Raw genomic sequence first — 113,780 nt, 5'->3', positions numbered from 1 at the left:
TCATCATCTTCTCGGACTGCTCTGTTGGCTGGCTCGTGGGCCAGCCTAGATGGAACGCGTCTACGAGGCTGCATCCGGAGAGCACCACCGGGAGGACCGCCGCAAGGGCGACGAGACCTAGGGTGCGGCGGGTACGGCCGCGAGCTTTGCGGAACGGTTTTCCGACCACCTGCTCAAGCCTTTCTGGGCGCTTGTGGGATAGGACCGCTGTCGTCCGCCGGTCTGGAGAGTCTGGCGGCGTCGGGCGAGCGGTCGTTGTCGGGTTAGAGCCTATCGGTTAAGTCTAGGCCACGGTGCAAAGGGGTTGGGCCGAATGCGGCGTGTCCTATACATTGGGGACGTGGCCGACATCTATTTCGACTCCGCTTCGGCGATGCCGCCCCAGGCCGCCGCCCGTGATGCCTACGCTGCGGCTTTGAGCGAAGGCTGGGCCAGGCCCGGGCGCCTCTACACCCTGGGACGGCGCTCTCGGATGCTCCTGGAGGCGGCCCGTGCCTCCGTCGCGGAGTCGATCGGCGCGAGGGCCGATGAGGTCGTTTTCACACCCTCGGGATCACAGGCCGTGCACTACGGGCTACTGGGCGCAGTGAAGGCGTTGGGCCCGACCGCGACGGTGGCGTACGGGGACATCGAGCACTCCTCGGTCCTGCACGCGGCCGAGTGGCACCGCGAGCGCGGCGGAGCGGTGCGCGAGCTCCCGGTGGACCGCCTGGGCCGCGTGGACTCCTCGGCGGAGGCCGGGGGCCCGGAGGTCCTCGTCGTGCAGAGCGCCAATCACGAGGTGGGCACGCGTCAGTCCATTCCCGCCCACTGCTCGGGCGGGGTCGCGGATCCGGCGCGGCCGTGGGTGTGCGACGCGGCGGCGAGCCTGCCGTGGGAGGCGGCGCCGGAGGGCTGGTCGGTCTTGGCGGCGAGCCCTCGGAAGTGGGGCGGCCTGGCGGGCTGCGGGATCCTGGTGGTGCGGACGGGGACTCGGTGGCGCCTCCCCTTCCCCGGGGACGACGCCTCGCCGCAGGAGGCGGTCGGCGAGATCAACGTGCCGGCGGCGGTCGCCGCGGCGGCGTCGCTGAGGCATGCGGTCGGTGTGCGCGACGAGGAGTCGAAGAGGGTGCGCGCGTTGACGGAGTACGTGCGCCGCGAGGTTCCCGATCTGGTGGGCGAGGTGGAGGTGCCCGGTGATCCGGTGGACCGGCTGCCGCACATCGTCACGTTCTCGTGCCTGGGCGTGGACGGGGAGGTACTGCTGTCGGAGTTGAGCCGGGAGGGCTTCGCCGTCTCGTCGGGATCGGCCTGCGCGTCGAACCGGTACCGCCCGTCCCATGTGCTCACGGCCATGGGGGTCCTCAGCCACGGCAATGTGCGCCTGTCGTTCGGGTACGGCACAGCGGAGGACGATGTGGAGCGATTCCTGGAAGCGCTCCCGGAAGTCGTCGGACGTATTCGCGCTATGTCACGCTTACATATCGTGTTGTATGTATACACCGAGGACCTATGGCATAACGTTTCGACAACGGATGACCGCCATCACTAAACAAGCTTGGTAGCCTCGCTCCCACAGTCAGCCACAACACACTGATACTGGAGGGTTTGCGATGAGGCGAACCAAAGCGCTTGCCGCCACGGGACTCGTGGCCGCGCTTACGCTCAGCGCCTGCGGCGCCGGGGGCGGTAGTGACGACGGGGACAACACCCTCAACATGCACATCGGCGAAGTGCGGAGCCTCGTGCCCGGCGGATCGGGCGAGTCCGAGGGCTTCCGCATCATCCGCAACATCTACGACGGCCTTTACTACTACGACGCCAACACCGGCGAGCCGACGCCGATCCTGGCGGAGGACGTCCAGACCGAGGACAACACCACCTGGACGATCAAGATCGTCGAGGGCCGCGAGTTCCACAACGGCGAGCCGGTGGACGCCGAGGCGTTCATCCGCAACTGGAACCGTGTCGCTTACGCTCCCAACGCCCTTCCCCTGAACTACTTCATGGGGACGATCGAGGGCTACGACGCGATGAACCCGGACCCGCTGCCCGAGGAGGAGTGGGCCGACCCGGAGACCCCCGAGTACGGCGAGGTCGAGACCAAGGAGCTGTCCGGCCTGAAGGCCGTGGACGAATACACGCTCGAGGTCACGCTGAACCGCCCGTTCGCCGGGTTCTCCACCATGCTCGGCTACGAGGCGTTCCTGCCCGTCGCGCAGGAGTGCCTGGACGACGTCGAGGCGTGTGAGAAGTCCCCGATCGGCAACGGCCCGTTCATGGTCGACGGGGAGTACGACGTCAACAACGGCGGCTCGCTGGTCGCCTGGGACGACTACCAGGGCGACAAGCCCAACATCGACGGCGTCAAGTACAAGACGTACCTCGAGGGCACCGACTGCTGGGCCGACTTCATGACCGGCGACATCGACGTGTGCCGCCCGCCGGCCGCGAAGGCCGAGGCCGCCGCGAACGACGAGCTGCTGGCCGAGCGCCGCATCCAGCAGGACGACACCTCGATCCTGTACCTCGGCTTCCCGATGTACGACGAGAAGTTCGAGGACGTGAAGGTCCGCCGGGCCATCTCGAAGGCCATCGACCGCGAGGGCGTCATCAACGTCATCGACCCCGACCGCGCCAACCCGTTCGACAGCTGGGTCCCGTCCACCATCATGGGCGGCGGCCAGGGCCTGTGCGGCGAGGACTGCGAGTACGACCCGGAGGGCGCCAAGAAGCTGCTCGACGAGGCCGGCGGATGGCCGGAGGGCGAGACGTTCAAGATCTACGTCAACGACTCCAACGACAACCTCGACGTCTTCAAGGCCGTGGGCGACTCCATCTCCAACGCCCTGGGCATCGAGTACGAGACCGTTCCCATGCAGTGGCCCGAGTTCCTCGCCGCGCGCGAGGGGCACAAGCTCGACGGCCCGTTCCGCGGCGGTTGGGCCCCGGACTACAACATGAACGAGAACTACCTCGACCCGATCTACGGCGGCGGCGCCGCCACCAACGACTTCGGCTACGACAGCGAGGAGTTCACCAAGGCCCTCAACGACGCCGGAGCCGCGGACACCATGGAGGACTCCATCAAGGAGTACGTGAAGGCCGAGGAGGTCCTCGCGGAGGACATGCCGGCGGCCCCGATCTGGGTGGAGAAGGTCAACTACTTCTACTCCGAGCGGGTGGACAACGTCGTCGTCAACCCGATGTACAACGGCCCCGGCGGCGACGCCGAGCTGCGCATCATCGAGATCAAGTAACACCTTCGACATAGACGGCCGCGGTGCGGGGCTTCCTCCCCCGCCCGCGGCCGTCGCCGCTCCGGACCAAGGAAACGGATCATTTACATGGGACGATATTTCTTGCGGAGGCTGCTTCAATCCCTGATGACACTGGGGATCGTGCTCTTCGTCCTCCACTACCTCATGGCGCTGTCGGTGCAGATCCGCGGTAACCCCGCGCTGCTGTTCCTCGGCGGCGACCGCACTCCCGACCCGGCGATGGTCGAGCAGATCGAGAAGATGTACGGCCTCGACAACGCCTGCTACGAGCGACCGGGCGACCCGTGCGTCGGGCCCTTCTTCACGAGGCTCGGCAACTACCTCCAGGGCGACTTCGGGCGCACGCTCAACGGCAACCAGGACGTCTCCGAGGTCCTCGTCACCGCCATCCCCAACACCCTGCGCCTCTTCCTCTTCTCGACGATCGTGCTCGTCACCCTCGCCCTGCTGCTGGGCACCTGGGCGGCCCGCCACCGCGGCGGGCTGCGCGACCACGCCGTCCGCTACACGACCATCCTCATCGACTCGGTGCCGGTCTTCCTCATTCTCCTGTTCTACGTCTACGTCGTCGCCGTTCCGCTGACGAAGTGGGCCAGAGGGATATGGGGGTCGGACTCCTTCATGGGCAACCTCTTCAGACCCACCTTCTCACCGGAGTACCCCTGGGTGACGATCATCATCCCGGGCATCATCCTCGGTTTCGTGGGCCTGGCGACGCTGACGCGACTGGTGCGCGCCAGCCAGCTGGAGAACTACAACGCCGACTTCGTCCGCACCGCCGACGCCAAGGGGCTCAAGAAGACGCGCATCACCGTCGTCCACGTGCTGCGCAACTCGATGATCCCCATCGTCACCGGCGTGGGCTACACCTTCGCGTTCATGCTCTCCGGAGCCGTCCTCACCGAGGGCGTCATGGGCATCCCGGGCATGGGCCGGATCATCTTCCAGGCCGTGCAGAGGCAGGACACCAGCCTCGTCATCACGGGACTGACGGTCAGCGCCGTGGTGGTGGTCATCGTCAGCCTCATCGTCGACATGCTCTACGCCGTGCTAGACCCGAGGATCCGCTATGAGTGAAGTGACAGAGAAACCTGAGACCGAGGCTCAGGCCTCGCTGTGGAAGGACGCCTTCCGGACCATGCGCAGACGGGTGGACGTGATCATCTCGGTGGTCATCCTCCTCTTCGTCACCGTCATGGCGGCCTTCCCGACGCTGTTCACCAGCGCGGACCCGCGCGTCTGCAACGGGCTCGACGCGAGGCAGCGACCCGAGCAGTGGCTGCGGGGAGAGCACCCGCTGGGCACCGACGCCTTCGGCTGCGACTTCGCCGCCAAGATCGTCCACGGCACCCGGCCCACCCTGCTGCTGGCCCTGTCGGTCATCATCGTGTCCGTCCTCATCGGACTAGCCCTGGGCATCCTCGCCGGCTACTACGGCGGCTGGGTCGACACGGTCATCTCCCGCGCGCTCGACGTCTTCATCGTCATCCCGATGCTGCTGGGCGCCATCCTCCTCCTCAGCCTCTTCTCCAGCCGCGGCGGCACGGGCAACATACTCGTGGCCGTCCTGCCGGCGGCCCTGGCGCTGACCCTGTTCGGGTGGATGGAGTTCTGCCGCTACGCGCGGGCGGCGACGATCGAGACCAAGAGCCTCGACTACGTGGTCTCGGCCCGCTGCCTGGGGGCCAAGGACCGGCGCATCATGATGCGCCACATCCTCCCCAACGCGATCGTGCCCATCACCGCCGTCGTCCCGACGACCCTGGGCACCATCGTCATCACCGAGTCCGCGCTGGCCGTGCTCGGCATCGGCATCCGGCCCCCGGCGACCTCGTGGGGGATCCTCCTCTCCGACGGCACCGAGTGGGCCGGCGGCGGCTACACCTACCTGTTCCTGTGGCCGCTGGCGCTGCTGGTGCTGACCGTGTACGCCTTCGCGACCTTCGGCGACGCCCTGCGCGACGCCCTCGACCCGAAACTGAGGTAGCCGATGCTGGACACATCTATCGGAATCAAGGACACCCTGCCGGGGGCCGATCCCGACGCGCCGCTGCTGGAGGTCGAGGACCTCCTCGTCGAGTTCGACATGCGCGGCGAGCGCGTGAAGGTCGTCAACGGCGTCTCCTACACGCTCCAGAAGGGCCGCACCCTCGCCATCGTCGGCGAGTCCGGCTCGGGCAAGTCGGTGACCTCCCAGGCGGTCATGGGCATCGTGCCCTCGCCGCCCGGGCACATCACGGGCGGGGAGATCCGGCTGCACGGGGTCGACCTGCTGCGGCAGTCGGCGGAGACGCGCCGGCAGGTGAAGTCCGACCACATCGCGATGGTCTTCCAGGACGCCCTGTCGGCCCTGAATCCGCTGTGGACGGTGGGCCACCAGATCGGGGAGCTCTTCCGCGTGCGGCGCGGCATGGACCGGCGCTCGGCGAAGAAGCGGGCCGTGGAGCTGCTCGACATGGTGGGCATCCCCGACGCGAAGAACCGGGTCAAGCACTACCCGCACGAGTTCTCCGGGGGCATGCGCCAGCGCGTCATGATCGCCATGGCGCTCGCGCTGGACCCCGAGGTGCTGATCGCCGACGAGCCGACCACGGCCCTGGACGTCACCGTGCAGGCGCAGATCATGAAGACGCTCAAGGAGATCCAGGAGGAGCGGCAGATGGGCCTGGTGCTCATCACGCACGACCTGGGCGTGGTGGCGGACGTGGCCGACGACGTGGCGGTCATGTACGCCGGCCGCGTGGTGGAGACCGCTCCCATCCGGGAGCTGTTCGCGCACCCGTCGCACCCGTACACCGAGGCCCTGCTGCGGGCGATCCCGCGGATCGACGGGGCCGGGCGGGAGCTGGAGGTGATCGGCGGCCTTCCGCCGAACCCGCAGGCGCTGCCGGGCGGCTGCTCTTTCCATCCGCGGTGCCACCGCGCGCGCGAGAAGTGCGCCACGGAGGTTCCCGCCGAGCTGGCCGTGGCCGGGGACCACTCGTCCCGCTGCCACTTCGCGAAGGAGGTCTACGGCGATGAGTGAGCCGGTACTCGAGGTCGACGGCCTCAGGAAGCACTTCCCGGTCCGGGAGGGCGTGGTCGTCAAGCGGACGGTGGCGACGGCCAAGGCCGTCGACGGCGTGTCGCTGCGTCTGGAAAAGGGGCGCACGCTGGGCGTGGTCGGCGAGTCCGGCTGCGGCAAGTCGACGCTCGCGAAGCTGATGGTGGGCCTGGAGAAGCCGACCGAGGGTTCGGTGCGGGTGCTGGGGACCGACATCTCGCGGATGAGCCAGCGGAAGATGGCCCCCATCCGGAGGGACATCCAGCTGGTGTTCCAGGACCCGTACACGTCGCTGAACCCGCGGATGACCGTCGGGGACATCGTGCGCGAGCCCTTCGAGATCCACCCCGACGTGGTGCCGCGCTCCCGGCGGACGGAGGAGGTCAAGAAGCTGCTCGACCTGGTCGGGTTGGCGACCGAGCACCTCAACCGCTATCCGCACCAGTTCTCCGGCGGGCAGCGCCAGCGCATCGGGATCGCCCGGGCCCTGGCGCTGCGCCCCAAGGTGCTGGTGTGCGACGAGCCGGTGAGCGCGTTGGACGTCTCGATCCAGGGGCAGGTGATCAACCTGCTGGAGGAGCTGCAGCGCGAGCTGGAGCTGTCGTACGTGTTCATCGCGCACGACCTGGCCGTGGTGCGGCACATCGCCGACGAGGTGGCGGTCATGTACCTGGGCAAGGTCGTCGAGCAGGGCGAGTCGGCCGAGATCTACGCGCGGCCGACGCATCCGTACACGCAGGCGCTCATGTCGGCGGTTCCGGTCCCCGATCCGACGGCGCGCGAGTCGCGCGGGCGGATCGAGTTGACCGGCGACGTCCCCTCGCCGCTGGACCCGCCGTCGGGCTGCCGTTTCCGCACCCGTTGCTGGAAGGCGACGGACGAGTGCGCCGAGTCGGAGCCGCCGCTGGCGGCCTCGGACGGCGCTCCGCATCCGGCGGCCTGCTTCCACGCGGGCTCGGAGGTGGCCTCTTAGCCTTCGGGCGAGGGCGGTCCCGCGCCGCCACAAGGGAGACACCGACAGGGTGTCGTCTTCCGGACTAGGTCCGGGAGACGACACCCTTCACTTTTTTCACATCCGCAACATCCGTCACATCGTGCTCTTTTCCCACTTCAGACACTGAGACATCTCCAGTAATCCATGTCTGTATCTAATTACCCACCGCGCAATAACGATTTGACAACCAGGGTTCTGTTTCGCAGGCCACACGGGCAGTGTTTAACCATCAACCCGAAAATCCACTGTCCCACGGAGGATCTAGTGAAAACCTCAGCCAAAGCAGCCCTCGCCCTCGGCGCGGCGAGCACCCTGCTGCTCGCCGCGTGCGGCGAAGGGGGAGGCTCCGACACCAACGTCGGCGGCCTCGAAGAGTGCGACGACAACCCGAACACCTGCAACTCGGGCGAGCGGGCCGACGGCGGCGAGATCGTCGTCTCCATCCCGCAGGCCTGGGACGGTTGGTTCATCAACAAGTCCACCTCGAACTCGGTGTACCTGCGCTACCCGCTGTCGGTCATCGAGCCGCAGACCGGCGGGTTCCTGCCGGACCAGACGTACGAGCACGACATGGAGGCCATGGCCTCCGAGCCCGAGCTGATCTCCGAGGACCCGATGAAGGTCCGCTACGAGTTCAACCCGGACGCGGTGTGGAGCAACGGCGAGCCCATCGGCTCGATCGACGACTTCCTCCTCGAGTGGTACTCCAGCACCACCGACGAGGAGCTGTGCTCCCCGACCATCGACTGCGACCCGGTCGCCACCAGCTGGGGCGACAACGTCGAGTCGATCGAGGAGAACGACGGCGGCATCGAGGTCACCTACGCCGAGGGCTACCTCGACCCCGAGTGGATGATCGGCGTTCCGATCACCTACCCCGGCTCGGTCGCCACCGAGGAGGGCTTCGACTGGAAGAACGACCCCGAAGAGATGGCCAAGGCCATCGCCTGGTTCGACGAGACCGTCCCGACCTGGTCGGGCGGCGCCTACATGATCGAGGAGGGCTCGGTCGAAGAGGGCGACGCCGCCAAGCTGACTCTCGTGCCCAACGAGAACTGGTACGGCGAGACCAAGCCGACGCTGGACAAGATCCACATCAACGTCATCGGAAACGCCTCGTCGGCCCTCACGGCCTTCGAGAACGGTGAGGTCGACGTGATGTTCCCGCGCTTCGAGCCGGCCTTCGCCGAGCAGATCGGCGACGCCGAGCGGGCCGTGTCCACCATCCACGACGCCTCGGTGTGGGAGCACATCGACTTCAACACCCGCAGCGAGTTCCTCGACGACGTGGAGCTGCGCAAGGCCATGATGACCGCCATCGACGTCCAGGCCATCATCGACGCCACCTTCGGCCCCTACGTCGAGGACATGGAGCCGCGCAAGAACCACGTCTTCTCCGAGAACTCGCCCTACTTCGAGGACGCGATCTCCGAGTCCGGCACCGGCTCGGGCGACATCGACGCGGCCAAGAAGATCCTCGAGGACGCCGGCTACACCGGCGTGGGCGAGAAGCTCATGACTCCCGACGGCGAAGAGGTCAAGACCTTCAAGATGACGCACGGCGCCAGCGCCGAACTGCGCGGCATCGCCCTCAACGTCGCCAAGGACAACCTCGAAGAGCTCGGTATCTCCTCCGAGGTCGTCCCGAACGCGCCCGACGAGTTCGGCACCTCGCTGTCCAACGGCGAGTTCGACATGACCCTGTTCGGATGGAGCGGCACCCCGGCCTTCGCCGGCACGTCCTTCGCCTACTGGGCCACCGAGGGCGGCAACAACTACGGAGGATACTCCGACGAGGCCGTCGACGCCGCCGCCGAGAAGGCCCTGACCACCCTCGACATCGACGAGGCCGCGAAGCTCGAGAACGAGGCCTACAAGCTGGCCGCCGAGCAGTACTGGGTCCTGCCGACCCTGACGCAGCCCAACATCGTCGCGTGGGACAAGAACCTGGTCAACGTCCGTCCCAACGGATCCACCCAGGAGATCTCCCTCTACAACGTCGCGGAGTGGGGTTTCAAGGAGGGTTACGAGCAGTAGGAAGGCCTGAGCCTCCCTCTCTCGAACGACCGAACCGGGCCGGCATCGGACCGATCGCCGGCCCGGCCCTCCGTCCCGGGCCCTCCCGTCCACCTCCGCCGAGGGCCCACCGAAACCGACCGACAAGGCACCGCACATGCTCAAGTACTCCATACGGCGCCTGCTGATCATGATCCCCGTGATCCTGGCGGCCTCCTTCATCACGTTCACCCTCTCCAGTATGTCCACCGACCCGGTGGAGACCTACCGCGTCACCCTGCAGCAGCAGGCCGGCGAGCGCGACCTCAAGCCCGAGGACGTCGAGAACTCCGTCGAGCTCTACGCGCAGAAGTACTACTACGACCGGTCCTTCCCGGAGCGGTACTGGCTGTGGCTCACCGGGTTCGGCGACGACCGCGGGGACATGGGGATCATCCAGGGGGAGTTCGGGCCCTCCACCCGCGGCGACTCCTTCGACATCGGATCGGAGCTGGCCAAGCGGGTCTACCCGACCTTCAAGCTCATCTTCGCCGGCTCGGTGTTCTCCATAGGCCTGGCGATGATATTCGGAGTGATATCGGCCGTGCGGCAGTACCGGATGGTCGACTACGTCCTCACCACCGTCGGGTTCGTCTGCCTGGCCATGCCGACCTTCTGGTTCGCGGCGGTGGTCAAGGGCCTCGGCGTCAGCTTCAACAAGTCGACCGACACGAGCTTCTTCGGCACCGTCAACGACCGAAGTCAGGCGGGGACCGCGGACTTCACGACCTTCGACCACTTCATGGACCAGCTGGGGCACCTGGTGCTGCCAACGATCGTCCTCATGCTCACCGGTTACGCCGCCGCCAGCCGCTACCAGCGCTCGGCGATGCTGGAGGTGCTCCACTCGGACTACGTCCGCCTGGCCAGGGCGAAGGGCGTGCCGAACCGGACGGTGGTGCGGCGCCATGCCCTGCGCAACGCGCTGATCCCCATGGCTACGCTCGCCCCGGCCGCCATCGTCCTGTCCATCACCGGCGCCATCCTCACCGAGGCGATCTTCAACTGGGACGGGATGGGGCGGTTCTTCTCCACGTCGCTGACACGCGGCGACACCTTCGCCATCCAGGCGTTCCTGATCTTCTCCGGAGTGCTGACCGTGATCGCGGTCCTCATCTCCGACCTTCTGTACGGCGTTCTAGACCCGAGGATCCGTTATGAGTGACACCAAAGTCTCCTCCCGTCCGCAGGCGGCCTACGAGTCCGAGCAGCTGTTCTCCGAGGAGGTCAGCCTCACCAGGCTGGTCGCGCGCCGCTTCTTCCGCCACCGGATGGCGGTGATCTCGCTGTTCATCCTGGGCCTGTTCGTCGTCTTCGCGTTCGTCGGCCCGTTCTTCTACTGGTGGGAGCCGGGGCTGAAGCCCGCCGAGATCCCCAACGCGGGCCCGCCCAGCCCGGAGCACCCCATGGGCACCATCCGGGGCGCCGCCGACCAGATGGCCATGATCATGCAGGGCATCCAGACGTCCCTGAAGATCGCCGTCGTCGTCGCCGTCTGCGACGTCATCTTCGGTTCCCTGTGGGGGGCGGTCTCGGGCTACCTCGGGGGCGTCGTCGACGCGCTGATGATGCGCGTGGTGGACGTGCTGCTGATCATCCCGTTCCTGATCATCGCCGCCACCGTGGTCACCGCCTTCGGCGTTCCGCGCTGGTACCACATCGCCTTCACCATCGGCGTGCTCGGCTGGGTGGGGACGGCCCGACTGGTCAGGGCGGAGGTCCTGTCGCTCAAGCAGAGGGAGTTCATCGAGGCCTCGCAGGCCATGGGCTCCTCGACCCTCCGCATCGTGGTCAAGCACCTGCTGCCCAACGTCACGGGCATCATCCTGGTGTCGGCCACGCTGGCCATCGTCGTCGCGATCCTCACCGAGGCGGCCCTGTCGTTCCTCGGCCTGGGCCTGAACCTCCCCGAGGTGTCGCTCGGAATGCTGGTCGAGAGCGGGGTGGACGACATGGACAAGAAGCCGTGGCTGTTCTTCATCCCGGGTCTGACCCTGGTGGTGCTGCTGATGACGTTCAACTTCATCGGCGACGGCCTGCGCGACGCGTTCGACCCGCGCCAGACCATCCAGCGGAAGTAGGCCTCCCGGCCGCGATGAGAGAGCGTTGAAGGGGTCCCCGCCGCGGCGGGGACCCCTTCCTCTTCGTCGGGACGGCCGGCCGCCGGGGTCAGACGAGCCGGGCGTAGACCTTGATGTTGGAGGTCCCGCTGAGGGTGCGGGTCCAGGACTCGCGCTCGCCCTTGGGGCAGGCCTTGGGAGTGTAGAACGACTGGGAGCCGACCGAGCCGTAGACCTGGACGCAGTCGCCGTCGGCCTTCAGGTCCTTGTGCCAGCCCCGGATCGTGGTCTTCCCGCCCGAGCAGGTGACCTTCCAGTAGGCCTCGCCCGAGTAGCTGGGCCAGTATCCGAGGGTGACCTTCCTGCTGTCACCGCAGCTGGAGAGGATGGAGACGGAGGGTTCGCCGGCCGTCGGCCCGGAATCGTTCTCGGCGGCATGGACGGCCGCCGGTGTGGAGGCCATGACGGCCGCGAGTCCGAAGGCGGCCGAGAACCGCCGCAGAGCGTTCATCGTGGAAAGCTCCTTTCTCAAGAGAGGACTTTCCTCCGATTCTAGGGAGCCCCGTCACACGGGATTGCAGAATCCCATTGCGCCACTTCCCGAAACGGACCATGCATGTGAAGTATCGACAAAAGTCTCCACCTGGTTCCGGGTCGGGACGCGACGAGACCCCGGCCGCTCGGGCCGGGGTCTCGGTGATGTTCCGGTTCGTCCTAGTGGAACGAGTCTCCGCACGCGCAGGAGCCCTGGGCGTTCGGGTTGTCGATGGTGAAGCCCTGCTGCTGGATGGTGTCGGCGAAATCGATCGACGCGCCGATCAGGTAGGGGTGGCTCATCTTGTCCACGACGACCTCGAAGCCGTCGTAGGTGAACACCTTGTCGTCATCGCGGCGGTCGGTGTCGAAGTAGAGGCCGTAGCGCAGGCCGGAACAACCGCCGGGGGAGACCTCGACGCGGAGGGCCAGGCCCTGTTCGTTCTCCTGCTCGATGAGGGCTTTGACCTTCTCGGCGGCAGTGTCGGTCAGCACCACACCGGTGGCGGCTTCGGCAGTCTGTTGGCTCACGTCTGGCTCCCTCTCGGTACTCTTAGATGACTTCTCAACCTTATCCAACGTCTCCTCATTCTGCACTATTCCCGTCGCGCCGTGACACCGGCTCGTGAGGATTCCCATTCCCGTGCCGCCCGCGAGGCCAGAGCCCGCAGGTCCAGGCTGCCCTGGGGCAGGCGGTAGACCGCGGTGGACTCCGCCAGGCGCTCCGCTCCCGTCTGCGGCGCCATGACCAGCGCCTCCTTGTCGAACTTGTCGGCCAGGTCGAGCAGGTGCGAGGCGAGGCTGTCGGACTGCGCGTCGGTGCCGGTGACGACGAGGTCGGCCTCCCGCACGTGCTGGTCGAGGCCGAAGCTCTCCCCTATATAGGCGACGGCCGGCACCAGGTCGGCGCCCAGCGCTGCGAGCGCGAAGCCGAGTCCTCCCCCGGAGGCCGTCCCGGAGCGCCCCTGCAGGTTGTGCTGCCCGAGCAGCGCCTGGACCAGGCTGGCGACGTAGACCTGGGGCGCTTCGAGCCGCGGGTCGCCGCGCAGCTCGGACAGCGGCCGGGAGGTGTCGGTCACCGCGGTGACGGCGACGGGCCGTCCGTCGGGGGCCGTCAGTCCCACGGTCTTCTCGCGGGAGGGGTAGGAGAGGGAGGCCGCCTGCGTGAAGTACTGCGGCGAGGGGTGGAGCACGCGGCCGTCGGCGTCGCGCAGGCTCCAGCCCAGGGCCCCGAGCATGCCCATGCCCAGGTCCTGGGTGAGCGTTCCGCCGAGGCCTATGACCAGGCGCGTGTGCCCGGACTCGACGGCGTGGCCCATGAGGTGCCCCAGTCCGGTCGAGGAGGCGGTCGCCGGGTCGGCGTCGGCCGAGCAGGTGTGCGCCGCTTCGAGGTAGGCGGTCGTGCCGTCGGACAAGTAGTAAGCGGTGACGGAGGATCCGCCGGAACCGGGGACCGTGAGGTCCACGATCCGCATGTCCCCGTCGAGCGCGCCGACCGTCGCGAGGAAGCCCCGGCCTCCGGTGGAGAGGGGCAGCCGGTCGACGGTGTCGCCGGGGCGCACGCTGGTCCACCCCTCGGCGAGGGCCTTGGCGGCCTGCGGCGCGGAGCGGGTGATGGATTCAGGGGCGATGAGAACTCGCATGACCCCAAGATACGGCGCCGCGGCCAGTTTGCCACCGTTCATTGGAGTTCCCCTAGGTATCCTCCTCACTATCGCGCCGTCGCCCTGCGTGCCCGGGGGCGGCCGGCCCGGGACCGCTCAGAGTCCCCGAATGGGCCCGCTCGGTGTGAAGCGGGTTATGGCGAGGTGAATCCCGGGGTGTGGTGTGTAAGACTGGGGGAATGACCGGTTTTGCAGAACCATCACCCACCCAGACGGCCCTCTTGCTGCTGGGACGCGGTTCCGACTCCGACAGCGAGCGCGGGGTCGACTGCCCCGGCGACCTCCCCCCGGCCTCCGACCCCACCCTGCTGGAACGGGCCCGGGTCGCCAAGGAGAAGCTCGGAGACCGCCTGTTCATCCTCGGCCACCACTACCAGCGCGACGAGGTCATCCAGTTCGCCGACGTGACCGGAGACTCGTTCAAGCTGGCCCAGCAGGCCGCGGCGCGCCCGGAGGCGGAGTACATCGTCTTCTGCGGCGTGCACTTCATGGCCGAGTCGGCCGACATCCTGACCACCGCCGACCAGAAGGTCGTCCTGCCCGACTTGGCCGCCGGCTGCTCCATGGCCGACATGGCGACCGCCTCGCAGGTGGACCAGTGCTGGGCCGACCTGGAGGCCTCCGGGGTGGCCGACGACGTGCTGCCCATGACGTACATGAACTCCTCGGCGGCCATCAAGGCCTTCGTGGGGCGCCATGACGGCGTCGTGTGCACCTCCTCCAACGCCAAGCGGGCCCTGGACTGGGCCTATGAGCGCAAGGGGAAGGTCCTCTTCCTCCCCGACCAGCACCTGGGCCGCAACACAGTGGTCCGCGAGATGGGCTTCGACCTGGACGACTGCGTGCTGTACAACCCGTTCAAGCCCAACGGGGGCCTGACGGAGCGGGAGCTGCGCGACGCGAAGATCATCCTGTGGCGCGGGCACTGCTCGGTCCACGGGCGCTTCACCCTCGACTGCGTCGAGGAGATGCGCCGGAAGGACCCCGAGGTCAACATCCTCGTCCACCCCGAGTGCAAGCACGAGGTGGTGGAGGCCGCCGACTACGTCGGGTCCACCGAGTACATCATCCGCGCGCTGGCCGACGCCGAGCCGGGCAGCTCGTGGGCCGTGGGCACGGAACTGAACCTGGTGCGCCGGCTGGCGAACGAGCACCCGGACAAGAACATCTCGTTCCTGGACCGGACCGTGTGCTACTGCTCCACGATGAACCGCATCGACCTGCCCCACCTGGTGTGGGCCCTGGAAGAGCTCGTCGAGGGGCGGGTGCCCAACGTCATCAGCGTCGAGCCCGGCGAGGCCGCCGCGGCCCGCAAGGCGCTGGACCGGATGCTCGCCCTACCGTAGGGCACGGGCCCCCGACGACCGAGGACGGCCGTCTCGCGAGGTCGAGGGAGACCCGCGGGGCGGCCGTCCCGCGTCCGGAACCGGTCCGTGCCCCCGGAGCACTCCGGAGCGCTCCGGCGGACGCCCGGGCGCGGAAACGGCCCCGGTCCGCGCCGACGACGGCCTTTCCGGGTGACGAAGCGTGTTACCGTGGGATGCCGCCGGGAGTAGGGGTGGTATCCATAATCACTGTCCGTTTCGTCCCGGGTCACACGTCCTCACAGAGCGCCATCGGCTATTGTGAAGGCGCTTCTTTATCCTTATTCTCTGGTGCCGAGGAGAACTCTTGAACGACAAAGCTGGAGCCCCCGAAGACGTACTGATCGTCCACGGCGGCGCGCCCCTCGAGGGCGAAGTGACCGTGCGGGGCGCGAAGAACCTCGTCTCCAAGGCCATGGTCGCCGCCCTACTGGGCACCACGCCCTCCACCCTCAAGAGCGTGCCGAAGATCCGCGACGTCGAGGTGGTCACGGGACTCCTGCGCGTCCACGGCGTCGAGGTCGACCTCGACGGCGACACCCTGCACATGGACCCCACCAGGGTGGAGCTGGCCGGCACCGAGGAGATCAACGTCCACGCCGGCTCCAGCCGCATCCCGATCCTCTTCTGCGGGCCCCTCCTGCACCGCCTCGGCAAGGCCTTCATCCCCGACCTCGGCGGCTGCAACATCGGCGGCCGCCCGATCGACTTCCACATCGAGGCTCTGCGCCACTTCGGCGCGCAGGTCGACAAGTCCGCCGAGGGCATGCACCTGAGCGCGCCGGAGCGTCTCAAGGGCATCCAGTACGAGCTGGACTACCCCTCGGTCGGCGCCACCGAGCAGATCCTGCTCACCGCCGTTCTCGCCGAGGGCACCACGGAGCTGCGCAACGCCGCCATCGAGCCGGAGATCATGGACCTGATCGCCATCCTCCAGCAGATGGGCGCGATCATCCAGGTCCACACCAACCGCGTCATCGAGATCGTGGGCGTCGACGAGCTGCACGGCTACTCGCACCGCGCGATCCCCGACCGCATCGAGGCCGCCAGCTGGGCCTCGGCCGCCCTCGCCACGCGCGGCGACGTCTTCGTCAAGGGCGCCAAGCAGGCGGACATGATGACGTTCCTCAACGTCTACCGCTCCATCGGCGGCGAGTTCACCATCGACGACACCCCGGACACCGGCGGCATCCGCTTCTGGCACCCGGGCGGGGAGCTCAAGCCCGTCGCCCTGGAGACCGACGTGCACCCGGGCCTCATGACCGACTGGCAGCAGCCGATCGTCGTCGCCCTGACCCAGGCCAACGGCCTGTCGATCATGCACGAGACGGTCTACGAGAGCCGCTTCGGCTACACGCGGGAGCTGCGCCAGATGGGCGCCAACATCGAGCTGTACTCGCAGTGCCTGGGCGGGACGCCCTGCCGCTGGGGACGGCGCAACTTCCAGCACTCCGCCGTCATCGCCGGGCCGACCAAGCTCTACGGCGCCGACGTGCAGATCCCCGACCTGCGGGCCGGCTTCAGCCACCTGATCGCGGCGCTCGCCGCGGAGGGCACCAGCCGGATCTACGGCGTCGACCGCTTCATCACGCGCGGCTACGAGGACTTCGAGGCCAAGCTCAGCGGCCTCGGCGCCAACGTCGAGCGTCCGTAACGGGCCCGCCGTTCCGGTATGACTGTATTAATACGACCGTATTAATACAGTCATACCGGAACGGCGGCGCCGTACGCGGGCGGTCCGGTCGCCGGATCCCCATAGGAGTCGGGAGGCCGCCGGGTTCTGTGGCGAACTCGGCGGCCTCCTCTGTGCGCGGAGCCCGGGCGCCCGGCTAAGCTTGTATCCGATCAATCCACCTCCTTTTTGCAGAAAGGGCGAGTGCACCGTGGCGAAAAAGCCCGAGAAAGCCACTGACAAGGCCGAGGACCCTGTCGAGGAGACCGCCGAGGAACGGCGCGCGACCGACAAGAAGGGCAAGGCCACGCCCAAACAGCCGAAGAAGCAGAAGGCCCGCCCTCCGGCCAACCCGCCCATGAGCTACAAGGAGATGCGGCAGCAGCGCAAGGCCGCCACTCCCAAGTCCAAGGAGGAGAAGAAGGCCTTCCGCGACGCGCGCCGCAGCGAGCGCGCGAAGATCAGCGAGGGCCAGTGGCGCGGCGACCCGCTCTACGACCAGTACCACCTGCCCCGCGACAAGGGCAAGGTCCGCCTGCTGGCGCGCGACATCGTCGACTCGCGCCGCAACGTGGCCCAGTACCTGTTCTTCTTCGCCATCGCCCTGCTGATCCTCTCCCCCGTGATCGCCACGGGCATCGGCGCCTACGGCAACCTCGCGATCAACCTCATCTGGCTGGTCATCCTCCTCTCCGTGGTCGTCGACTCGGTGATCCTGGTCCGCAAGACCAAGCGGCTGGTCAACAAGCGCTATCCGGACAACTCCGAGCGCTCGGCCGGCCTGGCCTGGTACGTCATCTCCCGGTCGATCATGTTCCGCTCCATGCGTCAGCCGCGGATCCGCATGACGTACAAGGCGAAGGAAGACGACCTGGGCAAGGTCATCAAGGACTGACCGCCGTCCCTCCCCGAGGGGAGGGACGCACCGCGACGACGCCCGAGTCCGTCCCCGACGGATCTCGGGCGTTCTCGATCAATGCGGGAGGCGCCCGCCGACGGCGCTCGAACGCCCTCCCGACCGCCCGGCGCGGAAGGAGTCGGCTCGGGAATCGCGCTGAGGCGCATGGAACAACGCTCGCGAGGGAGGCGCGGGGTCCCCGCGTTCTGTAGTATATAGGCCACGGGCCGGAACGCCGGCCTCCCCATTTACTCTTGCCCTGAGACCTGAGCGAAAGCGGTAGCCGTGGCCGATGTCGCCTCCGACCTGCGCGCGGGACTGGCCCGGGAGACCGGGTCGTTGGATCCCGAGTCCCTGCAGCACGCCGTCCTGGACTCCGCCGTAGTCCGGCGTATCCAGGAGGAGGCGACGATCCGGATCCGCCACTACGAGAACGACGCCGACCAGTCGCGTCTGTACGGGGTGCGCTCGGTGGCCTCGCGCATGCTCGGCCAGACCGACGCGGCCGAGACCGACGCGATCACGGGCCTCACGTCGGCCGAGGCCGTCGGGGCGGACTACCTGCTGTCGCCGGCCCGGGCCCGCCTGGCGGAGGCGCTGCGGGCGAAGAAGCGGTTCGGCGAGGCCGACCGGCTCTACGCCCTGGCCGAACGCGGCGAGATCCCCATGACCCTGGTGGGCGCCGTCCGCGCCTACGCCGGTCTCTGCGCGTTGCAGGGAGGCCGGGCGGCCGAGGCGCTGGTGCGCTTCGAGGAGGCCGTCGAGGACAACTCCCACGAGTTCATCCTGCACATCGTCGAGACGGGCATAGCGACGCTGGAGAAGCGGCTCCCGGCGGACGGGTTCGGCCCGCTGCCGAGGCCGTGGCCGGAGCGGGCCGGATTCCCCGCCCCCGAGGCATTCCAGGACCCGCAGTCGGGCCTGTGGGGGTTCCTCTCCCCCGACGGTTCATCGGTGCGCATCGCGGCGCAGTTCGCGAACGCGGGCTCCTTCCGGGGAGGGATCGCGGCGGTCAAGACCGACCGCTGGGGAGCGGTGGACCGCGCGGGGAACCTCGTGGTGCCGCTGATCTACGACTCGCTGTACACCCCTACGGTCGGCGGCGTGACCATCACCGGTTTCGTCGCCGGGGCGGCGGTGGCGGCCCAGCACGGCAAGACGGGCGTGGTCGGCCGGACCGGCCGGGTCATCGTGCCGTTCCGGTACCGGACGATCGTCGCGCACGCCGCCGGATATGTGGCCACAATAGACGGTTATTCGTGGGCGGCCCTGTCGCACGACGGCCGGGACGTCGCGACAATGCTGGCGACGCAGGAGGACGCGGTCGCCAGGCTCGACGGCCTCATCGTCATCGACGACGGGCCGCTGTAGCCGTATTCCCGATCGTGCGGAGATTACAACGGCCTCTCCCCCGTGAAACCGTCCTAGCCGAGCGGTAAGCTGGAGCCCATGGAGAACCGTCATCTGGGCCGTTCCGGCCTCGTCATCACCGAACTCGCTTACGGCAACTGGATCACCCACGGCGGACAGGTCGAGGAGGACTCGGCCGTCGCCTGCGTCAACGCGGCTCTCGACGAGGGCATCACCACCTTCGACACCGCCGACGTCTACGCGCGCGGCGCCGCCGAAGAGGTCCTCGGCAGGGCCCTTAAGGGCCAGCGCCGCGACGGCCTGGAGATCTTCACGAAGGTCTACTGGCCCATGGGAGAGGGCAAGAACGACCGCGGCCTGTCGCGCAAGCACATCATGGCCTCGATCGACGACTCGCTGCGCCGCCTGCAGACCGACTACGTCGACCTCTACCAGGCCCACCGCTTCGACCACGACGCTCCGCTGGAGGAGACGATGCAGGCCTTCGCCGACATCGTCCACGCCGGCAAGGCGCACTACATCGGCGTCAGCGAGTGGACCGCCGACCAGATCCGCCGGGCCCACTCGCTCGCGCGGGACCTGAACATCCAGCTGGTGTCCAACCAGCCGCAGTACTCCGCCCTGTGGCGCGTCATCGAGGACGAGGTCATCCCCGCCTCGATGGAGCTGGGCATGGGCCAGATCGTCTGGTCCCCCCTGGCCCAGGGCGTCCTGACCGGCAAGTACAAGCCGGGCCAGGAGCCGCCGGCCGGCACGCGCGGCTCGCACGAGCGCTACGGCGGCTTCATGAAGAACACCCTGGAGAAGCCGGGCCTGCTGGAGGCCGTCCAGGAGCTGGAGCCCATCGCGGCCGACCACGGCCTGTCCATGGCGCAGCTGGCGCTGGCCTGGGTCCTGCACAACCCGGCGATCTCGGCGGCCATCATCGGCGCCACGCGCCCCGAGCAGGTCAAGGACAATGTCAAGGCCTCGGGCGTGAAGCTCGACCGGGACGCCTACGAGAAGATCAACGAGATCCTCGACCCTGTCAGCCAGAAGGACCCGAACCTGACCGTCTCGCCCAAGCCGCGCGCTTAGGCGCCGGCCTCCCGCCGGAACTCGGCATCCGCCCGGGCGACGATCTCCTCGGACTTCGCGAGGAGGTCGTCGCCCGCGGCGTTCAGCCACTCGATGCGGCCGTCGCGCTTGAACCAGGAGCGCTGCCGGCGCACGAAGCGGCGGGTCTTGGACACCGTCTCGGCGTGGGCCTGGGCCTCGGAGCACTCTCCGGCCAGGAACTTCAGGACCTGCTGGTAGCCCAGGGCGCGGGAGGCCGTGCGGCCCTCGCGGAGGCCGCGGGACTCCAGTTCGCGGGTCTCGCCGATCAGGCCGCGCTCCCACATGAGGTCGACGCGGCGCTCGATCCGCTCGTCGAGCGCGGGGGTGTCCATGTCCACCCCGACGCGCACGGCCGGATAGTAAGGCCGCGGCTCGGGCAGGGTCGCCTTGAACGAACCGGTCAGCTCGATGACCTCCAGGGCCCGCACGATGCGCCGCCCGTTGGACGGCAGGATGCCCTCGGCGGCCTCGGCGTCCTTCTCCCTCAGGCGCCTCCACAGCGTTCCGGAGCCCTTCTCCTCCAGCTCGGCCTCCAGCCGGGCGCGCAGTTCGGGGTCCGTGCCGGGGAACTCCATGACGTCGGCGGCGGCCTGGACGTAGAGGCCCGACCCGCCGACCAGCACCGGACGCCTTCCGCGGGCGGCGATGTCCTCGATCGCGGCGCGGGCGGCGGCCTGGTAGCGAGCGACGTCGGCGGGCTCGGTGACGTCCCAGAGGTCGAAGGCATGGTGGGGAACACCACGCTTCTCCTCCTCGGTGATCTTGGCCGTCCCGATGTCCATACCCCGGTAGAGCTGCATGGAGTCGGCGTTGACGACCTCGCCGCCGATCCTCTCGGCGAGCGCGACCGACAGCGCGGTCTTGCCGGCCGCGGTGGGGCCTACGACCACGGCCAGCGGCAGCGGTAGGCTAGGGTGGTCACTACCGTATCGATTCAACTCACTGCCCTTTCGATTCGGAGAGTCGGGCGCCTGGTAGGCGCGACGTGGATGGGCGGTTTGCCGCATTTTCCGCGACCTTGGATCGGACCCCGGTAGGCGGCCGGCTTTTACCCACCGTAAAGTACGGCTAGAACTCCCTTGAAACACGTGTGAAGGATTTGAGATTAGCGCGATGAGTGAAGTTGGAGACCTCACCCGCTTCGGCCGGGTCGATGCCGATGGGACTGTCTACCTGAAAAACTCCGCCGGAGAGCGTGCGATCGGCTCATGGCAGGCAGGAACCCCCGAGGAAGGACTAGCCCACTTCGCACGCAAGTTCGAGGACCTCGTGACCGAGGTGGACCTGATCGCCGCGCGCCTGAACTCGGATTCGGCGGACGTGGAGCAGGCCTCCGCGCAGTTGCGGAAGATCGGCGAAGGACTCGGCGAGGCCGCCGTCATCGGCGACGTCGACGCGCTCTCGAAGCGGGTCGACGACCTGGCCGAGCACGCCGAGGCGCGCGTCTCGGAGTTCAAGGCCGCCAAGGAGGCCGAGAAGGCCGAGGCCCTGGCCGCCAAGGAGGCGCTGGTCGCCGAGGCCGAGGAGCTCTCGGGCCGCGAGGGCCAGTGGAAGGCCACCGGCGAGCGGTTCAGCGCCATGGTCGACGAGTGGAAGTCGATCCACGGCGTCGACCGCAAGGCCGACCAGAAGCTCTGGCGCCGCTTCTCCGCCGCGCGCGACGCCTTCACCCGGCGCCGCGGGGCCTACTTCTCGCAGCTGGACTCCGAGAGGAAGGTCTACGCCGCGAAGAAGGAGGAGCTGATCAAGCGCGCCGAGGAGCTGGCCGACTCCACCGACTGGGGCCCGACCGCCGACGCGCTCAAGGGCCTCATGACCGAGTGGAAAGAGGTCGGCCGCCTGGCTCCCGACGCGGAGCAGAAGGCCTGGAAGCGCTTCCGCGCCGCCAATGACAAGTTCTTCGACGCCCGCTCGGCCGTGTTCAGCGCCCGCGACGCGGAGTACGAGAACAACCTCAAGGAGAAGGAGGTCCTTCTCCAGCAGGCCGAGGCCATCGACATCGACGCCGACCCCAAGGCCGCCCAGCAGAAGTTCCGCGAGATCCAGGGTTCCTGGGGCGAGATCGGCCCCGTGCCGCGCAAGGCCCACGCCAAGACGCAGCGCCGCCTGCGCAAGGTGGAGGACGCCCTGCGCGACGCCATGGACTCCGCCTGGCGCAAGGTCCCCGTCGAGGACAACCCGCTGCTGAAGCAGATGCGCCAGCAGGTCCAGGAGGCCGAGGAGAAGCTGGAGCGGGCCAAGGCCGACGGCGACGCCAAGCGCGTCAAGAAGGCCGAGGAAGAGCTGGCCTCCAAGAAGAAGTTCCTGGAGCTGGCCGAAGCCGCTAAGTGACGACCGCCCGGACGGGGCGCCGACGCTGAGGGAAAGGGGCGGAGACCCGCGGGTCTCCGCCCCTTTCCGCATGCGGGGCACCGGTTTCGCCATACCGGGCGGTTGACTGCCGCTCGGGCGCGGACATAGACTGTGGCGGACTGTGAAGCACCGACTCCGTATGGAAGTGAGGCCGGACCATGTCCCTGCCGTCCCCGTCCCAGCCGCTCCCCGACTGCTTCCTCCCCACCGAGGGGGTCTTCAACTTCCGCGACGTCGGCGGCCTCGCCACCCTCGACGGGCACCGCATTCGCACAGGCGTGCTCCTGCGCTCCGACAACTGGAAGCACGCCACCGCCTCCGACCTGGAGTACGCGCACGGCGAGGCGAAGATCCGCCACATCGTCGACCTGCGCCGCGAGGCCGAGCGGCGCGACCACGGAGTCTTCCCCGCCTCCGGGATCCAGACGCTTCACCACCTCGAACTCGTCCACCTGCCCTGGCAGCGCTTCGACTTCACCGACGCCGACCCGGTCTCCGAGAGCGAGAAGAGGCGCTTCCTCGCCCAGCGCTACGCCTCCATGCTGGAGTCGGGCTGGGAGGGGGTCCGCGACTCGCTGAACGTCATCGCCGACGGCGAGACGACCCTCGTCCACTGCATGGCGGGCAAGGACCGCACCGGCATCGTCGTGGCGGTGGCCCTGGCCCTGGCCGGGGTGAGCGACGAGGACATCGCGGCCGACTACGAGCTGACGACCTTCGGCACGCGGCGGTGGAAGGCCTTCCGCGACGCGAAGTACGGCCCGCCCCGGCACGACAGGGTGAAGCCCAGCCGCGCCGAGTGCATGATCGAGGCCTTCCAGCTGGTGCGGGAGCGCTTCCGGTCCATGGAGACCTACGCGAAGGTCATCGGCTTCGAGAGGGTGGAGGACCTGCGCGAGGCACTCGTGGAATAGGGCGGCGTCACGCAGAGCGATGAACCGACGGGTGTTTGAACAGGAAGTATAGAGAAAATCAGTTGCCTGATCATCCCGTCGGGATTATCGTGTTGCGGTGACGTCATCCTCAGAACCTCCCAGTAAGGCATCGGACAGCGAACCGAATCCGGATTCCGGGGCGTCCCGCCCCCTCAGACAGCTCTGGCGCATCAAGAGCTACTGCTACCCCTACCGCTACCGGTTCGTCGGCCTCTGGAGCATCGCGCTGGTGTCGATCGTCCTCGCCAGCGTCATCCCGCGCCTGATCGGCTTCGCCATCGACGGCCCCATCGCCTCCGGCGACGGCGAGGGGCTGCTGCGGTGGGGAGCGCTCCTCCTCGCGGTGGGCATCCTGGAGGCCGTCACCGTTTGGGGCCGCCGCCACCTCCAGACGATCACGGCCATGGCGGTGGAGGCGGACATGCGTTCCGCGGTCTACCACAAGCTCCAGACGCTCCACACCGGTTTCCACGACCGTCACATGGGCGGCCAGCTCCTCTCGCGGGCGACGACCGACCTGGCCATGGTCCGCCGCTTCTTCGCCGGCGGCCTCGTCTTCTTCCTGCACGGCGTCCTCATGACGCTGTTCGTCTTCGTCCAGCTCTTCCTCATCGACTGGCGCCTGGCCCTGTTCAGCGCCGTCTCGCTCGTCCCCGTCTACCTGGCCGGGCGCCGCTTCTTCCGCGACTACATCCCCAAGGCGCGGCAGCTGCAGAACAAGCTGGGCGACATCGCCTCGGCCGCCGAGGAGTCCGCGCAGGGCCTGCGCGCCATCAAGGCCATGGGGCGCGGACCGCACATGGCCGGGCGCTTCGACCGCGAGGTCGAGGAGGCCCGCCGGATCGCCCTGTCCAAGGAGGACGTGGCGGCGCGCTCCTGGTCGGTCTTCGACGGGGTCGGTACCGCCGCCGTCGGTTTCGTGCTCGTCGTCGGAGTCCTCCTGGTCACCCGCGGCGAGATGACCGTCGGCGAGCTGACGGCCTACATGCTGCTGCAGATGATGCTGCTGTGGCCCATGGAGGCCCTCGGCTGGGTGCTCGCGCACCTCAACGAGGCGGCCACCGCCTCCGACCGCGTCTACGACATCCTCGACGCCGAGCCGGCCATCACCCAGCCCGAGTCCCCGGTCGTCCTGCAGAGGCCCCGCGGCAGGCTGGTCTTCGAGAACGTCGGCTTCACCTACCCGGAGAACCCGCGCGCGATCCTCCGGGACGTCGACCTGGAGCTGCGGCCGGGCGAGACCCTGGCCCTGGCGGGCAAGACCGGCAGCGGCAAGACCACCCTGGCGCACCTGCCCTCCCGCCTGGCCGACCCGACCGCCGGGCGGGTCACCCTGGACGGCACCGACGTCCGGGACCTCGACCTGACGCAGCTGCGGTCGGTCGTCGCCACGGCCTTCGAGGAGCCGACGCTGTTCTCCATGAGCGTCCGGGAGAACCTCGCGCTGGGGCGCCCCGACGCCTCCGACGAGGACGTGCGCGAGGCGCTGCGCGTCGCCCAGGCCGAGTTCGTGCTGGACCTCCCCTACGGGCTCGACACCCGGGTCGGGGAGCAGGGCCTCTCGCTCTCCGGCGGGCAGCGCCAGCGGCTGGCCCTGGCGCGGGCGGTCCTCGTCAGGCCGACCGTCCTCATCCTCGACGACCCGCTCTCCGCCCTCGACGTCCACACCGAGGAACTGGTCGAACGAGCCCTGGCGACCGTCCTCACCGAAACGACCGCGCTCGTCGTCGTCCACCGGCCCTCCACGGTCGCCCTGGCCGACCGGGTCGCCCTGCTCGACGGCGGCACCATAGCGGCCGTCGGCACCCACGCCGAGCTGATGGCCACCTGCCCGCGGTACGTGGACGTGCTGTCCGCCGGCGACGCGGAAGACGAGAGAGAGGAGGTCTCGGCATGAGCCTCGACCAGAAGACCGCGCCCGCCGAGAGGGCCGAGGCGGAGGACTGGAAGGGCCGCTCGGACGACGCCGACGCCGAGCGCACCCTCGCCGAGTCCGACGACCAGGCCTCCCTCGTCCGCATCCGCAGGCGCAGCTTCCACCTCCTGGGGTGGATGCTGAACCCGCACAAGAGGGCCATGGTGACGCTCGGGGCGATGCTCGTGGTGGGCACCCTCGCGAGCCTCGCCGGGCCGTTCCTCGCCATGCTGGCCATCGACCACGCCATCCCGCAGATCACCGAGCGGGGCTCCTACACCTACCTGATCTGGATCGCGGTGGCCTTCGCGCTCATCTCGGTCGTCTACTACGCCAGCACCCGCCTGTTCATCGTCTACTCCGCCAAGATCAGCCAGGAGATGCTCGCGCGCCTGCGCAAACGCGTGTTCCGCAAGTTCCAGCAACTCTCGGTGTCCTTCCACGAGCGCTTCACCTCGGGCCGCGTGGTCTCGCGGCAGACGTCGGACATGGAGTCGATCAACGAACTGGCCTCCCAGGGGGCCGAGGAACTGATCGTCTCCAGCCTCAGCATCGTCGTCATCGGCGCGGTGCTGGCCGTCATGGACCCGGTGCTCGCGCTGGCCGCGTTCGTCGCGATCCCGTGCATGATCGTGCTGGCGCGCTGGTTCTCGCGCGTCTCCGCCATCGCCTACCGGCGCTCGCGAGAGACCGTGGCGGACCTGATCGTGTACTTCGTGGAGTCCATGGGAGGCATCAAGGCCGTCCAGTCCTACCGCCGCGAGGACCGCGACCGCGAGATCTTCCACCGGCTCAACCAGGCCAACCGATACGCCCAGGCCAAGGGCTTCAAGCACAACGCGAAGTTCGGCGGCGGCACCAAGCTCATCGGCAACGCCGTGATCGTGGGGGTCCTGCTCTTCGGCGGATGGCGCGTCATGAACGGCGACACCGAGATCGGCGTGCTGGCGGCCTTCGTCCTCTACCTGAAGCGGTTCTTCGACCCGATCCAGGAGCTGGCGATGTTCTACAACACCCTCCAGTCGGGCAGCGCCGCGCTGGAGAAGCTCTCGGGCGTCCTCGACGAACCGGTCGAGGTGGCCGACCCGGAGCGGCCCGAACCGCTGGGCACCGCGCGAGGCGAGGTGGTCTTCACCGACGTCGAGTTCCGCTACCGGGACGACGAGGTGGTCCTGCCGGGCCTGAACCTGACCGTCCCGGCCGGGCAGACGGTGGCGATGGTGGGCGCGACGGGCGCGGGCAAGACGACGATCGCGAAGCTCGTCTCCCGCTTCTACGACCCGAACAAGGGCCGCGTGGAGCTGGACGGCCGCGACCTGAGGGACCTCTCCGACGAGGACCTCCGGGCCAACGTCGTCCTCATCACCCAGGAGAACTTCCTCTTCGACGGGACGATCGCGGAGAACATCGAGCTGGGCCGGCCCGGAGCCGACCGCGAGGAGATCGAGCGCGCCGCCAAGGTCGTGGGCGCCGACGAGTTCGTCCGCGACCTGCCCGAGGGCTTCGACACGCACGTCAAGAAGCGCGGCGGGCGGCTTTCGGCGGGACAGCGCCAGCTGGTCGTCTTCGCGCGGGCCGTCCTGGCCGACCCGCGCGTCCTCATCCTCGACGAGGCGACGTCCTCACTGGACATTCCTTCGGAGAGGCTGGTGCAGCGGGCGCTCAAGACGATCCTGGCCGACCGCACGGCGGTCATCATCGCCCACCGGCTGTCGACGGTGGAGATCGCCGACCGCGTGCTCGTACTCGACTCCGGCCGGATCACCGAGGACGGCAGTCCGAGCGAGCTGACAGCCGGAGAGGGCGGCTACGCGCGCCTGCACCGCCAGTGGGAGGACAGCCTCGTGTAGGCGACGCCCCGTCGCGAGGGACGCCCGTCGAGACCGACGGCTCCGTCTCGACCGTCTAGGCGGGCCCTCCGCTGAGGGGGGCGGCCTCGCCCGAGCCCGTGCTCAGGCGAGGTCGTCCCCCTCGACGGAGCGGACCAGTCCCCGCAGGTTCTCGATCCGGTCGTTCAGGCCGTCGATGACGACCGGGTCGCCGATGTCGGCGAAGACCTCGCGGACCTCCGCCGCCACCTCCAGGGCCGCGCGCGGCCGGCGCGAGTAGCAGAAGAGGGCGATGAGCCGGAGGCCGGTGCCGATGATCCTGTCCTCGTCGCGCATGGGGTTGAGGACGAACCCCTGCCAGGCGCTGTGGCAGTCGTCGATGAGGTCGTCCCACAGCGCCGCCTGCGCCTCGTCGACCGATACCGCCATGCCGTCCTCGCCGTACTCGGTGAGGAGGTCCATCATGGCCTCTTTGAGCTGGGAGCGCTGGTCCAGCGTCTCGGCGAGCTCGAGTCCGCAGAGGTGGCTGTAGTCGGGGTTCCGCTCGAACTCCTTGGACTCCACGGCCAGCCGCTGGACGAGGTCGCTGAACTCCTCGCAGCGGTCGCCGAAGTTCCCCAGCACTCCGCCGGTCTCCCAGAGGATCCACGTGCGCCGGCGAATCATCTGGGCCGCTCGCGGCATGTACCCCGCCTCCTCCGCCACGGCGGCTCCCTTCACCAGGGCCTCCACGGCGCTGTCGAAGTCCTCCATCCCCTCGTGGAGGCCGGCGATCGTCTCCCAGACGTCGAAGGAGAACGTGGCGGAGGCGGTGGTCCGAACGCCGTCGTCGTAGAGCCTCAGCGCCTCCCGGGCGTGGGCGAGGGCCTCCTCGTGCCGTTCCAGGGCGAGACCGGCCTGTGCGAGTCCGAAGTGGGCGGTGAGGACCAGCCACGGCTGGTCGGCGGCGACCCGTTCGCCCAGGAGCAGCGCGGACCTGCTGTGGCTCTCCGCGGCATGCGGATCGCCCCGGTGCAGGGCGGCCTCGGCGACGATGGCATGCGCGTGCCCGACGTTGAGCGGACTCTCGTCGGCGACGCCGGCCGCTATCGCCGTCCGCGCGAGCCTGGACGCTTCGAGGACCTCCCCCAGGGCCTCGGCGACGATGGCGGAGTGGAGGTGGATGTGGCAGACGAGGTCCGGGTCCTCTCCCTCGGCGCAGTGCTCTCGGGCCACCGCGAAGACCTCGCGCGCCGCCGGGAACCCCTCGTCGGCCGGGGTCTCGGTGTCGTCATAGGCGAGGTGGAGGGCGTAGGAATGGGCCGTGCGGCAGACCAGGTCCGGTTCGCCGGAGGCGACGGCCGCTTCATAGGCTTTGCGCAGTCCGTCCTTGAGTTCGCCGGGCGCGGCCGCGAAGTCGGCGACCACGGCGTGGATCATGGCCTTGCGGCCGTGCACCCACGGTTCGGACGGCAGGCCGTTCAGGAGGTCGAGGAAGTTGCCGCAGCGGCGGACGTAGAGGGCGCCCTCCTCCTCCGACTCGAAGTTCCCGTACTGCGCTACGAGGGCGTTGGCGGCCGCCGCGGCCGCCCATTGAGCACCGTCGCCGTGGACGAGGCCGACGGCGCGGTCGAACGCCTCGGACGACTCGGCGCGCACGTCCTCGCCGTTCCACGCGCGGACGCGGAGTTCCTGGCTCGCTGTGAGGAGCGAGGAGAGGGGTTCGGGTGCTGCGGGGTTCTCGTCGGGGCGTGGAGCGGAGTCCATCGAACTCTCCTCGAATGGGCGTGAACAATACGCGCACATCTTAATCGGACGGTGCGACAGGCTCTGATCCCAGAGACGGACGGTCAGCGGCGAGGGCGGTGTCCCCGGGGAGGGTCGGCCGCAGGGCACCGCGGAGCCCCCGCGGCCCGGGGCCGGCGCCGCGTCGCGACGCCGGGAAGCGGATCAGGAAAGCCGGAATGCGCCATCGGGCCCATCCCGCATTCGGGCGCCCTGAGGCCTGCGTGAACAGGTGGTGCTTCGCGAACTCTTGCAGCGCAAGGGCATACCCGGTTTACATAGACATAGTTCTATGTTAATGTTCGTGCATTCGACCTGCGGCCCCCGGAAGGTTCGCCAGAGGAGCACTGACATGAGGAAGATCCTGAGAACCACCCTGGCCACCGTCGCCGGGCTCACCATGACGGCCGTGGCCTCGACTCCCGTTCTCGCCCAGGCCGACCCGCCCGGGCAGACGGCGGCGCCCGACATCTCCGTCGACGACGTCATGGGCCACCTCGACCGGTTCCAGCGGATCGCCGACGCCAACGGCGGCGACCGGTCGTCCGGCTCGCCCGGCTACGCCGCCTCGGCCGACTACGTGGCCGAGAGCCTTGAGGAGGCCGGCTTCAACGTCACCCGGCAGACGTGCACGACCTGCACCTCTCCCGACGACAACATCATCGCCGACTGGCCCGGCGGGGACGCCTCGTCGGTCATCATGCTCGGCGGCCACCTCGACGGAGTCCGCTACGGCCCCGGCATCAACGACAACGGCTCCGGATCGGCGGCGCTGCTGGAGGTGGCGCTCACCCTCGCCGAGAACGACCCCGCGACGGCCAAGCACGTCCGCTTCGGCTGGTGGGCCGACGAGGAGCGCGGCCTCAACGGCTCCCAACACTACGTCGCCAGCGGGGCGGCGAACGACGTCGAGGCCTACCTCAACTTCGACATGGTCGGCTCCCCCAACGCCGGGTACTTCCTCAACGGGTCCCAGCCCTACACCGACGCGCTCGGCGCGCACCTGACCGAGTCCGGCAAGCCCCCGGAACCGACCCAGGAGTGCTGCACCGACGACATCCCCTTCCAGCGGGCCGGAATCCCGACCGCCGGACTGTTCACCGGGGCCGGAGCCACCAAGACCCCCGCGCAGGCGCAGAAGTGGGGCGGCACGGCCTACCGGCCGTTCGACCCGTGCTACCACTCCTCCTGCGACTCCTACCCGTCGAACATCAACGCCGAGGCGCTGGACATCATGTCCGACGCCATCGCCGTGGGGCTGTGGGAACTGGCCGTGGACGACTCCTACTCTCCCGCGAGGCGGTGACCGCGGAGAAACGGGAATGCGCCACTCGCCGCCCGTCCGATAGAGTGGCGCCCAACCGCATCCGCGACTTCAGGAGAACGCCATGGCCGCCCTCTTCACCACAGCCCTCGTCCTAGCCCTCCTGTCGGTCGGCATGACCGCCGGAGCCATGGCCGTCTACGCGCACGCGATCATGCCGGGCCTGCGCTCCTGCGACGACCGCACCCTCGTCGGCATGATGGTCCACGCCAACCGGGAGATCCTCAACGGCTGGTTCATCTCCGGCTTCCTCGGCACCGCCGTGTTCTCCCTCGCGGCCGCGATCCTCGGAGTCACCGCAAGCGGCGGCGCCGTCCTGGCCTGGACGCTCGTCGGCGCCGCCGGAGCACTGTCCATGGTGGTCATCACCGCTGCGGTGAACGTGCCTTTGAACAACGAGCTGGACGACGTCGACGTGGAGACCGCCTCCGAGACCGGGCTCGCCGAGGCCCGCCGGCGCTTCGAGGCCCGCTGGACCAAGTGGAACACCGTGCGGGCATTCAGCGCCTTCATCGGCTTCGCCGCCTTCGCCGTCGCCCTGGCCGTCGCCTGATCCCGCGGCCGGCGCCCTCCCCGAACAGCGGACGCGACCGCGAGGCGGCGCCTCACACCGCGACCGGCTCCCGCTCCCGCAACGGAATCGCCCCCCGCGACACCAACAGCGCCATGCCCGCCGAAGCGAGCGCGCCGATCCCCGCGAAGCACAGCCACATGGCCGTCGTCCCCCACGCGTCGAGAACCTGCCCGCCGACCATGTTCCCCGCGGTGATCCCGATACCGCCGACCGTCTGGTAGACGCCATAGTGGCGCCCCACCGACCGGCCGCCCGACAGCGCCACGACGGTGTCCATCTCCACCGGGAAGACCATGGCCGTGGCCAAGGTCAGGGCGACGCCGGAGGCCAGCACGCCGGCGAAAGTCCCCGCCGCCCCCAGATCGGTCGTCGACAGCAGCGGCGGAACCAGGAACGACCCGCTCAAGAGGACGATGCCCGCCGTCATCGTCGCTCCCCCGCCGAGGCGCCGCCGACACCATCCGCTCAGCGGCACCTGGAAGGCGATGGTGACCGCGCCGAAGACCGCGAAGAGCGCCGCCGTGGCCGTGGCCAGCGCCGTCCCGTCCCATCCCGCGTCGCGCAGGGCCAGCGGATACGCCAGGTAGACCTGGAAGTTGAGCAGGTACACCGCCGCCATGACGGCAGTGAAGGCGACGTAGGCCCTGTTGCGCGCCATCGCCTTCCAGGGGACCGTCTCGCGCCCGCCGTCCCGCGAGTCGTCCCGACCGGGCAGGAATGCCAGCTGGAGGAGCGTCAGGACCGCGAATATCGCCGCCGCGCCCAAGGCCGACGCCGTGAAGTCCCAGGCCGTCAGGGCCAGCCCCGCGACGGGGCCGACGAGCATTCCTGCCTGGAAGAACACGTTGAAGCAGGCGAAAGCCTCGACACGGCGCTCGCCGGCCTCCTCCGCCAGGTAGGTGCGGACGGCCGGGTTGAAGAGGGCGCCCGCTCCCCCGACCAGGAGGACGCCCGCCAGGAGGCCCGGGAGCGACTGCGACAGGCCGAGGCAGGCGAAGCCCGCGACGCGCAGCGCACACCCGGCGATGATGAGCGGCCGGGGGCCGAAGCGGTCGGTGAGCGCGCCGCCGACGGCGAACATGCCCTGCTGGCTGAAGTTCCTCAGCCCCAGGAGGAACCCGACGACCGCCCCGGCCAGCCCGAGGCCCGAGGACAGGTGCGCCGCGAGGAACGGCATGAGCATGTAGAAGCCCGCGTTGATGCCGAACTGGTTGACCATGAGCAGGCGCGCGGGGTGTGAGAACGTGGAGAAAGAGCGGATCGTCGAGCGCATCATCGGACGCCTCCCCCGGTACGAAGCCGGGCGGGTCCCGACGCGCCGCGAGACCGTCCCGTCTCGGCTTTCTCCCGGTCCCGGCTTCCACCCTCGTCGTCCGCGCCGGACCGGACCGGGTCCACGACGTTGAACGTGCGGCACCACGTCTCCGCCGTCTCCGCGAGCGGATCGGTTATCAGCCAGGGCTCCCGGGGCACCGAGACGTCCAGCAATCCGTGCTGTGCACAGTACTCGTCATTGAACACCGTTCCCGCGTATCGGTCGGGGCCGTCCGGGAAGACCGCAGCTATACGTGTTCCCGGCGGTTCGGTCCGGGCCAGGAAGTCCGCCACGGCCGCCACGGCACCCACGCTCCAGCCTCCGGTCGCGAAGTGGCGTGCCGCGAGCCCTCGCGCCTCGGCCACCGCCAAGTGCGGCGGAACCCAGTGGACCTCGGAGAACAGGCGGTGGTTCACATTGCGCGGGTGGATGCTCGACCCCAGGCCCCGCATCAGGCGGGGAGCCGCCGGCTGGCCGAAAACCGTGGACCCGACCGAGTCGACTCCCACCAGCCTCGCCCGCGGACAGTGCCGTCGGACCCCGGCGAAGGCCCCCGCCGAGTGTCCCCCCGTGCCCACCGCGCAGACGAGGACGTCCACACCGCCCAACCGTGCCACCAGCTCCTCCCCCAGAGGCTCGTAGCCTTCCGCGACATCGGGGTTGTGGTACTGGTCCGGGCACCACGATCCCGGCTCGGTGCGCAGCAGGCCGCGGACCGCCTCGCGGCGCGACTCCTGCCAACCGCCGGTCGGGTGCGCGCGCGGAACGATCACCAGCCGGGCGCCGAACGCGCGCAGCATGTGCCGCATGGACGGCTCCAGGCCCGGGTCGGCGACCAGGACGACCGGGTGCCCGCGGTGGATTCCCGCCAGGGCGAGTCCCAGGCCGAACGTGCCGGATGTCGACTCGACGATCGGGGCCCCGGGCGTCAGGTCTCCTCTGGCTCGGGCCCTTTCGACAAGGTGCAGCGCCGCGCGGTCCTTGATGCCGCCGGGGTTGCAGCCCTCCAGTTTGGCCCAGTAGCCGCGCTCGCCGTCGCCGATCCAGACGACGGGCGTGTCACCGACCAGGTCGGCCGTGCGGCCGCGGCGCGGTCCGCTCGCAGGCGGCCTGGTTCCGGGCAGGGTCGGGGTGTGGGCAGGGGTCTCCATGGTCATGAGGTATCTCCGTGTCCTTCGTTCTGACGTGCTGGTCGGTCTGAGAGCGGGGGCGTGCTCTAGATCAGCCAGACGGAGAGGAGAGTGCGGACGGGTACGGCGAGCCGGACGTCCGTCGCGGTCTTCGGCTCGGCGCGGTGGCCGTCCAGCGGACCGGACGCGTCGGCCGCGTCCTCGTCGACGGCGGTGTCGGAGTTGGGCGCGACCGAGGGCGCCACGTCCGTGCAGAACGTTCCGGTGTCCCCGTGCCCGGCGCAGTCGGCGTGCGAGGCCGGCGCGAATGCCGTCGCATGGACCGAGGCGGTGTGGTGGAGGCCGAGGGCGGCGAAGGCGAGCAGGACGACGGCGGCGAGGCGGACGAGGCTCAACGGGAGCATCCGGCCGCGAGCGTTGGCGTTCTGCTGCATAGTGCGCGGATCGTAGCAGGACGACGGGACTCGTGGCGGGAGGCGCGAGCGTGTCGTGCCGGGGCTCTGCGTCCGTGGCTCTGCGTCCGGGGCCCCGCGTTCCGGCACACGGGTTCAGCGTGCGGCCGAGTCCATCACCCACCTGATCCTCCGGACGGCTCGGTGCGGCAGAATCCCCTCGGCCTCGCGCAACGCGTCCGCCAACCTCGCCGTCAACCGCCGGTCGCGCAGAGCCGCCGCGGACCCCGTGCGGGCCGTCCGAGCGGGGTCCTCCAGCCTCAGGCGCGCGTCGTGGGCCAGTAGATCGTCCCGGTCTCGAACGTGCTCCAGGTCGACGAGCACTCCGTGCCAGAAGCCGCGCCGGCGCAGGACTCTGCCTACCGTCTTCCGCACGTGGCGCGGGTTCCCGGGGCCGCAGAGGCGTTCGAGCGAGGCGGGGTCCGGCATCGGCCCGACGTCTTCGAGGTAGTCCGCCACGGCCCTCACGACACGCGCCGAACCGTCCTCCAACAGGTCCACGATGGCGGGCACCCGGACATTGAAGCGACGCAGCGCCGCGATGGCGGCCGCCCGTACGCGCGGAGTCCCGTGCCCGAGGAATTCCACCAGGATGGAACTGTCGTCGGCACTGCCGCATACGGCGAGCCCCGACAGGGAGACGGCCGGATCGGGCAGTCCTTCCCTCAACGCGGTGCGATAGTGGTCGGCGGCATCGACGCCCGTCTTCGTACAGCCCCAGATGGCAACCGTCCGGACTCCGCTGTTCCCGTCCCGGAGGAAGGCCCGCAGGTCGACGTCCTCGTTCAGGCCGATGAGGACGGCCAGCGCCTCGGCTCGCGCTTCCGGAGCCTTCAGCCACAGGCAACGCCTCAAGGCGTCCGCGTCACCGTGCTCCTTGGCCGACGCTATGGCTCGCAACCCGAAATACCGGGTCACCCAGTCGTTGAAGGGGCCGGAGGCCAGCCGCTCCAGGGCTTCGGAGTCGAACCTGCCGGACGCGGCGAGGCGCCGTGCCAGCCAACGCGCGGAGGCCGGCGGGAGCTTCTCCAGGACTGCCAGGACCTCTTCGTCGCCGCGCCGCGACAGCTCCCCGTCGACGACCGCGACCGCTTCGACGCCGCGGATTCTGCCGTCCAGGATCGAGGCGGCGTCCACCGCGAAGACGAGAGAACCGGTGGTCGCGTTCGTGACCACTTCGGCGAAGGCGTCCAGCGCCGGCTCGCGCACCGCTCGAACATGGTCCGCGGTCCGCAGTCCGAGAATCGGAAGCAGCCGCGGGTCCCGCCTCATGAGCGGGTGGCGGACGGCGAGTTCACGGACGTGGCCGTTCATGGCCGCCGCCGCGACGGCCACGGCGAACGGCGTGGCGGCCAACGGCTCGTCCGGTCCGGCGGGAGCGGCGGCCGGAACGTGCCCGCTCCACGGGCGCCGCATACGCCAGTCGAAATCCGCCCAGAAGGCGGTACCGCCTTCCTCAGCGGAGCGGAAGAAGTCCTCACTGGACTCGGGGGTGAAGTAGTCGTCCACGCGCAGGCGCGAACCACGGGGGCGATCGCGGTACATGAGGGAATGATACTGAGTCGGACTCGCTCCGGTCGCCCGAGTTTCGACCGGAGCGATGACCGATGCCTCAGGAAGAGCAGCAGCCTCCGCCGTCGGCCGGGGCCTCGACGGGCTTGCGCCCCAGCGTCGGCATGCCCAGCGTGACTCCGGCCAGCTTCGGCTTGCGCCCCGCCTCCCACGAGTCGCCGGCCTTCGTGCGCCGCACATGACTCACCGGCTCGTCGGCGACGAGGTGGTGCGGCGCGCCGTAGGTGACCTTGGTGGTGATGACGTCGCCCGGGCGGATGCCCTCGGCGTTGTCGGTGATCTTCTCGCCGGTCTGCGTCACGGCGAAGTGAACGAGGCGCCCGTCGCGGGCGCGGCCGGACATGCGTCCGGTCTCGGCGTCCTTGCGCCCGTCGCCGACGGTCACGAGGACCTCGACGTCGCGCCCCTCGATCTTGCGGTTCTCCTCCCACGAGATCCGCTCTTGGAGGGCGATGAGGCGCTCATAGCGCTCCTGCACGACCTCCTTGGGGATCTGGTCCTCCATCTCCCCGGCGGGCGTCCCCGGACGGATGGAGTACTGGAAGGTGAAGGCGCTGGAGAAGCGGGACTTCTCGACCACCTCGAGGGTGGCCTGGAAGTCCTCCTCGGTCTCGCCGGGGAAGCCGACGATGATGTCGGTGGTGATGGCGGCGTCCGGCATGGCCTCGCGGACGTTCGCGATGATGTCGAGGAACTTGGAGCTGCGGTAGGAGCGGCGCATGTCCTTGAGCACCTTGTCGGAGCCGGACTGGAGCGGCATGTGCAGCGAGTGGCAGACGTTCGGCGTCTCGGCCATGGCGGCGATGACGTCGTCGGTGAAGTTGCGCGGGTGCGGGCTGGTGAATCGCACGCGCTCGAGCCCCTCGATCTCTCCGCAGGCGCGCAGGAGCTTGCCGAAGGCGAGCTTGTCGCCGAACTCGACGCCGTAGGTGTTGACGTTCTGGCCCAGCAGTGTCACCTCGGAGACGCCCTCGTCGGCCAGCGCGCGGACCTCGGCCAGGATCTCGCCGGGACGGCGGTCCTTCTCCTTGCCGCGCAGGGACGGCACGATGCAGAAGGTACAGGTGTTGTTGCAGCCCACGGAGATCGACACCCAGCCGGAGTAGGTGGACTCGCGCTTGGTGGGGAGGGTCGACGGGAAGGTCTCCAGGGACTCGAGGATCTCGACCTCGGCCGCCTTGTTGTGGCGGGCGCGCTCCAGCAGGGTCGGGAGGGCGCCGATGTTGTGGGTGCCGAAGACGGCGTCGACCCACGGGGCCCTCTTGACGATCTCGCCGCGGTCCTTCTGGGCGAGGCAGCCGCCGACGGCGATCTGCAGGTCGGGGTTGGCGGTCTTGGCCGGGCGCAGCTGCCCGAGGTTGCCGTAGAGGCGGTTGTCCGCGTTCTCGCGGACGGCGCAGGTGTTGAAGACGATGACGTCGGGGGTCTCGGTCCCGGCCGGCGCGGGCGCGTAGCCGGCCTCTTCGAGCAGGCCGCCGATGCGCTCGGAGTCGTGGACGTTCATCTGGCACCCGAAGGTGCGCACTTCATAGGTCTTGGTTTCGGTCATCTCCCGCGTGGTCACCAGTCCAGGATACGCGGGGGCCTCCGGACAGGCCAAAGGCCGACCCTGGGTGTTACCCCACGGCCGGCCTTCGGATGACTGTCAGGGACCCGCGTAGCAGACGACGTGGGTGGCTTCCTCGTCGAGGTTCGCCAGGGAGCCGTAGAACTCCGTGCCGGAGGGGCAGCTCTCATTGGCGACGGTCTCGACCTCGGTCGTGGAGGCCGTCGGAGGGTCGAGGGGCAGGTACTCCAGAACCTTGGCGTCGGCGTTCTCGTCCGAGCAGTCGAGGGTGTACCAACCGGTGCTGTCGTAGCTGTCGAAGCACTCTCCGACCTCCGGCACCTTGGGCGTGCGGCCCTCGTCGTCCGGCTTGTCGAGGGCCTTCAGGCACAGCACCTGTGCGATCTCGCGGGAGGTCATGTCGTAGAGGTAGGTGCCGAAGGAGTGGAACACCCCCGGCTCCGTGACGTTGAAGCTCTCGCCGCAGGCCTCGCCGATGATGCGGTTCTCCTCGGCGGTGTCGAAGGTCCGCTCGTAGTTCTTGTCGGAGACGTCGACGTTCTTGTCGACCTTGTAGTACGCCTCGGCGGTGTCGCAGGAGACGGCCTCGATGTCCGTGCTGCTGCCTTCGGCGTCCTCCTGGGTCAGGCACTCGCCCTCGGGGATGGAGGCCATCTGGTCTTGGGCCTTGTCCGTTCCGCTGTCGCCCAGGAAGAACTTGATGATCGCGAAGACGATCGCCACGATGACGACGGCGCCACCGGACAGGATCTTCATGAGCATGCCCTTGCCGCCGCCACTGCCGGACGGGGGCGGAGGCGGGGGCATGCCCGGGCCGCCCTGGACCGGGGGCGGCATGCTTCCGGGAGGCGGGGGCGGCGTCTGCCCGTATCCGGGCGGCTGGCCGCCGGGGGGCGGACCCTGGGGCGCGCCGTAGCCGGGCTGCTGTCCGTACCCCGGCTGCTGGGGAGGCTGTCCGGGCTGGCCGGGCTGTCCGGGAGGCGGGTAGCCGGGCTGCTGGCCCTGGGGCGGCTGCGGTGGGTAAGTCACTGTGTTTAACCGTTTCTTTCAGGCACTTGTCATTTGTTCGCCAGCGGTGCTCGCGATGTGCGTTCTCAGGTCGGAAGGGTGTTCCGACCCCACCCGTGCGGGAGCCGGCGTCTCCCGGCGAGTCGGGGCGGGAGGCGGGGCGGGCCGGAAACGGGTCGTCAAGAGAACCTCAGTATAGGAATCCTCTGAGAGAGGTAGTAGAGCGACCCTCACTTTCCTCGCACACGTTACACAGCCTACGCAAACGCGCCGACAAAACCGCCCGGCACGCGAAAGCCCAGGTCCACCATGGAGGGAGGACCTGGGCCCGTGCCTTGTCATGCGCCGGAAGGGCGCCGGGTGCCACCGGCGAGGCTAACCGGTGATCCGGTCCAGGATCAGCGAGCCGCGCTCGACCGGGGCGTCGCCGACGGTCCACTGGCCGCGCAGCGATTCCTCGGCGGCCTCGAAGCGCTCCGGCGTGTCGGTGTGGAGGCGGAAGACGGTCTCGCCCGCCTTCACCGGCTCGCCGACGGTCTTGAGGATCTCCACGCCCGCGCCGAACTGCACCGGCTCGCCCTGGCGGGTCCGGCCCGCGCCGAGCCTCCAGCCGGCGACGCCCACGGCGTAGGCGTCCATCGTCGCGATGTGGCCGTCCTTGTCCGCCTTGACCTCCACCGTCTCCGCGGCGACCGGGAGCGGGGCGTCGTTGTCGCCGCCCTGCGCGGCGACCATGCGGCGCCACACGTCCATGGCGCGGCCGTCCTGCAGCGCGGCGGCCGGGTCCGCGTCGGGCTGCCCGGCGGCGGCGAGCATCTCGCGCGCCAGCTCGACGGTCAGCTCCACCACGTCGGCCGGTCCGCCGCCGGCGAGCACCTCGATCGACTCGCGCACCTCGAGCGCGTTGCCGACGGTGCGCCCCAGCGGGATCGACATGTCGGTCAGCAGGGCGCCGGTCTTCACGCCGTGGTCCGAGCCCAGGCGGACCATGGTCCGGGCCAGCTCGCGGGCCTGCTCCAGGTCCTTCATGAAGGCGCCGGGGCCGACCTTGACGTCGAGGACGAGCGAGTCGGTGCCCTCGGCGATCTTCTTGGACATGATCGAGGAGGCGATCAGCGGGATGGCCTCGACGGTGCCGGTGATGTCGCGCAGCGCGTAGAGCTTGCGGTCGGCCGGAGCCAGGTCCTTCGAGGCGGCGCAGACGATCGCGCCGATGTCGCGCAGCTGGTCGGCGATTCCCTCCTCGGAGAAGTGGACGTTGAAGTCCTTGATCGACTCCAGTTTGTCGAGGGTGCCGCCGGTGTGGCCGAGACCGCGGCCGGACAGCTGCGGCACCGCGACGCCGAAGGCGGCGACGAGCGGGGCCAGCGGGAGGGTGATCTTGTCCCCCACGCCGCCGGTCGAGTGCTTGTCGGAGGTCGGGCGGCCCACGCCCGACAGGTCCAGGCGGACGCCCGAGGCGATCATGGCGGCGGTCCAGTCGGCGATCTCGCGGGCGTTGGCGCCCTGCAGGAAGATCGCCATCGCCAGCGCCGACATCTGCTCGTCGGCGACGTCCCCCGAGGTGTAGTGCGCGATCATCCAGTCGATCTGCTCGGTGGTCAGCTCGCCGCCGTCGCGCTTGGTGCGGATGACGTCGATTGCGGTGATCATGTGTGTGTTCCCCTCAGCTCTGATGGGTGGTGGAAAGCGTCGAGGCCGCCCGGTCCGGGCGGCCTCGACGGTCGTTTCAGGAGTCCAGGTGCCCCGGGCCGAAGGCCCCGGGCAGGAGGGCCCCGACCGTGGTCGGGCCCCCCTCCGCGTCCACGAGGCACTCGGCCCCGCCGTGCTCGAAGAGCAGCTGCCGGCAGCGGCCGCAGGGCGTCAGCGGGGCCCCCGCCCCGTCGACGCACGCCATGGCGAGGAGACGGCCCCCGCCGGTGGCGTGCAGTCGGGAGACCAGGCCGCACTCGGCGCACAGGGTCAGCCCGTAGGAGGCGTTCTCGACGTTGCAGCCGGAGACGGTCCGGCCGTCGTCGACGAGCGCCGCGGCGCCCACCGGGTACTTCGAGTAGGGAACGTAGGCGTGGCGCATGGCCTCACGCGCCTCTTCGCGCAGGCGCTCCCAGTCGATCTCCACGGCGGCCACCTACTTGTCCCCCGGCTGGTACGGTGTGCCGTCGGCCTTGGGGGCCACGGCCTTTCCGATCAGCCCGGCGACCACCACGAGGGTGACGGCGTAGGGCAGCATGGACAGGAACTCGGTCGGGATGACGTTGCCGTCCACCGAGTTCAGGTAGGTCGCCAGGGCGGTGAAGAAGCCGAACACCAGGGCGCCGGCGAGGACGCCGATCGGGTTCCAGCGGCCCACGATCATGACGGCGAGGGCGACGAAGCCCAGCCCCGCGGTCATGTTCTTGGTGAAGCCCACCGAGTTGGCGATCGTGAAGAACGCGCCGCCGAAGCCGGACAGGGCGCCCGCGCAGGTGACGTTCCAGAACCGCAGGCGGTTAACGTTGATGCCGACGGAGTCGGACGCCGCCGGGTGCTCGCCGACCGAGCGGGTCCGCAGGCCCCAGCGGGTGCGGAACAGCAGGAACCACAGCACGAACACCGCGGCGATCGCGATGTACACGAAGATGTTCTGGCGGAACAGCACCGGGCCGAGGACCGGGATGTCGGTGAGGAAGCCCAGTCCGATGGAGTCCCAGAAGCCCGTCATGCTCGGCACCCCGTGCGAGACGTTCAGCGAGTTGTCCTGGCGCATGACCCGCTCGTAGAGGAAGCCGGTGAGGCCCACGGCGAGCAGGTTCAGGATGACGCCCGTGACGACCTGGTTGACGGCGAAACGGGTCGCGAGCCAGGCCAGCAGCAGGGTCGACAGCATGCCGGAGACGGCCGCGGCGGCCATGCCGAAGTACGCGTTGTCGGTGATCGACGCGATCAGCGCGGCGGTGAAGGCCCCGGTCAGGAACTGGGCCTCGATGCCGATGTTGATGACGCCGGAGCGCTCGCTCACGACGCCGGCCAGGGCCCCGAAGATGTAGGGCAGGGCCTGGAACAGCGTTCCCGCCAGCAGGAACTCGACCGGGATGGCCGCGCCCGGGGGCATGGCCCACGAGATCGCGCCGACGACCAGCGCCAGCAGCGCGACCCCGATGCCGATCTTGTAGAGCGTCTTGGGGATCCCCACGAGGAAGGCCACGCCGATGGCCGCGGCCACGGCGCTGAGCACCAGGACGACGGTCAGGGTGTCGGCCTCCCACCGGGCGGACACGGTCTGCCCGAGGGTGTAGGCGGTGGTGCGGTCGCTGTCAGCCCAGAGGTAGGCCGCCAGGCCGAACAGGACGCCCAGGGCGAGGAGCATGACGCCCGCCTTGGGGTGCGTTCCGGTGCCGTTCTGGGCGGCGGGGCGCTCCAGCTCGGGCCGGTTTTCGGTGACAGTCATCGTCGACTACCATCCCTTCGCTTCGAGCATGGTCATGCCGCCGGCGGGCGTCCGCAGGTGCAGCAGGGACTTGACGAGCGCCGGGGCGGCGATGAAGAGCACGATCACCGCTTGCAGCAGGGTCGACATCTCCACCGGGATCGCCGGCTGCATGTACAGGGTTCCGGCCTTCAGCGCGCCGAACAGGAGCGCGGCGCCGATGATGCCGCCGGGCTTGGCGCGGCCGAGGAGGGCCACGGTGATGCCGTCGAAGCCGTACTCCGCGGCGCTGCCCGGGTTGACCTGGTAGGGGTCGAGGCCGAGCACGAGGCTCGCTCCGCCGAGTCCGGCGAGGAGGCCCGCGACGCCCATGGTCGTGGTGTAGGTGCGTCCGATGTTCATGCCGGCGGTCTGCGAGGCGTGCTCGTTGGCGCCGACGGCGCGGATGCGGTAGCCGAAGGTCGACTTCTGCAGCAGCCACCAGACGACGAAGGCCAGCACGCCGCCGAGGATGATGCCCCAGCTGACGCGCAGCCCCGGTCCCGCCCATTCGAGCAGCTGGGGCAGGCGCGCCGACTCGGCGGCCGGCTTGGAGACCAGCTCCTTCTGGGTGGTGGAGTGGATGAACGCCGTCGAGAGGGCCCAGACCAGGAAGTACCCGGCGATGTTGTTGAGCATGATCGAGGAGATGACCTCGTGGGCTCCGGTCTTCGCCTTCAGGAAGCCGGGCACGGCCCCGAAGAGGAATCCGGCGGCGGCTCCGGCCAGCAGCGCGACCGGCAGGTGGATCCACAGCGGCAGGTCGAAGTAGAACCCGGCCACGAGCGCGGCGAGCATGCCGAGCACGAACTGGCCCTGGGCACCGATGTTGAACAGCCCGGCGCGGAAGGCCAGGCCGACGGCGAGGCCGGTGAACACCAGCGGGGTGGCGTAGGTCAGCGTCTCCGAGATCGGGCGCAGCACCTGGGCCAGGCTGGCGTCGCCCTGCATGTACTGCTCGACGCGCTCGAAGTTGAGGATCGATCCGCGGAACAGGTCGGTGTAGGCGGAGGCGACGGCGTTCCAGGAGGAGGTGAGCGCGTCGCCGGGGGCGGCGAAGAAGTACGTCCACGTCTGGCGGACGCCGGGGTCGGAGACGATGATGAGGATCGCCCCGATGAAGAAGGCGAGCAGAAGCGAGTAGATCGTCACCATGACGCCGTTGGCCTCGGTCAGGTAACGGAAGAAGGTCGACGCGAAGGTCGGCTTCCTCTGCTCGGGGGCCTGGGGCGTTCCCTCCGTCTCGGCGGGGGCCTCGGGCTGCTTGTCGGCTTTACTGCTCACGGTCACCTCCCTGGGCTGGGTCGGAGTCGTCGGTCCCTGCGGACCCGGTCGTGTCGGCCTGATCGTCCGCGGTCTCGCCCGCGTCCTCGCCGGAGGCCTTGCCGGCGGGCTCGCCGGCCGTCTTGTCGTCGGCGGTCCGGTGGCCCACCATGAGCCGGCCGATCTCCTCCCTCGGGGTGTCGGGCGAGACCTCGCCGACGATCTGCCCGTTGTAGATGACCGCGACGCGGTCGGAGAGGGAGAGGATCTCGTCCAGCTCGGCGGAGATGAGGAGGATGCCGGTCTCGGCGTCGCGCTCCTCGATCAGGCGCTTGTGGATGAACTCGATCGCGCCGACGTCGACGCCGCGCGTGGGCTGCGCGGCCACCATGACGCGGCGGGGACGGGACATCTCGCGGGCGATGATGACCTTCTGCTGGTTGCCTCCCGAGAGCGAGGAGACGCTCTCGTCGGGCCCCTGGGTGCGGATGTCGAAGTCCTCGATGGACTCCTCGGCCCTCTTCACGACCGCGGCGTGGTCGACCACGCCGTTCTTCGAGTAGGGGTGGTTGCGGTACTGGTTGAGGACCATGTTCTCGGCGACCGTGAAGTCGGCGACCAGGCCGTCGCGGCCGCGGTCCTCGGGGATGTAGCCGAGCCCGCCGTCGATGCGGCGGTCCGGGCTCCACCGGGTCACCTCGGTGCCGTTCATGGCGATCTTCCCGGAGTCGGCCTTGACGGTGCCGAGCACGGCGCGCGCCAGCTCGGTCTGCCCGTTGCCCTCCACGCCGGCCAGGCCGACGATCTCTCCGGCCCGCACCTGCAGGTTCAGTCCGTCGACGGCGGCCAGGCCGCGGTCGTCGTAGACGACGAGGTCCTCGATGTCGAGGGCGACGTCGCCGGGCTTCGCCGGGGTCTTGTCCACCTGCAGGGAGACGGCGCGGCCGACCATGGCGCTGGCCAGCTCGGTCTCGCTGTCCTCGGGGGAGACCTCGGCGACGACCTTGCCGCGCCGGATGACGGTGATGGTGTCCGCCACCGCCTTGACCTCTTTGAGCTTGTGGGAGATGAAGATGATGGACATGCCCGACTTGGCGAGGTTCCGCATGATGTCGAGCAGTTCCTCGACCTCGGCGGGGGTGAGCACGGCGGTCGGCTCGTCGAGGATCAGCAGCTCCGTCTCTCCGGAGAGCGCCTTGACGATCTCGATTCGCTGCTGGACGCCGACCGGGAGGTCGTCGCAGACGGCGTCGGGGTCGAGTTTCAGGCCGTAGCGCTCCGACACGTCGAGGACGGCCTTGCGGGCCGCCTTGCGGTCGAGGACGCCGCCCTTGACGTGCTCGCGTCCCAGCTGCACGTTGTCGGCGACGCTGAAGGGTCCGACCAGTTTGAAGTGCTGGTGCACCATACCGATGCCGGAGTCGATCGCGTCGCCGGGCGAACGGAAGCGCACGGGCTCGTCGTCGATGAGGATCTCGCCGCTGGTGGGCTCCAGGATCCCGTACAGCATGTTCATCAGGGTGGACTTACCGGCGCCGTTCTCGCCGAGAATGGCGTGGATCTGCCCCGGCTCGACGATGAGGTCGATGTCATCGTCGGCGGTAAACGAGCCGAACTTCTTTGTCAGCCCCTTCAGTTCAAGTCGCAAGATTTCTTCCTTGAAACGGATGTGATGCGCTGATGGGAGGGTGGCGGCCCGGCGGGCCGCCACCCGTGCAATGTCTTGCGGAGGCCTTTACTCCTCGGACGGGGCCGAGGGGGACTCCACCGTGATGTCGCCGGAGATGATCTGTTCCTTCAGGTCTTCGACCTGGTCCTTCAGTTCAGAGGGGACCTGGTCGTCGAAGTCGTGGAACGGAGCCAGCTCGACGCCGTCGTTCTCCAGCGTGCCCACGTAGCGGCCGCCCTTGTCGCCCTCGTCGTAGGCGTTCTGGAGGGCCACCTGGACGGCGGCGGAGATGTTCTTCATGGAGGAGGTCAGGACGAACTCCCGGTACTCCTCGGGAAGGGCCTCGTAGCCGTCGGCGTCGACCCAGACCATGGAGACGTCGCCGCCCGCGGCCTCGACCGCGGAGGCGCCGCCGAGGCCGACGGGGCCGGCCACCGGCAGGATGATGTCGGCGCCCTGGGCGATGAAGTTCTCGGTCAGGCTCTTGCCCTTCGAGGAGTCCTCGAAGTCGCCGGTGAAGGAGCCCTCCTGCTTCTCGACGTCCCATCCGAGGATCTTGACGTCGTCATCGTTGTCCTCGTTGTACTGCTCGACGCCGTCGACGTAGCCGTCCATGAAGATGGTGACCGGCGGGATCTGCATGCCGCCCCACGTCGCGATGGTGCCCGAGTCGCTCATTCCGGCGGCGGCGTAGCCGGCCAGGAAGGAGGACTCGGCGGCGTTGAACTCCATGGAGTAGACGTTCTCGGCGTCCACGTGGCCGTCGACGATCCCGTAGCGCTGCTCGGGGTTCTGCTCGGCGATGTCGGTGATGGGCTTTTCCATGAGCCCGCCGACGCCGATCACGATGTTGCAGTCGCGGCCGGTGGCGTTGCTCAGGTTCGGGGCGAAGTCGTCCGAGTTGTTGGACTGGAAGTAGGTGGCGAAGATGTCGTCGTTGTCGTCGACGGCGGCCTTGAAGCCCTCCCAACCCGACTCGTTGAACGAGCGGTCGTCGATTCCGCCCGAGTCGGTGACCATGCAGGCCTTGAAAGAGGCGTCTTTGTTGCCGTATTCGTTGCCGGAACCGCCGTTGTCCTTGTCAGTCGGCGGCTGGCCACAGGCAGAGAGTAGGGCAAGGCTCGCGGCGGCACTGCCGGCGAGCGCAACTTTAAAGCTGGATTTGATAGCTCCCATGCCTCTAATAATCATCCTATGATCGGCTTAATGACGACTGTTGTAGCCAAATCGTTATGGAATCATCCTGTGAGCTTAACCAACTCTCGTAGGATCCTCCCAGGAAACTGGGGGAATGCCGCTCCAGAGGCCGATGCGGCGGAAATTCGCGTACCGCTAGGTAGTATATCCGGATCCAAGAATACCAATATACAGCGCGATGGGGAACTTTGCCCCACGTCTCAGGCCGACGTCACAGTGCATTCCCAGTGTGCATTGTGCACGGGCGGGAACGCGGCATCGGAAAGGCCCCGGTCCCCGCGCACTGCGACTGCACGGGGGCCGGGGCCGAAGGGCCGTTCGGTGGGCTAGACCTCCGCTAGGGCGTCCGACCGACGCGCCGAACCCCCCAGTCCGGTCCGGGCCGAGCCGATCCACGCGGTGAGCGCGCCGGCGCCGGCCAGGGCCGCGCCCGCCCACAGGACGGAGGTGACGACCAGGTCGTCGACCAGGAGTCCGCCCGCGAACGAGGCGACCGCGATGGACAGGTTGAAGAAGAAGGTGTTGATGGCGGTGGAGACCTCGGCCGCCTCGGGGGCGGCGCGCAGGTACCAGGTCTGCACGGCCGGGGAGAGGAGGCCGAAGGCCAGTCCCCACAGGACCATGGTGGCCGCGGCGGTGCCCAGGTTGACCGGGATCAGGGCCATGCCCACCATCGCGCCGGCGAGCGAGCCGGCGATGAGGTAGAGGGTCCCCTTGAGGCTCTTGTCGATGATGACGGCGGCCAGGCCGTTGCCGGTCAGTCCCGCGACGCCGTAGACGAGCAGCAGCATGCCGACCTGGGCGGCGGTGATTCCCTCGTCCTGGAGGACGGGCCGCACGTAGGTGTAGGCGATGAAGTGGCTGCCGACGAACAGCGCGGTCAGGAGGCCGCCGAAGCGGACGCCCTTGTTGGTGCGGATGAGGTCGGGCAGGGCCCGGAAGCGGACCGACCCGGTCGACGGCAGCTTCGGCACGAAGGCCAGGAGTCCGAGGAAGGCCAGTCCGGCGAGGCCGGCGACGGCCCAGAAGGCGGCGCGCCAGCCGAAGGCGTCGCCGAGGATGGTCACCAGCGGAACGCCGGCGACGGCGGCCGCGCCGCTGCCGCCGTAGACGAGGGCGATGGCCTTGCTGGTCTTTCCCTGGGGCGCGATGCGCGGGGCGATGCCGCCGGCGATCGACCAGAATCCGCCGGTGGCGATGCCGACGAGCAGGCGGGCGGCGAGGATGGCACCGAAGGCGGAGGAGACGGCCGAGACGATGTTGGCGCCCACGACCAGGAGGCTGAGGATCATGAGGACCTTGCGCCGGTCGGCTCTCGCCGTGGCGACGGTCAGGATGGGGGCGGAGATCGCGGCGGCGAGTCCGGGGACGGTGACCATGAGGCCGGCCCGTCCCTCGCTGACGGCGAGTCCGTCGGCGATGGGGGTCAGGAGGCCTACGGGGAGGATCTCGGAGGTCACGAAGGTGAAAACTCCGAGGGCCACGGCCAGGGGCGCCAGCCAGGTGGCGCCGCGGTCGGCCTCGGGGGCGGCGGGGCCGCCGGCGGTGGCGCCGCGTTCGGTGTCGGTGTCGAGTGCTGTCACAGTGGTGCCCTTTCACGGAGTGGGGGGCGTTCGGCCCGCGCTTTTCAGGTCGCGTGCCGTACCGGTCCACCACTCGGTGCGGGCTGTGTGACGTGCTCGGTGCAGGGCGGCCCGGCCCTCCGGATGGGAGCGCCGTCTCCGACCGGTCCGACTGTGTCCGGACCCTGGTGGTGCATCTCGCTGCGTCGCGTCCCGGAATCGCGGAGCCCGGGCTCGCCCGGCTTCCGAAATTCATGGGATGACTTTTATTGTGCTCGCCGCCGGGGCGAGTTTCAAGTGAGTTCGGGCCAATGGTTAGCCAATTAACAGCGGCGGGGCGGGGAGCGGACCCGTTCCGGCCCGCTCTCCGCCCCGTCGTCTCGGGTCCCGCCGCTACAGCTCGGGGCTGGAGGGGGAGTCCAGCTCGATGTCGCCCTGGATCAGCTCGGCGCGCAGCTCGTCGAGCTCGCTCAGCAGCTTGTTCGGCACGTCCGACTGGTAGGTGTGGAACTCGCTCATCCCCACCCCGCTGTTGGACAGGTCTCCCAGGTAGGAGCCGTCGGTGGCCCCTCCGGCGAAGGCGTCGTCGATGGCCTTCTCGACGGCTCCGGCGATGTTCTTCACCGAGGAGGTGAGGATCTGCGCGCAGCTGTCCGGCATGGCGTCGCAGCCGTCGCGGTCGACCCAGACGACCCGCACGTCGCCGGCCTCTTCGGCCGCCTCGACCGCGCCGATCCCGGCGGTGCCGCCCACAGAGTGGATGATGTCGACGTCCTCGGCGATGTAGTCCTCGCTCAGCTCCCGACCGGCGTCGGCGTCCTCGAAGCTGTCGATGAAGTTGCCCTCGCGGGAGTCGGGGTCCCAACCGACGACCTCGACGCTCTCGCCCTTGGCCTCGTTGTAGTGCTCGACGCCGCGCACGAAGCCGTCCATGAAGACGGTGACCGGCGGGATGTCCATGCCGCCCCAGGTGCCGACCTTGTCCGACTCGCTCATCTCGGCGGCGGCGTAGCCGGTGAGGAAGGAGGACTGGGCGGGGTCGAACTCGATGGAGTAGACGTTGGGGAGGTCGACGCGGCCGTCGACGAGCGCGAACCGGGTCTCGGGATTGGCCTCGGCGACGGCCTCGAGGTCCTCGGCCATGAGCGCTCCCACGCCGACGATGAGTTCGCAGTCGTCGTTGACGAGCTGCTCGAGGTTGGGCCGGAAGTCCTCCTCGGACTCGGAGGCCGCGTAGTCGACCTCGATCTGGGAGTTGCCGTAGGCGGCCTGCTGGAATCCGTTCCAGGCGGCCTCGTTGAAGCTGCGGTCGTCGACCTCGCCGGAGTCGGTGACCATGCAGGCGTCGAAGTCGGCGCCGGCGGAGGCCCGGTCCTCGTCGCCGGACCCGCAGGCGGCGAGGCCGAGCACGGCCACCGCGGCGATGCCGCCGAGCCGCTTGAGGGGAAGGTCTTCGGCGGGGGTGCGTGTTGCGGAGATCGGGTAGAATGGAAGGTTGTTCCTGGTCGACATGAGGCAATATTCGTCCCATGATAGGCCTTGCCGCACCCTTTGTAATGAAATCGTTATCGCGCCCGCCTGTGACCTTGAGCAGGTATTATGGTGTTCGCCACCAAGTCCCGGGCACTGGGCCGACACGCTGAGTCATCCCCACAGCTATTCCGCGCCAAGGGATTCCACAACCACGACGGATACGCGGTATCGCCGGGGCCGCCCCGATTGCAATGGCGTAACGAACCGGCCTAGGACCCCAAAATTCATGGGATGAATATGGCATGCTGGACACATGCCTACACCGCATATTTCCGCCGCCAAGGGCGAGATCTCCGACACCGTACTTCTTCCGGGCGACCCGTTGCGCGCCAAGTGGATCGCAGAGACCTACCTGGAGAATCCGGTGTGCTACACCGAGGTCCGCAACATGTTCGGCTACACCGGAACCTACAAGGGACGGCCCGTGTCCATCCAGGGCACCGGCATGGGCCAGCCGTCCGCCGCGATCTACACCCACGAGCTGATGGACTACTACGACGTCCGCACCGTCATCCGGGTCGGCTCCGCGGGAGCGGTCCACGAGGACATCGAACTGCGCGACGTCGTCGCCGGCATCGGCGCCACGACCAACTCGAGCATGAACCGCATCCGGTTCCAGAACGTCGTCGACTACGCCCCGGTCGCCGACTACGGCCTCCTCAAGGCCGCCGACCGGGCCGCCGCCGAGGCGGGCATCGACCTGCGGGTCGGCCAGCTCTACAGCTCCGACACCTTCTACACCGACGCGCCTGAGATCGAGGCCCTGCTGTCGGACTACGGCATCCTGGCCATCGAGATGGAGGCCGCCGCCATCTACACCCTCGCGGCCAAGTTCAAGGCCCGCGCACTGGCGATCTGCACCATCTCCGACCACATCATCAAGGGAACCGCGCTGCCCTCGCAGGAGCGCCAGGAGTCCTTCGGCGACATGGTCGAGATCGCCCTGAACGCGGCCGTCCAGAGCTAGAGGCTCCGGACCGCACGACACCGCCGGGGCCCGCTACACGCGATGTAGCGGGCCCCGATAGCGCCTCCTCCGTGAACACCCCGAACCACGGAGGAGGAGACATGGCCGAGAACGCCATCACGACCAGGGGGCTGGTCAAACATTTCGCCGCCAAGGGCGGCGACACCGTCCGGGCCGTCGACGGCGTCGACCTCGACGTCCCCGCCGGCACCGTCTACGGGGTGCTCGGCCCCAACGGCGCGGGCAAGACCACGACCGTCCGCCTGCTGGCCACCCTCCTGAGCCCCGACGCCGGAGAGGCGACCGTCTTCGGACACGACATCGTCGCCGACCCCGCCGCAGTCCGCACCCGCATCAGCCTCACCGGCCAGTACGCGTCGCTCGACGAGGACCTCACCGGCAACGAGAACCTGGTCCTGCTCTGCCGCCTCGCCGGATACGCCAAGCCCGCCGCCCGCCGCCGCGCCGGAGACCTGCTCGACGCCTTCCGCCTGACCGACGCGTCGGGCAAGCTCGTCAAGACCTACTCCGGCGGCATGCGCCGCCGCCTCGACATCGCCGCCTCCCTCGTCAACACGCCCGAGCTGCTCTTCCTGGACGAGCCGACCACCGGCCTCGACCCGCGCAGCCGCAACCAGGTCTGGGACATAGTGAGGACCATCGTGGACGGCGGCACCACGGTCCTGCTCACCACGCAGTACCTGGAGGAGGCCGACCAGCTGGCCGGCCGCATCGCCGTCATCGACCACGGCCGGGTCATCGCCGAGGGAACGCCCGGCGAGCTCAAGTCCAGCGTCGGGGCCGGCGAGATCCACCTGCGGCTCACTGACCCCGGCCAGCGCGACGAGGCCGCCCGCGTGCTCGGCGCGATCCTGCCCGGCCCCGTCCAGTACGACGACGACCCGCTGGCCCTCACCGCCCTCCTGAGCTCCGGCAGCACCGCTTCCCAAGGCGCCGACGTGCTCACCGCCCTCGCGACCGCCGGCGTCGGCGTCGGCGACCTCTCCGTCGGGCAGCCCAGCCTCGACGAGGTGTTCCTCCAGCTCACCGACACCGCCGACACCAAGGAGAACCGATGACCACCACGGCCGAGAAGACGGCGGCCCCCGCCCTCTCCGACACGCCGCAGCGCGCCGAGATCCGCGCGCTCCTGGCCGGATCCGAACAGGACACCGACCCCACCGCGTGGGGCTCGGTCCGCGCCTTCACCTGGCGGGCCCTGCTGCGCATCAAGCACGTCCCGGCCCAGCTGGTGGACGTGACCATCTGGCCGGTGGTCATGCTCGTCCTCTTCACACTCATGTTCGGCGGCGCCATCGCCGGCACCACCGGCGACTACATCCAGTACCTGCTGCCGGGCATGCTCGTGATGACGATCGTCATGATCACCATGTACACCGGGATCTCGGTGGCCAACGACAACTCCAAGGGCGTGTCCGACCGCTTCCGCACCCTGCCGATCTGGCGCCCGGCCCCCATGGTCGGATTCCTCCTGGCCGACGCCGTCCGCTACACGGTCGCGGGCGCCTTCATGCTCGTGACCGGCCTGATCATGGGCTACCGCCCCGAGGGCGGGGCGGGCGGAGTCCTGCTCGGCACCGCGGTCGTCCTCGCCTTCTCGTTCTGCGTCTCGTGGATCTGGACGTGGATCGGGCTCATCGTGAGCAACGAGAAGACCGTCATGTCCATCTCGACGACGGTCCTCTTCCCGCTGACCTTCCTCTCCAGCATCATGGTCGACCCCTCGACCATGCCCTCCTGGCTGGAGCCGGTCGTGGCCAACACCCCGATCAGCAATCTGGCCGACTCGGTGCGCGGATTCTTCACCGGAGAGTTCGACGCGACGGCCACCCTGCTGACCGCCGCCTGGTCGGCGGCCCTGCTGGTCGTCTTCGGCTCCCTGACCCTGCGCGCCTACAACCGCAGCTAGCGGTCGCCCGCCCGAGGAAACCGGGACTGAGGGACCTCACAGGGGCGGGACACCGGTGTCCCGCCCCTGTGAGGTCCCTTCTACGCTGAGGGTGCCGCGGTGACGGGAATCCGGTGCGAATCCGGAACAGTCCTCGCTACTGTGAGCGGGTGCGGCTCCACCTCAGGCCACTGGGACTCGGTCCCGGGAAGGCGGTGGAGCCGGGAGGGCAGGCCCTCCGGCCCGCGAGTCAGGAGACCGGCCGCGGAGACCGGAAACCACGAGGCATGGAGAGACCCTTGACCAAGACCCGTACCCGCCCCCTGCTCACCGCGCGCCCATTGAGGCTCCGCGCGATTCCCGGCGCCGCGGCCGCACTGGCGCTGCTGGCGCTGACCGCCTGCTCCGACTCCGAACCCGGCGGGTCCACCCACGCCGCGGCCGCCGTCGACAACTGCGGCTTCGACGTCTCCGTCGACTCCCCGCCCGAACGCGCCATCACCATGAACCAGGCCGCCACCGAGATCATGCTCGCCCTCGGCCTCGAGGACCGCATGGTCGGCACGGCCTATATGGACGACGAGATCCATCCCGACCTGGCCGAGGCCTACGAGAGCGTCCCCGTCCTCTCCGAGGCCTACCCCTCCAAGGAGTCCGTCTACGACAAGGAGCCGGACTTCGTCTACGGCTCCTACCCCTCCGCCTTCGAGGACGAGGCCGCCGGTGGCCGCGACGAGCTCGACGGGCTCGGCATCGCCTCCTACCTCTCCCCCGCCGGCTGCGCCGAGGAGGAGACCTCACTGGACGACGTCCGCACCGAGATCCTCCAGATCGCCGACGTCTTCGGCGTGCCCGAGCGCGGCGAGGAGCTCGTCGCCGAACAGGAGGCGACCGTGGCGGAGGCCGCCGAGTCCCTGAAGGACGCCGATCTGTCGGTCATGTGGTGGGACAACGCCACCGACGTCCCCTCGGTCGGCGCCTGCTGCGGCGCTCCGGCCGCGATCATGGACGAGCTGGGCGTGGACAACGCCTTCGGCGACGTGGAGGGCAAATGGGGCGACGTCACGTGGGAGTCGGTCGTGGACCGCGACCCCGACGTGATCGTGGTGGTCGACGCCGAGTGGTCCCCCGCCGCCGAGAAGATCGAGCACCTGGAGTCCGACCCGGCCCTGCGGAGTCTGGACGCGGTGAAGGAGGGGCGCGTCGTCTCGATTCCGTTCTCCGCCACCACTCCGGGTTTCCGCAACGCGCAGGCCGTAGCCGACCTGAGCGCCTCCATCGGCGCGGCCGTGGAATAAGCCGTGGCGGTGGCACCCGTCAAGCGGGGTGCTCCCGGCCGCGGCTGGGTCCACTTCGCACTCGCGGCGGTCCTGCTCCTGACCGTCTCCCAGGCCGTCGCCATAGGCCCGGCCTCCCTCACCCTGTCCGAGGTCTGGTCCTCGGCGGCCGACGGCGTCGGCCTGCGCTCGTGGGGATCGACGGCGCTGCAGGCCCACATCGTCTGGGAGCTGCGGCTGCCGCGCGTCTTCACCGCCGGGATCGTCGGGGCCGGGCTGTCCCTGGTCGGCGCCGTCATGCAGAGCCTGACGCGCAACCCCATGGCCGACCCCTACCTCTTCGGCGTGTCCTCCGGGGCGACGCTCGGCGCGGTCTTGGTGCTGGTGGCCGGGGTCGGTTCGGGGACCCTGGCGCTGACGGCCGGAGCCTTCATCGGCGCGATGGCCGTCTTCGCCCTGGTCGTGCTGTTCTCGACCCGGCGGGGAGCGCTCGCGCCGGGCCGGATGATCCTGGCGGGCATAGCGTTGAGCCAGTTCTGCGGCTCCATCACGTCCTTCGTCATCGTGTGGGTGGGCGACCCGCAGCGGACCCAGTCGGTGACCTACTGGCTCTCCGGCTCCATGGCACGCGCGCGCTGGGACTCCCTGGCGGCGGTGGCCGTGGTGTTCTTCGTGGTCGCGGCCGTGTTCCTGTCGCATTCGCGGTCGCTCAACGCCTTCGCGTTCGGGGAGCAGACGGCCGTGGCCCTGGGCGTGTCGGTGAACCGGACGCGCTGGGTGCTGATGGCCCTGGGCGCGCTGCTGACGGCCTCGCTGGTGTCGGTCTCCGGGGCGATCGGCTTCGTGGGGTTGATCCTGCCGCACGCCGTGCGGTTCCTGACCGGGCCCGACGAGCGGCGCCTGCTGCCCGCCGCGGCGATGGCCGGGGCGGTCTTCATGATCTGGGTGGACACCCTGGCGCGCACGGTCTTCGAGCCGCGCGAGATCCCGGTCGGCATCCTCACCGCGGCGGTGGGCGTGCCGGTGTTCATCGTGCTCATGCTGCGGCGCTTCCGCGAGGGCGACACCGTTTAGCGGAGAGCCCGGCGGCGGCCGGGCGTTCGGGCTCCAGCGCGCCGGGGGTCGGGACCGCGGGCGCGACGTCGTCGGGAGGGCGCGTTCACAGCCTCCAGGACGTCGGTTCGTCCGGCTCGTAGACGCACCGCGCCCCGGTCCGCACCGACTCCCTCAAGTGGATTCCCAGGTCGGGATGGAGCGACTCGATCTTCCTGACCGCGTTGCGGATCCTATTGGTGACGGTCTTGCGGGCGCGTTCGGCCGCGTCGCCGAGGCGGCGGCTGCGGCCGCCCAGCCCGGTGGCCTGTTTGAGGAAGCCGACCAGATCGCGCCGTTCCCGCTCCAGCCTCGCCGCCTTGCCCCTGTCCCCGGAGAGGGCCGCGGCGTCGATGGCCTCGTCGAGTTCCTCCAGCCGACGCCGGTACTCGCGCCGGGCCCTCTCGTCGAGGACGTCGTCGCCGCCCATCGACGCCGCCTGGACGGCCTCGGCGCCGCCCGCGGGATTGAGCAGGCGCGTCGCCGCGACAGCGTGTCCCGGGCGCCCCAGGAGGTGGTGGAGGTCGCGCAGGCCCTTGCTGTCGGGGACGTGCACGGTCGTTCCGGCGTACTCGAGCGCCCACATGCCGTGCTCCGTGCGGAAGGAGTTCTCCGCGAGCCCCTCACGGCCGGGGTCTTCGAGGGCGGAGAGCCGGGCGCGGACGGCGACCTCCCAGACGGGTATCTCCATGGCCCGGGCCGAGGCGAGGGCCTCTTCCAGGCGACCGCGTGCGGAGTCCGCGTCCCCGAGGACCGCGTCGAGCTCGGCGAGCCAGTAGAGCACCGGTCCGTGGACCGAGATGCCCCAGATGCCGGTGAGCCATTCCTTCTCGTAGGGCAGGAGCCCCTCCCTCAGCCGGCGGGCCCAGTCGAGGTCCTCCTCGGCCACCGCGACGCGCACGGCGAGTTCGATCCACAGCGCCTGCGCGGAGAGGTTGGCCGAGTCCTTGGGCATGGCGTCGAGGCGGGCGCGGGCCGTCGCGCTGTCGCCGCGGTCCATGGCGTCGGTGCCCTGGATGAAGTTCCGCATGGTGTTCGCGACCAGCGGGTGCCATTCCACGCCTTCGATGTCCGTGGGAAGCCCCTCGGCCCGGTCGAGCGTCCAGGAGAGGTAGTGGTGGAAGGTCGCGCCGAACATCGGCTCGTCGGTGTCGGCCGCCGCGGCCTCGGCCATGTGGTGCCGGGCCGTCGCGTAGTCCCCGTCCAGATAGGCGGCGATGAGCATGTCGACGTGGTAGGAGACCATCCAGCCTCCTCCGGCGCTCTCCAGGACGAGGTCCCCGAAGCGGCGCAGCTGGCGGCGCCACCCGGGATCGCCCTCCTCCAGCATGGCGACCCACTTCAGGGACTCGGCGTAGAGGCGGTTGTTCTGGTCGCCGACCTCGTCGGCCAGCCGGGAGAGCTCGTCCATGACCTGCCGCCTCTGGACGGAGGTGCCCGGCCCCCAGACCGAGGCGTGGACCCACCACAGGCCGTAGGTCGTCTCGAGGGGGTCTCCCCTGCGGCGGGCCTCGTGCAGGTAGGCGAAGGCGAGCGCCTGCACGGTCAGGGCGATCAGTTCGGTCTTCTCGTCCACGGCGACCAGCAGGGAGAGGTCGTCGGGGCGTTGCGGGGCCGTATTGCCCGTGAGGCGCCGGTGGGCCTCGCGGAGGTGTTCTTCCTTGTACCCGGGATCGTCGTCGGGAAGGGACAGCGCGGCGCGGGCGTACAGCAGGGGGTCGTCGCGGCGGGTCTCCTCGATGGTCCCGCGGTAGAGGTCCCACGCTTCGCCGCAGCGGTCCCGCCAGTATCGGACCGAGGCCAGCTCGATGGCCGCCACGACTCTCCAGCGCAGGTCCTCCGCGGTGCTGATGTCGTAGGCGCGTTGGAGGATCCGCTCGGTCTGGGCCGATCCGGCGGTGGTGACGGAGAAGCAGGCGACGGTGGTCAGCTCGCGCACGACCGTGGAGCGGTCGAGGTGTTCGCGCCCTTCCCAGAGGTGGTAGGCGTACTGGAAGGGCGGCAGGACCTCGGAGCGGTCGGGGCGGTTGGCCAGGGCCCTGGCTATGACGGCGTGGCGGCGGGAGGCGGCGTCGCGGCTCTCTCCGGCGAGGGACTCGCGGACGAGGTCGTGGGCGAAGGCGTACCTCTCCCCTTCGCGTTCCACGAGGTGCAGTTCGACCGCCTCGTCCAGGCTGGGGCGGGGGTCGAGGCCGCCGAGGACGTCCTCCAGGAGGCCGGCGTCGAACTCGCGTCCCAGGAGGGCGGCATGGGCGAGGACGTCCTTCAGGCCGTCGCTCATGAGGTCGATGCGCTGGTGGAGGGCGTCTCGCATGCCGGCGGTGACGGTGTCGAGGGAGCGTCCGGTGGAGAGGAGCCGGCCGGTCTGGTCGATGAGAAAGGGGTTGCCGCCGGTGCGGCGCCGGACGGCGGCGGCGGTGTCGGGGTCGACGTCGGAGCCGGAGGACCAGCGCAGGAGGCGGGCGGTCTGGTCGTCGTCCAGTCCGCCCAGGGGGATGAGGGTGGCGCGGGAGGCCAGGTTGAGGATGCGCGCGGCGGCGGGGCTGTCGGTGCGCACGGAAGTGTCGCGGTAGGTGCCGATGAGGAGGAGGCGGTCGAGCCAGGTGTGTCCGGCGACGAAGGCGAGGGTCTCCAGGGAGGCGTCGTCGGCGAAGTGGAGGTCGTCGAGGACGGCTATGACGGGGCGGCGTGCGGCGGCCGCGGAGAGGACGGTGACGAGGGCGTCGCGGAGGTCGAACTCGGTGGAGGCCTCCGGGCGGGTGCGGATGAGCTCGTCGACGGCCGTCTCGTGCCCGGCGGTGTCCTCGGCCCAGCGGCGGTGGTCGGTGCGGGTTTTCAGGGCGCGGAGGATCTGCGTCCACAGCCAGTTGGGAGGGACGGCGTCGGCCTGCCAGGAGCCGGCGGAGAGGAGGGTGGCGCGGTCGGCGTACTCGCCGGCGGTGTCGGTGGCGAAGGTCGTCTTGCCTATGCCGGCCTCGCCGGTCACGAGGACGAGGCCGCCGTGGCTGCGTTCGGTGCGGTCGATCGCTTGGCGCAGCATGCGGTCGGGATGGTCGCGGGTTATCAGTCGCCTGTCGGGAGCCACTCGACCAGTCTCCCTCAGGACTCTGACAGTGTCCTGGGGATTTCGGCGAGTGGCGGGCGGCGCTCCCCGGCCGTGCTGTCGGGGAGGCGGCGGTCGTGGCCGGGGCCGGGTGCCGAGACCGGGGTCGGGCCGTGCCGCCCCGGTGGGGAGGTTCGGCCCCCGGTTTCCGGCCCCTAGGCCTGGGCCGCGCCCTTCTTGTAGGCGTCGGTGACGCCGAGGAGGCGTTTGACCTGGAGCGCGACCTCGATGCGGGTCTTCTCCCCGACCGGGCCGTTCACTCCCGCGTGGCTGGCGCCGTAGGGGTTGCCCAGCTCGGCCTCGAACATCATGGGGTCGGTGTAGCCGAGCGGCACGATGATGCAGCCCCAGTGGTAGAAGGTGTTGTTCAGCGCGATGATGGTGCTCTCCTGGCCGCCGTGGCTGGTCTGGCTGGAGGTGAAGGCGCCGACGACCTTGTTGATGAGCTTGCCGGCCTGCCAGAGGGGCCCGGTGGTGTCGATGAACTGTTTGAGCTGGGCGGTCGGGAGGCCGTACCGGGTGGGCGTGCCGAAGAGGATCGCGTCGGCCCATTCCAGGTCGTCCAGGCTCGCGGTGGGAATGTGCTTCGTGGCCTCGACGTTGGCTCGCCAGGCCTCGTTGGAGTCGATGGCGGCGTCGGGGGCGAGCTCTTCGGCGCGGCGCAGTCGCACGTCGGCGCCCCAGTCGCCGGCCTCGCGCTCGGCGGTCTCGGCCATGGCGTGGACGTTGCCGGTCGCGGAGTAGTAGATGATGGACAGGTTGACCATGGTGCTCTCCTCTGGTGGAACTCGGTCGGCTCCCCTGCGGCCGATCCTCCCCAGATCGTAGTCAATCGGATTCGCCCGGTAGCCGATATGGCGGGACCGCTCTCCCGGCCGCGCCATCGGCCGCTCGTTACACCGAGCGAACGCCGCTCCCCGCCTCGTCCAGGGGCGACCGGCACGGGTGGTCCATAATCGGAGTCATGCTCGACCTGCTCGTCCTAGGCGCCGTCGGCGTCGACACCATCGTCCGGGTTCCCGACTTCTCCTTCCCTCCCGGCGACTCTCTGCACGTCCCTCCGGTCCGCGACTTCGTCGGTCACACCGGCAACGGCGTCGCCCTGGCCTCCCGGCGGCTGGGGCGGGGAGTCCGCTTCGTCGACTTCCTCGGCGACGACGCGCAGGGGAGGCTCATTCTCGACCGTTACGCGGAGGAGGAGCTCGACTTCCGTTTCCAGAAGGCCCCCAACGGCACTCCCCGGGGCGTGAACTTCGTGGACGAGTCGGGTCGCCGCTTCTCCTTCTACGACGGCAGGCACCCAGCCGACCTGCGCCTGGACCCCGAGTTCCTCCGGCCGCACGTACTGGCCGCGAACCAGGTGCACGTGTCCATCTCGAACGTGTGCCGCGACGTCTTCCCCCTGATCGACCGCGAGACCACGACGGTCTCGACCGACCTGCACTCCTGGGACGGCAAGGACTCCTACCGGCACGTCTTCGCGCTCAACAGCGACATCGTCACCATGTCCGCGGAGAAGCTCGGCGCGGCCGCCCCGGAGGCCATGGAGTGGGTCGCCTCCCACGGGCGGGCGCGGGCGGTGGTGGCCACCGACGGCGCCGCGGGCGGCTGGTACCTCGACGCGGAGGGGCTGCGCCGCTACGAGGCGCTCTCCGCCTCCGACGTCGCCGGCCTGGGTCCGGCCTGGGAGGGCTGGGAGGTCGTCGACTCCAACGGGGCGGGGGACGCCTTCACCGCGGGTTTCCTGTGGGCCTGGGGGAAGGGGATGGAGACGCGCGAGGCCGTGCTCGCCGGGAGCGTCGCCGGGGCCTGGACCGTGCGGTCCGCCGGCACCCATACCGATTTCATCGGCGAAGAGCCGCTGGCCGAAGCGGTCGCCGCGCTCTCCTGAAGCGCGGGCGGGCCGTTCCGCCGGCGCTCACAACGGGCGGAACGGCGCGGGCCGGGCGGCGACGGTACCGCACCGGACCCACACGGATCTCCAGGCCCGGGCGCGGTTCGGCACCGGCTCTCCGGGCGCTAGTCCTCCGAGCGGTCAGTCATGGCCTTCGCCCGGCGGATCACGTCGTCGAAGGGGTTCTCCGCCGAGTCGGCCTCCGGCGGGGGCGGCAGCTGCTCGGACTTGACGAACAGCATCAGTAGCGCTCCCACCAGGGCATTCAGCAGGGGAAGGCCGACGATCGCCTCGGGCCCGAGCCACGCGCCGTAGCGGAATTCGATGACCACGACGGCGGCCGTCCACACCGCCACGGGCCAGGCGACGCCCAGCACGAGGAGGTCGCGGCGGCGGCGCAGCTGCGGCCAGACCAACCATACGAGCACGTCCTCCAGCAGCCCGACGGCCAGAACGGCCACGACCATGAGGAGGGTGTCGCCTCCGATGAAGGACCCGGCCGCGAAGGCGGGGGCGACGGAGGCCACCAGGAAGAAGCCGAAGACCGGCCGGTGGTGGCGGGTCGAGACGACCACGACCGCCAGCGAGACGATCGTCGCGGCCACCGACGCCGCCAGTCCCGTCGCCTCGGCCGCGCCCATGGGGTCGATCATGGAGACCGCCAGGGTCTTCAGCGACGACGCCACGGGGAAGACGTAGGGGACTGTGAGGATGAAGACCGCGAACATCGAGCCCAGGGCGAGCGCCGTCGGCACGTCGCGCAGGAGCCGGTGCGGCACGCCGGCCTGGTCGACTCTGTCGCGGCGCAGGGCCCGCTGGGAGAGCCAGGGCCCGGCCAGTAGAAGCACGTAGCCGACGGCCAGGCCGAGGTGCGGCGGGCTGAGGACGGCGTCGCGCGACTGTTCGACGCCGAAGACGACGTGCCAGACGAGGCCCACGAGGCCGGAGATGATGATCAGCGGCACCGCTATGGCGAACGGGCCGTAGCCGGTCGGGATGGCGGACAGGCCCGTCCGGGGGCGGTCGTTGCCCTGGTTGTCGGCGGTGGCCGGCGCCCGGTGGCGCTGCCAGGCGAGCCAGGCGGACCAGCCGGCGACCAGCAGGGCGCCCAGGTAGACGGCCCACTGGAGCGGGGCGACGGCGCTGTAGTCGCCGTAGCGGGTCTGGTAGATGGAGTCGGAGATGAGTCCGAAGGAGAGGACGAGGCCGAGGGCGGCCGCGATCATGTCCTGGAACCAGGAGACGGTGGGGCGGGCGTGGTGGGAGTCGGTCAGGAGCCGCATTTTGTACGCCAAGAGTCTATCCAAGGGTGAGCGTTCTTCGGACATGAGCCCATCATGACGCATCGATGCCATGTACGGGACGCTAGGGTGCCGGTGTGAAGCGCACCAGCTGCGCCATGGGCCATTCCTTGCCGGTGAGGAGGTAGGTCCCGTCCCCGGCCGCGGCGATGCCGTTGAGCGTCCTCTCGCTGCGGTCGCTGTGGTCCCCTTCGAGGCTGGAGGCGTCCACGGCGGACTCGACCGTGCCGTCGGAGGGGTCGATGGCGATGATGTCGGCGCTCTGCCAGAGGTTGGCCCAGATCCTGCCCTCGGCGCACTCCAGCTCGTTGATCATGTCGACGCCCTCGCCGTCGGCCGTGACCTCGAATTCGCGCTGGACCGTGAAGTCCTCGGCGTCGCGCACCTGGATGACGTCGCTGCCGTCGGAGAGGAACAGCTCGTCCCCGGCCGCGCAGATCCCCCAGCCCTCGCGGTCGTTCTCCCAGGTGTCCCTGACCTCCAGGGTCTCCGGGTCGCGTTGGTAGACCGTGCCTGACTGCCAGGTCAGTTGCCACAGGGAGTCGCCGGAGACGGTGAGGCCCTCGCCGAACTCGTCGTCGGGCAGCGCCTCTGAGGCGAGCACCTCGCCCGTCTCGGGATCGACGATCCGGACCTCCGAGCGGCCGTACTTGCCGGTCGACTCGTACAGCCTCCCGTCGGAGAACTCGAGCCCCTGGGTGAAGGCCGACTCGTCGTGCGGGCGGGTCTCGAGGATCTCGGGCACCAGCCGGTCGACGCCCTCGAGGTCCGCGCCGTTGCCGCTCCCGCACGCGGCGACCGCCATGGCGAGCGCCGCGGTCGCGCTCAGAGCGACGCGGGAAGCCATGTGCTGACCGTGACCGACACGGTGAGGTCGATAGTCTCGGGGACGGTGTCGTCGACGGCCCGGCGCAGTTCCTCCGGCCCGTAGTGGCGGGCGGTGGGGCCCATGGCCAGGATGGTGTGGACGGTCTTCCTGTCGATGGGGGTCTCGAAGTGGACCGGGACGCGCGCGCTCCGTTCGAAGTGGGAGGAGAGGCTCTCGATGAGCTTGTCCTCCTTGCGTTCCTGCGGTTGCAGCATGCGGACGAACTTCGGCAGCGGTTCCAGGTGCTCGGGGTCGGGGGTGACGGTGACCAGGACTCCTTCGGGGTGGAGCACGCGGTGGATGTCGACGGCGTTGCGCGGCGCGAAGACGTTGAGGACCACCGCGGCGCTGTCGTCGCTCAGCGGGAGGCCCCTCCAGGCGTCGGCCAGGACCGCGCCCAGGGCGGGGTGGGCCTTGGCCGCGCGGCGGAGGGCGTACTTGGAGGAGTCGAGGCCCACTCCGGTGCGTCCGGTCCGGTGGAGGACGTCGGCCAGGTAGTATCCGGTGCCGCATCCGATGTCGAGGGCCACTCCGGGGGCGTCGACGGCCGCGGCCGCGCGGATCGGCTCCAGGAAGGGCTCGTAGAGTCCGCCGGCCAGGAAGTCCTGGCGCGCTTGGACTTGGCCCGCGTCGTCTCCGGTAGTCAGGTTGGAGTGGGCGCCCACAAGTGGCGCGTAGCCCTGTCGCGCCAGGTCGAAGGCGTGGCCCTCCTCGCAGGAGAGGCGTCGTTCGCCGTCGGTCAGCGCGCCGCCGCAGTGCGGGCAGCACAGTGCGTCGACTCCGGGGAAGCTCACCGCTTCCCTCCTCGGTGCGTGGTCTCCCGCATGGGCGTTCAGCTCTCCCTTCCCGTCACCAACCGCGTGAGCCCGTGGAAGAGCTCGGGCATGTCGATCTTTTCGGGGTCGTGCAGCCACTGGTACTGCAGACCGTCCATCAGTGCCGTCAACATGATCGCACCCTGGGCGGCGGTGATCCCGCTGGGCATGGTCTCGCCGAACTCCCCCCTCAAGGTCGACTCTATGCTGTCGCGGACCCAGTCGTAGCGGTCCTTGAAATAAGGGCCGGCCGGGTGCTCCTCGGTGATCGACTCTCCCAGCAGGGCCGAGAAGGTCCGGACGATCTCCGGGCGCGCGGCGTTCACCTCGACCAGCATCTCCAGGTCGCCGACGGTGAACTCGACCGCGTTCTCGCCGCCGAAGGGCGCCGAGACGTCCCACTCGTCGCGTTGCCGGAGCACTCCGATGAGCAGTTCCTCCTTGCTGGGGAAGTAGTGGAGGACGCCCTGCTGGCTGAGGCCCACGCGCTTGGCCACTTCGCCGAGCGTCAGGCCGCGGTAGCCGTTCTCGGCTATGACGCCGAGGGCCACCGAGAGGATCTCGTCCCGGCGTGCGCGGCCGCGGGAGCCGTGCCGGACCGGCCGGGCGGTGTCGGAGTCGTGCGCCATGCGGTGTCACCTTCGCAGAACCTGGGAGATCGGACGTTCCATCCTAATGACGGCCGATTGCGGAATGATAACAAAACGGCGACGCCGCCGGCCCCGGGCACCGGTCCGCCCCGGCGTCGGACACCCCGCCCTCCCCGATCTCCAGGCTCGGCCCCCGGGACTTCCACTGGCTTCGAATCCCTTGTGTCGCAACACACAGGATCAACGACTGCCACGCGGGCCACTGCGGCGTCCCCACCGCCTCCGATCATTGTTAATAACAGTTCAATAACAAGACTTACCTATCACTCGGTGAAGGTGCCATACTTCGATTCACTGAGACCCCGACCTCAACGAAGAGGAGATCCGCCATGGCAACGACCGACAGGCCGCCGGCACCGCCCGACGCGGCCTCGACCCGGGCGCCCAAGGGCTTCTACTGGCGCTTCACCGGAGGCAGCCTCGGCATCTGGGCCGCCCTCATGGGGCCCGCGATGGTGGGCATGTACCTGCGCGTCACGCAGATCGCGCCCGCCGACACCCGCGAGGCCGTCTACAGCATGATCGTCGGCGTCGGCTCCGCCGTCGCCCTGTTCTGCAACCCGCTCTGGGGCCGCCTCTCGGACCGCACCCGCTCCCGCTGGGGACGGCGCGTCCCGTGGATAGCCGGCGGCACCCTGGCCGGGATCGCCGGACTGGCCCTCATCGTCGCCACCGACGCGGTCTGGAGCGTCCTGGCCGGATGGGTCATGGCCCAGGCCGGACTGAACGCGGCCCTCGCCGCCCTCACCGCCACCATCCCCGACGAAGTCCCCGTCCACCAGCGCGGCAAGTTCTCCGGGGCCGTCGGCGCGACCCTCACCACGGGCATCCTCATCGCCTCGTTCATCGGTGCGGTCACCCAGAACGTCTATATCCTGTTCCTCGTGCCCGCCGCCCTCGCCGCCGTCCTCGTCGGACAGTTCGTGCTCGCCCACAGGGAGAGCGCCTCCCACGAGCGCCCCGGCCGCTTCACCGTCAAGGACTTCCTCTTCACCTTCGTCTTCAACCCCGTCGCGCACCCCGACTTCGGCTGGGCGTGGCTGTCCAAGTTCCTCGTCATGGGCGGCCAGGTGTTCATCATGCTCACCATCGCCTTCTTCGTGGAGCACACCCTCGGCTACTCCCCCGAGAAGACCACCCAGACCGTCGCGGTCCTCATGATCGGCAACTACGTGCTGCAGACCCTGCTGTCGCTCGCGGGCGGCCCGCTCTCCGACCGGCTCGGCCGCCGCAAGCCCCTCGTCATCGGCTCCGCCCTCCTCCTGGCCGCCGCCCTCGGGCTCCTGGCCACCGCCCAGAGCCTGCCCGTGATCGCCCTCGCCCTGGCGCTGTTCGCCGTCGGCGGCGGCCTCTTCTACGCCGTCGACATGGCCCTGGTGACCCAGGTGCTGCCCGACCCCGAACAGCCCGCCAAGGACCTCGGCATCGCCAATATGGCCAACGCCCTGCCCCAGCCCATCGTCGCCGCGGCCTTCCCGCTGATCCTGGCCGTCGGCGGCGGCGACAACTACACGCTCCTGTACGGGGTGGCCGCGGCGCTGACCGTGCTGGGCGCCATCACCGTCCAGCCGATCCGCTCCGTCAAGTAGGACGATCACACGCATCAGAAAGGCGACGCACATGAGCACCATCCACTGGGACCTGCCGGCCGAGAAGCGCGACTACTCCGACATCGTGGAGACCGCGCTGTCCGAACTGGACCTTACCGAGAAGGTCTCCCTCCTCTCGGGCATCGACATGTGGCGCACACAGGCGCTGCCGCAGATCGGGCTGCGGTCCATGACCCTCTCCGACGGGCCCATCGGCGTCCGGGGCCGCTTCTGGACCTCGGCCGACCCGTCCCTCGCCCTCCCCAGCCCCACCGCGCAGGCGGCGTCGTGGGACACCGGCCTGGTCCGCGAGATAGGGCACCTGCTGGCCCAGGAGGCCCGGCGCAAACAGGTCGACGTCCTCCTCGCCCCCACCGTCAACATGCACCGCTCCCCCGTGGGCGGGCGCCACTTCGAGAACTTCTCCGAGGACGCCTATCTGGTGGGGCGGATCGGAGAGGCCTACGTCGGAGGCGTCCAGGAAGGCGGCGTCGGCACCACCATGAAGCACTACGTCGGCAACGACGCCGAGACCGACCGGTACACGGTGGACAACCGCATCGACGCGCGCGCCCTGCGCGAGGTCTACGTGCGGCCCTTCGAGATGATCGCCGCCCACGCGCACCCGTGGGGCGTCATGACCGCCTACAACTCCGTCAACGGCCCCACCATGACCTCCCACAGGGCGCTCATGGACCTCATCCGGCGCGACCTCGGCCTCGACGGCTTCAACGTCTCCGACTGGACCGCCTCGCGCGACGCCGCCGCCAACGTCGAGGCCGGCCTCGACCTGGCCATGCCCGGACCGGCCACGCCGTACAACGCCGCCCTGGTCGACGCCGTGCGCTCCGGCCGGGTCGCCGAGGAGCACGTCGACGCCGCGGTCCGCAACATACTGACCCTCGCCGCTCGGGTCGGAGCGCTCGAAGGCGCCGAGGCCGCCGTGGACTCGCCGCCGGAGATCGCCGCGCCGGAGAACTTCCTCCGCGAGGTGGCGCGCCGCTCGTTCGTACTGGTGCGCAACGAGGGAGCCCTGCCGCTGTCCCCGGACGGCCGCGTCGCCCTCATCGGCCCGGCCGCCAAGGACGCCCGCGTGCTCGGAGGCGGGTCGGCCACCGTGTTCCCCACCCACGTGGTCAGCCCGCTGGACGGGCTCACCGGGGCGCTCGGCGACAAGGCGACCTACTCGCAGGGCGTCGACCTGACCGAGGAGCTCTCCCCCGCCTCCGAGGGCGCCCGCCTGAGCGTCACGGCGGTCGGCGGGGACGGGCGCGAGTCCGAACCGGAGCCGCTCGCCGACGGCGACGTCAAGTGGATGGGCCACATACCCGGAGGATTCTCCAATGAGGACTTCTCCCACGCCGTCGTCCGCGGGACCGTCACGGCGACCTCCTCCGGGGTCCACGAGTTCGGCACCCGCGGTTCGGGGCGCCTCAAGCTGACCGTCGACGGCGAGGTCCTCTTCGACGGCGACCACCACCCGCAGGTGAGCGACCCCTTCGAGGCCATGTTCGGCCCCGGCGTCTCCCGCGGCGCGGTCGAACTGGCCGAAGGCGACACCGTTCCGGTCGAGCTGGTCTTCACCCCCGACTCGCTCAACGAGCACATGCCCGCCACGCTCCTGTTCGCGCTCCTGCACACGCCGCCTCGCCGATCCGATGACGAGCTGATCGCCGAGGCCGCCGAGGCGGCCCGCTCCGCCGACACCGCGGTGGTCGTGGTCGCCACGACCGACCTGACCGAGTCCGAGGGCTGGGACCGCTCGACCCTGCTGCTGCCCGGACGGCAGGACGACCTGGTTGCGGCCGTCGCCGAGGCCAACCCGAACACCGTCGTGGTGGTCAACACGGGAAGCCCCGTCGAAATGCCCTGGCGCGAGGACGTCGCGTCGATCCTGCTGACCTGGTTCCCCGGGCAGGAAGGGGGAGCCGCGCTGGCCGACGTCCTGCTCGGCGCCGAGCCCGGCGGGCGGCTGCCCACCACCTGGCCCGCGCGCACCGAGGACGCGCCGGTCCTCGCCGTCACACCAGTCGACGGCAGGCTCTCCTACGACGAGGGCGTCTTCATCGGATACCGGGCCTGGGAGCGGCGCGGGACCGTCGCGCCCGCCTACTGGTTCGGGCACGGGCTGTCCTACACCTCGTGGGAGTACCGGTCCATGACCGTCGACGGGGACGTCGTCGAGGTGACCGTCCGCAACTCGGGTGACCGGGGCGGGCGCGAGGTCGTTCAGGTCTACGCGAGCCCCGAGGGCGACACCGGGGCCCTGGTCGAGGGAGGGCTCGAGAAGCACCGTCTGGCCGGGTTCGCCGCCGTCGAGGCCGAGGCCGGCGAGACCGTCACCGTCGCGGTCGAGCTCGACGAGCACGCCTTCGACGTCTACTCCGGCACCTGGACGACGGTCGCCGGCCCGTGGAGCCTCCACGCCGGGCGGTCGGTGGCCGACCTCCGACTCTCCCAAGGGGTGCTGCGGTAGGCCCGAGAACGCCGAACGGGGCGGGTGGTGACCCGCCCCGTTCCAGCCGTCTATCGACGTATCGATCTCGTTTTCGAATACCGGCCCCTATGGCGCCGGATTTCCGATTTCCGCCACCCGTCCGCCCGCTGTCGTGCATAATTTCAACAGCGTCGCGCTCCATTGTCAGACTACCCTGACAATAGGCATGCGGGTTGGGGTCCTTTCCTGCCATTCACCCCAATCCGCAAATTTTTTTGCCCGCCGGGGGCGACGGGACCCGCCGGCGCCTAGCGGCTGCCGACCGTCGGGCCGCCCCGGCTCACATCCAATAGCTCGTCGGTGATGTCGGTGCGCTTCTCCTCGCCGGTCTCCATGAAGCTCTCCACCGCCTCTCCGATCTTCGTGCCCTTCAGCTTGTCGGACGCCGCGTTCTTCGCGTTGCCCGCCTGGACCTTGACCGCATCGGTGACCTTCTGGACCTTCTCATTGCCCATCGCCTGGTTCGCCCAGTCGACGATCTGGTCGTACCGCTCCCGGCCGGCCTTGGCCCCGAGCACGTAGCCCACCGCGAACCCCGCCGCGATCCAGATCTTCCGCATTCCCTCTCCTCTCGTCCGGCCGCTCACGGCCCCTTCACATAAGCGACATTCTTCCGCAAAGCCGCCGCTCACGCACTTCCTTACTGATATTTTCCCCCACTCGGGCCCCTCCCCGGAGTCCTATAGCGCCAGTCACACACCCCCCTCTGGGAGATCGGCGGACCATGCTGTAATCTTGTTCGTGGTTCGAGGGCATGGCGCGAGTCGATCGCCCTGGAACCGGCCCTGACGGGATATTCCCCGATAGCTCAATTGGCAGAGCTTCCGACTGTTAATCGGACGGTTGTTGGTTCGAGTCCAACTCGGGGAGCCATAGAGACCGAAAAAGAACACCAGGTGCTCACAAGAGCCCTGGTGTTCTTTTCGTTCGCGCTCCGAACGCCGCCGAGACCGCGGTCAGCGGGTCGTGTAGCCGCCGTTGGCGAAGATGGTCTGCCCGGTGATCCACCAGCCGTCGGTGGCGAGGAACCGCACGATCGGGGCGATGTCCTCGATCTTGGTCAGCTGGTTCCCCATCGCCTGGGACTTGTGGAACTCGACCCGCTCGGGGGTCTCCTGACCGTAGAAGAACGGCGTGTCCATAGGACCCGGAGCTATGGCCGTCACCGAGATACCGCGGTCGGCGAACTCCTTGGCCGCCGCCCTGGTGAAGTGGTCGACCGGCGACTTGCCGCCGGCGTAGGTGGAATACCCGTCGGTGAAAGCCCCGAGCAGCGCCGTCACGATGGTGATCACCTTGCCGCCGTCGGCCAAGTGCCGCCCGGCCTCCTTGATGAAGAAATAGGCGGCCTTGGAGTTGACGTCGAACATCTCGTCGTACTCCTCCTCGGTCGTCTCCGTGATCGGCTTGCGGAGGACCTTGCCGACGGTGTTGACGGCGACGTCGACCTGGCCCAGGGCGGACTCGGCGTCGACGAAGAGCTTCTCGACGTTGCCCGGGTCCGTCAGGTCGCCGGAGAGGAGCACGCCCCTCCGCCCGGCGGCCTCGACCGCCGCCAGCGTCTCCTCCGCGGACGGCTTCGAGGAGGGCGAGTTGTAGTGGATGGCGACGTCGGCCCCGGCTTCGGCCGCCTGTCTGCTGACGAGGCCGCCGAGGTTCTTTCCGCCCCCGGCGACGAGGACGACTCGGTCTTGGAGTACCGGCATGTGATTCTCCCGTTTCTGGAATAGCAGCGCGATTTACGCTCCATGTTTTCGCGATCACGGTATCAACGGAACCGGCGCACAGGGTGGAATCCGGACCTCTACCAGCGGGTACCGGTGCACGGTTGACGTCCTCGCCTCCCTAATGGGAAGTCGATTCCCGGCTTGGCTTCCAGCGTGGCTGGAGGCTCTACGGGCGGGTTACTGCTTCGACGCGCCGTGCCGGGTCTCCCCGGTCTTACCTGCGCTCCACGAGTCGTTTAGGGTCTCCGCATGCCCTGCGGCGACCAGCCTGCGCCCTTCGGCGCGAATGTTCTTCTCGGCGTTGGCGTCCCTGTCGTGTGCCGTCCCACACCCGCACTCCCAACGGCGAACCTTCAACCCTTCCAGACCACTCGGCCCGGTCAAGGCTCCGCAAGCGGAGCACAGACGGGTGGAGGGGAAGAACCGATCCACCCGCACGAAAACCCTCCCCGCCCGCCTGGCCTTGGATTCCAGACGGGAGAGGAACATCCCGAACGCCGCCTCCTGCACCGACTTCGACATGCGGGACCTCTGCAGCCCCTTGACGTTCAAGTCCTCCACATATACAGCTTGGATGCTTCTATGGTTGTCAAGTTCTCAGAAGCCATCTCTGGGGTCGAGACCCCTTCCGGGGCAAGAAAAAGAGCCTCTGGTATCAGTCTTTCTTAACCACAAGATCGACAACCCCAGAGGCTCCCTTGCATCCTACCTGCGACCCATGGCTTCACACGACCCGCACCTCCGTCTATCCGTCAGACTGCACCGATGCAGAGTGGGCTCTGATCGCCCCGCTCCTGCCGGTCCCGGCCGCCTTGAGCGGACGAGGCGGGCATGAACACCACTGTCGTCGGGCGATCGTCGACGCCATTCGGTACATCGCCGACTCCGGCACGAAATGGCGCAGCCTCCCGGTCGACTTCCCGCCGTTCAAGACCGTCTACGGGTTCTATTCGCGCTGGGTATCAGCCGGTGTGTGGGACCGCATAAACACCGTCATTCGTGAAAAGCTCCGCTACGCCACCGGGCGGAAGGCCGAACCCTCAGCTGTCTCCATCGACTCCCAGTCGGTCAAGGCTGACATGACCGTTCCGGCCGCGACCAGGGGCTATGACGGCGGGAAGAAGATCAACGGCCGCAAAAGACACATCGCCGTCGACACCATGGGCCTGATCCTGGTCGTGATGGTCACCGGCGCCGGCGTCCAGGACCGGACCGCCGCCCGCGACCTCCTGTTCGCCCTATCGCAGCGGTTCCCGACCATCGCCCGAGTCTGGGCCGATAGCGGCTACCAGAGCCCGATTGCCGACCTCGCTCGAGAGCTCTATGGATTTGTCGTCGAGATCGTTTCTAAACTGGCAGGCCAGAGAGGGTTCGTGGTACAGCCACGCCGTTGGGTGGTGGAGAGATCCTTCGCCTGGCTCATGCACCGGCGCCGACTCTGCCGTGATTACGAGCGCAAGCCCGAGCACGCCGAGGGGTTCGTGCTGGTCGCCAGCATCTTCGTCATGGCCCGACAGCTATCCAAAATGGAACCATGACCGCAGAGACGCCTTCTCAGGTCGGAGTGGGGTCCGGTTTCAGGACTCGGTAGACCTCTCGCACGACATAGCGTTTGAGGCAGCGGATGATCTCTCGTTTGTTCTTCCCTTCAGCCATTCGGCGGGCCAGGTAGGCCTTGGTCGGCTGGTGGAAGCGCATACGGCAAAGAACTACGTGGTAGAGAGCGGAGTTGAGGGTTCGGTTGCCGCCCCGGTTGAGGCGGTGGCGTCCGTCGGTCTTACCCGACCCGGCCGGAATGGGGCAGGCTCCGGCGATCTTGGCCAAGGCTGCTTCGCTGTTGATCCGGTCCGGATTGTCTCCCACAACAATGAGAATCTCGGCCGCGACGTCAGGGCCGATCCCGAACACCTCCAACAGTTCAGGAGCGTGCGACTGGACGAGGGCCTCGATCTGGGCGGTCAGGTCGTGGACTTCTTCGTCCAGGACGATCCAGCGCCGGGCGAGGCTGCGCAAACCGACCCGGGCGGCCTGGTCGGGACCACCGGTCGGGCCGGGACGCAGACGGGAGAGCTTGCGGGCGAGCTTGGGCGCCGACAGGCCCGCGCAGGCATTCCTGAGGGGCTCATCGGCGTGGACCAGGAGGTTCTTCAAGGCGTTCATCGTCTGGCTGCGGCACTTGACGCCGGTGTTGTAGGCGACCTTGAGTCGCCGGATGGCCTCGGCGGCTCCGTCGGCGGACTTCGGGGTGGCCGTTGCCAATCCCGACAGCACGGCGCGGGCGGCGTTCTCCGCATCGACGGCATCGGACTTCCCCTTGCGTGCCCGGGCGGCCCTGTCCGGGCGGTTGACCTCGATGACACGGCAGCCCTGCTGGTGAAGGTATCGGGTGAGCGTCTGGCCGTAGGAGCCGGTTCCTTCGATGCCGAAGGCGATGACTTGACCGAGGTCGGCAGCCCACTGCGTCAGTTGGGCGTACCCGTCCGAGTCGTTGGTGAATGTCAGGGAGTCCTGGGGGCCGGCGATGGTGTCGAGAGCGGCGGCGACGTGCAGGTGTTTGTGGGTGTCGATGCCGATGACCAGGTGGCCGGAGAGCGGTGGGGCGGATGGGAGAGCTGCCATGGTGTAGTCCTTCCGGGAAGTGGGCTCTACGATGGAAGGGACCCGTCCCGGTTGGTCGACACAACTGTCATGGGGCTGTTGAGGAACCATGCTTCTATCAAGTCAGGCTCGACCGGGGCGGTGTCCTCGCCCGAACAGCGGCCGACAAATCCAAGCAAGGACATCCGAAGAGTCGATTCTCGCGGAGGTCAGACCACTGTTTCAGGACTTCCGAGCCCTGCCGAGCCCGGCAAGATCATTCTGACAATTCTCACTGACGATGCGGTGGACCTGCTTGTCTATCCAGTCGGAGCGGGAGTGCTTGATCTTCTCGTGGGCCCGGGCGACCTTGACTCGCGCCTTGGCGCGGTTGTTCGATCCCTTCTGCTTGCGCGACAGAGACCGCTGCGCGCGTTTGAGTTTCCGCTCCAGGCGGGCGAAGAATTTCGGGTTCTCGATCACCGCCCCGCCTCGCAGCACGGCGAACGACTTCAATCCGAGGTCGATCCCCGTATCCTGGTCGGCCGGGAGTGGTTCGAGCAGGTCCGCGCCGTCATCGAGGGCGACCACGAACGAGGCGTAATATTTCCCCGTGGGGGTTTTGACGACCGTCACCGAGCTGGGGCAGGAGGGCAGCTCCCGCGACCAGGCGACCGTGAGGTCCCCGATCTTGGGCAGCCGCAGCCGGCCATAGCCCAGCACGCAGAACCGTGCGGCCTTGGTGAACCTGGCGGTCTGCGTGTTCGACCGGCGTTTGAACCGGGGCGGCCCGATACGCGGGCCGGACCGTTTCCTCTTGATGGAGTCGAAGAAGTTCGCATACGCCCGGTCGCAGTCCCGGACCGCTTGTTGCAAGGGAACAGCTGAGACCTCGGCCAGCCATGCCCGCTCGTCGGTCTTCTTCGCCTCGGCGATCAACCAGCGGGACAAGTCACCCGATGCGGGGAAGGGTTCTCCGGCCGCATAGGCGGCCTTGCGGGCGGCCACGACGTCGTTGTAAACGACTCGGACGCACCCGAACACCCGCGCCAAGGCCTTGGCCTGCGGCGCGGTCGGGTAGATCCTGAATCGGTACCGCAGCAGCAGCACGCCGTGACTCTATCGCGGGGGTCTGACACGTGGCTTGCGAGATATCGCGTGGGCCGGTTCCAGCGACCACAGTGATCCACCGCGCGGTTCTGAGCCGCTTCACCACCGCCCTAAAGGACCGCGCACTGCGGCAGAATCCGGTAGCCGCGGCTAGGGCGGCGACGTGGTTCGGCCGGGGCCCGGCCGCGCGGTCAGGCAGTCACGTGATCGATCAGCGCCTGTAGCGCCAGGGAGTGGGTCCGGTCCGTGGACAACAGCGTGATGTCGCGGTGCAGCTCCGTGTCGAGCCGCCGAAAAGTCACCGAGGAGTCGGCCTCCTCCCCCGACCGCGGCACGCACGCGACCGCCAGTCCCTCTCGCACGAGCGCCAACTGCGTGAGGTGGTCGGCGACGTAGAACGAGACGTCCAGCTCGACGCCGTGGCGACGAGCCATTTGCTCGATCGCGGTGTGCGCGTCCGAACCCTGAGCGCAAGTGGCCCACCGCTCTCCGGCGAGATCGTGGACGCTCAAGCGCGGCTCGGAAAGCAGGGCGTGGCCGGAGGGCAGGGCGATGAACAGGTCCTCCCGGGCGATTCGCTCGGCGACGACGCCGGCGGGCAGGGGCAGCGGCGACGTGCTCCACGACTCGGCCAGCACCAGATCGACCAGGCCGGCCGTGAGGCGGCCGAGGTGGTCGGCGGTCTCGCCGTCCTCGACGGTCACCCGGACACGCGGGTGCGCGTTCAGGAACCCGGTCAGCTTCGCACCGAGCAGGGTGCGGATGGACGAGGCGATCGCCGCCACCCGCAAATGGTCGACGTACTCCTCCTCCCGGTGGAGATCGTTCTCCGCCTGCCGCATCGCGTCGGCGACCTGTCGGGCGCAGTCGGCGAGGACCCTGCCCTTCGCCGTCAATCGGAGGCCGCGGCCGTCCGGCACGACGATCTTCGCCCCGGCCTCGGCTTCGATGCGGCGCAGTTGCTGCGACACGGCGGGACCGGTCATGTGAAGCGCGGCTGCCGCATGGGTCACCGAGCCGGTCCTGGCGACGACGTCGAACACGCGCAGTCGGTCCCACCCAATAGTCATAAGCTGAGCTTATCAGTACTTGGTAAAACTAAGAATTAGTACTAATCTATAGTCGGGATTACCGTCTAGACATGCGTCTTTTCAGCTCGATTCCGTCGGCGACCCTCCCGAGCTCCGGCGAGCAGTCGCAGGGGAGCCCAGTCGGAGCGTCGACCCTGGTACTGGCGGGAGCGCTCTGCCTGTCGTTCTCGGCCGTGCTGGTGAAACTCGCCGGGGTGGACGCGGCGACGACCGCGGTGGCCCGGTGCGCGATCGCCGTCGTCGTGCTGGCGCCGCTGGCGATGCGCGAACGGTCGGCCCAGGGCGCGCTGTCTCGGAGCGGCACGCTCTGGTCCATAGCGGCCGGCGCCGCACTGGGCATCGACTACGCGGCCTGGACCGCCTCCATCTACCACGTGGGCGCGGGAATCAGCACCGTGCTGATCAATGTGCAGGTCGTGGTCCTGCCCGCGCTCGCCCTCCTCGTCAACGGGGAGAGGCCCTCCCGGCGGTTCGTCATCACCTTGCCGCTCATGCTGTTCGGCATCAGCCTCGTGGGCGGGCTGTGGAACGAGTCCCTCCGCGGACCCGACACATTCCTGGGCGTCCTGCTCGGAATCCTCGCCGGCTGCGGGTACGGCGTGTACCTGTTCATCACCCGGCGCGGAACGAAGGAGGACCCGGGCCTGTTCGTGCAGCCGCTGACGTGGGCGACCGCCTCGGCGACGGTGGCCGCCGTCGCCGTCTCCCCGATCTCCGGCGGGATCCAGGTGACCGGGATTTCCGCGCGGTCGTGGGCCCTGCTGGCGATTCTGGCCGTCATCGGACAGGTCTTCGCCTGGCTCTTCATCCATCACGGAAGTGCACGCCTGCCCACGACGACGACCGGCGGACTCCTGCTGATCCAACCCGTCCTCGCTCTCGGCCTCTCCGCGGCCGTCCTGAGCGAGCACCCCACCGGCCTGCAGATCCTCGGAGCGGTCGTGGTCGTCGCCGGCGTGGCTATCGCGAACGACCTCGTGCTGCGGAACAGGATCGAAGCCCCTTGACGCCGTTCGTAGCGAGGACCCCTCCTCCTGAATGACGCTCACCGCCGCGGGACGCTTCGAGGGCCCGCCTGCGAATCCGGAATCGTTTCTCGTTCCGGCGGAACGGCTTCCGAGCTTCCGCACCGAACCCGGCGATCCGAGCGCGGAAGGCCTTCGAAAGCTTCGCTGCCGGTTCGACTGAGACACACGCCAACCTCCGGCGGGGCGCCCGCGATCCCCCCGGGACGGGATGTAGTCTTGAGGCAGCCCATACGGGTTCTTCCCCGATAGCTCAATTGGCAGAGCTTCCGACTGTTAATCGGACGGTTGTTGGTTCGAGTCCAACTCGGGGAGCCAATTGATACATGAACCTGTATTGATCAAACGGCCGTAATCAGAACTCACGTTCTGGTTTCGGCCGTTTTCACGCTCGCACCCAGCACAAGCCCATGCCCGGCTGCGGCGACAAGCATCGAATTCCTCCAAGCTCTCTTCGTCCTTCCCACTCGAGAGATCGACCAACAGGCATTCATTACGACGGCGACCGAACCGAAAGTCGGGGCCCCCAGGCCTGCCGTGAGGCACGGCGCCACAACAAGTGGCCGCCCTGTCCGGCATCAAACCCTAGAGGCGGGTTCATCGAGCGTGTTCGCCTACCTGACGGAGGTCGGAGCCCTGTTCGGCGACGAGACCACCATCTCCGTCTCTTGGGCCCTTACCGGATGGCGATCCATTTAATCAGTCGGCCAACGTCTCTACTGTCGGACTTCCGGTCGCTGCTGTCATAAGAAAGAATGCGACCGCGACGAGAGTTGCGAGTGCCGCCAGGACAACGGCAACGAGATGCAAGGATCGCCACTGGTCGCCTCGACGCATGCCGAGAACAGCGCTCACGATCGCGGTAGGGCCGAACAGGAATGTGAGGAAGTAGATGAATGGCAGTGAGATGACGGCCAGGAGCGTCGTGACGACAGTCGCCGTCGCAATCGATGCTCCCGCCCTAGAGGGAGTCTCTGTGTTCATTCGCTACCTTTCGGTGTCTCGCCTTCAGGTGACAGCGCAGGTCATTGACTGGGTATGGTTCATGTTCCTCGGCATCCGGTTGCGAAAACACGGAGTCTTCTCTTGCAGGTCGATACCGCCACCTCCGTAGATGAACCTGTGCTGCACCCACAGCCTTCCGGTGTTGTTCACGAATCCCGTTCCGGAATTGATCGGACCAACCGGGTCGGCTCGCCAGAAGAGCCCCTCAGCCGAACCCGTCGAGGAGTCTATATCGGCGGAGATGATCCTCGCGTCCTTCCAGCAGGATGTCGTCTCCAGAACGATCATGTACAGAGAGAGCCCGACTGGACTTTTCTGATGAAGTCGAGTAGTGATCGTGTGGCAGCCGTTGACGATGGGCTCCTTCTCATCCGCAGCCTCACCGTTCACCGTTGAATTCACTTCGAGCCGGTCAGGATCGGGGGTCACGAGGTCGGCGAACAGCTTCTTCTGATCGGTCGTCAGAGACTCATATGCCTCTCCCGGGTTATTGGCGTTCTCCATGATCGCGAGCACTTCGCGATGCGCTGAAGTCATGGAGGCTTCAGCAGCCTGTGCCGACGACAAGACGGCGCTGAACGCGAGAGTGGTAAGGATGACCAAGGAAAGGAGTGACCGCATGCCGCACCTTCTGGATTGGGGACTCGACCTCACCAGATTCTCAAATACAAGAGGCCTCTGCCGTGTAATCCAGTTCGCGCCAAGTGGCGGAATCACGACAAAGCGGTCGTCTCGCTTCTCGCGCACGGCACCTCTGTGATCGGGTGCGCGCACCTGGCCACGCACCCGACCCAGCTTCAGGAGCGCACCCTCATGTCTCGGCGAAGGTGCGTGACCAGCGAACTTGAGCGGTCTACCGCGTTTGAGCGTCACTCAGGAGTTCCCATAGCGCGGCTACCTGCGTACCTGTGTTCCGATATGCGTGCAGCAGGGGAGCCACAGAGACGAATTCCGAACTCCAGGCCGTCACAACGGCCTGGAGTTCGTTTCGTTCGGACCCCCTTCCCCCATCGACCCCGCCCGGCCACTCCCCTACTTGCCTCTGCGCTTCTTCGCCACGGCCGCCCGACACTCGCAGCCTCTCCCGAAGTCACGACAGCGTCATTGACAAGAATCTATCTAAAATGATAGGAATGTATCTCTCATAAGAGAGCGCTCTCTCCAAAGTATGAGAGAGCAACACTGACTCTGGAGAGCGCTCTCTCACAACTGAGAAGGAGGTGAACCGTACGCCCGCCCTTCGGACTCCGGACGGGCGCCTACGACCGGTCCGCCTGCACGGCCGACCGGCGATACGCACGACCGAACCCGCGACCGCCCCTCGAACCCGCAGGATCGCCGAACGACCCCGCGAACGCACCGAGAATGTCCACCCCTCCAGGCCCTGCGACCACCGCACCCCGAACCGTACGCACGACCACTCCCGCACTGGAGGACGACCATGATCTCACGCAGAGCATTCCTGACCGCCGCGTCGGCCACGAGCGTCGCCGCCGCCGGATCCGCGTGGTGGCTCACCGCCCCCACCGCCTCGGCCACCCCCGCCACTTGTGAACTGGCGCTGGTGAACGACCTCGGCACCGCCGCCAACGCCTACGTCACCGGCAGGGACTTCGCGACCGGCCGCATGATGCTGCTCCGCGCCGGCCGGGACCCCTACTTCCTCGAAGAACCGCCCGGGCCCGGCACGCCGCTCCCCGTCGACGCCTCGATCCCGCTCGACGCCACCGGTTCCCAGCCCACCGTCGTGACCATGCCGCGCATGTACGGCGCCCGCATCTACCTCGTGCAAGAGGACGTCATCGACTTCTACGTCAACCCCGGTCCGGCCCTGGTGGAACCGGCGCTGCACAACGTCCACGACTCCAACTACGGAAAGACCGTCTCGTTCTCCGAGTTCACCTTCAACGACGTCCAACTGTTCATCAACCTCAGCTACGTCGACATGGTCACCCCGCTGCCCATCGGCATCCGCCTCCAAGGGGACGGCGACCACTCGGTGGCCCCGCTCCCCCGCGGCGCGATCGACGGGATCGCCGACGACCTCACCGCCCAGGCCGACGCCGACGGACAGCCGTGGGACGACCTCGTCCTCCGCGACGACGGTGGGAAGGTCCTGCGGGTGATGTCGCCGCAGAACCTCATGGCGCCGTCGGCCGGACAGCCGGACATGCCGTTCGCCGGCTACTGGAAGGACTACTCCGAGGCGGTCTGGGACCACTACCGCCACAACGACCTCACCGTCGACCTGCAGGGCGGCCGCGGCGTCCTCACCGGCAGAGTCGTGGGCGACCTGCTCACCTTTGACGACGGATCGACCTTCGCCGAGCCGAACTCGTGGGACGTCTTCACCTGCGACCACGGGCCCTTCACCAACGACCCCGCCGACACCGACGAGAAGAAGGGCGCCATCGCGCGCCTCGCCGCCGCCTTCCACCGCAGCACCCTCCTGTCCCATCCGGACCAGCCCAACGGAGCCCCGGTGTCGGAGTACTACACGGAGCCGGTCACGAACCACTACGCGCGCGCCGTGCACGCCCACTCGCCGATCGGGTACGCCTTCCCCTATGACGACGTCACTCCGGACGGCGCTCCCGACCAGTCGGGGGCGGCGTTCGACGGCAGTCCGACCCGGTTGACGATCACCGTCGGCTGAGTCCGCGCGCAGGGGCGGGCAGCCAAGAAGAGCCGCTGGGGCGCGAGGCGGAGCAGGCGGAGGCCGAGCGCCACCGCCGTTCAGTCGTCGTGTTCGACCGAGGCCACGGGTTTGTCACCGTCGCAGGTGACCGTGACCTCGACTTCGCTCTCGCCGTCGTCGAACTGGATGCTCGCCTCGGCGCTCGGCCCGGCCTCGACCTCGTCCACGGCGAAGCCCTGGTCGGGAACCCACCAGAGCAGTTCGGCGCCTTCGGGCCGGCAGACGGCGGTGGCCTGTCCGCCGTCGGTGTCGATGAGTTCGCCGGGAGGCGGTTCCTCGCCGGGGGACTCGGTCTCCCCGGAGGCGTCGGACTCCTCGGGCGAGGCGGGGCCGCTCGGAGTCGCGGTGGCGGCCTGGTCTAGTTCGTGGCTGATCTCGTCCTGGGAGAGCCCGCGGTCGTAGTCGGAGAAGAGTTCGCCCTGGGCGAGGTAGACGACGGCGACTCCGGCGGCCAGGGCCACGGCGGCCGCCAGCGACCAGAGGATCGTCACTGCTCTTCGTCCCATGCTCCCAGACTATCCGGGCGCGTCCCCGCCCCACAATGACGGAGACGGTCCTCACTCGAGGCGGCGCCGGGCGTGTTTCGGGTTGAGACGCTGTCGGATCGAGGACTAACGACACAGACGCGGACGGTTCCGGGGAGGGCGGAGGGCCCGGTCGGTGGATAGACTTGTCGCTCATGCCAGACGTTCTGCTCATAGAAGACGACGCCCGGGTTCGCGCCTCCCTGGAGAAGAACCTGGCCCGACTGGGCCACCGGGCCACATCGGTGGAGACGGGGATGGAAGGGCTGCACACGGCCCTGGAGGCCGAGCCGGACGTGGTGGTCCTCGACCTGGGCCTGCCGGATGTGGACGGTTCGGCCCTGCTGCGGATGCTGCGCGGCGTCAGCGACGTCCCCGTCCTGGTCGCGAGCGCGAGGGACGACGAGGACGAGATCACGGGGCTGCTGCACGCCGGGGCGGACGACTATGTGGTGAAGCCGTTCACGGCGGGGCAGCTGGACGCGCGGATCAGGGCGATCCTGCGGCGCACGCAGCCGCGCGCGGCGGCGGAGGCGATCTCGGTGGGTCCGCTCCGGGTGGACGCCGACGCGCGGCGGGTGGAGTTGGAGGGCCGTCCGGTCGATTTGGCGCCCAAGGAGTTCGATCTGCTGCTGTATCTGGCGAGGCGGGCCGGGAGCGTGGTGGCCAAGAGGGACATCGTGGTGGACGTCTGGCGGCTCCCCTATGGCGGCGCGGACAAGACGGTGGACGTGCATCTGGCCTGGCTGAGGCGGAAGCTGGGTGAGTCGGCCACGAATCCGAGGCTGATCCACACGGTCCGTGGCGTCGGTGTGAAGCTGGAGGCAGTGGAAGGCGCGGGTGCGGCATGAGGAAGCGTTTGACCCTGTTGGTGACGGCTACGGCCGTGCTGGTGCTGCTGGCCTTCATCGTGCCGCTGATTCCGCTGTTGCGGTCGGCGTCGGTGGACCGGACGATGAACCAGGCGCACGACGAGGCGACGTCGTTGATTCCGACGATCGTGACGGCGGACAAGGCGACGGTGACCAGCGCGGTGGCGTTGTCGAACCGCGACAGCCGTTTCCCGGTCACGGTCTTCTGGCCGGACGGCGAGGTCATCGGGATTCCGGCGGAGGAGAACGACGCGGTGCGCCTGGCGGCGACGGGGCGGAGCTTCTCGGCGGACATGCCCGGCGGTTCGGAGGTGCTGTACGGGATCGGCACTCATGACGGCGGCACGGCGGTGGTGCGGACGTTCGTGGAGGACGCGGAGATGACCGAGGGCCTGGGCCGGCAGTATCTGCTGGTCGGTTCGGCGGCGGTGCTGCTCTTGTTCGTGGGGGCGGCGTTGGCGAGGTGGACGACGAACCGTATTCTCGCTCCGCTGCAGGCGGTCACGGACGTGTCGAACAGGATCGCGGCTGGGGACACGGACGCCCGGGCGGACATCGGCGATAAGACCGAGGTCGGGGATGTGGCTCGGGCGTTGAACGGTCTGGCGGACAGGGTCGACGACCTGTTGGCGGCCGAGAGGGACCGGGTCGCGGACATCTCGCACCGGTTGCGGACACCGTTGACGGTGTTGAAGCTGGAGGTCGAGGGCATGGCCGACGACCGCGAGCGCGGCGAGGTGGAGGCGGCCGTGGCCGAGTTGGAGGAGGCCGTGACGGGCGTGGTGAACGACGCGAGGCGGCCGGCCGGTTCCGGTCCGGTCTGCGATATCACGGCGCTGGTGCGGGAGAGGATCGCTTTCTGGGAGGTGTTGGCGGAGGAGACCGGTCGGCGGGTGGGCTCCTTCCTGCCGGGTGAGGCGATCCCGGTGGGGGTGGAGGAGTCCGAGGCGCGCGACGCGATGGACGCGGCCCTGGGCAATGTCTTCGCGCACACGCCGGACGGGACGGGTTTCTCCGTCCGCTTGGAGCGCACCGCGGACGGTGCGCTCGTGACGGTCGTGGACGAGGGCCCGGGGATCTCGGATCCGTCCTTGCTGGAGCGGGGTCGGAGCGCCGCCGGCTCCAGCGGGCTGGGGATCGACATCATCCGCCGTACCGCCGTCAAGAGCGGGGGGCGTGCGGAGTTCGGTCCGGGTCCGGGCGGACGGGGATGGGCCGTGTCGCTTCACTTGTCGGCGGGGGGATAGTCCTCGCGGTCGCCAGGGGCCGGGTCGCGTCGGCCCGGGCCGAGGGGCGGATGTGGAGGGCCATGGTCTTGTCGGCGGCGGTGCGGCGGCGCGGTGCGGAGAGTGCGAGGGTGGCCTCTTCGGCCGTGGTCCGGTTCCGGGCGGCGAGGGGCATGGTCGTCTCGTCAGTGCGGGGCCCGAACCAGCGGCGCCGCACGCGGATCCACGGGTTGTCGGCTTCGCCGGGGAAGAGCATGGCGGCGGCGACGCAGAACTTGCTGATCTTCTCGGGTCGTGCGCCCATGGACCAGAGCAGCCTGTCGGCCCTGCTGCGGCCGGTGGCGGACTTGGTCTCCACGATCCACATGGGACGGGCGATGCGGCGTTCGGCGGCGGTCGAGCAGACGAAGGCGGTGTCGCAGGTCAGGCGGGAGGCGCCGGTGCCGTCGGTGAGGGTGATGCGGAGGTACTCGGTGCGCAGGGTGGGCGCGAGGCCGTGCGGGGCCTCCGTGCCGTAGTTCTCCCTCAGGTGGCGGGAGAGGAACCCCCTGGCCTCCGGGGTGAGGCGGAAGGCGTCCTCCCTGGTGTAGGGCAGTCGCTTCTTGACGGTGTCGCCGCGGCCGCTCTTGAGTTTGACCTCGAACATGCAGTCGCCGGAGTCGACGTAGGTGCGGGTGCGGACCTTGAAGCGGTGGCGGCGGCGCTTGCGGTGGTCGGTGAAGGTGCGGAGGTCGGGGGTGTCGAAGTAGACCGAGTCGTAGCGGAAGCGGCGGCGTCCGCCTTCCTCGAGGCAGGACCAGCCGTCGGCGGCGAGCATGCCGCCGAGGGCGCCGAACTGGTCCGGGGTCAGGAGGTACTTCTGGTCGACCCTGGTCTGGAGGGCGGCGCGGGAGTTGAGTTCTTCCAGGGAGATTCCGGGGAAGCGGTCGATGAGGACGTTGTTGGCCACGGTGGTCTCCTAGCGGTCGGCGTAGACGGGGGCGACGGGGCGGTCGGCGGGCCAGGGGCGGTACTTGACTTCGACGAGCATGGTGTCGCGGACGTAGTCGACGCGGTCGGTCTTGGTCTGGACGACGCGGCCGCGCAGGCGGCGGGACAGTTCCGCTTCCAGCTCGGCGGGGTCTTGGACGACGCGGTCGAGGGTGATGGAGCAGCGTTCGACGCTGCCGGAGAAGCGCGGGTGGTCGGCGATGTAGAGGACAAGCGGCAGGAGGGCGGCGAAGCCGGTCATGGCCAGGGGGTGGCCGGAGCCGATGGAGGTGATGAGGCCGAGGGCGAGCGCGGTGAAGTAGTAGCCGATCTCCCTCTGGCTGATGGCGTCGGAGCGCAGCCGGATGATGGAGAGGACGCCGAAGAGTCCGAAGGCGACGGCGAGTTCGACCTGCTGGGTGAGCATCAGGGAGGCGACGGAGAAGACTCCGATGTTGAGGGCGATGTAGGCGAACATGAGGTCGCTGCGGCGGTGGCGGCGGTAGTAGATGACGACGGCCATCGTGGTGACGGCGGCTATGTCGATGAATAGGGCGTACCAGAACCAGGCGGTCATGTCTCTCCTCGCGGAAGCTGTTGCGGCTGACGTGTGTGAACGATAGGCGAACGGAGGTTAAGGGGGCGCTAAGAGGCCCATAATCCGCCGCTAAGCTTTTCCGCGCGGGTCGTAGGTGGGAGGGGGGCGGCGGGTGCGCCGTGTCGCGATCGCTGTCGCCCGGAGAGGCATCGCGGCGAATCCAGGTCTTCGAACATGCGATGGTAACTTTGATCCGTTGTCCGGTAATGCAATGGAAAGGATCGCCCCCGTGGTCTTCGATAAGCTTAAATCCCTGGTCGGGTCGGGAGTCACCATCGACACCGTCCTCCCCTCCGGAGGCGTCAAGCCCGGCGAGAACCTCGTCGGAGAGGTACGTTTCCAGGGCGGTGACGTGGACCAGGACGTCAACGGGATCGTCCTGCACTACACCGCCGTCGTCACCGAGGAGGCCGACGGCAAGGACAAGGCCGAGAACAGCGAGTTCTTCGCGGCCAACGCGACCGGGCCCTTCCAACTGCGGGCGGGGACCGACCACGTCGTCGAGTTCTCAACCCAGGTCCCGTGGGAGGCCCCGCTGTCGACCATCGACGGCCGCCCCATGGCGGGCATGAAGCTCGGCGTGGCCACCGAGCTCGACCTCAAGCTGGCGCTCGACAAGGGCGACGTCGACCCGCTCCAGATCGACCCGCTGCCGGTGCAGCAGGCGGTCATGTCCGCCATCGAGGAACTGGGCTTCGTCTACCAGGAGAGCGACCTCGAGCCCGGCACGATCGAGGGCTCGCACCTGGCTTTCCACCAGGAGATCATCTTCTGGGCCAAGGGCGACTACGCCGACCGCTTCCAGCAGCTGGAGCTGTCGTTCATCGCCGGACCCGAGGAGACGGTCGTGATCTTCCAGATCGGCAACGACGCCGGCCTGGTCGACCCGGACCAGAGCTCCGTCCTGCGGTTCACCCTGTCCAACGAGGAGGCCGACGTGGCCGGGCCCGTGGAGGAGAACCTGAACCAGCTGATCCAGCGCAAGGGACTGTAAGGATCCGAGAGACCGGGGGCGGGCGCCGTGCGGCGCCCGCCCCCGTCGCGTCTCAGGGCCTCTCGGAGTCCCACGTCTTCGGCAGCGGCAGCGCCGCCGCGAGCTCGGACTCCAGCGCCGAGGTGTAGTACGTGGTGAGGTGGTTGGAGTCGCGGTAGACCAGGAGGTCCCCCACGATCACCGGACAGCGGCGCGAGTCTATGTCGCACAGCCACGGCAGCGGGTCGATCACCTGCACGCCCTGCTCGGAGGACTGGTCGAGGACCTCCTCGCGGTTGTTCACGTCCAGTTTGGAGTCGGCGAGGTCGAAGACGCAGTCGGTGGCCTCGTCGACGTTCTCGGAGAGGCAGTTGGGTATGTTCTTCTCCCACACCGGCGTCGACCCGATCTGAACGACGTGGCCGCCGGTGGCGTCCATGAGCCGTTCATTGGTCTCCTCCCAGCCCTCCAGCCAGGCCTGCCCCGCATCGTCGGCCAGCAGGTCCTTGTCGTCGGAGGCCGAGGTGACCACGAGGTCGGGCTCCAGGTCGTCGATGTAGTCCAGCGCGCTCTGGCGCCACTCCCGGCACTGGGTGAACTCGCCGCCGACCTTCTCGTTGGTCTCCCTGACCTCCGGGACGGCGCAGGCGGCCTTGGTCTGCACGGCCAGGCGCCACCCGTTGTCCTCCGCGATCTGCTCCAGCGGCGGGAACCACTGCGCCGCATGGGAGTCGCCGAAGATCACGACGGTCCGGTCGCCGTCCTCGTCGCCGAACCAGCAGTCCTCGTTGACCTCGGAGTCCTTCTGCCACACGATGCAGTCCTCGGCGTAGACCGTCGGCTTGTCGTCCCTGGCGTCGTCGAGCGACGGCGTCAGCGACGCGGGCACGTACTCCACGTCGACGGCCTCGGTCAGCGGCATGGTCCGCTGGTCGCTCAGGTCCTTGTCGGTGCCGACCACCGGGACGGTGACGGCCAGGAACGCGATGACGAGCGTCGAGGTGGCGAGAGCGCCGCCCATGACAAGCGAGCGCGAGGGCACGAGCGTCAGCGGGCGGTGGCGGCGGATCGGGTCCTCCATGGCGTGGAAGCTGACGGCGGCCAGCACGAACGCCAGGCCCATGAGCGCGACGTTGTTGCGGGTGGTCGGTTCGATGCCCAGGGCGGTGGGCGCGATCATGAGCACCGGCCAGTGCCAGAGGTAGAGGCCGTAGGAGATCTTGCCGACGTACCGGGCGGGCGCGAGGGTGAGCAGCCATGTCGGCGCCCACTTCGAGTCGCGGCCTCCGGCCGCGATGACGGCGACGGCGCCCAGGACCGGCAGGAGGGCGGCGTGTCCGGGGAAGGCGGTGTCGGAGTCGTAGGCGAAGGCGGTGAAGGCGATGAGGGCGAGCCCGGCCCAGCCGAGGAGGCCGGCGGTGCGCTCGCCGAGGCGGATTCGGTCGGCGGCGACGGCGAGCAGGGCGCCGGCGGCCAGTTCCCAGGCGCGGGTGTGGAGGCCGAAGTAGGCCCAGACGGGGTCGCCGGGTGTGGTGAGGACGCTAGCGGCCAGCGAGGCGACGAGAACAGTGCCGAGAATGGCCGTGACGGTCCAGGTCAGGCGGGCCGTTCGGCGCGAGGTGGGGGCGGCGCCGTCGAGGGCGTTCTCGCCGGTCCGGCGGCGCAGGACGAGCCAGACGACGGCCGTCAGCAGCAGCGGCCATACGATGTAGTACTGCTCTTCGACAGCGAGCGACCAGAAGTGCTGGACGGGGGAGGGCTCGGCGTCGGCGTTGAGGTAGTCGGTGCCGGTGACGGCCAGGCGGAAGTTCACGACGTTGAGGGCCGCGGCCACGATGTCGGCGGCGATGTCCTTCAAGCGCAGCGGCGTCAGCCAGATCCAGGAGGCGGCCAGGGTCGCGGCCAGGACCAGGGCGGCGGCCGGCAGCAGGCGGGCCACTCGCCGCGCGTAGAAGCGGGATAGGTCGATGCGACCGTTCTTCCTGATCTCCCGCAGGAGGAGGCCGGTGATGAGGAATCCGGAGATGACGAAGAAGACGTCGACTCCGACGAAGCCGCCCGCGAGGCGGTCTATGCCGGCGTGGGCCGCGATGACCAGGCCGACGGCCAGGGCCCGCAGGCCCTCGATGTCCTGCCGCCACCGGTTCTGACGCGGCGCGACGGCCGGGTCGGCGCCGGTCGCGGCGGTCTGCTCTTCTGTCCGTGACATGTGTTCGCGTCCGTATCCGTTGTCGTTGAAGGAACGCGCTGGAGCCGAGAAGGGCGTCGGCTCGCGCTTGCTTTGCGCGGGCACGGGGTTCGAGGGCTATTGCCTCGGGGCAGAGGGCTTCGGGCTTGGAAGAGACTAGCACGCCCGCGCGATCATGCCGAGGGGCATCGCCGCGAGGAGAGGGCGTTTCCCACAAACCCGACAATAGCGTCCGACCGTGCCCTGAATTCCTCTGAGGCCCCGTGGTGACCGGGCGATTCCGCCGGGTAGGGACCCCGCGGCGGGTTTAGAATCGGTTTATGATCCGAATTTGAGAATTGCTCGCGAATATTCGCTTGTGGCTTCGGCGGCCCCTCCTCCACAATGGTTCTCGCATAAGGAACCCTGAGTCCGACGGACGAAAGGAGACGGTCATGGGTTTCACCGAACTACAGAACAAGTCGGCGCCGATCCGTCTCTGGGGAGACGCCGACGCCGTCGAGGAGCAGGCCCTCCACCAGCTCCACAACATCGCGAAGCTCCCCTGGGTCCACGGTGTGGCGGTCATGCCCGACGTGCACTACGGAATCGGGGCCACCGTCGGCAGCGTCATCGCCATGCGGGGCGCGGTCTCGCCGGCGGCGGTCGGAGTGGACATCGGCTGCGGCATGACCGCCCAGCGCACGAACCTGACCGCCGAGGACCTTCCCGAGAGCCTCAAGGGCCTGCGGAGCGCGATCGAGGACGCCATCCCGGTGGGCCAGGAGTCGCACAAGCGCTCGCGCACGGACCTCAAGCACCTCAAGCTCGACGTCCGCGGATGGCACGAGTTCTGGGGCGGTTTCGGGGACCTCGCGGTCAAGAACGCCGAGCGCCTCGAGACGCGGGCCATGCGCCAGATGGGGACCCTCGGCGGAGGGAACCACTTCATCGAGGTGTGCCTGGACGACACGGACCGGGTGTGGCTCATGCTGCACTCCGGGTCGCGCTACATCGGCAACATCCTGGCGCGCCACCACATGGAGAAGGCCAAGGACCTGCCCCACAACCGGGACCTTCCCGACCGGGACCTGTCCGTCTTCGTCGCGGACACCCCAGAGATGGAGGCCTACCGCCGCGACCTGTTCTGGGCGCAGGACTACGCCCGGCGCAACCGGGCGGTCATGATGGGCCTGCTGCGGAAGGCCGTGCGCAAGCACATCCCGCGGGCGCTGTTCGAGAAGGAGATCTCCGCGCACCACAACTACGTGGCCGAGGAGGTCCACGACGGACGGGAGCTGCTGGTCACCAGGAAGGGCGCGATCCGCGCCGAGCCGGGCGACATGGGCATCATCCCCGGGTCGATGGGCGCCTCGAGCTTCATCGTGCGCGGGCTGGGCAACCCGTCGGCGTTCCACTCCGCCTCGCACGGCGCGGGACGGAGGATGAGCCGCTCCAAGGCGAGGAAGCAGTTCACCGCCGCGGACCTGGCGGCGCAGACCGAGGGCGTCGAGTGCCGCAAGGACGGCGGCGTGGTCGACGAGATCCCGGCGGCGTACAAGGACATCGACGAGGTCATGAACGCCCAGAAGGACCTCGTGGAGATCGTGGCGCGGCTGCGTCAGATCGTCTGCGTCAAGGGCTAGCGGTCGGCGGAGGCGGCGCGTCCGGCCGAACAGGCCCAGACATGCCGCTTCTCCGGCCGAAGCCGTTCCAGGCCGCCGCCGTCGCCGGTCGCCCGGGAGCAGCCCGGGCCCTCGTCAGAGGCCCAGGCGCTCCCTCTCGGCGACGATGATCCGCTGCTCCAGGGGCACGGACTCGTCGTCGAGGCCGGCGGGCCGCACGACCGACCCGTCGACGGCCATCGCGTCGGCCTCCTTGGCCTGCGACGGCCGCGCGTAGCGGTCGAAGACCGACCGCTTGCGCTCCTGCACCTCGCGGATGCGCTCGTCCACGCTCCCCTTCGCCAGCAGCCGGTGGACCTGCACCTTCCGGATCTGCCCCATCCGGTGGGCCCGGGCCACCGCCTGCTCCTCCAGGCTCGGGTTCCACTGCGGCTCGCAGATCACGACGACCGAGGCCGCCTGGATGTTCAAACCCACTCCCCCGGCCTTGATCTGCGCGAGCAGCACCGCCTCGCCGCGGCGCGCGGTGAACTCGTCGACCAGCTCCTGCCTCCGGGCGGTCGGCACGCCGCCGTGGACGGGGCCGAGGGCCGCCTTCCCGAACGTCTCCGAGAGCGTGTCGAGCACTTCGCGGAAGTACGAGAAGACCAGCACCTTCCGCCCGTCCTCCCCGGCCTCCGCGACCAGCTCCCGCAGGCGCTCCAGCTTGGCCGACCCGGCCACGGCCGACGAGGCCCGCCGCATGCCCATCAGGTTCGACGCCCCCACCTCCCGGCGGTAGTCGGAGGCCTGGGCGGCGGTCAGGTCGACCCAGTCCTCCACCTCGATGCGCTCCGGCAGCTCCCGGAGCACGTCCTCCTGGTTGCGCCGCAGGTACACCGGCGCGACACGGCGCCGGAAGACCTTCGCCTTCGGGAACGCCGAGCGCCGCGACAGCTTCTCCGCCGTCGCCGGGTCCAGGTAGGCGATCAGGTTCTTGAAGTCGTCCAGACGGTTCTCCAGCGGCGTCCCGGTCAGGAACAGGGTGCGCCGCGACCGCTCGACCAGCGCCGCCACGGCCTGCGAGCGCTGGGACTCCGGGTTCTTGACGTAGTGGGCCTCGTCGACGACCAGCAGGGCGGGCCGCACCTCCTCTTCGGTGAGGAGGTCGAAGCGCCGCAGCGTGCTGAAGGTCGTCACGGCCACGCCGCCCTCCTCCAGCCACCGCACGGCCGCCTCCTCGCGGTCGGGTCCGTGCAGGCTGTGGGCCTCCAGCCGCGAGTGGCGCCGGATCTCGGCGATCCAGCCGGCGTGGACGCTGGCGGGGCAGACGACGAGGAACCGCCGCTGTCCGGCGGCGGCGAGGTGGGCACAGGCGGCGAGCGCCTGGACGGTCTTGCCGAGCCCCATCTCGTCGCCGATGATGGCCCTCCCCCGCTCCAGCGCGTACTTGGCGCCGAAGAGCTGGTAGCCGCGCAGTTCGGAGGTGAGCAGGCTCGAGTCGAAGTCGACGGCGTCGATCTGCCGGCGCAGGTCTCCGTCGATGTCGTCGGGAGCGGCTCCGCCGCCGACGCCGGCGAGGTTGGCGATGGCGGTGTTGTAGGAGGCCGCGTCGATCTCGTAGGCGGTCCACAGTTCCCCGCTGCTCCGCACGTCGGGGTTGGCGTTCCATTCGCCTTCGATCAGCGCCTGTTCCAGGGCGGCCCCTTCGGGCCCGTGGACTGCTTCTTCGATGGCGGCGAGCGCCTCGGCCGTTGCGGCGGCGCGGCGGCGCCGGGTGAAGGCCATCTTCATGCGGCTGCAGGCGGGTTCCGCGAGCGGCCCGTGCTCGCGGAGGGCCTGTTCGAGGCGGCGCAGCGGGGCCGCGGCGACCTCCATGGCGGCGGAGGCGCTCCGTTCGGCGGCGAGGGTGGCCAGGAGCCGGGTCTGAGCGGTGTCGCGCCGGTCCGGGTCGAGGCGCAGGGAGGTCTCGGGGGCCAGGTGGCGGGCGATCTCGGCGGCGGCGTCCTTGACGGCCTCGGCCGTCTGCGGCCCCACGCCGTCGATGACGGTCAGCTCGCGGTGGGTGGCGGCGTGTATCGAGGCGGCCGTGTCGTATCCGGATTCTTCCAGGAGGCCGAGGCGCATTCCTTTGGGGGCGAGGCGGCGCAGCTCGTCGAGGCCGATGCCGCGGAGCTTCGCGTCGAGCTCCGCGCGGTGGAGGGCGGCGACCTGGCCGCGCATGGAGGCGCCGAGCCGGTCGCGGGCCTCGGCGAGTTCGCGGCCCCTCCGGGCGGCGTCGGCGGCGCGGTCGAGGACGCCGCGGGCGTAGGAACCGAACTTGGCCTTGTCGATCGGGGTGGAGGGCATGGGCCCATTATGCCCGGTCGAGAACCTCCTTCAGATACGGCGCCGTGCGGCCGTCCTCCGCCGAGGCCGCGTCCTCCGGCCGGCCCTGGGCGATGACCCTTCCGCCCGCGTCGCCGCCTCCGGGCCCGAGGTCGACGACGTGGTCGGCCGCGGCGACCACCCGGAGGTCGTGTTCGGCCAGGACGACGGTTCCGCCCGCGTCGACGAGGGCCTGGAGCTGCGCGGTGAGGATGTCGGCGTCGTAGGGGTGGAGGCCCGTCGTGGGTTCGTCGAGGAGGTACAGGGTGCGTTTCGGGCTGCGCTGCAGTTCCCCGGCGAGTTTGACCCGCTGGGCCTCGCCGCCGGACAGCTCCGTGGCGGGTTGGCCGAGGCGGAGGTAGCCGAGGCCCACGTCCTGGAGGGCCCGCAGGGCCCGGGCGGCGGCGGGCTCGTCGGCGAAGAAGCCGGCGGCGGCGTCTACCGAGAGGCCGAGGACGTCGGCGATCGTCTTGCCGCGGTAAGTGATCGCGAGAGTCTCGGGATTGTAGCGGGCACCGTGGCACGCGGTGCAGGGCGTGTAGGTGCTGGGCAGGAACAGCAGTTCCACTTCGAGGTAGCCCTCGCCCTTGCAGGTCTCGCACCGGCCTCCGGCCACGTTGAAGGAGAAGCGGCTCGCCGTGTACCCGGCGGCCTTCGCCTGGCCGGTGGAGGCGAAGAGCTTGCGGACCGTGTCGAACAGGTTCGTGTAGGTGGCGAGGTTGGAGCGCGGGGTCCGGCCGATGGGCCTCTGGTCGACGGTGACGACGCGTTTGACGTCGCCGTTCTCCCCGGCGGCGTCGGCGACGGCGCCCAGGAGGGTCGTCTTGCCCGAGCCGGAGACGCCGGTGACGGCCGTCAGAGTCCCCAGCGGGAGGTCGAGGTCGAGTCCGCGGAGGTTGTGGCGGTCGACGCCGCGCAGGGCGAGCGTTCCGCGAGGGGCGCGGCGGCGGTTCTCCAGGGCGGGCGCCTCGCCGGAGAGGTAGCGGCCGGTGTGCGATCCGGCGACGCCCTCGAGCCCGGCGGGCGGCCCGCTGTAGAGGACCTCCCCGCCCTTCTCCCCCGCCAGCGGCCCGACGTCGACGACCCAGTCGGAGTCGGCGACGATGTCCAGGTCGTGTTCGACGAGGAAGACCCCGTTGCCGGCGCGGCGGATGTCCCGGAGCACGCGTTTGAGCGCCTCGGTGTCCGAGGGGTGCAGTCCGGCCGAGGGCTCGTCGAGGATGTAGACGACGCCGAACAGGCCGGCCTGGAGCTGCGAGCCCAGCCGCAGGCGCTGCAGTTCGCCGGCCGAGAGCGTGGGGGCGGGCCGGCCGGCGGAGAGGTAGCCGAGCCCGAGGTCTTCGAGCACACGCAGGCGGTCCAGCAGTTCCCCGACGAGCACTCCCTCCGCGCCCTCGGCGCCGGCGTGCGGGCGGAGCGCCTCGGCGAGCGCGGTCAACGGCAGGGCGGCGGCCTCGGCGATGTCGCGGCCGTCGAAGGACACCGCGAGCGCCTCGGGTCGGAGTCGCTTGCCGTGGCAGGCCGGGCAGGGCTCCTGCCTCAGGTAGGCGCGGACCTTGTCGCGGCGCTTCTCGTTCTTGGCCTCGGCGAAGGCCTTGAGGACTATGGAGCGGGCGCTGGAGTAGGTGCCCTTATAGGGCCGCTGGATGCGGTGGGCCTCGCGCTCGGGGTGGACGGTGACGACGGGGCGTTCGTCGGTGAAGAGGATCCATTCGCGGTCGGCGGCGGGGAGGTCCCTCCAGGGGCGGTCGACGTCGTAGCCGAGGGTGGCGAGGATGTCGCGGAGGTTCTTGCCCTGCCAGGCCCCGGGCCAGGCGGTGACGGCGCCTTCGCGGATGGACAGGCCCGGGTCGTGGACCATGGTCTCCTCGGTGGCGGTGTACTTCTCGCCCTGGCCCTCGCAGTCGGGGCAGGCTCCCGCGGGGGTGTTCGGGGAGAACGAGTCGGAGTCGAGCCGGTCGGCGCCTTCGGGGTAGTCTCCGGCGCGGGAGTAGAGCATGCGCAGGGTGTTGCCGAGCGCCGAGAGGGTGCCGACGGTGGAGCGCATGGACGGGTTGGTGCGCCGCTGGGAGAGGGCGACGGCCGGGGGCATGCCGGTCAGCTCCTCGACGTCGGGGTCCTCGGCCTGGTGGAGGAGGCGGCGGACGTAGGGGGCGACGGACTCGAGGTAGCGGCGTTGGGACTCGGCGTAGACGGTGCCGAAGGCCAGCGAGGACTTGCCGGAACCGGAGACGCCGGTGAAGGCGGCTATGGCGTCCCTCGGCAGGGCCACCGAGACGTCGCGGAGGTTGTGCAGTCGCGCGCCCGTGACGCGCACGAGTCCCCGGTCTCGGTGGACTCCCTGGTCGGAGTAGTCGTCGCTGCCCATACGACCAGCGTATTCCATGGTGGACGTCACGAAGGCGGTCGCGGCGCGATCGTGACCGGTCGGCGGAAGCGCTCGGGCCGGGCCGCCCTGTGCGGGACACTGGGGGCATGGCGGAGGGGAAGGCCTGGAGACCCTATCTGAGCGAGTTCCACGCGGATCGGGCGGGCATCACGGAGCGGATCCTGGAGCGGTCGGGCGACGAGGGGGACGAGCCGTACGGCTGGATGTCGGAGCGGATCCCGTCCGAGGGCGTGGTCCTCGACGTGGCCTGCGGTTCGGCTCCGCTCGCTCCCCGGATCGGCCCGGAGCGCTATATAGGGGTCGACCTCTCGACCGAAGAGCTGCGGCTGGCGGCCGGCCGGGGCGCGGGCGGCCTGGTCATCGCCGATGCGACGCGGCTGCCGTTCGGGGACGGATCGGTGGACGCGGTGGTCTGCTCGATGGCGCTGCAGGTCCTCACTCCCCTGCCGGAAGCGCTGGCCGAGGCCTCCCGCGTGCTGCGGAGGGGCGGGGTGTTCACGGCGATGTACCCGGTCTCGGGTCCGCTGTCGGGTTGGGACGCGGTCTTCGCCCTCCGGCTGCTGTGGAGTCTGCGCTCGCGGATCGGCGCTCCCAACGAGGGCCCTCTGCGCCGTCCCGCCGCCCTGGTGCGGTCGGTCGGGCTGCGGCTGCGGGCGGTGGAGTCGCGCTGTTTCCATTTTCCGCTGAACACGCGGGCGGACATCGGCGCCTACATGGACTCGCTGTACGTTCCGTCGGTCGGCCGGGAGCGGTATCGCAGGGCGCGTTCGGCCATGGAGCGGTCGTCGTGGTTCGGGTACGCGCCGGTCCCGCTGGTGCGGTTGAGCGCCGTCAAGGAGGACTGAGTCCCGGGGCCGCGGTCGTCAGCCGGTGAGTCCGGCGGCGCGGCGGGGTCCCCGGCGGCCGGTCGCGCTGAGCTGGTGGACGGGGACGAGGGCGGGCTCCAGTCCCTCCACTATGACCACGAAGTAGTCGCAGACCTCCCCGAGGGACTTTCCGAGGACCGTGCCGCGGCGCCCCGCGAAGCGCTCGTCCTCGAACGCCTCGGAGATCAGCACTTCGTCGAAATAGTCCATACCTCGACCCTATGGGCGTTTTCGTTCGGGCGCAAGGAAACAGCAATTTCCCGACAGTTCACGGTAACAGGGGCGGCCGGTCACCCGGATCCTTTGTGGATGCCATCTGCGGATGCATACGGCGAAGTCCTTCCGTCCCAGGGGGAAGCATACCGTCCGACCACCCCGTTGACGGCGGCCGGTCCCGCTTTTCGGGGCCCCGCAATGCGAGTGCGCCGCGGCCCGAAGCGGACCGCGGCACCTCTGCTGAAAGATGATTCTAGTCGCTGAGCAGGGTCAGCTCGCCGTCCTTCACGATCTGGACGACCGGTTCGGCGAAGAACTCCCCGGTGGGCGAGAGGCTGACGGTGCCCATGATGGTCTCCTCGTCGGTGATCTCGCCGAGGCTGTCGCGCAGCGCGGTCCGTCCGGCGTCGCACTCGGAGCGCACGGCGGCGTCGACGAGCATGGCGGCGGTGTAGGCCTGGGCGGCGAACTGGTCCGGCTCGCTGTCGTAGGCCTCCCCGTAAGCGTCCACAAAGGCCTGGTTGCCGAGGGTGTCGAGCTCGGCGCTCCAGGATCCGCCGACGATGAGGTTCTCGGCGTTCTCCCCCATGGCCTCGAACATGGCCGGGGAGTTGAAGGCGTCGCCGCCCAGCACCGGAGCGTCAATGCCGCGCGAGCGGAGGCCCCCGACGATCTTCTCGGTCGTCTCGGGGAAGATCGACAGGAGGATGACGTCCGGCCTCTCGGCGGCCACCTCGTCGAGGAACTCGTCGTAGTCGTCCTGGACGCTCGGGAAGGAGTCGTCCACCACGATCTCGGAGTCGACGTTGTTCAGCTGGGCTCGCATCGCCTCGTAAGTCGAGACGGTGAAATCGTCGTCGTAGGTGTGCAGGATGGCGACGCGGTCGAAGTCCAGTTCCGCGTGCGCGGCGGGAACGCTGGCGGCGACGGTGTCCTCTTCGGGCAGCGCCGAGCGGAAGACGAAGTCCCCGATCTCGGGAATGCCGACGGCCGTGGTGGACACGCCGATCGCGGGCAGCCCGGCCTCTTGGGCGACGGGCAGCCCCCAGGTGCCGATGCTGGAGAAGGTCGGCCCGAACACCACGCTGGCGTCGCCGGCGGCGAACTCCTCGAAGGTGGCGATGGAGGTCTCCGAGTCCGTCTCGTCGTCGACGACCTCGGTCTCGTAGTCCACGCCCTCCCTCTCGTTGAGCTGCTGGACGGCCAGTTCGAGCCCGTTCCTCTGGGGCACCCCGGCGAACTCGCCGGCGCCGCTGAGGCTGAACGAGGCCCCGATCTTCACGGTGTCGGGGATCGAGCAGCTCTCGCCCTTGCCCGATCCGGTCAGGCCCTCGGGGGACCCGCTCCCCTCGGAGGAGGTGTCGGAGCATCCCGCCACAAGGGTCACAAGCGCGGCTGCAGCCAAAGCGGTGGTTTTACGCATGGGCTCTTCCTTCGGTTCCGGGGGGTCGAATACAAGTGCGTCTGTATTTAACACTCGCATACAGCGCCGCGGTGCGGGCATCCGGATCCGGGAATGGAACACATCACTAATGTTTTAGAAGGATTATTTCATATTGTTTTTCCACAACGCGTTCCGGAGACCGGGAATGGGGGAAACCGGATTCGTCCGTGCATATTTCCACACGCTAAAACCGCTGGCAGCCGTCGTTGACAAAAAGGACAGAGTGGTCGAATTCCGCTTCCGCCCTATCTCCGGTGGCGGTCAGACTGGACGACGGGACGACCACTTTCTCGGACCCTACGGACACGACATGGAAACAGCGTCCACCCGCCTGTGAATAACCGAGTACTATTCCCTCGCGGCCGGCGCAGACGGGATCGAAGTAGTCCGCGTCTATCCGCACGATGTCAAAGACTTCCATTCCTTCAATGTATAGGTGCCCCGCCCGCCCGCACTCCGGGGGATACCCGTCGGACGGTGGCGTGCCGGCCCTCGTACGCGGCGCAGCCGCCCGCCGGACCGCTAGGGGAGTCCCCAAGCGCCCGTGGACGATACGGCTCAGAATCCGTTGAGGAGGCCGAGCACCTCTCCGGGCCGGTCCAGCACCCGGTCGGCCGGCGTCTCCGGCTCGTACATGTGCCCCCACGAAGGCGACCACGCCGCGAAGCCCGCCGCCGAGGCCGCCCGCATGTCCAGCGGCGAATCGCCCACGTAGGCGAGCTCGCCCGGCTCGCGCCCCAGCTTCTGGGCGGCCATGGCCAGCCCGTCCGGGGCGGGCTTCATCGCCGGGACCTCGTCGCCGCCGATCAGCACGTCCGGTCCGATCCCGGCCGAGGCCAGGAGGATCTCCGCCGCGCGGTGGCTCGCCCCGGTGAACACCGCGAGGCGCTTTCCCCGGGAGGCCAGGGCCGCCAGGGTCTCCGCCACACCGGGGAACGGGTCGACGGGCGACTCGCCCAGGCGCCGGTAATAGGCCTCTTCCTCCTCCGCCGACAGGACCCGGCCGACCAGCCGGGCGAGGATCTCCGCGGGCGGCCCGACCGGGTAGAGCCGCAGCACCTCGTCGCGGTCCACCGTCCTCCCGCACAGCTCCTCCGTGGCCGCGATGTAGGCGGCGGGAACCGCCCGGGCCGTGTCGAGGAGGGTGCCGTCCATGTCCCATACGACTTCGCTGATCGCCATGGCCACAGTCTAACCGGTCCACATTCCGAGGGACCCCGTCCCGAGCGGGGAGGCACTACGGTGGACACCGGAGGAGGATCAATACATGCACCAATCGACAGTTCTCGTGGTAGGTGGCACCGGCATGCTGCGTCCCGCCGTGCGGAGCCTGGCGGAGGCGGGGAGCCGGGTGCTCGTCGCCGCGCGGTCTCCCAAGGGCATCACGGAAGTCGGGCCCACCGGCTCCGTCTCGTTCGTCGGGGCCCACTGGGAGCGGCCGCGGGAACTGGCCGACTCGGTGCGCCGGGCGGCGGGCGGACCCCTGGAGAGGGCGGTTCTGTGGGTGCACGCGCCGTTCCGGGCGGCGGTGGAGGACGCGTTGGGGGATGTTCTGGCCGACGACGCCGTCGTCGTGAGGCTCTACGGTTCGGCGGCCCAGGAGCCGTCCCCGGCCGAGAGGCCGCCCTGGACGGTCCGGAACGTCGTGCTGGGGTCGAAGATAGAGGCGGGCCGCCGGCGCTGGCTGACCCATGGGGAGATATCCTCCGGAGCCCTGAGGGCGCTTGAGGCCACCGCTCCGGGCGGTGCGGTCCTGCGTGTCGGGGACTGAACCGGTCCTCTCAGCCCCTTCGCCCCACCGTCACCCGGCCGCGGCGAATGACGGCGCCGTCATTCCTCGGCGTCGCCGAAGCCGGTCAGCCTGTTCTGGCTTCCCTGCGGCTCGATGCCCACATTGGGGTTCCGGGCGGCGTTGATCAACAGTTGGCGCAGGTAGTTCTCCAGCGAGAGCTGCTCGGCGGCGGACCTGCGCTCCAAAATGTCCAGGGCCCACTGAGGCAGTCCGTGGATGACGACATTGCTCATAGCCCAATTTGACCATGCCTCGAATGTTCCCTGCAAGCCGATCGGCCGCTCCGAAGTGCGGGCGCGCGCCCGACCGGCTGCCGGAGACCGGTCGGACCGCGGTTCGCCCCGGAGGGCCGGGACGAGCCGGCCGTCCGGGGCGAACCGTTCCGGGAGTTCCGCGGGGGACCGTCCGCTACGAGCGGCGGGCCAGGACGGCGCCTCCCGCCAGCAGCGGGACCGCGAGGATCGCGCACAGCCACGGATAGCCGAGGTACTGGACGATCGGGCCGCCCGCCAACCCGGAGGCGATCGCGGCCAGCCCCATGGACAGGTCGGCGAAGCCCTGTGTGGAGGGCCGCTGGTCGACCTCGACGGCCTCGGTGATCATCGCGGAGGACGCCAGGGTCATGGCCGACCAGCCGAGCCCCAGCAGGAAGAGGCCGGCGGTCAACTGCACGTTCCCGTCGCCGGGGGCAGTGGCCGCGACGACGCAGGCGACCGCCTGGAGCGCCACCCCGAGCAGGATGACCCTCTTGGTCCCCCACCGGTCGGAGAGTCGCCCGAAGACCGGCGCGAACGCGTACATCCCCACGATGTGCGAGGAGATGACGAAGCCGATGACCGCCAGTGCCGAGTCGAGGTCCGGGCTGCCGTGCTTGATGTGGACGGAGGTCATGGACATGACGCCGACCATGGTCATGTGACCGGTCGCCGCCGCCAGGAGGGCCGTGCGGACGCGGGGGTTCCGTTTGGCGATGCGGTAGCCGTCGGCGATGGACTTGCGGGGCGCGTCCTCCGTGCCGCCCAGCTTGCGGGCCAGCAGGAACGGGTCGGGCCGCAGGAACGCCATGCCGAGGCCGCCAGCCAGGAAGGACGCGGCGGCCGTGACCACGAGCGGACCGGTGTAGGCGGGGCTGCCGAAGGTGTCGGACCACCAGGTGTTGACCGGGCCGGCCAGGAACGGCCCGAGGGCGCTGCCGATCGTCACCGACCAGACGACGATCGACAGGTGCGTGGCGCGCTTGTCCGGCGGCGCCAGGTCGGCCCCGGCGAAGCGTCCTTGCAGGTTGCCGCAGGAGGCGCCCCCGATGAGGAAGCAGCCGGCGGCCGCCAGCCACGGGTTGGAGAGTTCGAGCGCGCCGACGGTGAGCAGCGCGCCCGCTCCGGCGACGCCGTAGGCGAAGCCGAGGCCTCCCCGGCGTCCGTAGCGTTCGGTCATGGAGACGGTCGGGATCACGATGATGGCCGCCCCGGCGACGAAGAGGCTCTGGGCGAAGCCCGCGAGCGCCGTCGATCCGGTGAGGTCTTCGAGCATGATGGCGGCGACGGCCAGCGTGATGGCCGAGGCGGTGCCGCCGACGCCCTGGAGCGATACCAGGGTGGTGAGCGTTCGGGTCTGAAGGCGTGCGACTGGGACTGTCCGAGTGGTCACCGGCTTCCTTTCTGCCTGGGGTGGCGGGGTGGCGGGGCCGGGGACCGGCCGGGACGGGCGGCGGTCGGCGGCCGGGGCGGTGTGCCGGGGCGCGGATTCCCGGGTCCGGTCCGGGACGGCCCCTCAAGAATGGAACGGCCGTACCGGTCCCGTCCAGGACGGCGGTAATCCTGTTGACTGCGTCCCACCGGATTCCTATAGGATGTTGGCGCTAACGTCCCCCGTTGGAAAGGCGATTCCCGTGTCCGACAGCTATCCCCAGAGCCGGTCCACCGTCCCCCACCGGAAGAGGGAGCGGATGAGCCGCGACAAAGACCTGGTGCGCCGGGTGTTCGACGAGTCCTGGACGGTCGACGTGGCCTTCACCGGCGGGAACGGAGAGCCGCGCGTGCTGCCGATGTTCCACGTGCGGGTCGGCGACCGTCTCTACCTGCACTGGTCGAGCGGGTCGCGACTCGGCTTGACGAGCGAGGACGGGATTCGCGTCTCGGTCTCGGCCACCCTCCTGGACGGCCTGGTCCTCGCCAAGTCCTGGACGAACCACTCGATGAACTACCGGTGCGCCATCGCGCACGGCACGGCGCGGCCGGTGTTGGACGACGACGAGGCCTGGGACGCCATGAAGGCGCTGGTCGACCGGGTCGAGCCCGGGAGGTCCGACCGGACGCGCGGGCCGAGCGCCAAGGAGTGGGCCGAGGTGCGGATCTTCCGCCTGGACTTGGAGGAGGTCGCCGTCAAGCGGCGCGTCGGCGGGGTCGGCGACGAGTCGGCCGACGCGGATGTCGAGGTCGAGACCGGGATAATGCCGGTCGAGACCGTCGTCTCGCCGCTGGAGTGACGGGCCGGCGAGCGGGGTCCTGCGAGCCGGGTCCACCGTCGCGGACGTCGATGGCGGACCGCCCCTATCCGGCGCCGGTTCCTCCGTTCGGGCCCGCTCCGTTCCCCGGCTCGCCGCCCGCCTCGGCTCCCGCTCTCCCGGTGGGACCGCCTGTCGGGGGCCGGCCGGCCGCGGCTCCGTCCCCGACCGTCTTGTCCTCCTGTTTCTCGATGCGGCGCACCGCGATCAGTCCGCCGACGCCGACGGCGGCGACCATTCCGGCGAAGAGGACGATATACGGCCAGGTCGCGTCCTTGTCCGGTTCGGCCTGCACGACGAAGTCGCTGTCGTCGGTCCCCCAGGCGATGCCGTAGCGGACCATGGTCAGGAAGTCCCGGTCGCTCCAGCTGTCGAAGGTCCGTCCCCCCGCCGTCCCGAAAGTGCGGCTGCCGTTGGCTATCACCGAGACCGGCAGGCTCTCGCCCTCGTGGACGACCGTGTGGACGGCCGTGGTGCCCTCCAGATTGTCGAACACGGTCGAGAAGGGACCGTGGAGGTCCAGTTCGTCGTCCTCCGGCCACAGCGACAGGGCCCCGGTCGAGGTGGCGGAGTACTCCACGGACTGCGTGCTCTGCGCGCCGTTCCCGTCGGAGGGCTGGAACCAGTCGCCCATGCCCGCCGCGACGACCGTGACCGTCCCTCCCTCGGCGGCGAAGTTGCGCAGGCTCTGGAGCCGGTCGTCGGAGATACCGGTGTTGTCGAAGTACACGACGGCGTCGAAACGGTGCGGCTCGTCCCATCCGCCGGTCAGGTCGAAGCCCCACCGGCGCGACTCCATCGCGAACCGTTCGTAGGCGTTCTGCGGCACCGTTCCCCCCTCGTCCACGGTGGAGAGACGGTCGCCGCCGTCGGTGAACAGCACCCTGGGCGGCTCGTTCGCCGCCCGGGCCGGTGTCGGCACCAGGAGCGCGAGCGCGATAGCGAGGACCGTGAGGATGCGCGGCATGTCTGTCAGGTTATCGCAAGGCCGGGCCCGGAGTCGGCGCTCCTCCCGGCACTCGCCGAGGGGTTCGGGGTTCCGGGCCCGGGGCGCGGGTCATTTGTAGAGGGCCTTGGACAGCCTCTTCTGGGCCAGCCACGTGCCGGCGATCCCTAGGACCAGCAGGTAGGCGATGTTCACCAGGATCATGGGGGTGACCATGGCCAGGCTGATGGAGCGGATCAGCTCGATGCCGTGGTAGAGGGGCATGAGGTAGACCAGCGGCCGCAGCAGGTCGGGGTAGGTCTCGACGGGGATGAAGGTGCCTCCGAAGAGGAACATCGTGTAGACGATGGCCATCATCCAGTCGAAGTCGGTCCAGTTGGTGAACAGCGTCGCCAGGGTCAGCCCGATCCCGGCGAAGGCGAGTCCGACGAAGAGGCAGGCCGGGACGGCGAGGACGGCCCAGAAGTCGGTGAGCAGGCCGAAGGCGCCCATGGCGATGACGAACATGACGACGTAGATGCCTCCGCGGATCAGCGCCCAGGAGACCTCTCCGACGGCGATGTCCCAGGGCCTCAGGGGCGTGTTGAGGATGCCGTCGTAGAGCTTCGCCCATTTGACCTTGGCGAAGACGTTGATGGACGTCTCCATGAGGACGCCCATCATGGCGGCGTTGGCGAGGATGGCCGGGGCGACGTAGGCGGTGTACTCGACCTCGCGCCCGTTGGGGAGTTCGAAGGTTCCCACGAGGGTGCCGACGCCGAAGCCGAAGGCGAAGAGGAACAGCAGGGCCTCGACGCCCCCGGAGAAGACGAGCACCCAGTTGCGGCGGTTGGCCACGGCGTTGCGGTACAGCATGGCCGAGGGGCGCTGCCACCGGCCACGCGCGGCCCGATAGGTCAGGATGGTCATGGTCTCCCCTAGAACTCGAGTCGCTTGTGCACGATGTGGCGGGCGCAGAACCAGCCGCCGACTCCCAGCGCGGCGAGGTAGAGCGCGTGGAGGGCGGGCGGCAGGGCCGCCTCGGTTCCGGTCGCGGCCAGGCGGGTCAGTTCCACGCCGTGCCACAGGGGCGAGATCCAGGCCAGCGGCTGGACGAACGGCGGCATCTGCGTGATCGGGAAGAACACCCCGGAGAACAGCGTGACGGGCATGATGGCGAAGCGGAAGATGACATTGAGGATGTACTCGCCCTCCACCGCCGAGCACCAGGTGAAGACCCACGGCGCCACGGCGAAGGACACGAGAACGCCCACCGGGACCGCGGCCGGGGCCCACCACGAGGTGAAGACGTCGAAGAACAGCAGCGGGACGAAGACGACGGCGCAGGCGAACGACGCGCGGAAGAGCACTCCGTAGGCGAGGTGGCCGTTGAGGATGTCGATCGGCCGCAGCGGGCTGGCCCGCTGGGAGAGGTACTGGCTGCCCCATTCGCGGTAGCCGCCGAAGACCGGGTAGATGAAGTCGTTGGCGGCGAGGTTCACGGGGACCATCGCGATGATCCCCGGCGCGATGAAGGCCGCGTACTCGACGCCGCCGAGGCTCGCCGGGTCGACGAACTGGCCGACGCCGAGCCCGATGCCGACCATGTAGAGGATCGGCATGAGGAAGACGGAGAACACCGAGCCGTGCCAGGAGCGACGGTAGGTGACCATGTGCATGGAGAAGGCGCGGTAGGCGCCGGCCGCGTAGCCCATGGGGTGGTCGGCGATGGTCTGGACTGCCACGGTCACGCCTCCCTTCCGGTCGCGGCGGGTTCACCGCGGTGGGCGTCCTGGGCCGGTCGGTTTCCGTCGCAGCGGACTTTCCCGGTCCGGCGGTTCCCGTCGCGATGGACCTCCCGGGATCGGTGGCTTCTCTCGCGGCGGGCTTCCCCGGTCGGGCGGTCTCTGTCGCGGGCCATGCTCACACCTCGTCCGCGCCGAGTTGGCGGCCGGTGAGGCGCAGGAACACGTCCTCCAACGTCGCCCGCCGGTCGTAGATCGAGGTCGGCTCCGCGTCCCTTTCGGCCAGGCCGGTGAACGTGGCGGCGGAGTCGTCGGTGTAGACGAGGATCCTGTCGGGCAGGGGCTCGATCTGCCTGCCGATGCCCTCCAGCCGCCGGGCGATCGCGACCAGCTCCGCGGTGTGCTTGGCGCCGAAGCGCAGCTCCACGACCTCCTTGGTCACGTACGTCTCGATCAGCGAGCGCGGCGAGCCCTCGGCGATGATCCGCCCCCGGTCCATGACGACGAGCCGGTCGCACAGCTGCTCGGCCTCGTCCATGTAGTGGGTGGTCAGGAGGATGGACACGCCCTTCTGCTTGAGCTGGAAGAGCCGCTCCCACACCAGGTGCCGGGCCTGCGGGTCGAGCCCGGTCGTGGGTTCGTCGAGGATGACCAGGTCGGGGTCGTTGATGAGGCCGCGCGCGATGCACAGGCGCCGCCGCATGCCGCCGGAGAGGAAGTCGACCTTGTCGTCGCGCCGGCCGGTGAGCTGGACGAAGGAGAGCAGCTCGTCGGCCTTCTTCCGCGCCCGGGACCCCTTGATGCCGAAGTAGCGCGCGTAGACGACGAGGTTCTCGTAGACGGTGAGCATGTTGTCGAGGTTGTTGTCCTGCGGGATGACGCCCAGGCGGGATCGGATCGAGACGCCGTCGGTGCGGGTGTCGCGCCCGAACACCCGGAGGTTCCCGTCGGTGGGGACGGAGACGGTCCCGATCATGCGCATGGTGGTCGACTTGCCCGCGCCGTTGGCGCCGAGGAAGCCGAAGGCCTCGCCGCGGCGGATGTCGAAGTCGATGCCGTCGACGGCGGTGAAGTCGCCGTACGTCTTGGTCAGGCCGCGGGCCTCGATGAGGACGGGGTGTCCGGCGGCCCGCTCTCGCGCCGTCGGGGTGGTTCGGTCAGCCATGGACTCAGGTTAGTCGACGCCTCTGACGGCGGTCACTCTGATTTCCCGCCGCGTCCAGGGTCGGCGACGCGGAGTCAGGCTTTGTGGGGCGCGTCCGCGCCGCACCCCTCCCGCCGGCTCACTCGCTGCCGCGCGCCCTCAGGGCCTTGAGCTGCTTCTCCTCGGCGACGAGCTCGCCGAACAGGCGCATGTAGTCCTCCTGGTCGGTGGAGGGGTTGATCCGCTGCAGGCGGGACTTGAGCTCCTCGACGCGGCGGGCGACGACCGGCCGCTGGATCTGGGAGAGCAGCATCTGGATGTAGTGCCCGTCCGCGGTCCCTGCGATGAAGAGGGGTTCGACGGCCAGCTCGTTGACCAGGGCCCCCGCGGCCAGCTCGTCGCAGTTGTCGACCACGGAGCTGATCCAGTTGACGGTGACCCCTTCGGCGCGCGAGGCCCCGCCCGCCCTGCCGATGGCGGCGCGGACTGCCTGGTACTGCGGGTCGGTGTAGGCGGTCTCGTCGACCGCGTCGAAGTACGGTCCGGCCAGGGCCGGCTCCTGGAGGGCGACCTTCAGCGCCTCTCGCTGGGCTCGGGCGGCCGGGTCCGAGGAGCGGCGCTCGCGGCGGGCCTGCTGCGGGGCGGTGTTGTTCTGGGCGCGGCCCTTGGCCCGCTGGACGTCGCCCTTCAACTCGCTCTCGTCGACGCCCAGCTGGGTGGCCATCTTCTTGATGTAGCGGCCTTGGTAGCCGGAGTCCTTGAGGGTGGCCAGGATCGGGACGACGGTGCGCTGCGCGAGGGTCTGGCCCTCGACGCTGTCGAGGTCGAAGCCGGAGACCTCGCGTTCGAGCACGAACTCGGCGAGCGCGCGGCGGGTGGCGATCAGGTCGCGGACCGCGGCGTCGCCCTCGTGCTGGCGCAGTTCGCACGGGTCCTTCCCCTCGGGGGTGATGGCGACGTAGGTGTTGGCCATGAACTCCTGGTCGCCGTCGAAGGCCTTGCGGGCGGCCCGCAGTCCGGCCTCGTCTCCGTCGAAGGTGAAGATGATCTCGCCCTTGAAGGAGTCGGTGTCGAAGAGGAACCGCCGCAGCAGCCGGGTGTGGTCGCTGCCGAAGGCCGTGCCGCAGGTGGCCACGGCCGTGGTGACGCCGGCGAGGTGGGCGGCCATGACGTCGGTGTAGCCCTCCACGATGACGACTTGGCTGTCGAGGGCGATGTTCTTGCGCGCCAGGTCGATGCCGTAGAGGACCTGGGACTTCTTGTAGAGCGGCGTCTCCGGGGTGTTGAGGTACTTGGGGCCCCGGTCCTCGTCGTCGCCCTTGAGCTTGCGGGCGCCGAACCCGATGGCGGATCCGGAGGTGTCGCGGATGGGCCAGATGAGGCGGCCGCGGAAGCGGTCGATGAGGCTGCCGGAGCGGGCGGCCTTGGCGAGTCCGGCGGTGACGAGGTCCTCGTCGGTGAAGCCCTTGGAGCGCAGGTGCTTGGTGAGGGCGTCCCAGCTGTCGGGGGCGTAGCCGCAGCCGAAGTGCTCGGCGGCGTCCTTGCCGAAGCCGCGCCCGGTGAGGAAGTCGCGTGCGATCTGGGCCTCCGGGGAGGCCAGGCGGCGCTGGTAGAACTCCTCGGCCGCGGCGTTGGCGTCGAGGAGGCGCTGGCGCTGGCCGGGTTTCTGGCGGGGGCCGCTGGCGCGGCGGCCGGCGTCGTCCTCGTAGGTGAGTTGGAGACCAGCCTTGGAGGCGAGCCTCTCGACGGCCTCGGCGAAGGTGAGGCCGTCGGCCTCCATGAGGAAGGTGATGGCGTCGCCGCCGACGCCGCAGCCGAAGCAGTGGTAGACGCCGCGAGCGGGGGTGACGTTGAAGCTCGGAGAGCGCTCGTCGTGGAACGGGCAGAGGCCGACCATGTTGCCGCCGCCGGCGTTGCGCAGGGTGACGCGTTCGGAGACGACCTCCGCGATATCGACGCGTTCCCTGACGCGCTGGATATCGGTCTGGCGTATGCGTCCTGCCACCGGTTCCCCTCTCTCGTTCCCTGGGTTTCCATTGTGCCTCACGCGGCCGACGGCCGCCGATGCGCACCGCCGCGGAGACCTTTCCCGCACACCGGCGGAGTGACCGCCCGACTCCGGTCCGGGTCACTTCCGCGCGGCGGGGGAAGGGCCGGTCGCGCCTCCCTGTCCGGCAGGCGATTTCGCAGGGCAGCTACGGCGCGCGGGCGGCGCGCGAGGCTTTCGCGCGGAACCGTTTTCACGATAGGGTGGAAGGTGACACACCTTTTGGTGCCCGCCGCTATATGTCTAACCTTCGAGTCAGCTAGGCTATGCCATCATGCCGGACGTCCCGAATAATTCGCAGCCGCCCGCCTGGCCGCCCGCCGGCGGTGAGACGGTGTCGAAACCGACGAATCCTCCCAAGATCAAGGCGAAGGGAGTGGGCCGCGTGGACGCCGAGTCGGACGAGTCGGCCCCCGTCCCCACGACCGAGGACCCCTACTGGGGCGAACCTCCGGAATCCTCCGCCGATGTCCGCTTCTCCGCGCCGGCTCCCCCCTCGCCGGCGAATGATCTCGCTCCCAACTACGGCGACGCGCCTGCGGAGGCGGCTTATAATGGGCCGTCGGACCACCTGCCCGCGCAGGAGCCGGCCCGCCCCGCGGAGACCGCTCCGTCCCGGCAGGTCGAGCCCTGGCCCGCGCCTCCCGGCGCGGCCCCCGACCCGGCCGACGACGCCGGCCAGCTTGGACGAATGGATATGCACGCTCAGATTCCTCAGCAGCCCCAGTACGACCGCGCCGAACCCGCCGCCGGAGCCTCGGGCGCCTTCCCGCAGGGGTCGGCCTTCGAACCGGTCTCGGAGCCGGGCGCCGCTCCGCAGGGCTCCGCCTTCGAACCGGCGGTTCCGCAGGGGCCGTCCGCGGGATCGGCCTTCGAGCCGGCTCCGCAGGCGCCTCCGGCCGGTTCGGCCTTCGAACCCGCCGCGCCGCAGGCTCCGGCCCCGCAGGGCTCCGCGTTCGAGCCCGCTCCCCGGGCCGGATCGGCCTTCGAGCCGCCCGCCGGCTCCCAGCCCGGCAACAGCGCCTTCGGCGCGCCGTCCGACCCCCAGGGCGGCTCTCGCGCCTCGCTGGGCCAGTGGACCTCGGCCTCCCGGTCGAACGCCCCCGAGACCGACTCGGCTCCCGCGCCCCAGGCCGGCCGCCCGGAGGCCCCGGCTCCCGAGGGCTTCGGCGCCCCCTACTCCGGGGACGCCGCGCCGCAGGCCGGACGTCAGGACTTCTCGGAGTCCGACCGCAAGTCCGACGAGAACTTCTTCGCCGATCTGCGTCCCGGGAACTCCGGTTCGCGTCCGGCCGCCCCGCCGCAGGACGGGTTCGAGTCCCAGCCCCAGGGAGGGTTCGGCTCGCAGCCCCAGGGCGGATACGGCTCGCAGCCCCCGGGAGGCTTCGACTCCCAGCCGCAGGGCGGGGCGGGCTCCCGGCCGCAGACCGGCCGGCCCCCGGCTCCGCAGCCGCAGACCGGCGAGCACGACACGGGCGACCGCCCGGGCGGCGACGAGACGCTGATCATCCGACTGCCCCAGTTCCTCCGCAAGAAGAAGAGCGACGGGTCGGACAAGCCCGCCGTCCCGGAGACCCACGACAAGGTCCGCCACGTCATCTACGCGATCGGCGGGCTGATCGTCCTCGCCATGCTCGGAGGCATCCTCTTCATGCTCGGCTGACCGGCCGGCGACGGCGCTCCCGACGAGGAGCCGCCGCATTCCCGGGCGGCCGCGCCGCCCGGAACGAACGGGCGTTAGCCCGCAACCCGACGACGGGCCGCGGCGGGACGACCATCCCGACGCGCCCGACCCGGCTGAGCCGCCGCTCACACACGCCGCGGCTTGGCCGGACTCGCTCTACTCGGAGATGATGGACCAGTGACTTCTGCTATGACCCCCCTGCGCCTCGGCGACCGCACGCTGCCCGTGCCCGTCGTCCTGGCCCCCATGGCCGGCATCACCAACCTGCCGTTCCGCAAACTGTGCCGCGAACAGGGCTCGGGGATCTTCGTGTGCGAGATGATCACGACAGAGGCGCTGGTCCAGCGCAACCCCAAGACCATGCGGCTGATCGAGTTCGACCGCGACGAGCGGCCGCGCTCGCTCCAGCTCTACGGAGTGGACCCCGAGATCATGCGGCGGGCCGTCGCGATGATCGTCGAGGAGGACCTCGCCGACCACATCGACCTGAACTTCGGCTGCCCCGTCCCCAAGGTCACCCGGCGCGGCGGCGGTTCCGCCCTGCCGTGGCGGCGGCGCCTGTTCGGGAGCATCGTCTCGGCCGCCGTCGCCGAGGCCTCGCCCGCCGGAATCCCCGTCACCGTCAAGATGCGCAAGGGCATCGACGACGACCATCTGACCTACGCCGACGCGGGCAGGGCCGCCGAGGACGCGGGCGCCGCCTGGGTCGCCCTGCACGGCCGCACCGCCGCCGAGCGCTACAGCGGGAAGGCCGACTGGGAGGCCATCGGGAAGCTCAAGGAGGCCGTCTCGATCCCCGTGCTCGGCAACGGCGACATCTGGGAGGCCGAGGACGCCGTCCGCATGGTCGAGCAGACCGGCTGCGACGGCGTCGTCGTCGGGCGCGGCTGCCTGGGCCGCCCGTGGCTGTTCGCCGACCTGGAGGCCGCCTTCAGCGGCAAGCCCGAGCGGAACCTCCCCACCCTGGGCGAGGTCGCCGCTCTCATGTCCCGCCACGCGCGCCTGCTGGTCGAGTGGCTGCAGAATGCCGAGTCCTACGAGGCGAGGCGCAACGTCTCCTCCGAACAGCACGGCTGCACCGAGTTCCGCAAGCACGTCTCCTGGTACCTCAAGGGATTCCCCGTGGGCGGAGAGATGCGCCGGTCGCTGTCCATGGTCTCGTCACTGTCCGAAATGGACGACCTGCTCGGTGGCCTGGAGGCCGACGTGCCCTTCCCGCGCGAGGCCCTCGGGCAGCCGCGCGGACGTGTCAACAGTCCGGGGAAGGTCGTTCTGCCCGACGGGTGGCTCGACGACAGGGATGACCTGGCGGTCCCCTTCGGGGCCGGCATGGACCACTCCGGAGGTTGACCGAGTCCGCTCCCACCGGCTACGATGACCGGTTTCACCCTGCCGGGAACGCCCCATCGTCCCACATGGCGGGAAATCCCGACTCGAACCTTCCAGTGGCGAAGTACTGTTACCCTCAGGTTAGATGTGAGACTTCTCGCACAGCCGAAACTTTTCGGCGCAACCGCGCGTTCAACCTCATGTCACGCCCTACAATGGCGCGGCCCGCCGTTGCGCTCCATATCCAGACGACCCGCGCCCCGCACAGCCGACGGGGACCCGGGCCCGAGCGCTCCGACCGTGCACCGCACGGGACCACGCACGACCACAGGGCGACGAACACAGCCGAACACCAGGGTCACCATCCGAGAAGGAGTGCAGAAAGCCATGGCCCCTACCGAACTGACCGAAGAGGATTCCTCTCCGGTCCCCGAAAGCTCCTCGCCGTCCCCCGTCGACGGCTCCGACACCGACTTCGGCGGGCTCCCTGAGAGCCCCGCATCGCCGGCGGCCCTGTGGGCCTCGACCAGCAAAGTCGCGTACTCGTGCGAACACAGCGAAACGGCCGCGGGATCGGCCTGGGTGGACTCCGATACCACCATTCGCAATGACTGAGCGAGGCACCGCTCACTGTGGAACGTGATAGGGGGAGGGGCCCGGTGGAATTCCACCGGGCCCCTCCCCTTTCGGCGTCCTCGCCGGAGCCGCCCTGACCGCAACGGCCCTGAACACAATGGGCCTGTCCGCTGCGGGCCTTGGCCACAGCGGCCCCATCCACAACGGCGCTGAACACAACGGGCCCGTACACGACTGCCCTCCCGGAACCGTCCGCCTCCGCCGCCGTCATCCACAGTGCACCCCGGCGCGCACCGGAACGCCGGACGAAAAAGGGGAGGTCGGACGGGAGTCCCCGTCCGCCCTCCCCGGAAACGCCGCCGGCGGTCGCCCGCCGACGCGCTCCCCGGTTGCTACAGGCGCTCGGCCAGGTAACGCTCGACCTGGTCCAGCGAGACGCGCTCCTGCTTCATGCTGTCGCGCTCGCGGATGGTCACGGCCTGGTCGTCAAGGGTGTCGAAGTCGACCGTCACGCAGAACGGCGTTCCGACCTCGTCGGCCCGGCGGTAGCGGCGGCCGATCGCGCCGGCGTCGTCGAACTCGACGTTCCAGCGCTTGCGCAGCTGCGCGGCCAGGTCCTTCGCCTTCGGCGAGAGCTTCTCGTTGCGGCTCAGCGGCAGCACGGCCACCTTGACCGGGGCCAGACGCGGGTCGAAGCGCATCACCGTGCGCTTGTCCACGCCGCCCTTGGCGTTCGGCGCCTCGTCGACGTCGTAGGCCTCCAGCAGGAAGGCCAGCACGGTGCGGGTCAGGCCGGCCGCGGGCTCGATGACGTAGGGGGTCCAGCGCTCGCCCTTGGCCTGGTCGAAGTACGACAGGTCCTGGCCGGAGTGCTTGGCGTGCACCGAGAGGTCGAAGTCGGTGCGGTTGGCGACGCCCTCGAGCTCGTCGAAGTCCTTGCCGCCGAAGCCGAAGCGGTACTCGATGTCCACCGTCCGCTTGGAGTAGTGGCTGAGCTTCTCCTTCGGGTGGTCGTGGCGGCGCAGGTTGGCCTCCGACAGGCCCAGGTCCAGGTACCAGTTCCAGCGGTTCTCCAGCCAGTACTCGTGCCACTCCTCGTCCGTGCCCGGCTCGACGAAGAACTCCATCTCCATCTGCTCGAACTCGCGGGTGCGGAAGATGAAGTTGCCGGGGGTGATCTCGTTGCGGAACGACTTGCCGGTCTGGGCGATGCCGAACGGCGGCTTCTTGCGCGCGGCGGTCATCACGTTGCCGAAGTTCACGAAGATGCCCTGCGCGGTCTCGGGGCGCAGGTAGTGCTCGGAGCCGGACTCCTCGACGGCGCCGAGCTGGGTGCGCATGAGGCCGTTGAAGAGGCGGGGCTCGGTGAAGGACTGGCGCGCGCCGCAGTTGGGGCAGGCGATGTCGGCCAGGCCGTTCTCCGGCTCGCGGTTGTGCTTGGCCTCGTAGTTCTCCAGGAGGTGGTCGGCGCGGAAGCGCTTGTGGCACGACTGGCACTCGGTCAGCGGGTCGGTGAACTCCTCCACGTGGCCGCTGGCCTCCCAGACCTGCGGGTTGAGAATGATCGCCGAGTCCAGGCCGACGACGTCGTCGCGCTGGCGGACCATGTGGGACCACCACTCGCGGCGGATGTTCTCCTTCAGTTCCACACCGAGCGGACCGTAATCCCAGGCGGACCGGGTACCTCCGTAGATCTCGGAGGACGGGAAGACGAAGCCGCGCCGCTTGGCGAGGCTGATGATTGCGTCATTGCGGTCTTGAGCCATGAGATTCTCCTTGTTCTCTTCCGGCTGGCGGTCGGTGAGATCGATCGGTCGCCCTCCGCGCGGATCGCGGCGAGCCATTACATCTTGACATGAGCGCATGGCACCGCCCCACCGAGTTTCCTCGAGCTGAATCGGGAGGGTGGGCGACTGCGCCGGTATGCAAGCTTACCCCGCTTCCTGCGCGGACAGCAGCCGACACCCGTGGATGTGGACGCGTTCGACAGCACCGCAGGGGCCGTCGGCGCCGTTCACCCCGAGAGGAGGGCCGTCAGCGCCTCGGGGCGGTCGCACTGGATGAGGTGCCCGGCCCCCGCGACCAGTCGCGCGTCCGTCCCCACGGCCGCGGCCAAGCGGTGGGCGCGGTCGGCGGGGATCCACGTGTCCTCGGTGCCCCAGACGACCCTGACCGGCGCTCGGACCTCTCCGTAGAGCGGCTCGACCTCGTCGGTGTAGCGTTCGTCGGCCTCGGCGATCTGGCGGTAGAAGGCGTTCTGCCCCTCCTCCCCCAGCCAGGGCTCGGTCAACAGGGACTCCCACTCCGGCGTCAGGCCGCGGTGCGAGGCGGTGGCGATGTAGGAGCGGAGCGCGCCCTCGTGGACCGTGGGCGGCAGCCGCCGGAAGACCTCCGCGTTCTCCTTGACGAGCCGGAAGAACTCCGAGCCCCAGGGGCGCAGCGCCACGACGTCGACGAGGCTCAGGGCGGAGTAGTCGCGGCCGTGCAGCAAGTGCGCGCGGAGCGAGACGGCGCCGCCGTAGTCGTGGGCGACGATCTCGGGCGACTCCAGGCCCCAGTGGTCGAGCAGGTCGGCGAAGAGGCGGGCCTGCACGTCGAGGGAGACGGCGTGGCCGTCGTCCTTGGAGGACTGGCCGTAGCCGGGCATGTCCCATAGGTAGACGGTCCTGCCGGGCGCGAGCGCCTCGGCGATCGGGCGCCAGAGGACCGACGACCAGGGGGTGCCGTGGCAGAACACGAGGGCCGGGCCGGTTCCGAAGGACGTCCAGCGGACCCGGCGGCCCTCCCAGGCGAAGGTCTCGCTCAAGGGGTTGGCCTCCACCAGCCCCGCTGCCGTCACGCGTCGCTCCATCCGCAGACGGTGACGTCGAGGGACTGCTCTCCCTCTCCGGGCACGGCCTCGACCCTGATCTCGAGCGTCTCGCCCGCGTCGGAGGCGACGGTCACGTAGACTCTGCTGCCGTCGATGTTCGAGCGCATGCCCTCGGCCTCCCAGTCCTCGCCCTCCCAGGCGTCCCATTCGTCCCGGTAGTCAGCGACGGGCCGCTCCCTCTTGGACTCGCACAGGCGGTCGTGGGCGGCGTTGTAGTCGCCGGAGGACGCCTCTTCGGCGAAGCCGACGGCGGTGTCCCGGAGGCGCTGCTCGAGGGCCTCGTTGAGGCGCACGGCGGCGGTGATGAACGCCACGACTATCAGGAGGACGGCGAGGACGCCGCCCACTATGGGCAGGACGATCTTGAGTGTCGTCCGCGTCGCGTTGGTCTCGGTGGGCGGGGCGGCGAAGGGCACCCGGATGCCCTTGATCGGCCCGGGTTCCGAGGCGGCGGGAGCGGCGGCCTCGGGAGTGGTCGGCTCGGCAGCGGAGGCGTCGGCCGGGCCCTGCGGGGACTGCGGGGGATTCGTCTCGGTCACGGGCGGTCGCTCCTACCGGAGACCTCCGGCGAGTGGTCCGAGGCGCGCCCGGACTCCGATCCGCCCTCGATCACCATGAGGTCCTCGAAGCCGACGGGCTCGGGAAGCGCCGAGGCCAGGAACGGCGTGCACATCTTGACGTCATAGCTGGAGAGGCTGCGGCGGTAGTCGCCCACCGTCTCCCACTCCGTCCACATGAGCCACACGCCGGGGTCGTCGACGGCGCGGCCGTAGCCGCCGCGGACGTAGCCCGCGCAGGCGGCGAAGGCGCGCAGGGCCGGTGCGGCGCCCTCGTGGAACGCCTCGGCGTCCTCTGTCTTGAAGCGATTGACTGCCAGCATCGCGCTCCAGTCTAGATGATCCGGTCTAGCTCTCGGTCACTGCGGCACTGCACTTGGCGCACAGGCCATGCAGCTCGACGGTGTGCCCCACGTCGGTGAATCCGTGCTCGGAGGCGACCTTGGCCGCCCAGCGCTCCACGGTCGGCCCCTCGACCTCGACGGTCGAGCCGCACGACCGGCACACCAGGTGGTGGTGGTGCTCGCTGGCGTCGCAGTGGCGGTAGAGGTAGTCGCCGCCCGGCAGGCGCATGACGTCGACGACCTCGGCGTCGGCGAGGGCCTGCAGGGTGCGGTAGACGGTGGTCAGCCCGATCTTGGAGCCGCGCTCCTTGAGGATCGCGTGCAGGTCCTGGGCGGAGCGGAACGAGTCGTCCTCGTTGAGCAGCTCCATGACCGCCGTGCGCTGCTTGGTGGAGCGCGTCATGGTGGCGGCGGGCTTTCCGAGGTCGGCCGGCTTGTCTTCCATCAGTGGTGCCCTTCCTGTGCGTGGTGGACCGCGTCGGTCACGATGTGCGCGATGTGGTCGTCCACCAGGCTATAGGAGATCTCCCGGCCGGTCCGGACGCCGCGCACCACCCCGGCGGAGCGGAGGATGCGCAGGTGCTGGCTGACGAGCGGCTGGCTGACCGAGAGGAGGTCCACCAGCTCGTGGACGTGGCGGGGCTCCTTCGCCAGCTCCACGACGATGGCTATTCGCAGTGGGGCGGATATGGACCGCAGCAGCTCCGCGGCCGCCTCGTAGCCGGCGCCCGTCTCGTGTTCTTCCAAAGGATCGCCCTGGGTGGCGGTTTCGTCAGTCGGCACTGCTCAAAGATATCGCGTCGGCCTTCGCCGGACCACCGCGGCGGTTCTTCGACACGAGCCTCGCCAGGGCGGCGGCGACGGTGACGAGGACGAACAGCGCGATGCCGAGGAGCACGATCGTGGCGCCCGCGGGCACGAAGAGCAGCGCGGAGACCACGACGCCGCCTCCGCCGACGAGGGCGCCGGCGATCATGGCGAGGACGAAGGTGCTCTTGAAGGACCGTCCGATCTGGGCGGCGGTGACGACGGGGATCACCAGGAGGGCGGACACGAGGAGGAGTCCGACCACGCGCATGGAGACGGACACGACGACGGCGGCGGTGCACAGCAGGAGCATGTTGAGCGCCATGACGGGGACGCCCGAGGCGCGCGCGTAGGTCTCGTCGATGCTGATGGAGGACAGCCAGGGCAGCAGGAGCACCATGAGGACCACCACGGCGGCTCCGCCGACGCCGATGGCCACGGCGTCCTCGCGGGTGGTGGTCATGAGCGACCCGAAGAGGTAGGAGTGCAGGTTGGCCACGCCCTTGTCGCTGGCGAGGGAGGTGAGGAAGACGCCGCCGGCGATGCCGCCGTAGAACATCAGGGCCAGGGCCACGTCGCCGCTGGCCTTGGAGTAGGTGCGCAGCAGTTCGGTGATGACGGCCGCCGAGACGGTGGCGATGAGCGTGGTCCACAGCGGCTGGGTGGAGGTCAGCAGGCCGACCGCAACCCCGGTGATGGCGACGTGCCCGAGGCCGTCGCCGAGGAGCGCGAGGCGGCGCTGGACGATGAAGGTGCCGACCGTGGGCGCGCAGAGCCCGACCACGACGGCGCAGATGAGCCCGTAGCGGATGAACTCGTAGTCGAGCATGGTGGTGATGGTCATCGGTCGCGGCCTTTCTCGAACAGCTGCCCGGGGACGTCGTGGGCGGTGGCGGCCGGCGCCTCCGCCTCGCCGCCGGGGTGGAGGCAGGCGGGCTCGTCGTCGTGGCCGTGCAGCCCGATGGTGGGGCCGTCGTAGGCCTTCTCTCCCCCGTGGAGGTGGACGGTGCGGGTCAGGTAACCGTTGAGCGGCCCGGTCTCGTGGGTGACGAGCAGGAGGGTGCAGCCGTGGTCGAGGCGGTCGGCGACGACGCGGGCCAGGAGTTCCTGGGTTCCCGCGTCGACGCCGACGGTCGGCTCGTCCATGATGAGCAGTTCGGGCTCTCCGGCCAGTGCTCGGGCGATGTAGGCGCGCTGCTGCTGCCCACCGGAGAGGTCGCTCATGGGCCGGTCGGCGAGCTCGGCGAGGTCGACGGAGGCGATCGCGTCGCGCACGGCCCGCCGGTCGGCCGCGCGGGGCGGGAGGCCGGGCAGGCGGCGGTTGAGCCGTCCGGCCGCGACGGTCTCCTTCACGGTGACGGGTATGTTGCCGTGGAGGGTGGAGCGCTGGGGCACGTAGCCGACGCGCGAGTGGGATTTGAAGCGGCGCCGGTCGGTTCCGAACAGCCGGATGGCGCCCGACTGCGCCGCCGTCAGGCCGAGGACGGCCTTGATGAGGGTGGACTTTCCGGACCCGTTGGAGCCGGTGAGGGCGACGGACTCGCCCTGCCGGACGGTCAGGTCGAGGCCGTCGAGGACCGGATGGCGGTCGTAGGCGACGGTGAGGCCGTCGACGTCCAGGACGGG

At 69.4% G+C, this 113,780-nt stretch carries 99 protein-coding genes, 2 tRNA genes, 1 pseudogene and 1 riboswitch (2 of these 103 cut by a window edge); of the genes and pseudogenes, 43 read left to right on the top strand and 59 right to left on the bottom strand.

The features are described 5' to 3' along the window. On the bottom strand, positions 1-169 hold the 5' end (the start) of the coding sequence (ctaC, locus tag ACFTE1_RS04545; RefSeq protein WP_380618570.1) for an aa3-type cytochrome oxidase subunit II. It extends 731 nt beyond the left edge of the window; 169 of the gene's 900 nt are visible here — the first part of the coding sequence; the start codon lies at positions 167-169; its stop codon lies off the left edge, out of view. A 171-nt stretch (positions 170-340) separates the two neighbouring features. Between ctaC and ACFTE1_RS04540 the strand changes: the two genes are divergently transcribed. The 9 genes from ACFTE1_RS04540 to ACFTE1_RS04500 all read left to right on the top strand — a co-directional run bounded on the left by ACFTE1_RS04540 (position 341) and on the right by ACFTE1_RS04500 (position 11,433). Next, complete coding sequence (locus ACFTE1_RS04540) at positions 341-1,531, top strand: cysteine desulfurase family protein (protein WP_380618572.1); 1,191 nt, start codon at positions 341-343, stop codon at positions 1,529-1,531. A gap of 61 nt (positions 1,532-1,592) precedes the next feature. Next, positions 1,593-3,239 carry a peptide ABC transporter substrate-binding protein gene (locus ACFTE1_RS04535; RefSeq protein ID WP_380618574.1) on the top strand — a complete coding sequence of 549 codons (1,647 nt, stop codon included), beginning with the start codon at positions 1,593-1,595 and terminating at the stop codon, positions 3,237-3,239. 87 nt (positions 3,240-3,326) lie between these two features. Next, on the top strand, positions 3,327-4,337 hold the full coding sequence (locus ACFTE1_RS04530; RefSeq protein ID WP_380618576.1) for an ABC transporter permease: 1,011 nt from the start codon (positions 3,327-3,329) through the stop codon (positions 4,335-4,337). Further along, the gene (locus ACFTE1_RS04525) at positions 4,330-5,247 is read left to right on the top strand and encodes an ABC transporter permease (RefSeq protein ID WP_380618578.1); all 918 of its coding nucleotides are present in this window, start codon (positions 4,330-4,332) and stop codon (positions 5,245-5,247) included. Before ACFTE1_RS04530 ends, ACFTE1_RS04525 begins: the two co-directional genes overlap by 8 nt. A 6-nt stretch (positions 5,248-5,253) precedes the next feature. Continuing rightward, complete coding sequence (locus tag ACFTE1_RS04520) at positions 5,254-6,285, top strand: ABC transporter ATP-binding protein (RefSeq protein WP_380618676.1); 1,032 nt, start codon at positions 5,254-5,256, stop codon at positions 6,283-6,285. Next, a complete protein-coding gene (locus tag ACFTE1_RS04515; protein WP_380618580.1) occupies positions 6,278-7,276 on the top strand; it encodes an ABC transporter ATP-binding protein in 999 nt (332 codons plus the stop codon). Before ACFTE1_RS04520 ends, ACFTE1_RS04515 begins: the two co-directional genes overlap by 8 nt. A gap of 285 nt (positions 7,277-7,561) precedes the next feature. Beyond that, positions 7,562-9,334 (top strand): ABC transporter family substrate-binding protein, encoded by a 1,773-nt coding sequence (locus ACFTE1_RS04510; protein WP_380618582.1) that lies wholly within the window; start codon positions 7,562-7,564, stop codon positions 9,332-9,334. Positions 9,335-9,470: 136 nt separating this feature from the next. Next, positions 9,471-10,517 (top strand): ABC transporter permease, encoded by a 1,047-nt coding sequence (locus tag ACFTE1_RS04505; RefSeq protein ID WP_380618584.1) that lies wholly within the window; start codon positions 9,471-9,473, stop codon positions 10,515-10,517. Beyond that, complete coding sequence (locus ACFTE1_RS04500; protein ID WP_380618586.1) at positions 10,510-11,433, top strand: ABC transporter permease; 924 nt, start codon at positions 10,510-10,512, stop codon at positions 11,431-11,433. Before ACFTE1_RS04505 ends, ACFTE1_RS04500 begins: the two co-directional genes overlap by 8 nt. 88 nt (positions 11,434-11,521) lie before the next feature. Here ACFTE1_RS04500 and ACFTE1_RS04495 read toward each other — a convergent pair whose 3' ends face one another. The 3 genes from ACFTE1_RS04495 to ACFTE1_RS04485 form a co-directional block, all read right to left on the bottom strand. Beyond that, positions 11,522-11,923 (bottom strand): hypothetical protein, encoded by a 402-nt coding sequence (locus ACFTE1_RS04495; RefSeq protein ID WP_380618588.1) that lies wholly within the window; start codon positions 11,921-11,923, stop codon positions 11,522-11,524. A gap of 203 nt (positions 11,924-12,126) precedes the next feature. Then, on the bottom strand, positions 12,127-12,477 hold the full coding sequence (erpA, locus tag ACFTE1_RS04490; RefSeq protein ID WP_380618590.1) for an iron-sulfur cluster insertion protein ErpA: 351 nt from the start codon (positions 12,475-12,477) through the stop codon (positions 12,127-12,129). 65 nt (positions 12,478-12,542) lie between these two features. Beyond that, on the bottom strand, positions 12,543-13,589 hold the full coding sequence (locus ACFTE1_RS04485) for a glycerate kinase (RefSeq protein WP_380618592.1): 1,047 nt from the start codon (positions 13,587-13,589) through the stop codon (positions 12,543-12,545). 200 nt (positions 13,590-13,789) lie between these two features. Between ACFTE1_RS04485 and nadA the strand changes: the two genes are divergently transcribed. The 5 genes from nadA to ACFTE1_RS04460 all read left to right on the top strand — a co-directional run bounded on the left by nadA (position 13,790) and on the right by ACFTE1_RS04460 (position 19,992). Continuing rightward, positions 13,790-14,956 carry a quinolinate synthase NadA gene (gene nadA, locus ACFTE1_RS04480; protein WP_380618594.1) on the top strand — a complete coding sequence of 389 codons (1,167 nt, stop codon included), beginning with the start codon at positions 13,790-13,792 and terminating at the stop codon, positions 14,954-14,956. A 325-nt stretch (positions 14,957-15,281) separates the two neighbouring features. Next, positions 15,282-16,628 (top strand): UDP-N-acetylglucosamine 1-carboxyvinyltransferase, encoded by a 1,347-nt coding sequence (murA, locus tag ACFTE1_RS04475; protein ID WP_380618596.1) that lies wholly within the window; start codon positions 15,282-15,284, stop codon positions 16,626-16,628. A 229-nt stretch (positions 16,629-16,857) separates the two neighbouring features. Further along, positions 16,858-17,541, top strand: a complete 684-nt coding sequence (locus ACFTE1_RS04470) for a DUF3043 domain-containing protein (RefSeq protein ID WP_380618598.1) — start codon at positions 16,858-16,860, stop codon at positions 17,539-17,541. A 288-nt stretch (positions 17,542-17,829) separates the two neighbouring features. Next, positions 17,830-18,915, top strand: a complete 1,086-nt coding sequence (locus ACFTE1_RS04465) for a WG repeat-containing protein (protein ID WP_380618600.1) — start codon at positions 17,830-17,832, stop codon at positions 18,913-18,915. Between the two features lie 78 nt (positions 18,916-18,993). Beyond that, positions 18,994-19,992, top strand: a complete 999-nt coding sequence (locus ACFTE1_RS04460; RefSeq protein WP_380618602.1) for an aldo/keto reductase family protein — start codon at positions 18,994-18,996, stop codon at positions 19,990-19,992. Here the strand turns inward: ACFTE1_RS04460 and miaA are convergent. Then, on the bottom strand, positions 19,989-21,020 hold the full coding sequence (miaA, locus tag ACFTE1_RS04455; protein WP_380762598.1) for a tRNA (adenosine(37)-N6)-dimethylallyltransferase MiaA: 1,032 nt from the start codon (positions 21,018-21,020) through the stop codon (positions 19,989-19,991). The two genes, ACFTE1_RS04460 and miaA, sit on opposite strands and share 4 nt — an antisense overlap. Positions 21,021-21,126: 106 nt before the next feature. Here miaA and ACFTE1_RS04450 point away from each other — a divergent pair, with 106 nt between their 5' ends. The 4 genes from ACFTE1_RS04450 (at position 21,127) to ACFTE1_RS04435 (ending at position 27,065) form a co-directional block, all read left to right on the top strand. Next, complete coding sequence (locus ACFTE1_RS04450) at positions 21,127-22,344, top strand: DUF349 domain-containing protein (protein ID WP_380618606.1); 1,218 nt, start codon at positions 21,127-21,129, stop codon at positions 22,342-22,344. A gap of 179 nt (positions 22,345-22,523) precedes the next feature. Next, a complete protein-coding gene (locus ACFTE1_RS04445; protein WP_380618608.1) occupies positions 22,524-23,279 on the top strand; it encodes a tyrosine-protein phosphatase in 756 nt (251 codons plus the stop codon). Between the two features lie 97 nt (positions 23,280-23,376). Continuing rightward, positions 23,377-25,197 carry an ABC transporter ATP-binding protein gene (locus tag ACFTE1_RS04440; protein ID WP_380618610.1) on the top strand — a complete coding sequence of 607 codons (1,821 nt, stop codon included), beginning with the start codon at positions 23,377-23,379 and terminating at the stop codon, positions 25,195-25,197. After that, positions 25,194-27,065 (top strand): ABC transporter ATP-binding protein, encoded by a 1,872-nt coding sequence (locus ACFTE1_RS04435; protein ID WP_380618612.1) that lies wholly within the window; start codon positions 25,194-25,196, stop codon positions 27,063-27,065. The genes ACFTE1_RS04440 and ACFTE1_RS04435 overlap by 4 nt, the downstream gene beginning before the upstream one ends. 102 nt (positions 27,066-27,167) lie before the next feature. Here the strand turns inward: ACFTE1_RS04435 and ACFTE1_RS04430 are convergent, their stop codons facing one another. Beyond that, positions 27,168-28,790 carry a hypothetical protein gene (locus ACFTE1_RS04430; RefSeq protein ID WP_380618614.1) on the bottom strand — a complete coding sequence of 541 codons (1,623 nt, stop codon included), beginning with the start codon at positions 28,788-28,790 and terminating at the stop codon, positions 27,168-27,170. 370 nt (positions 28,791-29,160) lie between these two features. Between ACFTE1_RS04430 and ACFTE1_RS04425 the strand changes: the two genes are divergently transcribed. Then, a complete protein-coding gene (locus ACFTE1_RS04425) occupies positions 29,161-30,114 on the top strand; it encodes a M20/M25/M40 family metallo-hydrolase (RefSeq protein ID WP_380618616.1) in 954 nt (317 codons plus the stop codon). 82 nt (positions 30,115-30,196) lie between these two features. Then, positions 30,197-30,685: an anthrone oxygenase family protein gene (locus ACFTE1_RS04420; RefSeq protein ID WP_380618618.1), complete on the top strand. Its 489-nt coding sequence runs from the start codon at positions 30,197-30,199 to the stop codon at positions 30,683-30,685. A gap of 52 nt (positions 30,686-30,737) precedes the next feature. Here the strand turns inward: ACFTE1_RS04420 and ACFTE1_RS04415 are convergent, their stop codons facing one another. From ACFTE1_RS04415 to ACFTE1_RS04350, 14 genes and pseudogenes are all read right to left on the bottom strand, one after another. After that, positions 30,738-31,982 carry an MFS transporter gene (locus tag ACFTE1_RS04415; RefSeq protein WP_380618620.1) on the bottom strand — a complete coding sequence of 415 codons (1,245 nt, stop codon included), beginning with the start codon at positions 31,980-31,982 and terminating at the stop codon, positions 30,738-30,740. Then, entirely contained in the window at positions 31,979-33,178 is a 1,200-nt protein-coding gene (locus ACFTE1_RS04410; RefSeq protein ID WP_380618622.1) for a PLP-dependent cysteine synthase family protein, read from the bottom strand. The genes ACFTE1_RS04415 and ACFTE1_RS04410 overlap by 4 nt, the downstream gene beginning before the upstream one ends. A 59-nt stretch (positions 33,179-33,237) precedes the next feature. Further along, positions 33,238-33,585, bottom strand: coding sequence for a hypothetical protein (locus ACFTE1_RS04405; protein ID WP_380618624.1), 348 nt, complete (start codon positions 33,583-33,585; stop codon positions 33,238-33,240). A 114-nt stretch (positions 33,586-33,699) separates the two neighbouring features. After that, complete coding sequence (locus ACFTE1_RS04400; protein WP_380618626.1) at positions 33,700-35,148, bottom strand: HEAT repeat domain-containing protein; 1,449 nt, start codon at positions 35,146-35,148, stop codon at positions 33,700-33,702. 67 nt (positions 35,149-35,215) lie between these two features. Next, complete coding sequence (miaB, locus tag ACFTE1_RS04395) at positions 35,216-36,724, bottom strand: tRNA (N6-isopentenyl adenosine(37)-C2)-methylthiotransferase MiaB (protein WP_380618678.1); 1,509 nt, start codon at positions 36,722-36,724, stop codon at positions 35,216-35,218. Between the two features lie 96 nt (positions 36,725-36,820). Continuing rightward, entirely contained in the window at positions 36,821-37,771 is a 951-nt protein-coding gene (locus ACFTE1_RS04390; protein ID WP_380618628.1) for a hypothetical protein, read from the bottom strand. 354 nt (positions 37,772-38,125) lie between these two features. Beyond that, positions 38,126-39,403 carry a thymidine phosphorylase gene (locus tag ACFTE1_RS04385; RefSeq protein ID WP_380618630.1) on the bottom strand — a complete coding sequence of 426 codons (1,278 nt, stop codon included), beginning with the start codon at positions 39,401-39,403 and terminating at the stop codon, positions 38,126-38,128. Positions 39,404-39,482: 79 nt separating this feature from the next. Beyond that, a pseudogene (locus ACFTE1_RS04380) lies at positions 39,483-39,869 on the bottom strand (cytidine deaminase); the annotation flags it as partial. A 9-nt stretch (positions 39,870-39,878) separates the two neighbouring features. After that, a complete protein-coding gene (locus ACFTE1_RS04375) occupies positions 39,879-41,177 on the bottom strand; it encodes an ABC transporter permease (protein ID WP_380618632.1) in 1,299 nt (432 codons plus the stop codon). A 6-nt stretch (positions 41,178-41,183) separates the two neighbouring features. Next, entirely contained in the window at positions 41,184-42,479 is a 1,296-nt protein-coding gene (locus tag ACFTE1_RS04370; protein ID WP_380618634.1) for an ABC transporter permease, read from the bottom strand. Beyond that, on the bottom strand, positions 42,469-44,106 hold the full coding sequence (locus tag ACFTE1_RS04365; protein WP_380618636.1) for an ABC transporter ATP-binding protein: 1,638 nt from the start codon (positions 44,104-44,106) through the stop codon (positions 42,469-42,471). Before ACFTE1_RS04365 ends, ACFTE1_RS04370 begins: the two co-directional genes overlap by 11 nt. 87 nt (positions 44,107-44,193) lie before the next feature. After that, the gene (locus ACFTE1_RS04360) at positions 44,194-45,303 is read right to left on the bottom strand and encodes a BMP family lipoprotein (protein ID WP_380618638.1); all 1,110 of its coding nucleotides are present in this window, start codon (positions 45,301-45,303) and stop codon (positions 44,194-44,196) included. A 347-nt stretch (positions 45,304-45,650) separates the two neighbouring features. Continuing rightward, positions 45,651-46,907, bottom strand: coding sequence for an MFS transporter (locus tag ACFTE1_RS04355; protein WP_380618640.1), 1,257 nt, complete (start codon positions 46,905-46,907; stop codon positions 45,651-45,653). 372 nt (positions 46,908-47,279) lie between these two features. Then, positions 47,280-48,398, bottom strand: a complete 1,119-nt coding sequence (locus tag ACFTE1_RS04350) for a BMP family lipoprotein (protein WP_380618642.1) — start codon at positions 48,396-48,398, stop codon at positions 47,280-47,282. 274 nt (positions 48,399-48,672) lie between these two features. On the opposite strand from ACFTE1_RS04350, the gene deoD reads away from it, so the two are divergent. From deoD to ACFTE1_RS04325, 5 genes are all read left to right on the top strand, one after another. Next, positions 48,673-49,386 (top strand): purine-nucleoside phosphorylase, encoded by a 714-nt coding sequence (gene deoD / locus ACFTE1_RS04345; protein WP_380618644.1) that lies wholly within the window; start codon positions 48,673-48,675, stop codon positions 49,384-49,386. Positions 49,387-49,487: 101 nt separating this feature from the next. Continuing rightward, positions 49,488-50,465, top strand: a complete 978-nt coding sequence (locus ACFTE1_RS04340; RefSeq protein ID WP_380618646.1) for an ATP-binding cassette domain-containing protein — start codon at positions 49,488-49,490, stop codon at positions 50,463-50,465. After that, positions 50,462-51,316, top strand: a complete 855-nt coding sequence (locus ACFTE1_RS04335) for an ABC transporter permease (RefSeq protein ID WP_380618648.1) — start codon at positions 50,462-50,464, stop codon at positions 51,314-51,316. Before ACFTE1_RS04340 ends, ACFTE1_RS04335 begins: the two co-directional genes overlap by 4 nt. 80 nt (positions 51,317-51,396) lie before the next feature. Next, positions 51,397-51,576: riboswitch (cobalamin riboswitch) on the top strand. Between the two features lie 18 nt (positions 51,577-51,594). Beyond that, positions 51,595-52,593 carry an ABC transporter substrate-binding protein gene (locus tag ACFTE1_RS04330; RefSeq protein WP_380618650.1) on the top strand — a complete coding sequence of 333 codons (999 nt, stop codon included), beginning with the start codon at positions 51,595-51,597 and terminating at the stop codon, positions 52,591-52,593. Positions 52,594-52,596: 3 nt separating this feature from the next. Further along, on the top strand, positions 52,597-53,646 hold the full coding sequence (locus tag ACFTE1_RS04325; RefSeq protein ID WP_380618652.1) for a FecCD family ABC transporter permease: 1,050 nt from the start codon (positions 52,597-52,599) through the stop codon (positions 53,644-53,646). 85 nt (positions 53,647-53,731) lie between these two features. On the opposite strand, the gene ACFTE1_RS04320 is transcribed toward ACFTE1_RS04325, so the two are convergent. Next, a complete protein-coding gene (locus ACFTE1_RS04320; protein WP_380618654.1) occupies positions 53,732-56,749 on the bottom strand; it encodes an ATP-binding protein in 3,018 nt (1,005 codons plus the stop codon). Positions 56,750-56,922: 173 nt separating this feature from the next. Then, on the bottom strand, positions 56,923-57,534 hold the full coding sequence (gene wrbA / locus ACFTE1_RS04315; RefSeq protein ID WP_380618656.1) for an NAD(P)H:quinone oxidoreductase: 612 nt from the start codon (positions 57,532-57,534) through the stop codon (positions 56,923-56,925). Between the two features lie 197 nt (positions 57,535-57,731). Between wrbA and ACFTE1_RS04310 the strand changes: the two genes are divergently transcribed. Then, a complete protein-coding gene (locus ACFTE1_RS04310) occupies positions 57,732-58,658 on the top strand; it encodes a carbohydrate kinase family protein (protein WP_380618657.1) in 927 nt (308 codons plus the stop codon). 128 nt (positions 58,659-58,786) lie between these two features. Here ACFTE1_RS04310 and ACFTE1_RS04305 read toward each other — a convergent pair whose 3' ends face one another. The 4 genes from ACFTE1_RS04305 to ACFTE1_RS04290 form a co-directional block, all read right to left on the bottom strand. Beyond that, complete coding sequence (locus ACFTE1_RS04305) at positions 58,787-59,956, bottom strand: hypothetical protein (protein ID WP_380618658.1); 1,170 nt, start codon at positions 59,954-59,956, stop codon at positions 58,787-58,789. 70 nt (positions 59,957-60,026) lie between these two features. Continuing rightward, positions 60,027-60,809 (bottom strand): glutaminyl-peptide cyclotransferase, encoded by a 783-nt coding sequence (locus ACFTE1_RS04300; protein ID WP_380618660.1) that lies wholly within the window; start codon positions 60,807-60,809, stop codon positions 60,027-60,029. Beyond that, positions 60,788-61,624, bottom strand: a complete 837-nt coding sequence (locus ACFTE1_RS04295; protein ID WP_380618662.1) for a putative RNA methyltransferase — start codon at positions 61,622-61,624, stop codon at positions 60,788-60,790. Before ACFTE1_RS04295 ends, ACFTE1_RS04300 begins: the two co-directional genes overlap by 22 nt. Before the next feature lie 38 nt (positions 61,625-61,662). After that, positions 61,663-62,274: a TetR/AcrR family transcriptional regulator gene (locus ACFTE1_RS04290; protein ID WP_380618664.1), complete on the bottom strand. Its 612-nt coding sequence runs from the start codon at positions 62,272-62,274 to the stop codon at positions 61,663-61,665. A gap of 350 nt (positions 62,275-62,624) precedes the next feature. Between ACFTE1_RS04290 and ACFTE1_RS04285 the strand changes: the two genes are divergently transcribed. Both ACFTE1_RS04285 and ACFTE1_RS04280 read left to right on the top strand, forming a co-directional pair. Beyond that, positions 62,625-63,884, top strand: coding sequence for an MFS transporter (locus tag ACFTE1_RS04285; protein ID WP_380618666.1), 1,260 nt, complete (start codon positions 62,625-62,627; stop codon positions 63,882-63,884). A 31-nt stretch (positions 63,885-63,915) separates the two neighbouring features. Next, a complete protein-coding gene (locus ACFTE1_RS04280; RefSeq protein ID WP_380618668.1) occupies positions 63,916-66,360 on the top strand; it encodes a beta-glucosidase H in 2,445 nt (814 codons plus the stop codon). A 269-nt stretch (positions 66,361-66,629) separates the two neighbouring features. On the opposite strand, the gene ACFTE1_RS04275 is transcribed toward ACFTE1_RS04280, so the two are convergent. Then, a complete protein-coding gene (locus tag ACFTE1_RS04275) occupies positions 66,630-66,941 on the bottom strand; it encodes a hypothetical protein (RefSeq protein ID WP_380618670.1) in 312 nt (103 codons plus the stop codon). 237 nt (positions 66,942-67,178) lie between these two features. On the opposite strand from ACFTE1_RS04275, the gene ACFTE1_RS04270 reads away from it, so the two are divergent. Beyond that, positions 67,179-67,254 (top strand) — tRNA-Asn (locus ACFTE1_RS04270). An 83-nt stretch (positions 67,255-67,337) separates the two neighbouring features. Here ACFTE1_RS04270 and ACFTE1_RS04265 read toward each other — a convergent pair. Both ACFTE1_RS04265 and ACFTE1_RS04260 read right to left on the bottom strand, forming a co-directional pair. Continuing rightward, positions 67,338-68,087: an SDR family oxidoreductase gene (locus ACFTE1_RS04265; protein WP_380618672.1), complete on the bottom strand. Its 750-nt coding sequence runs from the start codon at positions 68,085-68,087 to the stop codon at positions 67,338-67,340. Between the two features lie 198 nt (positions 68,088-68,285). Beyond that, positions 68,286-68,669: a zinc ribbon domain-containing protein gene (locus ACFTE1_RS04260; RefSeq protein ID WP_380618674.1), complete on the bottom strand. Its 384-nt coding sequence runs from the start codon at positions 68,667-68,669 to the stop codon at positions 68,286-68,288. Positions 68,670-68,806: 137 nt separating this feature from the next. On the opposite strand from ACFTE1_RS04260, the gene ACFTE1_RS04255 reads away from it, so the two are divergent. After that, positions 68,807-69,646, top strand: a complete 840-nt coding sequence (locus ACFTE1_RS04255) for an IS5 family transposase (protein WP_380762594.1) — start codon at positions 68,807-68,809, stop codon at positions 69,644-69,646. Positions 69,647-69,662: 16 nt separating this feature from the next. Here the strand turns inward: ACFTE1_RS04255 and ACFTE1_RS04250 are convergent, their stop codons facing one another. The 3 genes from ACFTE1_RS04250 to ACFTE1_RS04240 all read right to left on the bottom strand — a co-directional run bounded on the left by ACFTE1_RS04250 (position 69,663) and on the right by ACFTE1_RS04240 (position 72,865). Further along, positions 69,663-70,727, bottom strand: coding sequence for an IS110 family transposase (locus ACFTE1_RS04250; protein WP_380617323.1), 1,065 nt, complete (start codon positions 70,725-70,727; stop codon positions 69,663-69,665). Positions 70,728-70,928: 201 nt separating this feature from the next. Continuing rightward, positions 70,929-71,795 (bottom strand): RNA-guided endonuclease InsQ/TnpB family protein, encoded by an 867-nt coding sequence (locus ACFTE1_RS04245; RefSeq protein ID WP_380617324.1) that lies wholly within the window; start codon positions 71,793-71,795, stop codon positions 70,929-70,931. A gap of 191 nt (positions 71,796-71,986) precedes the next feature. Further along, positions 71,987-72,865 carry a LysR family transcriptional regulator gene (locus ACFTE1_RS04240; RefSeq protein ID WP_380617325.1) on the bottom strand — a complete coding sequence of 293 codons (879 nt, stop codon included), beginning with the start codon at positions 72,863-72,865 and terminating at the stop codon, positions 71,987-71,989. 71 nt (positions 72,866-72,936) lie between these two features. Here ACFTE1_RS04240 and ACFTE1_RS04235 point away from each other — a divergent pair, with 71 nt between their 5' ends. Beyond that, positions 72,937-73,893, top strand: a complete 957-nt coding sequence (locus tag ACFTE1_RS04235; protein WP_380617326.1) for a DMT family transporter — start codon at positions 72,937-72,939, stop codon at positions 73,891-73,893. 260 nt (positions 73,894-74,153) lie between these two features. After that, positions 74,154-74,229, top strand: a tRNA-Asn gene (locus tag ACFTE1_RS04230). Between the two features lie 381 nt (positions 74,230-74,610). Here ACFTE1_RS04230 and ACFTE1_RS04225 read toward each other — a convergent pair. Beyond that, positions 74,611-74,895, bottom strand: coding sequence for a hypothetical protein (locus tag ACFTE1_RS04225; protein WP_380617327.1), 285 nt, complete (start codon positions 74,893-74,895; stop codon positions 74,611-74,613). 24 nt (positions 74,896-74,919) lie between these two features. Beyond that, complete coding sequence (locus ACFTE1_RS04220; protein ID WP_380617328.1) at positions 74,920-75,663, bottom strand: hypothetical protein; 744 nt, start codon at positions 75,661-75,663, stop codon at positions 74,920-74,922. Between the two features lie 694 nt (positions 75,664-76,357). On the opposite strand from ACFTE1_RS04220, the gene ACFTE1_RS04215 reads away from it, so the two are divergent. Beyond that, on the top strand, positions 76,358-77,572 hold the full coding sequence (locus ACFTE1_RS04215; RefSeq protein ID WP_380617329.1) for a beta-1,3-glucanase family protein: 1,215 nt from the start codon (positions 76,358-76,360) through the stop codon (positions 77,570-77,572). 80 nt (positions 77,573-77,652) lie between these two features. Here ACFTE1_RS04215 and ACFTE1_RS04210 read toward each other — a convergent pair whose 3' ends face one another. After that, positions 77,653-78,120 carry a hypothetical protein gene (locus ACFTE1_RS04210; RefSeq protein ID WP_380617330.1) on the bottom strand — a complete coding sequence of 156 codons (468 nt, stop codon included), beginning with the start codon at positions 78,118-78,120 and terminating at the stop codon, positions 77,653-77,655. A gap of 173 nt (positions 78,121-78,293) precedes the next feature. On the opposite strand from ACFTE1_RS04210, the gene ACFTE1_RS04205 reads away from it, so the two are divergent. Then, the gene (locus tag ACFTE1_RS04205) at positions 78,294-78,989 is read left to right on the top strand and encodes a response regulator transcription factor (protein ID WP_380617331.1); all 696 of its coding nucleotides are present in this window, start codon (positions 78,294-78,296) and stop codon (positions 78,987-78,989) included. Beyond that, entirely contained in the window at positions 78,986-80,257 is a 1,272-nt protein-coding gene (locus ACFTE1_RS04200) for a HAMP domain-containing protein (protein ID WP_380617332.1), read from the top strand. The genes ACFTE1_RS04205 and ACFTE1_RS04200 overlap by 4 nt, the downstream gene beginning before the upstream one ends. Here ACFTE1_RS04200 and ACFTE1_RS04195 read toward each other — a convergent pair. Next, positions 80,172-81,185, bottom strand: coding sequence for a polyphosphate polymerase domain-containing protein (locus ACFTE1_RS04195; protein ID WP_380617333.1), 1,014 nt, complete (start codon positions 81,183-81,185; stop codon positions 80,172-80,174). The two genes, ACFTE1_RS04200 and ACFTE1_RS04195, sit on opposite strands and share 86 nt — an antisense overlap. Positions 81,186-81,194: 9 nt before the next feature. Further along, the gene (locus ACFTE1_RS04190) at positions 81,195-81,782 is read right to left on the bottom strand and encodes a DUF4956 domain-containing protein (RefSeq protein WP_380617334.1); all 588 of its coding nucleotides are present in this window, start codon (positions 81,780-81,782) and stop codon (positions 81,195-81,197) included. A gap of 250 nt (positions 81,783-82,032) precedes the next feature. On the opposite strand from ACFTE1_RS04190, the gene ACFTE1_RS04185 reads away from it, so the two are divergent. Beyond that, on the top strand, positions 82,033-82,797 hold the full coding sequence (locus ACFTE1_RS04185) for a sporulation protein (RefSeq protein WP_380617335.1): 765 nt from the start codon (positions 82,033-82,035) through the stop codon (positions 82,795-82,797). 52 nt (positions 82,798-82,849) lie between these two features. Here ACFTE1_RS04185 and ACFTE1_RS04180 read toward each other — a convergent pair whose 3' ends face one another. Beyond that, a complete protein-coding gene (locus tag ACFTE1_RS04180; RefSeq protein WP_380617336.1) occupies positions 82,850-84,985 on the bottom strand; it encodes an acyltransferase family protein in 2,136 nt (711 codons plus the stop codon). 413 nt (positions 84,986-85,398) lie between these two features. Here ACFTE1_RS04180 and ACFTE1_RS04175 point away from each other — a divergent pair, with 413 nt between their 5' ends. Further along, the gene (locus ACFTE1_RS04175) at positions 85,399-86,589 is read left to right on the top strand and encodes an RtcB family protein (protein WP_380617337.1); all 1,191 of its coding nucleotides are present in this window, start codon (positions 85,399-85,401) and stop codon (positions 86,587-86,589) included. 114 nt (positions 86,590-86,703) lie between these two features. Here the strand turns inward: ACFTE1_RS04175 and ACFTE1_RS04170 are convergent, their stop codons facing one another. Further along, positions 86,704-88,896, bottom strand: a complete 2,193-nt coding sequence (locus ACFTE1_RS04170) for a DEAD/DEAH box helicase (RefSeq protein ID WP_380617338.1) — start codon at positions 88,894-88,896, stop codon at positions 86,704-86,706. A gap of 7 nt (positions 88,897-88,903) precedes the next feature. Next, on the bottom strand, positions 88,904-91,282 hold the full coding sequence (locus ACFTE1_RS04165; RefSeq protein WP_380617339.1) for an ATP-binding cassette domain-containing protein: 2,379 nt from the start codon (positions 91,280-91,282) through the stop codon (positions 88,904-88,906). A gap of 107 nt (positions 91,283-91,389) precedes the next feature. Here ACFTE1_RS04165 and ACFTE1_RS04160 point away from each other — a divergent pair, with 107 nt between their 5' ends. Then, positions 91,390-92,148, top strand: a complete 759-nt coding sequence (locus ACFTE1_RS04160) for a class I SAM-dependent methyltransferase (protein WP_380617340.1) — start codon at positions 91,390-91,392, stop codon at positions 92,146-92,148. Between the two features lie 18 nt (positions 92,149-92,166). Here ACFTE1_RS04160 and ACFTE1_RS04155 read toward each other — a convergent pair whose 3' ends face one another. The 4 genes from ACFTE1_RS04155 to ACFTE1_RS04140 form a co-directional block, all read right to left on the bottom strand. Continuing rightward, positions 92,167-92,379, bottom strand: a complete 213-nt coding sequence (locus ACFTE1_RS04155; protein WP_380617341.1) for a hypothetical protein — start codon at positions 92,377-92,379, stop codon at positions 92,167-92,169. A gap of 259 nt (positions 92,380-92,638) precedes the next feature. Next, positions 92,639-93,808: an ABC transporter substrate-binding protein gene (locus ACFTE1_RS04150; protein ID WP_380617342.1), complete on the bottom strand. Its 1,170-nt coding sequence runs from the start codon at positions 93,806-93,808 to the stop codon at positions 92,639-92,641. A gap of 205 nt (positions 93,809-94,013) precedes the next feature. Then, on the bottom strand, positions 94,014-94,250 hold the full coding sequence (locus tag ACFTE1_RS04145; protein ID WP_380617343.1) for a hypothetical protein: 237 nt from the start codon (positions 94,248-94,250) through the stop codon (positions 94,014-94,016). A 137-nt stretch (positions 94,251-94,387) separates the two neighbouring features. After that, positions 94,388-95,011: an HAD family hydrolase gene (locus ACFTE1_RS04140; RefSeq protein WP_380617344.1), complete on the bottom strand. Its 624-nt coding sequence runs from the start codon at positions 95,009-95,011 to the stop codon at positions 94,388-94,390. A gap of 85 nt (positions 95,012-95,096) precedes the next feature. Here ACFTE1_RS04140 and ACFTE1_RS04135 point away from each other — a divergent pair, with 85 nt between their 5' ends. Continuing rightward, on the top strand, positions 95,097-95,600 hold the full coding sequence (locus ACFTE1_RS04135) for a hypothetical protein (RefSeq protein ID WP_380617345.1): 504 nt from the start codon (positions 95,097-95,099) through the stop codon (positions 95,598-95,600). Between the two features lie 59 nt (positions 95,601-95,659). Here ACFTE1_RS04135 and ACFTE1_RS04130 read toward each other — a convergent pair whose 3' ends face one another. Continuing rightward, the gene (locus ACFTE1_RS04130) at positions 95,660-95,854 is read right to left on the bottom strand and encodes a hypothetical protein (protein ID WP_380617346.1); all 195 of its coding nucleotides are present in this window, start codon (positions 95,852-95,854) and stop codon (positions 95,660-95,662) included. A gap of 175 nt (positions 95,855-96,029) precedes the next feature. Further along, entirely contained in the window at positions 96,030-97,268 is a 1,239-nt protein-coding gene (locus ACFTE1_RS04125; protein ID WP_380617347.1) for an MFS transporter, read from the bottom strand. Between the two features lie 241 nt (positions 97,269-97,509). Here ACFTE1_RS04125 and ACFTE1_RS04120 point away from each other — a divergent pair, with 241 nt between their 5' ends. Then, positions 97,510-98,106, top strand: a complete 597-nt coding sequence (locus tag ACFTE1_RS04120; protein WP_380617348.1) for a pyridoxamine 5'-phosphate oxidase family protein — start codon at positions 97,510-97,512, stop codon at positions 98,104-98,106. 64 nt (positions 98,107-98,170) lie between these two features. Here the strand turns inward: ACFTE1_RS04120 and ACFTE1_RS04115 are convergent, their stop codons facing one another. From ACFTE1_RS04115 to dnaG, 5 genes are all read right to left on the bottom strand, one after another. Beyond that, positions 98,171-99,091 (bottom strand): hypothetical protein, encoded by a 921-nt coding sequence (locus tag ACFTE1_RS04115; RefSeq protein ID WP_380617349.1) that lies wholly within the window; start codon positions 99,089-99,091, stop codon positions 98,171-98,173. A 90-nt stretch (positions 99,092-99,181) separates the two neighbouring features. Continuing rightward, positions 99,182-99,979: an ABC transporter permease gene (locus tag ACFTE1_RS04110; RefSeq protein ID WP_380617350.1), complete on the bottom strand. Its 798-nt coding sequence runs from the start codon at positions 99,977-99,979 to the stop codon at positions 99,182-99,184. A gap of 8 nt (positions 99,980-99,987) precedes the next feature. Beyond that, positions 99,988-100,794 (bottom strand): ABC transporter permease, encoded by an 807-nt coding sequence (locus ACFTE1_RS04105; protein WP_380617351.1) that lies wholly within the window; start codon positions 100,792-100,794, stop codon positions 99,988-99,990. A gap of 178 nt (positions 100,795-100,972) precedes the next feature. Next, the gene (locus ACFTE1_RS04100) at positions 100,973-101,959 is read right to left on the bottom strand and encodes an ABC transporter ATP-binding protein (protein ID WP_380617352.1); all 987 of its coding nucleotides are present in this window, start codon (positions 101,957-101,959) and stop codon (positions 100,973-100,975) included. 118 nt (positions 101,960-102,077) lie between these two features. Further along, positions 102,078-103,943 carry a DNA primase gene (dnaG, locus tag ACFTE1_RS04095; RefSeq protein ID WP_380617353.1) on the bottom strand — a complete coding sequence of 622 codons (1,866 nt, stop codon included), beginning with the start codon at positions 103,941-103,943 and terminating at the stop codon, positions 102,078-102,080. Between the two features lie 316 nt (positions 103,944-104,259). On the opposite strand from dnaG, the gene ACFTE1_RS04090 reads away from it, so the two are divergent. The 3 genes from ACFTE1_RS04090 to ACFTE1_RS04080 all read left to right on the top strand — a co-directional run bounded on the left by ACFTE1_RS04090 (position 104,260) and on the right by ACFTE1_RS04080 (position 107,613). After that, positions 104,260-105,648, top strand: a complete 1,389-nt coding sequence (locus ACFTE1_RS04090; protein WP_380617354.1) for a hypothetical protein — start codon at positions 104,260-104,262, stop codon at positions 105,646-105,648. 210 nt (positions 105,649-105,858) lie between these two features. Next, positions 105,859-107,019: a tRNA dihydrouridine synthase DusB gene (gene dusB / locus ACFTE1_RS04085; RefSeq protein WP_380617557.1), complete on the top strand. Its 1,161-nt coding sequence runs from the start codon at positions 105,859-105,861 to the stop codon at positions 107,017-107,019. 366 nt (positions 107,020-107,385) lie between these two features. Further along, positions 107,386-107,613, top strand: coding sequence for a hypothetical protein (locus tag ACFTE1_RS04080; RefSeq protein WP_380617355.1), 228 nt, complete (start codon positions 107,386-107,388; stop codon positions 107,611-107,613). A gap of 353 nt (positions 107,614-107,966) precedes the next feature. Here the strand turns inward: ACFTE1_RS04080 and ACFTE1_RS04075 are convergent, their stop codons facing one another. The 8 genes from ACFTE1_RS04075 to ACFTE1_RS04040 all read right to left on the bottom strand — a co-directional run. Beyond that, positions 107,967-109,340: a glycine--tRNA ligase gene (locus tag ACFTE1_RS04075; RefSeq protein ID WP_380617356.1), complete on the bottom strand. Its 1,374-nt coding sequence runs from the start codon at positions 109,338-109,340 to the stop codon at positions 107,967-107,969. 248 nt (positions 109,341-109,588) lie between these two features. After that, positions 109,589-110,425 (bottom strand): alpha/beta fold hydrolase, encoded by an 837-nt coding sequence (locus tag ACFTE1_RS04070; RefSeq protein WP_380617357.1) that lies wholly within the window; start codon positions 110,423-110,425, stop codon positions 109,589-109,591. Continuing rightward, a complete protein-coding gene (locus ACFTE1_RS04065; protein WP_380617358.1) occupies positions 110,410-110,985 on the bottom strand; it encodes a hypothetical protein in 576 nt (191 codons plus the stop codon). Before ACFTE1_RS04065 ends, ACFTE1_RS04070 begins: the two co-directional genes overlap by 16 nt. Then, complete coding sequence (locus ACFTE1_RS04060; RefSeq protein ID WP_380617359.1) at positions 110,982-111,326, bottom strand: antibiotic biosynthesis monooxygenase; 345 nt, start codon at positions 111,324-111,326, stop codon at positions 110,982-110,984. Before ACFTE1_RS04060 ends, ACFTE1_RS04065 begins: the two co-directional genes overlap by 4 nt. A 25-nt stretch (positions 111,327-111,351) precedes the next feature. After that, entirely contained in the window at positions 111,352-111,792 is a 441-nt protein-coding gene (locus tag ACFTE1_RS04055) for a Fur family transcriptional regulator (protein ID WP_380617360.1), read from the bottom strand. Beyond that, positions 111,792-112,094 (bottom strand): ArsR/SmtB family transcription factor, encoded by a 303-nt coding sequence (locus ACFTE1_RS04050; RefSeq protein WP_380617558.1) that lies wholly within the window; start codon positions 112,092-112,094, stop codon positions 111,792-111,794. The genes ACFTE1_RS04055 and ACFTE1_RS04050 overlap by 1 nt, the downstream gene beginning before the upstream one ends. Positions 112,095-112,119: 25 nt before the next feature. After that, positions 112,120-112,998, bottom strand: coding sequence for a metal ABC transporter permease (locus tag ACFTE1_RS04045; RefSeq protein WP_380617361.1), 879 nt, complete (start codon positions 112,996-112,998; stop codon positions 112,120-112,122). Then, a protein-coding gene (locus ACFTE1_RS04040) for a metal ABC transporter ATP-binding protein (RefSeq protein ID WP_380617362.1) crosses the window boundary here: on the bottom strand, positions 112,995-113,780 show its 3' portion. 18 nt of this gene lie beyond the right edge of the window; 786 of the gene's 804 nt are visible here — the last part of the coding sequence; its start codon lies beyond the right edge, outside the window; the stop codon is at positions 112,995-112,997. The genes ACFTE1_RS04045 and ACFTE1_RS04040 overlap by 4 nt, the downstream gene beginning before the upstream one ends.

The organism is Salininema proteolyticum (assembly GCF_042685645.1).
In the GTDB taxonomy this organism is placed as follows: Bacteria; Actinomycetota; Actinomycetes; order Mycobacteriales; family Micromonosporaceae; genus Salininema; species Salininema proteolyticum.
Note: the sequence above shows the minus strand (reverse complement) of the source record. Positions and strands in the feature narration are given on the sequence as shown.

What these genes read in the sequence shown, in the direction of transcription:
- ACFTE1_RS04535 (WP_380618574.1), top strand. Translation starts at nt 1,593, where the DNA reads ATGAGGCGAACCAAAGCGCTTGCCGCCACGGGACTCGTGGCCGCGCTT.
- ACFTE1_RS04530 (WP_380618576.1), top strand. Translation starts at nt 3,327, where the DNA reads ATGGGACGATATTTCTTGCGGAGGCTGCTTCAATCCCTGATGACACTG.
- ACFTE1_RS04525 (WP_380618578.1), top strand. Translation starts at nt 4,330, where the DNA reads ATGAGTGAAGTGACAGAGAAACCTGAGACCGAGGCTCAGGCCTCGCTG.
- ACFTE1_RS04515 (WP_380618580.1), top strand. Translation starts at nt 6,278, where the DNA reads ATGAGTGAGCCGGTACTCGAGGTCGACGGCCTCAGGAAGCACTTCCCG.
- ACFTE1_RS04505 (WP_380618584.1), top strand. Translation starts at nt 9,471, where the DNA reads ATGCTCAAGTACTCCATACGGCGCCTGCTGATCATGATCCCCGTGATC.
- ACFTE1_RS04500 (WP_380618586.1), top strand. Translation starts at nt 10,510, where the DNA reads ATGAGTGACACCAAAGTCTCCTCCCGTCCGCAGGCGGCCTACGAGTCC.
- ACFTE1_RS04495 (WP_380618588.1), bottom strand. Translation starts at nt 11,923, where the DNA reads ATGAACGCTCTGCGGCGGTTCTCGGCCGCCTTCGGACTCGCGGCCGTC.
- ACFTE1_RS04485 (WP_380618592.1), bottom strand. Translation starts at nt 13,589, where the DNA reads ATGCGAGTTCTCATCGCCCCTGAATCCATCACCCGCTCCGCGCCGCAG.
- nadA (WP_380618594.1), top strand. Translation starts at nt 13,790, where the DNA reads ATGACCGGTTTTGCAGAACCATCACCCACCCAGACGGCCCTCTTGCTG.
- ACFTE1_RS04460 (WP_380618602.1), top strand. Translation starts at nt 18,994, where the DNA reads ATGGAGAACCGTCATCTGGGCCGTTCCGGCCTCGTCATCACCGAACTC.
- miaA (WP_380762598.1), bottom strand. Translation starts at nt 21,020, where the DNA reads ATGCGGCAAACCGCCCATCCACGTCGCGCCTACCAGGCGCCCGACTCT.
- ACFTE1_RS04450 (WP_380618606.1), top strand. Translation starts at nt 21,127, where the DNA reads ATGAGTGAAGTTGGAGACCTCACCCGCTTCGGCCGGGTCGATGCCGAT.
- ACFTE1_RS04445 (WP_380618608.1), top strand. Translation starts at nt 22,524, where the DNA reads ATGTCCCTGCCGTCCCCGTCCCAGCCGCTCCCCGACTGCTTCCTCCCC.
- ACFTE1_RS04435 (WP_380618612.1), top strand. Translation starts at nt 25,194, where the DNA reads ATGAGCCTCGACCAGAAGACCGCGCCCGCCGAGAGGGCCGAGGCGGAG.
- ACFTE1_RS04430 (WP_380618614.1), bottom strand. Translation starts at nt 28,790, where the DNA reads ATGGACTCCGCTCCACGCCCCGACGAGAACCCCGCAGCACCCGAACCC.
- ACFTE1_RS04425 (WP_380618616.1), top strand. Translation starts at nt 29,161, where the DNA reads ATGAGGAAGATCCTGAGAACCACCCTGGCCACCGTCGCCGGGCTCACC.
- ACFTE1_RS04420 (WP_380618618.1), top strand. Translation starts at nt 30,197, where the DNA reads ATGGCCGCCCTCTTCACCACAGCCCTCGTCCTAGCCCTCCTGTCGGTC.
- ACFTE1_RS04415 (WP_380618620.1), bottom strand. Translation starts at nt 31,982, where the DNA reads ATGATGCGCTCGACGATCCGCTCTTTCTCCACGTTCTCACACCCCGCG.
- ACFTE1_RS04410 (WP_380618622.1), bottom strand. Translation starts at nt 33,178, where the DNA reads ATGACCATGGAGACCCCTGCCCACACCCCGACCCTGCCCGGAACCAGG.
- ACFTE1_RS04405 (WP_380618624.1), bottom strand. Translation starts at nt 33,585, where the DNA reads ATGCAGCAGAACGCCAACGCTCGCGGCCGGATGCTCCCGTTGAGCCTC.
- ACFTE1_RS04400 (WP_380618626.1), bottom strand. Translation starts at nt 35,148, where the DNA reads ATGTACCGCGATCGCCCCCGTGGTTCGCGCCTGCGCGTGGACGACTAC.
- miaB (WP_380618678.1), bottom strand. Translation starts at nt 36,724, where the DNA reads ATGACCGAAACCAAGACCTATGAAGTGCGCACCTTCGGGTGCCAGATG.
- ACFTE1_RS04385 (WP_380618630.1), bottom strand. Translation starts at nt 39,403, where the DNA reads ATGATCACCGCAATCGACGTCATCCGCACCAAGCGCGACGGCGGCGAG.
- ACFTE1_RS04375 (WP_380618632.1), bottom strand. Translation starts at nt 41,177, where the DNA reads ATGACTGTCACCGAAAACCGGCCCGAGCTGGAGCGCCCCGCCGCCCAG.
- ACFTE1_RS04360 (WP_380618638.1), bottom strand. Translation starts at nt 45,303, where the DNA reads ATGGGAGCTATCAAATCCAGCTTTAAAGTTGCGCTCGCCGGCAGTGCC.
- ACFTE1_RS04350 (WP_380618642.1), bottom strand. Translation starts at nt 48,398, where the DNA reads ATGTCGACCAGGAACAACCTTCCATTCTACCCGATCTCCGCAACACGC.
- deoD (WP_380618644.1), top strand. Translation starts at nt 48,673, where the DNA reads ATGCCTACACCGCATATTTCCGCCGCCAAGGGCGAGATCTCCGACACC.
- ACFTE1_RS04340 (WP_380618646.1), top strand. Translation starts at nt 49,488, where the DNA reads ATGGCCGAGAACGCCATCACGACCAGGGGGCTGGTCAAACATTTCGCC.
- ACFTE1_RS04335 (WP_380618648.1), top strand. Translation starts at nt 50,462, where the DNA reads ATGACCACCACGGCCGAGAAGACGGCGGCCCCCGCCCTCTCCGACACG.
- wrbA (WP_380618656.1), bottom strand. Translation starts at nt 57,534, where the DNA reads ATGGTCAACCTGTCCATCATCTACTACTCCGCGACCGGCAACGTCCAC.
- ACFTE1_RS04310 (WP_380618657.1), top strand. Translation starts at nt 57,732, where the DNA reads ATGCTCGACCTGCTCGTCCTAGGCGCCGTCGGCGTCGACACCATCGTC.
- ACFTE1_RS04300 (WP_380618660.1), bottom strand. Translation starts at nt 60,809, where the DNA reads ATGGCTTCCCGCGTCGCTCTGAGCGCGACCGCGGCGCTCGCCATGGCG.
- ACFTE1_RS04290 (WP_380618664.1), bottom strand. Translation starts at nt 62,274, where the DNA reads ATGGCGCACGACTCCGACACCGCCCGGCCGGTCCGGCACGGCTCCCGC.
- ACFTE1_RS04285 (WP_380618666.1), top strand. Translation starts at nt 62,625, where the DNA reads ATGGCAACGACCGACAGGCCGCCGGCACCGCCCGACGCGGCCTCGACC.
- ACFTE1_RS04280 (WP_380618668.1), top strand. Translation starts at nt 63,916, where the DNA reads ATGAGCACCATCCACTGGGACCTGCCGGCCGAGAAGCGCGACTACTCC.
- ACFTE1_RS04275 (WP_380618670.1), bottom strand. Translation starts at nt 66,941, where the DNA reads ATGCGGAAGATCTGGATCGCGGCGGGGTTCGCGGTGGGCTACGTGCTC.
- ACFTE1_RS04265 (WP_380618672.1), bottom strand. Translation starts at nt 68,087, where the DNA reads ATGCCGGTACTCCAAGACCGAGTCGTCCTCGTCGCCGGGGGCGGAAAG.
- ACFTE1_RS04250 (WP_380617323.1), bottom strand. Translation starts at nt 70,727, where the DNA reads ATGGCAGCTCTCCCATCCGCCCCACCGCTCTCCGGCCACCTGGTCATC.
- ACFTE1_RS04240 (WP_380617325.1), bottom strand. Translation starts at nt 72,865, where the DNA reads ATGACTATTGGGTGGGACCGACTGCGCGTGTTCGACGTCGTCGCCAGG.
- ACFTE1_RS04235 (WP_380617326.1), top strand. Translation starts at nt 72,937, where the DNA reads ATGCGTCTTTTCAGCTCGATTCCGTCGGCGACCCTCCCGAGCTCCGGC.
- ACFTE1_RS04225 (WP_380617327.1), bottom strand. Translation starts at nt 74,895, where the DNA reads ATGAACACAGAGACTCCCTCTAGGGCGGGAGCATCGATTGCGACGGCG.
- ACFTE1_RS04215 (WP_380617329.1), top strand. Translation starts at nt 76,358, where the DNA reads ATGATCTCACGCAGAGCATTCCTGACCGCCGCGTCGGCCACGAGCGTC.
- ACFTE1_RS04210 (WP_380617330.1), bottom strand. Translation starts at nt 78,120, where the DNA reads ATGGGACGAAGAGCAGTGACGATCCTCTGGTCGCTGGCGGCCGCCGTG.
- ACFTE1_RS04205 (WP_380617331.1), top strand. Translation starts at nt 78,294, where the DNA reads ATGCCAGACGTTCTGCTCATAGAAGACGACGCCCGGGTTCGCGCCTCC.
- ACFTE1_RS04200 (WP_380617332.1), top strand. Translation starts at nt 78,986, where the DNA reads ATGAGGAAGCGTTTGACCCTGTTGGTGACGGCTACGGCCGTGCTGGTG.
- ACFTE1_RS04190 (WP_380617334.1), bottom strand. Translation starts at nt 81,782, where the DNA reads ATGACCGCCTGGTTCTGGTACGCCCTATTCATCGACATAGCCGCCGTC.
- ACFTE1_RS04180 (WP_380617336.1), bottom strand. Translation starts at nt 84,985, where the DNA reads ATGTCACGGACAGAAGAGCAGACCGCCGCGACCGGCGCCGACCCGGCC.
- ACFTE1_RS04175 (WP_380617337.1), top strand. Translation starts at nt 85,399, where the DNA reads ATGGGTTTCACCGAACTACAGAACAAGTCGGCGCCGATCCGTCTCTGG.
- ACFTE1_RS04170 (WP_380617338.1), bottom strand. Translation starts at nt 88,896, where the DNA reads ATGCCCTCCACCCCGATCGACAAGGCCAAGTTCGGTTCCTACGCCCGC.
- ACFTE1_RS04165 (WP_380617339.1), bottom strand. Translation starts at nt 91,282, where the DNA reads ATGGGCAGCGACGACTACTCCGACCAGGGAGTCCACCGAGACCGGGGA.
- ACFTE1_RS04160 (WP_380617340.1), top strand. Translation starts at nt 91,390, where the DNA reads ATGGCGGAGGGGAAGGCCTGGAGACCCTATCTGAGCGAGTTCCACGCG.
- ACFTE1_RS04155 (WP_380617341.1), bottom strand. Translation starts at nt 92,379, where the DNA reads ATGGACTATTTCGACGAAGTGCTGATCTCCGAGGCGTTCGAGGACGAG.
- ACFTE1_RS04150 (WP_380617342.1), bottom strand. Translation starts at nt 93,808, where the DNA reads ATGCGTAAAACCACCGCTTTGGCTGCAGCCGCGCTTGTGACCCTTGTG.
- ACFTE1_RS04145 (WP_380617343.1), bottom strand. Translation starts at nt 94,250, where the DNA reads ATGGAAGTCTTTGACATCGTGCGGATAGACGCGGACTACTTCGATCCC.
- ACFTE1_RS04140 (WP_380617344.1), bottom strand. Translation starts at nt 95,011, where the DNA reads ATGGCGATCAGCGAAGTCGTATGGGACATGGACGGCACCCTCCTCGAC.
- ACFTE1_RS04135 (WP_380617345.1), top strand. Translation starts at nt 95,097, where the DNA reads ATGCACCAATCGACAGTTCTCGTGGTAGGTGGCACCGGCATGCTGCGT.
- ACFTE1_RS04130 (WP_380617346.1), bottom strand. Translation starts at nt 95,854, where the DNA reads ATGAGCAATGTCGTCATCCACGGACTGCCTCAGTGGGCCCTGGACATT.
- ACFTE1_RS04115 (WP_380617349.1), bottom strand. Translation starts at nt 99,091, where the DNA reads ATGCCGCGCATCCTCACGGTCCTCGCTATCGCGCTCGCGCTCCTGGTG.
- ACFTE1_RS04110 (WP_380617350.1), bottom strand. Translation starts at nt 99,979, where the DNA reads ATGACCATCCTGACCTATCGGGCCGCGCGTGGCCGGTGGCAGCGCCCC.
- ACFTE1_RS04100 (WP_380617352.1), bottom strand. Translation starts at nt 101,959, where the DNA reads ATGGCTGACCGAACCACCCCGACGGCGCGAGAGCGGGCCGCCGGACAC.
- ACFTE1_RS04090 (WP_380617354.1), top strand. Translation starts at nt 104,260, where the DNA reads ATGCCGGACGTCCCGAATAATTCGCAGCCGCCCGCCTGGCCGCCCGCC.
- dusB (WP_380617557.1), top strand. Translation starts at nt 105,859, where the DNA reads ATGACCCCCCTGCGCCTCGGCGACCGCACGCTGCCCGTGCCCGTCGTC.
- ACFTE1_RS04080 (WP_380617355.1), top strand. Translation starts at nt 107,386, where the DNA reads ATGGCCCCTACCGAACTGACCGAAGAGGATTCCTCTCCGGTCCCCGAA.
- ACFTE1_RS04075 (WP_380617356.1), bottom strand. Translation starts at nt 109,340, where the DNA reads ATGGCTCAAGACCGCAATGACGCAATCATCAGCCTCGCCAAGCGGCGC.
- ACFTE1_RS04070 (WP_380617357.1), bottom strand. Translation starts at nt 110,425, where the DNA reads ATGGAGCGACGCGTGACGGCAGCGGGGCTGGTGGAGGCCAACCCCTTG.
- ACFTE1_RS04060 (WP_380617359.1), bottom strand. Translation starts at nt 111,326, where the DNA reads ATGCTGGCAGTCAATCGCTTCAAGACAGAGGACGCCGAGGCGTTCCAC.
- ACFTE1_RS04055 (WP_380617360.1), bottom strand. Translation starts at nt 111,792, where the DNA reads ATGGAAGACAAGCCGGCCGACCTCGGAAAGCCCGCCGCCACCATGACG.
- ACFTE1_RS04045 (WP_380617361.1), bottom strand. Translation starts at nt 112,998, where the DNA reads ATGACCATCACCACCATGCTCGACTACGAGTTCATCCGCTACGGGCTC.